General features: G+C 57.9%; 115 protein-coding genes, 1 tRNA gene and 3 pseudogenes (1 of these 119 cut by a window edge). 65 read left to right on the forward strand and 54 right to left on the reverse strand.

The genetic code is table 11. The annotated features are described in order from the left end of the window. Window positions 1-203 (reverse strand): hypothetical protein (locus AC2FMY_RS10690; RefSeq protein WP_496807362.1); only part of this gene is annotated, 203 nt, incomplete at its 3' end. 312 nt (window positions 204-515) lie between these two features. On the opposite strand from AC2FMY_RS10690, the gene AC2FMY_RS10695 reads away from it, so the two are divergent. Then, window positions 516-1,154, forward strand: a complete 639-nt coding sequence (locus tag AC2FMY_RS10695; protein ID WP_496807363.1) for a recombinase family protein — start codon at window positions 516-518, stop codon at window positions 1,152-1,154. A 259-nt stretch (window positions 1,155-1,413) separates the two neighbouring features. Next, window positions 1,414-2,265, forward strand: a complete 852-nt coding sequence (locus AC2FMY_RS10700; protein WP_496807364.1) for a hypothetical protein — start codon at window positions 1,414-1,416, stop codon at window positions 2,263-2,265. A gap of 242 nt (window positions 2,266-2,507) precedes the next feature. On the opposite strand, the gene AC2FMY_RS10705 is transcribed toward AC2FMY_RS10700, so the two are convergent. After that, the gene (locus AC2FMY_RS10705; RefSeq protein ID WP_496807365.1) at window positions 2,508-3,053 is read right to left on the reverse strand and encodes a hypothetical protein; all 546 of its coding nucleotides are present in this window, start codon (window positions 3,051-3,053) and stop codon (window positions 2,508-2,510) included. 454 nt (window positions 3,054-3,507) lie between these two features. Between AC2FMY_RS10705 and AC2FMY_RS10710 the strand changes: the two genes are divergently transcribed. The 3 genes from AC2FMY_RS10710 to AC2FMY_RS10720 all read left to right on the forward strand — a co-directional run bounded on the left by AC2FMY_RS10710 (window position 3,508) and on the right by AC2FMY_RS10720 (window position 6,209). Further along, window positions 3,508-4,698, forward strand: a complete 1,191-nt coding sequence (locus AC2FMY_RS10710) for a 4Fe-4S double cluster binding domain-containing protein (protein WP_496807421.1) — start codon at window positions 3,508-3,510, stop codon at window positions 4,696-4,698. Window positions 4,699-4,807: 109 nt separating this feature from the next. Beyond that, window positions 4,808-6,061 (forward strand): aminotransferase class V-fold PLP-dependent enzyme, encoded by a 1,254-nt coding sequence (locus AC2FMY_RS10715; RefSeq protein WP_496807366.1) that lies wholly within the window; start codon window positions 4,808-4,810, stop codon window positions 6,059-6,061. A gap of 72 nt (window positions 6,062-6,133) precedes the next feature. After that, window positions 6,134-6,209 (forward strand) — tRNA-Val (locus tag AC2FMY_RS10720). Window positions 6,210-6,514: 305 nt separating this feature from the next. On the opposite strand, the gene AC2FMY_RS10725 is transcribed toward AC2FMY_RS10720, so the two are convergent. After that, window positions 6,515-7,141, reverse strand: a complete 627-nt coding sequence (locus AC2FMY_RS10725; RefSeq protein WP_496747230.1) for an FMN-dependent NADH-azoreductase — start codon at window positions 7,139-7,141, stop codon at window positions 6,515-6,517. 93 nt (window positions 7,142-7,234) lie between these two features. On the opposite strand from AC2FMY_RS10725, the gene AC2FMY_RS10730 reads away from it, so the two are divergent. From AC2FMY_RS10730 to AC2FMY_RS10745, 4 genes are all read left to right on the forward strand, one after another. Then, on the forward strand, window positions 7,235-8,164 hold the full coding sequence (locus AC2FMY_RS10730; protein WP_496747232.1) for a LysR family transcriptional regulator: 930 nt from the start codon (window positions 7,235-7,237) through the stop codon (window positions 8,162-8,164). Window positions 8,165-8,230: 66 nt separating this feature from the next. Continuing rightward, window positions 8,231-8,428, forward strand: coding sequence for a hypothetical protein (locus tag AC2FMY_RS10735; RefSeq protein WP_496807367.1), 198 nt, complete (start codon window positions 8,231-8,233; stop codon window positions 8,426-8,428). A gap of 122 nt (window positions 8,429-8,550) precedes the next feature. Then, a complete protein-coding gene (gene sseA / locus AC2FMY_RS10740; protein WP_480748589.1) occupies window positions 8,551-9,405 on the forward strand; it encodes a 3-mercaptopyruvate sulfurtransferase in 855 nt (284 codons plus the stop codon). Next, complete coding sequence (locus tag AC2FMY_RS10745; protein WP_496807368.1) at window positions 9,405-10,589, forward strand: amino acid aminotransferase; 1,185 nt, start codon at window positions 9,405-9,407, stop codon at window positions 10,587-10,589. Before sseA ends, AC2FMY_RS10745 begins: the two co-directional genes overlap by 1 nt. Window positions 10,590-10,612: 23 nt before the next feature. On the opposite strand, the gene AC2FMY_RS10750 is transcribed toward AC2FMY_RS10745, so the two are convergent. From AC2FMY_RS10750 to AC2FMY_RS10760, 3 genes are all read right to left on the reverse strand, one after another. Continuing rightward, on the reverse strand, window positions 10,613-10,981 hold the full coding sequence (locus AC2FMY_RS10750) for a hypothetical protein (protein ID WP_496748629.1): 369 nt from the start codon (window positions 10,979-10,981) through the stop codon (window positions 10,613-10,615). 105 nt (window positions 10,982-11,086) lie between these two features. Then, window positions 11,087-12,397, reverse strand: a complete 1,311-nt coding sequence (gene amt, locus AC2FMY_RS10755; RefSeq protein WP_496748630.1) for an ammonium transporter — start codon at window positions 12,395-12,397, stop codon at window positions 11,087-11,089. A 29-nt stretch (window positions 12,398-12,426) separates the two neighbouring features. Further along, window positions 12,427-12,765: a P-II family nitrogen regulator gene (locus AC2FMY_RS10760; RefSeq protein WP_480748593.1), complete on the reverse strand. Its 339-nt coding sequence runs from the start codon at window positions 12,763-12,765 to the stop codon at window positions 12,427-12,429. 255 nt (window positions 12,766-13,020) lie between these two features. Between AC2FMY_RS10760 and AC2FMY_RS10765 the strand changes: the two genes are divergently transcribed. From AC2FMY_RS10765 to AC2FMY_RS10775, 3 genes and pseudogenes are all read left to right on the forward strand, one after another. Then, window positions 13,021-15,204, forward strand: a complete 2,184-nt coding sequence (locus AC2FMY_RS10765) for a transglycosylase domain-containing protein (protein WP_496807369.1) — start codon at window positions 13,021-13,023, stop codon at window positions 15,202-15,204. Window positions 15,205-15,284: 80 nt separating this feature from the next. Then, complete coding sequence (locus AC2FMY_RS10770) at window positions 15,285-16,091, forward strand: isocitrate lyase/PEP mutase family protein (RefSeq protein WP_480748595.1); 807 nt, start codon at window positions 15,285-15,287, stop codon at window positions 16,089-16,091. Between the two features lie 231 nt (window positions 16,092-16,322). Next, window positions 16,323-16,511: pseudogene (locus AC2FMY_RS10775) on the forward strand (DUF4399 domain-containing protein); the annotation flags it as partial. A 147-nt stretch (window positions 16,512-16,658) separates the two neighbouring features. Here the strand turns inward: AC2FMY_RS10775 and AC2FMY_RS10780 are convergent. The 3 genes from AC2FMY_RS10780 to nth all read right to left on the reverse strand — a co-directional run bounded on the left by AC2FMY_RS10780 (window position 16,659) and on the right by nth (window position 18,966). Further along, window positions 16,659-17,276: a HEAT repeat domain-containing protein gene (locus AC2FMY_RS10780; protein WP_496807370.1), complete on the reverse strand. Its 618-nt coding sequence runs from the start codon at window positions 17,274-17,276 to the stop codon at window positions 16,659-16,661. 62 nt (window positions 17,277-17,338) lie between these two features. Continuing rightward, on the reverse strand, window positions 17,339-18,325 hold the full coding sequence (locus AC2FMY_RS10785) for an adenosine kinase (protein ID WP_496807371.1): 987 nt from the start codon (window positions 18,323-18,325) through the stop codon (window positions 17,339-17,341). After that, window positions 18,322-18,966, reverse strand: a complete 645-nt coding sequence (gene nth / locus AC2FMY_RS10790; RefSeq protein WP_480748598.1) for an endonuclease III — start codon at window positions 18,964-18,966, stop codon at window positions 18,322-18,324. Before nth ends, AC2FMY_RS10785 begins: the two co-directional genes overlap by 4 nt. Before the next feature lie 169 nt (window positions 18,967-19,135). Between nth and AC2FMY_RS10795 the strand changes: the two genes are divergently transcribed. From AC2FMY_RS10795 to AC2FMY_RS10815, 5 genes are all read left to right on the forward strand, one after another. Beyond that, window positions 19,136-19,987: a bifunctional helix-turn-helix domain-containing protein/methylated-DNA--[protein]-cysteine S-methyltransferase gene (locus AC2FMY_RS10795; protein WP_496807372.1), complete on the forward strand. Its 852-nt coding sequence runs from the start codon at window positions 19,136-19,138 to the stop codon at window positions 19,985-19,987. 184 nt (window positions 19,988-20,171) lie between these two features. Next, a complete protein-coding gene (locus AC2FMY_RS10800; RefSeq protein WP_480748600.1) occupies window positions 20,172-20,429 on the forward strand; it encodes a hypothetical protein in 258 nt (85 codons plus the stop codon). 199 nt (window positions 20,430-20,628) lie between these two features. Next, complete coding sequence (locus tag AC2FMY_RS10805) at window positions 20,629-21,300, forward strand: YiaD family glycine zipper/OmpA-like lipoprotein (protein WP_496746630.1); 672 nt, start codon at window positions 20,629-20,631, stop codon at window positions 21,298-21,300. A gap of 141 nt (window positions 21,301-21,441) precedes the next feature. Beyond that, window positions 21,442-21,984 (forward strand): NADPH-dependent FMN reductase, encoded by a 543-nt coding sequence (locus AC2FMY_RS10810; RefSeq protein WP_496746632.1) that lies wholly within the window; start codon window positions 21,442-21,444, stop codon window positions 21,982-21,984. A gap of 36 nt (window positions 21,985-22,020) precedes the next feature. Continuing rightward, window positions 22,021-22,824, forward strand: a complete 804-nt coding sequence (locus tag AC2FMY_RS10815) for an HTD2 family dehydratase (RefSeq protein WP_496746635.1) — start codon at window positions 22,021-22,023, stop codon at window positions 22,822-22,824. A 4-nt stretch (window positions 22,825-22,828) separates the two neighbouring features. Here AC2FMY_RS10815 and AC2FMY_RS10820 read toward each other — a convergent pair whose 3' ends face one another. Continuing rightward, a complete protein-coding gene (locus AC2FMY_RS10820) occupies window positions 22,829-23,308 on the reverse strand; it encodes a GNAT family N-acetyltransferase (protein WP_496746637.1) in 480 nt (159 codons plus the stop codon). Next, window positions 23,305-24,339: an NAD(P)/FAD-dependent oxidoreductase gene (locus tag AC2FMY_RS10825; RefSeq protein ID WP_496746639.1), complete on the reverse strand. Its 1,035-nt coding sequence runs from the start codon at window positions 24,337-24,339 to the stop codon at window positions 23,305-23,307. The genes AC2FMY_RS10820 and AC2FMY_RS10825 overlap by 4 nt, the downstream gene beginning before the upstream one ends. A 55-nt stretch (window positions 24,340-24,394) precedes the next feature. On the opposite strand from AC2FMY_RS10825, the gene mnmC2 reads away from it, so the two are divergent. Both mnmC2 and AC2FMY_RS10835 read left to right on the forward strand, forming a co-directional pair. Further along, window positions 24,395-25,060, forward strand: a complete 666-nt coding sequence (gene mnmC2, locus AC2FMY_RS10830) for a tRNA (5-methylaminomethyl-2-thiouridine)(34)-methyltransferase MnmC2 (RefSeq protein WP_480748606.1) — start codon at window positions 24,395-24,397, stop codon at window positions 25,058-25,060. A gap of 35 nt (window positions 25,061-25,095) precedes the next feature. Continuing rightward, window positions 25,096-25,926 carry a DMT family transporter gene (locus AC2FMY_RS10835; protein ID WP_480748785.1) on the forward strand — a complete coding sequence of 277 codons (831 nt, stop codon included), beginning with the start codon at window positions 25,096-25,098 and terminating at the stop codon, window positions 25,924-25,926. On the opposite strand, the gene AC2FMY_RS10840 is transcribed toward AC2FMY_RS10835, so the two are convergent. After that, window positions 25,900-27,873, reverse strand: a complete 1,974-nt coding sequence (locus AC2FMY_RS10840; protein ID WP_496746641.1) for a lytic transglycosylase domain-containing protein — start codon at window positions 27,871-27,873, stop codon at window positions 25,900-25,902. The genes AC2FMY_RS10835 and AC2FMY_RS10840 overlap by 27 nt on opposite strands. Window positions 27,874-28,008: 135 nt before the next feature. Here AC2FMY_RS10840 and dapA point away from each other — a divergent pair, with 135 nt between their 5' ends. Further along, a complete protein-coding gene (gene dapA / locus AC2FMY_RS10845; protein WP_480748608.1) occupies window positions 28,009-28,881 on the forward strand; it encodes a 4-hydroxy-tetrahydrodipicolinate synthase in 873 nt (290 codons plus the stop codon). Between the two features lie 98 nt (window positions 28,882-28,979). Here the strand turns inward: dapA and AC2FMY_RS10850 are convergent, their stop codons facing one another. The 7 genes from AC2FMY_RS10850 to pdxR all read right to left on the reverse strand — a co-directional run bounded on the left by AC2FMY_RS10850 (window position 28,980) and on the right by pdxR (window position 38,629). Further along, window positions 28,980-29,852, reverse strand: a complete 873-nt coding sequence (locus AC2FMY_RS10850; protein WP_496746643.1) for a dimethyl sulfoxide reductase anchor subunit family protein — start codon at window positions 29,850-29,852, stop codon at window positions 28,980-28,982. Continuing rightward, window positions 29,852-30,601: a 4Fe-4S dicluster domain-containing protein gene (locus tag AC2FMY_RS10855; protein ID WP_480748610.1), complete on the reverse strand. Its 750-nt coding sequence runs from the start codon at window positions 30,599-30,601 to the stop codon at window positions 29,852-29,854. Before AC2FMY_RS10855 ends, AC2FMY_RS10850 begins: the two co-directional genes overlap by 1 nt. After that, on the reverse strand, window positions 30,598-33,420 hold the full coding sequence (locus tag AC2FMY_RS10860) for a molybdopterin oxidoreductase family protein (protein ID WP_496807373.1): 2,823 nt from the start codon (window positions 33,418-33,420) through the stop codon (window positions 30,598-30,600). The genes AC2FMY_RS10855 and AC2FMY_RS10860 overlap by 4 nt, the downstream gene beginning before the upstream one ends. 64 nt (window positions 33,421-33,484) lie before the next feature. Further along, a complete protein-coding gene (pta, locus tag AC2FMY_RS10865; RefSeq protein ID WP_496746647.1) occupies window positions 33,485-34,519 on the reverse strand; it encodes a phosphate acetyltransferase in 1,035 nt (344 codons plus the stop codon). After that, a complete protein-coding gene (locus AC2FMY_RS10870; RefSeq protein ID WP_496746649.1) occupies window positions 34,516-35,262 on the reverse strand; it encodes a sulfite exporter TauE/SafE family protein in 747 nt (248 codons plus the stop codon). The genes pta and AC2FMY_RS10870 overlap by 4 nt, the downstream gene beginning before the upstream one ends. Before the next feature lie 3 nt (window positions 35,263-35,265). Continuing rightward, window positions 35,266-37,038, reverse strand: a complete 1,773-nt coding sequence (gene xsc / locus AC2FMY_RS10875; protein WP_496807374.1) for a sulfoacetaldehyde acetyltransferase — start codon at window positions 37,036-37,038, stop codon at window positions 35,266-35,268. Between the two features lie 130 nt (window positions 37,039-37,168). Next, the gene (pdxR, locus tag AC2FMY_RS10880; RefSeq protein WP_496807375.1) at window positions 37,169-38,629 is read right to left on the reverse strand and encodes a MocR-like pyridoxine biosynthesis transcription factor PdxR; all 1,461 of its coding nucleotides are present in this window, start codon (window positions 38,627-38,629) and stop codon (window positions 37,169-37,171) included. A 136-nt stretch (window positions 38,630-38,765) separates the two neighbouring features. Between pdxR and AC2FMY_RS10885 the strand changes: the two genes are divergently transcribed. Both AC2FMY_RS10885 and AC2FMY_RS10890 read left to right on the forward strand, forming a co-directional pair. Next, on the forward strand, window positions 38,766-39,074 hold the full coding sequence (locus AC2FMY_RS10885) for an ArsR/SmtB family transcription factor (RefSeq protein ID WP_496807376.1): 309 nt from the start codon (window positions 38,766-38,768) through the stop codon (window positions 39,072-39,074). Next, window positions 39,067-40,101 (forward strand): permease, encoded by a 1,035-nt coding sequence (locus tag AC2FMY_RS10890; protein WP_496807377.1) that lies wholly within the window; start codon window positions 39,067-39,069, stop codon window positions 40,099-40,101. Before AC2FMY_RS10885 ends, AC2FMY_RS10890 begins: the two co-directional genes overlap by 8 nt. 60 nt (window positions 40,102-40,161) lie before the next feature. Here the strand turns inward: AC2FMY_RS10890 and AC2FMY_RS10895 are convergent, their stop codons facing one another. Further along, complete coding sequence (locus AC2FMY_RS10895; protein ID WP_496746653.1) at window positions 40,162-40,551, reverse strand: hypothetical protein; 390 nt, start codon at window positions 40,549-40,551, stop codon at window positions 40,162-40,164. A gap of 52 nt (window positions 40,552-40,603) precedes the next feature. Further along, the gene (locus tag AC2FMY_RS10900) at window positions 40,604-41,371 is read right to left on the reverse strand and encodes a DUF1013 domain-containing protein (protein ID WP_480748619.1); all 768 of its coding nucleotides are present in this window, start codon (window positions 41,369-41,371) and stop codon (window positions 40,604-40,606) included. 129 nt (window positions 41,372-41,500) lie between these two features. Here AC2FMY_RS10900 and AC2FMY_RS10905 point away from each other — a divergent pair, with 129 nt between their 5' ends. Beyond that, entirely contained in the window at window positions 41,501-42,130 is a 630-nt protein-coding gene (locus tag AC2FMY_RS10905) for a ribonuclease T2 family protein (RefSeq protein WP_480748620.1), read from the forward strand. Between the two features lie 5 nt (window positions 42,131-42,135). Here AC2FMY_RS10905 and AC2FMY_RS10910 read toward each other — a convergent pair whose 3' ends face one another. From AC2FMY_RS10910 to AC2FMY_RS10920, 3 genes are all read right to left on the reverse strand, one after another. Continuing rightward, the gene (locus tag AC2FMY_RS10910) at window positions 42,136-42,624 is read right to left on the reverse strand and encodes a hypothetical protein (protein WP_496746655.1); all 489 of its coding nucleotides are present in this window, start codon (window positions 42,622-42,624) and stop codon (window positions 42,136-42,138) included. 91 nt (window positions 42,625-42,715) lie between these two features. Beyond that, entirely contained in the window at window positions 42,716-42,985 is a 270-nt protein-coding gene (locus tag AC2FMY_RS10915) for a CBU_0592 family membrane protein (RefSeq protein ID WP_480748622.1), read from the reverse strand. A 49-nt stretch (window positions 42,986-43,034) separates the two neighbouring features. Next, window positions 43,035-43,586 carry a helix-turn-helix domain-containing protein gene (locus AC2FMY_RS10920; protein ID WP_480748623.1) on the reverse strand — a complete coding sequence of 184 codons (552 nt, stop codon included), beginning with the start codon at window positions 43,584-43,586 and terminating at the stop codon, window positions 43,035-43,037. A 106-nt stretch (window positions 43,587-43,692) separates the two neighbouring features. On the opposite strand from AC2FMY_RS10920, the gene ilvD reads away from it, so the two are divergent. Further along, window positions 43,693-45,525 carry a dihydroxy-acid dehydratase gene (gene ilvD / locus AC2FMY_RS10925; RefSeq protein WP_496746659.1) on the forward strand — a complete coding sequence of 611 codons (1,833 nt, stop codon included), beginning with the start codon at window positions 43,693-43,695 and terminating at the stop codon, window positions 45,523-45,525. 152 nt (window positions 45,526-45,677) lie between these two features. Here ilvD and AC2FMY_RS10930 read toward each other — a convergent pair whose 3' ends face one another. Then, the gene (locus AC2FMY_RS10930; protein WP_480748625.1) at window positions 45,678-46,496 is read right to left on the reverse strand and encodes a sulfotransferase family protein; all 819 of its coding nucleotides are present in this window, start codon (window positions 46,494-46,496) and stop codon (window positions 45,678-45,680) included. Window positions 46,497-46,640: 144 nt separating this feature from the next. Here AC2FMY_RS10930 and AC2FMY_RS10935 point away from each other — a divergent pair, with 144 nt between their 5' ends. Next, a complete protein-coding gene (locus AC2FMY_RS10935; protein WP_480748626.1) occupies window positions 46,641-48,218 on the forward strand; it encodes a DUF5928 domain-containing protein in 1,578 nt (525 codons plus the stop codon). A gap of 16 nt (window positions 48,219-48,234) precedes the next feature. Here the strand turns inward: AC2FMY_RS10935 and AC2FMY_RS10940 are convergent, their stop codons facing one another. The 8 genes from AC2FMY_RS10940 to AC2FMY_RS10975 all read right to left on the reverse strand — a co-directional run bounded on the left by AC2FMY_RS10940 (window position 48,235) and on the right by AC2FMY_RS10975 (window position 56,944). Next, on the reverse strand, window positions 48,235-48,879 hold the full coding sequence (locus AC2FMY_RS10940; protein WP_480748627.1) for a DUF1523 family protein: 645 nt from the start codon (window positions 48,877-48,879) through the stop codon (window positions 48,235-48,237). A 10-nt stretch (window positions 48,880-48,889) separates the two neighbouring features. Next, a complete protein-coding gene (locus tag AC2FMY_RS10945; protein ID WP_480748628.1) occupies window positions 48,890-49,156 on the reverse strand; it encodes a hypothetical protein in 267 nt (88 codons plus the stop codon). 1 nt (window position 49,157) lies between these two features. Next, on the reverse strand, window positions 49,158-50,495 hold the full coding sequence (locus tag AC2FMY_RS10950) for a DUF6638 family protein (protein ID WP_496747369.1): 1,338 nt from the start codon (window positions 50,493-50,495) through the stop codon (window positions 49,158-49,160). Next, window positions 50,492-50,890, reverse strand: coding sequence for a hypothetical protein (locus tag AC2FMY_RS10955; protein WP_496747371.1), 399 nt, complete (start codon window positions 50,888-50,890; stop codon window positions 50,492-50,494). Before AC2FMY_RS10955 ends, AC2FMY_RS10950 begins: the two co-directional genes overlap by 4 nt. 67 nt (window positions 50,891-50,957) lie before the next feature. After that, window positions 50,958-52,889, reverse strand: a complete 1,932-nt coding sequence (locus tag AC2FMY_RS10960; protein WP_496747373.1) for an AAA family ATPase — start codon at window positions 52,887-52,889, stop codon at window positions 50,958-50,960. Between the two features lie 73 nt (window positions 52,890-52,962). Continuing rightward, a complete protein-coding gene (locus AC2FMY_RS10965; protein WP_496747375.1) occupies window positions 52,963-54,087 on the reverse strand; it encodes a hypothetical protein in 1,125 nt (374 codons plus the stop codon). Window positions 54,088-54,404: 317 nt separating this feature from the next. After that, window positions 54,405-55,484 (reverse strand): hypothetical protein, encoded by a 1,080-nt coding sequence (locus AC2FMY_RS10970; protein ID WP_496747377.1) that lies wholly within the window; start codon window positions 55,482-55,484, stop codon window positions 54,405-54,407. A gap of 251 nt (window positions 55,485-55,735) precedes the next feature. Beyond that, complete coding sequence (locus AC2FMY_RS10975; RefSeq protein ID WP_496747379.1) at window positions 55,736-56,944, reverse strand: M24 family metallopeptidase; 1,209 nt, start codon at window positions 56,942-56,944, stop codon at window positions 55,736-55,738. Window positions 56,945-57,206: 262 nt separating this feature from the next. Between AC2FMY_RS10975 and AC2FMY_RS10980 the strand changes: the two genes are divergently transcribed. The 4 genes from AC2FMY_RS10980 to AC2FMY_RS10995 all read left to right on the forward strand — a co-directional run bounded on the left by AC2FMY_RS10980 (window position 57,207) and on the right by AC2FMY_RS10995 (window position 63,034). Then, window positions 57,207-58,682 (forward strand): NAD-dependent succinate-semialdehyde dehydrogenase, encoded by a 1,476-nt coding sequence (locus tag AC2FMY_RS10980; RefSeq protein ID WP_496747381.1) that lies wholly within the window; start codon window positions 57,207-57,209, stop codon window positions 58,680-58,682. 154 nt (window positions 58,683-58,836) lie between these two features. Beyond that, window positions 58,837-59,313 carry an SsrA-binding protein SmpB gene (gene smpB / locus AC2FMY_RS10985; RefSeq protein ID WP_496747383.1) on the forward strand — a complete coding sequence of 159 codons (477 nt, stop codon included), beginning with the start codon at window positions 58,837-58,839 and terminating at the stop codon, window positions 59,311-59,313. 325 nt (window positions 59,314-59,638) lie between these two features. Then, entirely contained in the window at window positions 59,639-60,775 is a 1,137-nt protein-coding gene (locus AC2FMY_RS10990; protein WP_496807378.1) for a FecR family protein, read from the forward strand. Between the two features lie 27 nt (window positions 60,776-60,802). After that, window positions 60,803-63,034: a CHASE2 domain-containing protein gene (locus AC2FMY_RS10995; RefSeq protein ID WP_496807379.1), complete on the forward strand. Its 2,232-nt coding sequence runs from the start codon at window positions 60,803-60,805 to the stop codon at window positions 63,032-63,034. Between the two features lie 7 nt (window positions 63,035-63,041). On the opposite strand, the gene AC2FMY_RS11000 is transcribed toward AC2FMY_RS10995, so the two are convergent. Then, window positions 63,042-64,022, reverse strand: coding sequence for a DMT family transporter (locus AC2FMY_RS11000; RefSeq protein ID WP_496807380.1), 981 nt, complete (start codon window positions 64,020-64,022; stop codon window positions 63,042-63,044). 167 nt (window positions 64,023-64,189) lie between these two features. Here AC2FMY_RS11000 and AC2FMY_RS11005 point away from each other — a divergent pair, with 167 nt between their 5' ends. The 7 genes from AC2FMY_RS11005 (at window position 64,190) to uvrC (ending at window position 71,500) form a co-directional block, all read left to right on the forward strand. Continuing rightward, the gene (locus AC2FMY_RS11005; RefSeq protein ID WP_496807381.1) at window positions 64,190-64,708 is read left to right on the forward strand and encodes an SRPBCC family protein; all 519 of its coding nucleotides are present in this window, start codon (window positions 64,190-64,192) and stop codon (window positions 64,706-64,708) included. A 90-nt stretch (window positions 64,709-64,798) separates the two neighbouring features. Further along, window positions 64,799-65,728 carry an ABC transporter ATP-binding protein gene (locus tag AC2FMY_RS11010; RefSeq protein ID WP_496807382.1) on the forward strand — a complete coding sequence of 310 codons (930 nt, stop codon included), beginning with the start codon at window positions 64,799-64,801 and terminating at the stop codon, window positions 65,726-65,728. Further along, the gene (locus AC2FMY_RS11015) at window positions 65,725-66,486 is read left to right on the forward strand and encodes an ABC transporter permease (protein WP_496807383.1); all 762 of its coding nucleotides are present in this window, start codon (window positions 65,725-65,727) and stop codon (window positions 66,484-66,486) included. Before AC2FMY_RS11010 ends, AC2FMY_RS11015 begins: the two co-directional genes overlap by 4 nt. 115 nt (window positions 66,487-66,601) lie before the next feature. Then, on the forward strand, window positions 66,602-67,399 hold the full coding sequence (locus tag AC2FMY_RS11020; protein ID WP_496747394.1) for a S49 family peptidase: 798 nt from the start codon (window positions 66,602-66,604) through the stop codon (window positions 67,397-67,399). A 168-nt stretch (window positions 67,400-67,567) separates the two neighbouring features. Beyond that, window positions 67,568-68,530: a calcium/sodium antiporter gene (locus tag AC2FMY_RS11025; RefSeq protein ID WP_480748644.1), complete on the forward strand. Its 963-nt coding sequence runs from the start codon at window positions 67,568-67,570 to the stop codon at window positions 68,528-68,530. Between the two features lie 24 nt (window positions 68,531-68,554). Next, window positions 68,555-69,334, forward strand: a complete 780-nt coding sequence (locus AC2FMY_RS11030) for an SDR family oxidoreductase (RefSeq protein ID WP_496747396.1) — start codon at window positions 68,555-68,557, stop codon at window positions 69,332-69,334. Between the two features lie 291 nt (window positions 69,335-69,625). Beyond that, entirely contained in the window at window positions 69,626-71,500 is a 1,875-nt protein-coding gene (gene uvrC / locus AC2FMY_RS11035; RefSeq protein WP_496747397.1) for an excinuclease ABC subunit UvrC, read from the forward strand. Here the strand turns inward: uvrC and AC2FMY_RS11040 are convergent. Beyond that, on the reverse strand, window positions 71,497-72,381 hold the full coding sequence (locus AC2FMY_RS11040; RefSeq protein WP_480748647.1) for a DMT family transporter: 885 nt from the start codon (window positions 72,379-72,381) through the stop codon (window positions 71,497-71,499). The two genes, uvrC and AC2FMY_RS11040, sit on opposite strands and share 4 nt — an antisense overlap. A gap of 174 nt (window positions 72,382-72,555) precedes the next feature. On the opposite strand from AC2FMY_RS11040, the gene pgsA reads away from it, so the two are divergent. From pgsA to AC2FMY_RS11055, 3 genes are read left to right on the forward strand one after another with little or no spacing between them, the layout of a single operon-like run. Continuing rightward, window positions 72,556-73,224 (forward strand): CDP-diacylglycerol--glycerol-3-phosphate 3-phosphatidyltransferase, encoded by a 669-nt coding sequence (gene pgsA, locus AC2FMY_RS11045; RefSeq protein WP_480748648.1) that lies wholly within the window; start codon window positions 72,556-72,558, stop codon window positions 73,222-73,224. Window positions 73,225-73,227: 3 nt separating this feature from the next. Continuing rightward, window positions 73,228-73,473 (forward strand): molybdopterin converting factor subunit 1, encoded by a 246-nt coding sequence (gene moaD, locus AC2FMY_RS11050; RefSeq protein WP_480748649.1) that lies wholly within the window; start codon window positions 73,228-73,230, stop codon window positions 73,471-73,473. Between the two features lie 5 nt (window positions 73,474-73,478). Further along, window positions 73,479-73,922 (forward strand): molybdenum cofactor biosynthesis protein MoaE, encoded by a 444-nt coding sequence (locus AC2FMY_RS11055; RefSeq protein WP_496747399.1) that lies wholly within the window; start codon window positions 73,479-73,481, stop codon window positions 73,920-73,922. Window positions 73,923-73,957: 35 nt separating this feature from the next. Here AC2FMY_RS11055 and AC2FMY_RS11060 read toward each other — a convergent pair whose 3' ends face one another. The 3 genes from AC2FMY_RS11060 to ubiA all read right to left on the reverse strand — a co-directional run bounded on the left by AC2FMY_RS11060 (window position 73,958) and on the right by ubiA (window position 77,219). After that, window positions 73,958-74,272, reverse strand: a complete 315-nt coding sequence (locus AC2FMY_RS11060) for a hypothetical protein (protein WP_496747401.1) — start codon at window positions 74,270-74,272, stop codon at window positions 73,958-73,960. Window position 74,273: 1 nt separating this feature from the next. Then, window positions 74,274-76,190 (reverse strand): OmpA family protein, encoded by a 1,917-nt coding sequence (locus AC2FMY_RS11065; RefSeq protein ID WP_496807384.1) that lies wholly within the window; start codon window positions 76,188-76,190, stop codon window positions 74,274-74,276. Between the two features lie 66 nt (window positions 76,191-76,256). Next, window positions 76,257-77,219 (reverse strand): 4-hydroxybenzoate octaprenyltransferase, encoded by a 963-nt coding sequence (gene ubiA / locus AC2FMY_RS11070; RefSeq protein WP_496807385.1) that lies wholly within the window; start codon window positions 77,217-77,219, stop codon window positions 76,257-76,259. Window positions 77,220-77,231: 12 nt separating this feature from the next. Here ubiA and AC2FMY_RS11075 point away from each other — a divergent pair, with 12 nt between their 5' ends. The 4 genes from AC2FMY_RS11075 to AC2FMY_RS11090 all read left to right on the forward strand — a co-directional run bounded on the left by AC2FMY_RS11075 (window position 77,232) and on the right by AC2FMY_RS11090 (window position 80,723). Beyond that, a complete protein-coding gene (locus AC2FMY_RS11075; RefSeq protein WP_496807386.1) occupies window positions 77,232-77,957 on the forward strand; it encodes a 16S rRNA (uracil(1498)-N(3))-methyltransferase in 726 nt (241 codons plus the stop codon). Then, entirely contained in the window at window positions 77,954-78,760 is an 807-nt protein-coding gene (locus AC2FMY_RS11080) for a hypothetical protein (RefSeq protein WP_496807387.1), read from the forward strand. Before AC2FMY_RS11075 ends, AC2FMY_RS11080 begins: the two co-directional genes overlap by 4 nt. Further along, window positions 78,757-79,284, forward strand: coding sequence for a hypothetical protein (locus AC2FMY_RS11085; protein WP_496748352.1), 528 nt, complete (start codon window positions 78,757-78,759; stop codon window positions 79,282-79,284). The genes AC2FMY_RS11080 and AC2FMY_RS11085 overlap by 4 nt, the downstream gene beginning before the upstream one ends. 68 nt (window positions 79,285-79,352) lie before the next feature. Beyond that, complete coding sequence (locus tag AC2FMY_RS11090; RefSeq protein WP_496807388.1) at window positions 79,353-80,723, forward strand: glutamate--cysteine ligase; 1,371 nt, start codon at window positions 79,353-79,355, stop codon at window positions 80,721-80,723. 71 nt (window positions 80,724-80,794) lie between these two features. On the opposite strand, the gene AC2FMY_RS11095 is transcribed toward AC2FMY_RS11090, so the two are convergent. From AC2FMY_RS11095 to AC2FMY_RS11140, 10 genes are all read right to left on the reverse strand, one after another. Then, on the reverse strand, window positions 80,795-81,328 hold the full coding sequence (locus AC2FMY_RS11095; RefSeq protein WP_480748658.1) for an outer membrane protein: 534 nt from the start codon (window positions 81,326-81,328) through the stop codon (window positions 80,795-80,797). 268 nt (window positions 81,329-81,596) lie between these two features. Further along, window positions 81,597-82,073 carry a YHS domain-containing (seleno)protein gene (locus tag AC2FMY_RS11100; RefSeq protein WP_480748659.1) on the reverse strand — a complete coding sequence of 159 codons (477 nt, stop codon included), beginning with the start codon at window positions 82,071-82,073 and terminating at the stop codon, window positions 81,597-81,599. A 192-nt stretch (window positions 82,074-82,265) separates the two neighbouring features. Beyond that, the gene (locus tag AC2FMY_RS11105) at window positions 82,266-82,514 is read right to left on the reverse strand and encodes a hypothetical protein (RefSeq protein WP_496807389.1); all 249 of its coding nucleotides are present in this window, start codon (window positions 82,512-82,514) and stop codon (window positions 82,266-82,268) included. 17 nt (window positions 82,515-82,531) lie between these two features. Further along, complete coding sequence (plsY, locus tag AC2FMY_RS11110; protein WP_480748660.1) at window positions 82,532-83,137, reverse strand: glycerol-3-phosphate 1-O-acyltransferase PlsY; 606 nt, start codon at window positions 83,135-83,137, stop codon at window positions 82,532-82,534. Next, the gene (pyrC, locus tag AC2FMY_RS11115; protein WP_496748353.1) at window positions 83,137-84,417 is read right to left on the reverse strand and encodes a dihydroorotase; all 1,281 of its coding nucleotides are present in this window, start codon (window positions 84,415-84,417) and stop codon (window positions 83,137-83,139) included. The genes plsY and pyrC overlap by 1 nt, the downstream gene beginning before the upstream one ends. Next, on the reverse strand, window positions 84,414-84,818 hold the full coding sequence (locus AC2FMY_RS11120) for a hypothetical protein (RefSeq protein ID WP_496748354.1): 405 nt from the start codon (window positions 84,816-84,818) through the stop codon (window positions 84,414-84,416). Before AC2FMY_RS11120 ends, pyrC begins: the two co-directional genes overlap by 4 nt. A 50-nt stretch (window positions 84,819-84,868) precedes the next feature. Next, window positions 84,869-85,258, reverse strand: a complete 390-nt coding sequence (locus AC2FMY_RS11125; RefSeq protein ID WP_496748355.1) for a hypothetical protein — start codon at window positions 85,256-85,258, stop codon at window positions 84,869-84,871. After that, window positions 85,243-85,767: a hypothetical protein gene (locus AC2FMY_RS11130; protein WP_496748356.1), complete on the reverse strand. Its 525-nt coding sequence runs from the start codon at window positions 85,765-85,767 to the stop codon at window positions 85,243-85,245. The genes AC2FMY_RS11125 and AC2FMY_RS11130 overlap by 16 nt, the downstream gene beginning before the upstream one ends. After that, window positions 85,764-86,699: an aspartate carbamoyltransferase catalytic subunit gene (locus tag AC2FMY_RS11135; protein WP_480748665.1), complete on the reverse strand. Its 936-nt coding sequence runs from the start codon at window positions 86,697-86,699 to the stop codon at window positions 85,764-85,766. Before AC2FMY_RS11135 ends, AC2FMY_RS11130 begins: the two co-directional genes overlap by 4 nt. A 406-nt stretch (window positions 86,700-87,105) precedes the next feature. Then, complete coding sequence (locus AC2FMY_RS11140; RefSeq protein WP_496807390.1) at window positions 87,106-87,234, reverse strand: hypothetical protein; 129 nt, start codon at window positions 87,232-87,234, stop codon at window positions 87,106-87,108. Window positions 87,235-87,473: 239 nt separating this feature from the next. Between AC2FMY_RS11140 and AC2FMY_RS11145 the strand changes: the two genes are divergently transcribed. The 6 genes from AC2FMY_RS11145 (at window position 87,474) to AC2FMY_RS11170 (ending at window position 94,967) form a co-directional block, all read left to right on the forward strand. After that, window positions 87,474-88,241, forward strand: a complete 768-nt coding sequence (locus AC2FMY_RS11145) for a uracil-DNA glycosylase (protein ID WP_496807391.1) — start codon at window positions 87,474-87,476, stop codon at window positions 88,239-88,241. Next, on the forward strand, window positions 88,238-88,834 hold the full coding sequence (locus tag AC2FMY_RS11150; RefSeq protein ID WP_480748667.1) for a metallophosphoesterase family protein: 597 nt from the start codon (window positions 88,238-88,240) through the stop codon (window positions 88,832-88,834). Before AC2FMY_RS11145 ends, AC2FMY_RS11150 begins: the two co-directional genes overlap by 4 nt. Then, entirely contained in the window at window positions 88,831-89,451 is a 621-nt protein-coding gene (locus AC2FMY_RS11155; protein ID WP_496748312.1) for a LysE family translocator, read from the forward strand. Before AC2FMY_RS11150 ends, AC2FMY_RS11155 begins: the two co-directional genes overlap by 4 nt. A 4-nt stretch (window positions 89,452-89,455) precedes the next feature. Next, a complete protein-coding gene (gene moaB / locus AC2FMY_RS11160; RefSeq protein WP_496807392.1) occupies window positions 89,456-89,998 on the forward strand; it encodes a molybdenum cofactor biosynthesis protein B in 543 nt (180 codons plus the stop codon). Between the two features lie 107 nt (window positions 89,999-90,105). After that, window positions 90,106-91,560, forward strand: coding sequence for an efflux RND transporter periplasmic adaptor subunit (locus AC2FMY_RS11165; RefSeq protein WP_496748310.1), 1,455 nt, complete (start codon window positions 90,106-90,108; stop codon window positions 91,558-91,560). A gap of 5 nt (window positions 91,561-91,565) precedes the next feature. Beyond that, window positions 91,566-94,967: an efflux RND transporter permease subunit gene (locus tag AC2FMY_RS11170; protein ID WP_496807393.1), complete on the forward strand. Its 3,402-nt coding sequence runs from the start codon at window positions 91,566-91,568 to the stop codon at window positions 94,965-94,967. A gap of 9 nt (window positions 94,968-94,976) precedes the next feature. Here AC2FMY_RS11170 and AC2FMY_RS11175 read toward each other — a convergent pair whose 3' ends face one another. Beyond that, complete coding sequence (locus tag AC2FMY_RS11175; protein WP_480748672.1) at window positions 94,977-95,402, reverse strand: NUDIX hydrolase; 426 nt, start codon at window positions 95,400-95,402, stop codon at window positions 94,977-94,979. Window positions 95,403-95,405: 3 nt separating this feature from the next. Further along, complete coding sequence (locus AC2FMY_RS11180) at window positions 95,406-96,218, reverse strand: protein-disulfide reductase DsbD domain-containing protein (protein WP_480748673.1); 813 nt, start codon at window positions 96,216-96,218, stop codon at window positions 95,406-95,408. Between the two features lie 145 nt (window positions 96,219-96,363). Here AC2FMY_RS11180 and AC2FMY_RS11185 point away from each other — a divergent pair, with 145 nt between their 5' ends. Continuing rightward, on the forward strand, window positions 96,364-96,918 hold the full coding sequence (locus AC2FMY_RS11185) for a YqgE/AlgH family protein (protein ID WP_480748674.1): 555 nt from the start codon (window positions 96,364-96,366) through the stop codon (window positions 96,916-96,918). Here AC2FMY_RS11185 and AC2FMY_RS11190 read toward each other — a convergent pair whose 3' ends face one another. Continuing rightward, a complete protein-coding gene (locus AC2FMY_RS11190) occupies window positions 96,919-97,869 on the reverse strand; it encodes an L-threonylcarbamoyladenylate synthase (protein WP_496748308.1) in 951 nt (316 codons plus the stop codon). It lies immediately after the preceding gene. A gap of 137 nt (window positions 97,870-98,006) precedes the next feature. Here AC2FMY_RS11190 and AC2FMY_RS11195 point away from each other — a divergent pair, with 137 nt between their 5' ends. The 7 genes from AC2FMY_RS11195 to AC2FMY_RS11225 all read left to right on the forward strand — a co-directional run bounded on the left by AC2FMY_RS11195 (window position 98,007) and on the right by AC2FMY_RS11225 (window position 104,503). Further along, entirely contained in the window at window positions 98,007-99,710 is a 1,704-nt protein-coding gene (locus AC2FMY_RS11195; RefSeq protein ID WP_496807394.1) for an acyl-CoA dehydrogenase, read from the forward strand. 23 nt (window positions 99,711-99,733) lie between these two features. Further along, window positions 99,734-100,756, forward strand: a complete 1,023-nt coding sequence (locus tag AC2FMY_RS11200) for an MBL fold metallo-hydrolase (RefSeq protein ID WP_496807395.1) — start codon at window positions 99,734-99,736, stop codon at window positions 100,754-100,756. A 3-nt stretch (window positions 100,757-100,759) separates the two neighbouring features. Further along, on the forward strand, window positions 100,760-101,212 hold the full coding sequence (locus tag AC2FMY_RS11205) for a DUF6173 family protein (protein ID WP_496807396.1): 453 nt from the start codon (window positions 100,760-100,762) through the stop codon (window positions 101,210-101,212). A gap of 61 nt (window positions 101,213-101,273) precedes the next feature. Continuing rightward, complete coding sequence (locus AC2FMY_RS11210; RefSeq protein ID WP_496807397.1) at window positions 101,274-103,112, forward strand: glycerophosphodiester phosphodiesterase family protein; 1,839 nt, start codon at window positions 101,274-101,276, stop codon at window positions 103,110-103,112. After that, window positions 103,099-103,659 carry a hypothetical protein gene (locus tag AC2FMY_RS11215; RefSeq protein ID WP_480748680.1) on the forward strand — a complete coding sequence of 187 codons (561 nt, stop codon included), beginning with the start codon at window positions 103,099-103,101 and terminating at the stop codon, window positions 103,657-103,659. The genes AC2FMY_RS11210 and AC2FMY_RS11215 overlap by 14 nt, the downstream gene beginning before the upstream one ends. 63 nt (window positions 103,660-103,722) lie before the next feature. Further along, window positions 103,723-103,857 (forward strand): aa3-type cytochrome c oxidase subunit IV, encoded by a 135-nt coding sequence (locus AC2FMY_RS11220; RefSeq protein WP_480748681.1) that lies wholly within the window; start codon window positions 103,723-103,725, stop codon window positions 103,855-103,857. A 16-nt stretch (window positions 103,858-103,873) separates the two neighbouring features. Further along, window positions 103,874-104,503, forward strand: coding sequence for a hypothetical protein (locus AC2FMY_RS11225; protein WP_480748682.1), 630 nt, complete (start codon window positions 103,874-103,876; stop codon window positions 104,501-104,503). 3 nt (window positions 104,504-104,506) lie between these two features. On the opposite strand, the gene AC2FMY_RS11230 is transcribed toward AC2FMY_RS11225, so the two are convergent. Next, complete coding sequence (locus AC2FMY_RS11230) at window positions 104,507-104,839, reverse strand: AzlD domain-containing protein (protein ID WP_480748683.1); 333 nt, start codon at window positions 104,837-104,839, stop codon at window positions 104,507-104,509. Next, complete coding sequence (locus AC2FMY_RS11235; protein ID WP_480748684.1) at window positions 104,836-105,552, reverse strand: AzlC family ABC transporter permease; 717 nt, start codon at window positions 105,550-105,552, stop codon at window positions 104,836-104,838. The genes AC2FMY_RS11230 and AC2FMY_RS11235 overlap by 4 nt, the downstream gene beginning before the upstream one ends. Here AC2FMY_RS11235 and AC2FMY_RS11240 point away from each other — a divergent pair. The 8 genes and pseudogenes from AC2FMY_RS11240 (at window position 105,551) to AC2FMY_RS11275 (ending at window position 111,466) form a co-directional block, all read left to right on the forward strand. After that, window positions 105,551-106,489 carry a formate dehydrogenase accessory sulfurtransferase FdhD gene (locus AC2FMY_RS11240; protein WP_480748685.1) on the forward strand — a complete coding sequence of 313 codons (939 nt, stop codon included), beginning with the start codon at window positions 105,551-105,553 and terminating at the stop codon, window positions 106,487-106,489. The genes AC2FMY_RS11235 and AC2FMY_RS11240 overlap by 2 nt on opposite strands. 5 nt (window positions 106,490-106,494) lie before the next feature. Continuing rightward, on the forward strand, window positions 106,495-106,839 hold the full coding sequence (locus tag AC2FMY_RS11245) for a hypothetical protein (protein ID WP_480748686.1): 345 nt from the start codon (window positions 106,495-106,497) through the stop codon (window positions 106,837-106,839). Further along, a pseudogene (locus AC2FMY_RS11250) lies at window positions 106,836-106,904 on the forward strand (molybdenum cofactor guanylyltransferase MobA); the annotation flags it as partial. The gene AC2FMY_RS11245 and the pseudogene AC2FMY_RS11250, both read left to right, overlap by 4 nt. Before the next feature lies 1 nt (window position 106,905). Further along, window positions 106,906-107,085 (forward strand): annotated as a pseudogene (locus AC2FMY_RS11255) (formate dehydrogenase accessory sulfurtransferase FdhD); the annotation flags it as partial. Window positions 107,086-107,256: 171 nt separating this feature from the next. Continuing rightward, window positions 107,257-108,210 carry an AEC family transporter gene (locus tag AC2FMY_RS11260; protein WP_480748687.1) on the forward strand — a complete coding sequence of 318 codons (954 nt, stop codon included), beginning with the start codon at window positions 107,257-107,259 and terminating at the stop codon, window positions 108,208-108,210. A 60-nt stretch (window positions 108,211-108,270) separates the two neighbouring features. After that, window positions 108,271-108,912: a molybdenum cofactor guanylyltransferase MobA gene (gene mobA, locus AC2FMY_RS11265; protein WP_496744552.1), complete on the forward strand. Its 642-nt coding sequence runs from the start codon at window positions 108,271-108,273 to the stop codon at window positions 108,910-108,912. Next, entirely contained in the window at window positions 108,909-109,400 is a 492-nt protein-coding gene (gene mobB, locus AC2FMY_RS11270; RefSeq protein ID WP_480748689.1) for a molybdopterin-guanine dinucleotide biosynthesis protein B, read from the forward strand. The genes mobA and mobB overlap by 4 nt, the downstream gene beginning before the upstream one ends. Then, entirely contained in the window at window positions 109,397-111,466 is a 2,070-nt protein-coding gene (locus AC2FMY_RS11275) for a molybdenum cofactor synthesis domain-containing protein (protein WP_496807398.1), read from the forward strand. Before mobB ends, AC2FMY_RS11275 begins: the two co-directional genes overlap by 4 nt. 15 nt (window positions 111,467-111,481) lie before the next feature. On the opposite strand, the gene AC2FMY_RS11280 is transcribed toward AC2FMY_RS11275, so the two are convergent. Beyond that, window positions 111,482-111,538, reverse strand: partial view of a hypothetical protein gene (locus AC2FMY_RS11280; RefSeq protein WP_496807399.1) — the end only. 948 nt of this gene lie beyond the right edge of the window; only the last 57 of its 1,005 coding nucleotides appear in the window; its start codon lies off the right edge, out of view — the gene reads right to left on this strand; it ends in the stop codon at window positions 111,482-111,484.

The raw sequence follows: 111,538 nt of genomic DNA on the forward strand, positions 1-111,538 counted from the left end.
TACGCACCGCATCTTTGCGAAATTCGTCCGTTCTTCCATGTCCCATAGCTCGTCTCCTTTGTTGCAGTAAATGCTATCAAAGGAGCGGCATCAAACCGCGACAAGACCAATATCAGCACAGATGAGGGCAGCACAAAAGACCCGCCAAGGCCCGTTTCATTCCACCGCAAAATTTCGAGAGCCACGATAGATAGAAAGGCCATTGGCTGTCCCCCCGTGTGGGGGAGGCGCTTCTAAAGTTTCCGTTCAGCCCGCAAGACCTAATGCTGGTTGAAAGCGCCGCAGGAGTTCTCGACTCTTTTTCCACGCTACGTGGTGCGCTTCGCTAGCCGCCATTCCAGTTTTTCGAAAAAAAATGTTGGTGTAACGGCAGGAGGAAACGTTCCCGGGATCGACCGATAGGGTATACCCTACCGCACAAACCATGGGGTTGCCTGAAAGGTGTTCATAAGGGTTGACTTCTTCTTTCGAACACATCACTTATTCGAACAGAACTCTTTCGAACAGGTGACCCCATGACCAAGACTGTCCTTTATGCCCGCGTATCCACATCCGAACAGACCAGCGAACACCAGCTTGAGCAGGCGCAGAGAGCAGGGTTCAAGATAGACAAGGTGGTCACCGATCACGGCACCTCAGGGGTCAACACAAGGCTGTCCGAGAGAGAGAACGGCAAGCGGCTGTATGACATGCTCCGTGAAGGTGACACTCTGGTGGTCCGTTGGGTTGACCGCTTGGGGCGCAACTATGCAGATGTGACCGAGACCATCCGGCACTTCATGAAGGAAGGCGTGATCATCAAGACGGTAATCAATGGGCTGACCTTTGACGGGGCAACTCAAGACCCCATGCAGCAAGCCATACGGGACGCAATGATCGGCTTCATGGCGGCACAGGCAGAAGCACAGGCACAGGCCACGAAGGAAGCCCAGAGAGCGGGCATCGCTTTCCACAAGGCTAAGTCCCCCGAGAAGTTCAAAGGCCGCAAGCCCAGCTTTGACCGGGGTCAGTTCGAGGAGGTGATGACCTTGCTGGATGCTGGACAGGGTCACTCGTTCATCGCGAAGGCGACTGGATTAAGCCGCAATTCTGTCATTCGTATCGCTGCAGACCCATTGAAGGCGGAGGCATCACTGCTCCGATGGGGAATGTAGGGGGGGCACTTCTAGACGAACAAGGATTTGGGGGGACGTCTGATAGCCCAGAAGCGATAGCTGCCTTGGCACGGTGGGGGATGTAACTGATCGACACGCTTTTGCGATAAACCCACCCCCTATCCAAATAACCCACCCCCTAGCACTAGTAGATCGGCCCGAAGCGGCCTGTTTGTGCCTGTGTTTGGGTGGGTGCAGTCAATAGATTTCACCGCCCATCACAAGCGCGATTACCACAGCATGCAATAAGGAAAATGACATGCACGACAAAACACCGACCACCATTGATCACCGCCAAATTACCCTAGAGCCAGCCTTCAGGCACCGCTCAGGCCGCGATAGCGACACCCATCTGTCCGCACTCAGAAAGACCCTTAGAAATACCGGCAGGCTTGACCCCGTTCTGATCTGGCAGGAGGTGGACGCCAATGGCAGTCCTACAGGTCGCCTTGTGCTTCTTGACGGACATTATCGGGTTGCGGCCTACAGGGCCGAGCAGTTTGCCGGAAAGATCGAGGGCAATGGTATCCCAGCGATGCTACTCAAATGCGGTCGCGTGGACGCTCATCTGGCGGCCCTTACGGTGAATGCGAAGGACACTCTGCCACTGACTATGCAGGAGCGCCTGAATGCAGCCTGGGGGCTGACGCGAACATACCGCAAGGCCATCTCGAAGCCACGACTAGCCGAGGCCTCGGGTGTGTCGGAACGAACCATCGCCAACATGCGCACCCAGCTTCGAAGGTTCAAAGAAGCGAACGATACGCCAGATGGAAACTGGCTCATCGACCGGAGATATCCTATAAAAAATGAATACACCCCGCCAACCGACGAAGCTCGCAGGCACATGGTGGAAACCCTCGCGAACGCATTGAAGGCAGCTTTGAACGAAGTCCGAACCCGTGATGTCGAAATCATCGGGGACGCCCTTCAAGAAGCCCTAGGGTCACGCCAGTTTGCAACCATCGCGGACTACCTCGGGGCAGGTGATGCGGACGACGATGGTGGCACAGGGTGGATGGAACCGGATGAGTTCTCTGTAGAGCTTCCGAAGCAGGAAATTGCGGACCCGCTCTGGGAGAACTCTGAGGAGACAGTGAAAGCCCACTGAGTCCCCTAGCCGTGCAACCCTAGACCGTGCATTTTGCATGGTCTCAGTGCCAACAAAAACGCCCCTGTCGGCCAAACTGGCGGGGGTTCATTATTGGCAAAGACAGTACTGCCGCGATTTATCTCCATTTGTCGACCACGCACGTGTGTAGGCCTGCAGTAACCGCGCCAACGTCAGCCTGACTGATGCAATGAGCTTTCTGCGGCAAAGCAAAATGTGCTAGCTTTGTACAAGGGAACAACCTATCTGGCCTCATTGTTGTCTAAAAGCTTCTGTAGCCATGCGGCTTCTTTTCGAGATTTCGAAATGAAATCTGCCCTGTTCTTTGATGTCCAAGAAGTGCCATCTGGTCGTGTGACGCGAATTTCCGTGGATTTAGCAAAGAACCTACGGTCCAATCGCTGCACTAAGTATCCACTGTTTTGCAGTGCCAGTATGATCGCCTCATTTCTTGCTGCATCTGTTGCCTCAAGAAGGTTGTTAATTTCAACATCCCAGGACGCGACTTTTCTCGCTTGCGCCATCAGTTCCCTCTTTGGTGCTTCAACGGCTTCCCATGCCGCCAAGAGGTCTTTCAAGCGCCTGATGCGATGCGATACATACAGGGATTTTTCTTTCTTTTCGTCTCCGCGCGCCTCTTCAATCGATCTTGCATAAGCGACCGGGTCGAAGTCGTTGTTCAGAAATTCCTCTGCTACCAATTGATATAGTGCATCTTCTTGAAGGCGGTTTGATACCGACTGAATTTGGTCCAAAATTTTTTTGTCGCGGTAACTTAATCTGTCCACGGTTTCACCTCTGGAATTCTGGCCGTGCTTCTGACCTAACGAGAGCAACTTGGTTGTAATTTGAATTCAAGTCACCATAACTTCAACAGTTGTTGCGGCTACACCTAGGTCGCACCTAAGATGCAAGCCCAAGGACAACGCGAAGATAACAAACAAAGGCTCTCAAACGACAACCAAGAGTAACCTAAATGAAAGTTCTTGTAAGTTTGTTGCGGAAAACGGGAAACGTTATTGGTAGTGTATGGTCCACCATTGAGTGGCAACACCACTGAGATAAGAATAATATAAAATGAAAACAATTATTTATGGCGTTTTTCACATCCTATGCTTCCCCTCCTGCCGGGGTCGCCATTTCCCTTCTAGCAGAACTTGCAATTCCTGCCCTTCAAATGGTTGAGTGGCCGGATGAACGCAAAAGGCGGAGTAGAGCGTGGCTTGGCCATCGAATTCGGGAATTGACGACGAAAAACGCCGGGAATGGCGCGAGCGGTATGGCGAAAGCGACGCAGCGGCGGGGATCGAGACCACGGACGCGTTCGAGCCGTTTTCGCAGATCAACGACATGTTCACCCGCGCTTTCTGGGACGATACCGTGCGCAGCAAGCAGACGGACGGGTTCTTTGCCAGCTATCGGATGAAGGCCGCCTATCGCAAGGGTGACGGATTTCGGCAAAAGGATTTCGCGCTGCGCAACGCAAGCTGGCTGGTCTCGGATATCATCAGCAACCGCAGCGCCGAGGACGGCCGCCGCGAGGGATTTCAGGCCCCGATCGCCTATGACACTCCGGTGGCCGAAGCGCAGATCGAAATTGACGATCCGGCGCAGATGAGCGCCGAAATCAAACGGATCGCGCGGTTTTTCGGCGCCGATCTGGCGGGCATCACCGATATGGATGAGCGCTGGCTATATTCGTCGCGGGTCGATGTGCGCGATTTCTCCGAGGCCGAGAACACCTTGCCCGAAGGGTTGACCAGCGTGATCGTCCTGGGCCATCAGATGGACCGGGACCTGGTCGCCACCTATCCATCGGCGCTTGCCGGGGCGGCGACAGGCCGGGAATACTCGCACGAGGCGGCGATCGTGATCCAGCTTGCGGCCTATATCCGCAACATGGGGTACGAAGCGGTCGCCTCGATGAACGACACCGGGCTGGTCATTCCCTATGCGGTCAAGGCGGGGCTGGGCGAATACGCCCGCAACCAGATGGTCATCACGCCGGATTTCGGCCCCCGGCTACGGTTTTCAAAGATCTTCACCAACCTGCCCCTGTCGCATGACGCGCCAAGGCCGCTGGGGATCGAAGCGTTCTGCAACATCTGCACCCAATGCGCCGATGCCTGCCCGGTCAAGGCGCTGCCCTATGGGCCCAGAAACGTCAGCGCGACTGATGACAGATCGGCCATTCAGGGCGTGCGCAAGTGGACCTCTGATGCCAGGGCGTGTTTCGGGTATTGGGCCAAATTGCAATCCGATTGCGCCATCTGCATGCGGGTCTGCCCGTTCAATCGCGATTTCGGTCAAAAGCGCAACCGCTGGTGGTTGCGGCTGGCCATGTCACGCTTTCGCAAGCTTGCCTTGTGGCTGGACAAACGCAGCAGCCGGGCAGATCGGCTGAAACCCAGGGACTGGTGGGGGGGGCGGTGACAGGTAGCACCGAAATGGCGCGGGGATACAAACCCGTGTCGCAAATATCATTGAGTGCAACTGCGGCACAGCCGATGGTCGGCGCATCTGAAAACAGGATCAACACATCATGCTGCACGAAAAACCGGGTCTGATCGAAGCCGTTCGCGCGCGATTTGCGCATGTGGATGCCTGCCCGTTCCAAGGGCCGCGCATCTTTTTCGAGAACGCGGGCGGCGCGCTGACGCTGAACTCGGTAGTTGAAACCACGGCGAAATTCGCGGCCATCCCCGACAACCAGGGCCGGGACAACGTGGCCAGCCACGCGCTGGTCGACATCATCAACCGGGCCAAGTCGGACATGGCGACCCTGATGAATGCCTCGTCCGGGCAGTTCTTTGTCGGCGAAAGCGGTACCGAGCTGCTGTTTCGCATGATCCGCACCGCCTGCGTGAATGCGCCCAAAGGCAGCAAGGTTATTGGCAGCTCCATCGAACACCCCGCCAGCCGCAGTGCCGCGCGGCGCTGGGCGGATATTGCCGGGCTGGACTATGTGAACGTGCAGCATGACGATGACACCGGCATGGTCACGGCGGATCAGTACCTCGCACACCTGACACCCGATGTCTCGGTCGCCACCATCGTGCATGCCTCGCCCGTGACCGGCATGGGCATGGACGTCGCTGCCATTGCCTCGGCGATCCGCGATGTCGCGCCCGATTGCCTGATCGTCGTCGATGGCATCCAGCACGCGGCCCACGGCCAGCTTGATATCGACAGCTATGGCGTCGACGGCTACGCGATCTCGCCCTACAAGATGTTCTCGCGCCATGGCTACGGCGTGGCGTGGATATCTGACCGGCTGACGGCGCTGCCCCATGACATGCTGATCGACGCGCCCGCAACGGGGTGGGAATTCGGCACTCGCGATACCGGGTCATACGCCACCATGTCCGACGTGGTGGCCTATTTCGACTGGCTGGGCGGAGAGGTGTCGGACCAGACCGATCGCCGCGCCCGGATCGAGGCGGCGGGTCGCGCCATCCACGCCTATGAAACCCACCTGACCAATGCGATGATCAACGGCACCGGAAATCTTCCCGGCCTGCGCGACATGGATCACATCCACATCCTGGCAGGGGCGGACAACCCGGCGCGCGAGGGGCTGGTTTCGATCGTGGTCGAGGATGTGCCCTCGGCCGACGTGGTCACGCGGCTGAACGAACAAGGGATTCGCACCCATATCCGCAAGGCCGACCATTACAGCGGCAACGTTCTGACCCCGCTGGGCCTCAGCGATTGTATCCGCATCTCGCTGTGCCATTACAACACCGAACACGAGGTGGCGCAGTTGCTGGCGGTACTCAAGAACATCCGGGACTAGGGCCGGGATCGCGCAAGAATTTCTCCAACCCCTCTTGCGCGCGCCGTCCCTCTTGGCTACATCCCCCCTCACGGGTGATTAGCTCAGTTGGTAGAGCGCTTCGTTTACACCGAAGATGTCGGGAGTTCGAGTCTCTCATCACCCACCATCCCAACCCACAATGTATCAAGGACCTACGCGCCTAGAGCCTCTGGACTTATCAACCGGAATGATCCGAGCCAGTACCAACCTGATCTCAACCGATGTGGCCCCTTCGGCGGTTTCAGGCAATCGAGTTTGGGACGCGAAGGATCAAAATTCAGCCTGGATCGTGATCCGGAGCCGAAGTACCCCTGCTTGGGCGGTATTACCTGATCCTTGAGGCAGGCGCGCCGCCTCTGGCTGGCGCACCTTTCCTCGCCTGACAGAAAGCGGCTTCAAGCGGGGCAGGTCCTGTCAGCGATTGCGCCGAACTCACGCCTGTACCAACTGCCCAGCTCTGTGAATGGCTTCATTTCGTGCAGCTGCCGCAGTTGCCGGGCTGCCCTCTGTTGGCGCGACGTCCAGCCACTCGACATCCGTGATGCCGACAAAGCCGAGCCAGCCATCAAAATACGGACGAAAGAAATCAAAAGCGGCGGCAGGGGTGCCGATTGCATAATCGCCCCCACAAGCACGCAGGACGATGGCTTTCTTTCCGGTAAGCAGTCCAAGAAACTGGCCATCTTCAGTCACTTCAAAGGCGATACCAGGTTGGGTAATCACGTCCATGAACTGCTTCAGCCGATAAGGAACCATGAAATTCCACATCGGTGAACTAAAGACAATGATATCAGCTGTCTGAACACGAGCGGCCAGTTCTGTGACAGCCTTCCATGCTGCGGCCTCAGAATTGCTCATCTTGCCGTCAGTCTGACTGTGATGCTTGGCAGAAATCGCATCAGCCCCGAATTCGGGCAGATTTCCGTGCCACAAGTCCAAAGTGTCAATTTCACCCCCAGGATTCTGGGTATGCCACTTTTCGATGAATGCCTTGGCAACCGCAATCGAGTGAGACCGCTGTTTGCGGGGAGAGGCTTCGACGTACAGAATCTTTGTCATGAATAAGTCCTTCGCTTCGCAGGTGTATTCTGGAAGAACTGTAAATTGTTCAGAAATGGGGCAGTATTCGAAAAATTTGGCCAGGAGGTGTACATGTTTGAACAGATGAATTGGGACGATTTGAGATTCCTCAGAGCGGTCGCTCAAACAGGCAGCCTGTCAGGAGCAGCCCGGTCTCTTGGTTTGAGCCATCCGACGGTCTTGCGTCGTATCCAGCGCATGAAACAGCTATGGGCTGTCGACTTGCTGGAAAAGACACCAAGCGGCTATGTACCGACCGAACACGGGAACGCTTTGATCCGTCTCGCAGACGATATCGCCAGTCGGGTTGCGGCAATCGACCGGCAGATATATGGGCAAGAGCCGCACCTCGAAGGCACAGTCCGCATAACAACCACCGATACGCTGCACTTTAGCTTTCTGGCGCCGATGTTCCTGCAGTTGCGCAGGGCTTTTCCACTCATTGATCTAGAGATTACGGTTTCAAACCAGATGTATAATCTGGGCAGCCGGGATGCTGACATTGCCATTCGCCCCACAAACGCTCCACCAGAAACGCTCGTAGGCCGCAAAATGGGAAAAATCGGGTTTGCAGTGTACCTGCACCGGGATCTCGCAGTGGCGCAAGGCACAACGAAGCGTTTTGATGGTCTGGACTGGATTGGCATAGACAACAGCCTGTCCCACTTGCCGCAGGAAAACTGGATGCGCCGCCACAACTTCGACAAAACGGTGCACCTGAGGGTCAATTCAATCCAATCGGTTCTCCACTACATCCGGTTAGGGGGAGGACCCGGAATTGTAGCATGCTTCATGGGTGACAAAGTCGAGGATTTGGTACAGGTCAGCCCCAGGATCAAGGAGTTGGAAACCGACTTGTGGGTACTGGTTCACCCGGATGTAAGAAACGCAGTTCGTATTCGCGCGGTGCTCGATCAGATCTATGCATTCCTCTCTCGTCACCGCGTCACTCTGGAAGGTACAGACGGAGACCAGGCGCATAGATTACTGGGCACCGTTTGACCAACGTGCCCCTCAAGTTGGCCTCTGTATGGAGGGCGTTTTACAGCCTCCCTGTTTGGGAGGTGAATGACGCAGGGCAAATCTGTGGTTTTGGTTGGGTTTGATGTTTCGAATGACACCATTTCGGTTTCCGTGGCCGAAGATGCGCTGACCGAACGGAGCGGCAACGCCATAATTCGCGGCCTGCCCAAACGGCTGTCGTCGGCCACTTGGAAACAGATCGCGGTACTGGCGGCGAAACCGGAATCGCCGACAGTGCCTTGAGCGGTCCCGAGACCCGAAAACCGCGCAGATTCGGGCGACGGTTGCGCCACCATCGTTATCCTGCCTTGAACCCTTGCGCCCGCCCGTATAGGAAAATTCCTGCGCGCATAGGAGGGGCTTAGATGCAGGACGACCCGAAAACTCTTGTCTCCACCGGCTGGCTGGCCGCACATTTGAAAGACCCGGATTTGCGGATACTCGACGGGTCTTGGTACCTGCCGCAGCAGGGGCGCGACGCCAAGGCGGAATATGACGCCGCCCACATTCCCGGCGCGCGGTTCTTCGATATCGACGATATCGCCGATCACCGCTCTGATCTGCCGCACATGGTGCCGCCGGTCGAGAAATTCATGTCGCGCCTGCGGGCGATGGGCGTGGGCGACGGCCATCAGGTGGTGGTTTATGATGGTGCCGGCCTGATGTCGGCGGCGCGGGTCTGGTGGTTGTTCCGGCTGATGGGGCAGGACAACATCGCCGTGCTTGATGGCGGCTTGCCCAAGTGGCAGGCCGAGGGCCACGAGATCGAGGATCTGCCCCCCGTCATCCGTGACCGGCACATGACCGTCCGGGTGCAGAACCATCTGGTGCGCGATGTGACACAGGTCTCGGCCGCCGCCAAGCTGCGCGATCACGAAATCATCGACGCCCGCTCGGCAGGCCGCTTTTCCGGATCCGAGGCCGAGCCGCGCGAAGGGTTGCGGTCGGGCCACATTCCCGGCTCGCGCAATGTGCCGTTCGGCAACTTGCTGAACAAGGATGCCACGATGAAATCGCCCGATGACTGCCGCGCGGTGTTCGAAGCCGCCGGGGTGGACCTGTCGAAACCGGCGATCACCACCTGCGGCTCAGGTGTTACCGCCGCCATTCTCAGCCTCGCGCTCGAGCGCATGGGCAAGAAAGATCACTCGCTTTATGACGGCTCCTGGGCTGAATGGGGTGCCTTCCCGACCCTGCCCGTCGCAACCGGAGAGAACTGATGTTCGAAAATCTCAAGGCGCAGCCCGCCGACAAGATCCTCATGCTGATGCAGATGTATCGTGACGACCCGCGCGATGACAAAATTGATCTGGGCGTGGGCGTCTACAAGAATGCCGATGGTGTCACCCCCGTCATGCGTGCGGTCAAAGCAGCCGAACAGCGTATCTGGGAACAGCAGGAAACCAAGGCCTATACCGGGCTTGCGGGCGACCCGGCGTTTTCGGATGCAATGATCGGGCTGGTTTTGGGCGGCGCGGTGCCGCGTGCCAACGTGGCGGCGGTGGCGACACCAGGCGGAACCGGGGCCTGCCGTCAGGCGTTCGAGATGGTCCGCATGGCCAACCCTTCGGCACGCGTGTTCGTGTCGAACCCCACTTGGCCGAACCACCTGTCGATCCTGAACTATCTGGGCATCGAAACGGTCCAGTACCGCTATTTCGACAACGATACCCGGGGTGTCGATTTCGACGGCATGATGGACGACCTGAAAACCGCCAGTGCGGGTGATGTGGTTCTGCTGCACGGTTGCTGCCACAACCCGACCGGCGCCAACCTGAACCTTGTGCAGTGGCAAGAGGTGGTGAACCTCATCAACGAGCGTGGCCTCATCGCCATGATCGACATCGCCTATCAGGGATTTGGCGACGGTTTGGAGGAAGACGGCAAGGCAACGCGTCTTGTGGCATCTTCGGTCAAGGAATGCCTGATCGCGGCGTCGTGCTCCAAGAATTTCGGCGTCTATCGCGAGCGTACCGGCCTGTTGATGGCGATCAGCGCCGATGCCGGTCAGACCGCGCTCAATCAGGGCACGTTGGCCTTCCTGAACCGCCAGAACTATTCCTTCCCGCCGGATCATGGCGCGCGGGTGGTATCCACCATCCTGCAGGACGACGCATTGCGCGCCGACTGGGCGGCCGAACTGGAAGAGGTGCGCCTGTCGATGCTGGACCTGCGTCGGCAACTGGCTGATGAATTGCAACGCCTGACCGGCTCTGACCGCTTCGGTTTCATCGCCCAGCACCGTGGCATGTTCTCGCGCCTTGGCGCCGCGCCCGAACTGGTCGAGAAGATGCGGGTCGAGCATGGCATCTACATGGTCGGTGACAGCCGTCTGAACATTGCCGGGCTGAACGCGACGACCGTGCCAATTCTGGCAAAAGCCATCGTTGACGCCGGGGTCTGACTCGATCAGTCGCCGCGCCTCGGTCAATCGGGGCGCGGTGGTGTCTTTACAAACCGCATGCCGCCATCGGCAACCGCGAACGGTTCGCCTCCTGCCGTCAGGACCGCGCGGTCCTTCATCTCGCCAAAATCGAACATTGCGTTCAGGATGACATCCGTCCGGCCCTGATATTCCTCCGGGCGATAAATGCAGATCCCCATCCGGTCATCGAGCCGCCTGTAGGTATATCGCGCCTCGCCAACCAGTTTGCCGGCCGCCGTCACATAACAGGTCGTCTCTGTCTCATAACTGACCGTATGCGTGGACAGATCGGCAAAATCGCCGGTGCCCGAATGATGAACGCCAGTCCATTCGAGACTGGTGCCGACCAGTGTGTCCGGTGCTGTCGCCATCAGGCCCTCCGGTTCATCCGTGTTGACACCAAGCCTAGGCGATCAAAGCCCGCAACGCAAAACGCCCCGGTTGGGTCCGGGGCGTTTGTGCAAAAGCCAATCAGGTCAACCCTTGGAAAACTCCGGATAGGCCTCCATCCCCAGTTCTGCCATGTCGAGTCCGTTGATCTCTTCTTCTTCACCCACACGCAGGCCTACGGTCATCTTCAGGATCGTGAACAACGCATAGCTGACGACAAAGACAAACAGGCCGATGGCACCAAAGCCGATGATCTGTTTGGCAAAGGACGCATCGCCATTGGTCCAGGCCACAATGAAAGTGCCCCAGAAGCCTGCAATCAGGTGAACCGGAATTGCGCCCACCACGTCGTCTATCCGGGCCCGGTCCAGCATCGGAACGGCAAAGACCACAATCACACCGCCGACGCCGCCGATGATCAGCGACTGGAACAGCGTGGGGGCCAGTGGCTCGGCGGTGATCGACACCAGCCCGGCCAGCGCGCCGTTCAGGGTCATCGTCAGGTCGACCTTGCCGAACATCACCTGCGTCAGGATCAGCGTTGCAACCGCACCGGCAGCAGCGGCCATGTTGGTGTTGGCAAAGATCTGCGCCACCGCGTCGGCATCCTCAAGCGTACCCATCGCCAATTGCGAACCGCCGTTGAAACCGAACCAGCCCAGCCACAGGATGAAGGTGCCCAACGTCGCCAGCGCCAGGTTCGAGCCGGGCATCGGCACCACCTTGCCATCCTTGTTGTACTTGCCGATGCGCGGCCCCAGCACCAGCGCGCCTGCCAAGGCGGCGAACCCGCCCGCCGCGTGAACCAGCGTCGAGCCGGCGAAATCGGAAAAACCCATTTGGCTCAGCCAGCCGCCGCCCCACTGCCACGAGGCCTCGATCGGATAGATGATACCAGTGAGCACCACGACAAACAGCAGGAATGGCCACAGCTTGACCCGCTCGGCCATCGTTCCGGACACGATCGAGGCGGTGGTGGCGCAGAACATCAGCTGAAAGAAGAAATCCGAGGCGTTGGAATACCCGCCCGCGTCGATGTCGGTCTTGATGTCCTTGGGGGCGATCGTGCCAAACACGCCCTCGATGATCCAGTTGCCGTCGCCCGGATACATGATGTTATAGCCGACCAGCCAGAACATGATCGCCGCCAACGAAAACAGCGCGATGTTCTTGGTCAGCTGCATGGTCACGTTTTTTGACCGTACCAGCCCGGCTTCGAGCATGGCGAAACCCGCGGCCATCCAGAACACCAGAAACCCGCCGACCAGAAACAGCAGTGAATTCAGGATGAATTGCGTTTGCGCGGCGGCCTCGCCCGAGGCGGCCTCTTGCGCCAGTCCCGTTTGCGGCAATGCGGCGACGGCAACTGCCGGGATTAAAGTCTTGATCACGTTCATTTTGAAGTCCTCAAAGGGGGTTGCCGCGCTTACAGCGCGTCCGCGTCGATTTCGCCGGTGCGCACGCGCATCGCCTGTTCGACGTCCAGTACGAAAATCTTTCCGTCACCGATCTTGCCGGTCTTGGCGGTGGACGAGATCGTGGTTACGATCTGTTCAACCATTTCTGCCGGCACCACGATTTCCAGCTTGATCTTGGGCACGAAGTTCACGGCGTATTCCGCGCCCCGATAGATTTCGGTGTGTCCGGATTGTGAGCCAAAGCCTTTGATCTCGGTCACCATCATGCCGCGCACACCCACGCCGGTGAGGGCTTCGCGCACCTCTTCCAGCTTGAATGGCTTGATTGTCGCAATGATCAGTTTCACGTCTTTCCCCTTGATAGCGCCGGCCCACCCGGCATTTCGCACCTGCAGAAAAACTTCTGAATCGTTGGCGGGGAACGGAATTGGGGCGTGTAACGGAACCAAAACCGCGAGATATCGCACAATTTTTGCACAAAACGACACTTGTGATGAAAAAAGCGGCGAAAAGATGAAGGAAATTTAAGGAAATTCGCACCTCTACATGGGCGGCTGGGCAGGGTATTGTCCGGCAAAAGCAAAGATCGGGCAGATTTGAGCATGACTGACTCCAAGCGCCGCAGGCCGACATTGGTGGCCGACAAGCGATACCCGTCCGGGGGTAAGAAAAAGGCGCCGTCGAAATCGACTGCAAAGAAGGCGGCGCCGAAAAAGGCCGCGGCCCGAAAGGCGTTGCGCAAGACTACGCGCCGGACGCCCAGGAAAACGCGCGGCGGCATCATCGGGCTGTTCCAGCGGCTGTTCCGTTGGATGTTCCGCCTGATCTGGGGGATTACCTGGCGTGTCGGAGCGATCGTGGCCCTGCTTGTCGCCCTGGCGGTTGGTCTTGTCTACACGACGTTGCCCGAGGCCGACACCGTGCTTGACGGCCGTGCGCGCGGGTCGGTCACCATGCTGGATCGTGACGGCAATGTTTATGCCTGGCGCGGCGATCAGTTCGGCGGGGTTGTCACCGCCAATACGGTTTCGCCGCACCTCAAGAACGCGGTTGTCGCTACCGAGGACAAGCGGTTCTATCGCCACATCGGCGTCAGCCCGCGTGGCGTGGCAAGTGCGGTGCGCATCAACCTCAGCGAGGGGCGAGGCCCGCTGTCGGGGCATGGCGGTTCGACGATCACCCAACAAACGGCCAAGCTGTTGTGTCTTGGCGTTCCGTATGTTTCCGCCGAGTGGGAGTCGGAGGCCGCCTATGAGGCCGACTGCCGCCAGGGGTCGCTGTGGCGAAAAATGAAAGAAGCCATCTATGCCATGGCAATGGAGGTCAAGTATACCAAGGACGAAATCCTGACCATCTACCTCAACCGGGCCTTCCTTGGTGCGGGTGCGCGCGGGTTCGAGGCGGCAAGCCAGCGCTATTTCGGCATATCCGCCGCCGAGGTCAGCCCCGCCGAAGCGGCGATGCTGGCCGGACTTCTGGTCGCGCCGACCCGCTATGCGCCGACCAACGATCTGGAACGGTCCCAGAACCGCGCCCGGCTGGTCATCAGCCTGATGGAGGATCAGGGCTATCTCTCCGGTACCGAGGCGGACTGGGCGCGGGACAACCCGGCGGAACTTTCCGATGCCGCCGAGGCGCGTGCAGGCGGGTATTTCGCCGATTGGGTCATGGCCAGCGGTCCCGAATATTTCACCCGCAACACGACCGAGGATGTGGTGATCAAGACCACGCTGGACCAGCGCATTCAGACCTCGGCCGAAGAGGCGCTCAAATTCGTCTTCCAGGAAAAGATCAAGGAAGGGTCCAAGGCACAGGCGGCGATTGTGGTTATGTCCTCGGACGGTGCTGTTCGGGCGATGGTCGGCGGACGCAAGACCAAGGTCTCGGGCGCCTTCAACCGCGCCACGCAGGCGCTGCGCCAGACCGGATCGTCCTTCAAGCCCTTCGTTTACGCCACGGCTCTGGAACTGGGCTATTCACCGCTCGATACCGTGATGGATGAACCCTATTGCATTGACATTCCCGGTTCGGGCCAATGGTGCCCCAAGAACTACACCAACAAGCATTACGGGCGGGTGACGCTGGCCGCTGCGCTCAAGGACTCGCTGAACGTCCCCGCCGTCAAGGTGGCCGAGGTCGCCGGGCTTGACAACGTCCGGCGCGTCGCCAGCGAGTTCGGCATCGAAAGCGATCTGGCCGCTGGCCCTGCGCTGGCTTTGGGCGCGTCGGAAAGCACCCTGATCGAAATGGTGGGGGCCTATGCGGGCATCTTGAACGGTGGTTCCTCGGTCGAACCTTACGGGCTGACCGAACTCAAGCTTATTGGCGACGACCAACCGATGATGGCCACCACCTCGGGTATCGGCGAGCGGGTCATCCGCGAGGATGCCGCGCGCCAGTTGATCTGGATGATGGAAAAGGTCGTTTCCGAAGGATCGGGCAAACGGGCGGCGCTGCCCGGTTGGCAGGTGGCGGGCAAGACGGGCACAACACAGGCCGCCCGCGATGCCTGGTTCATCGGCTTCACCGCGGATTACGTGACCGGCGTCTGGATGGGCTATGACGACAACACACCCCTGTCCGGCACCACTGGCGGCGGCCTGCCTGCCGAGATCTGGCACGAAACCATGGTGCGCGTGACCGAAGGCATGACACCGTCCCCGCTGCCGATGATGGTCCCCAAGCAACCCACCCGCACCGAACAGCCCAAGCAGCAGAAGCGGCGGAACAACACGATCGGAAACGCGGTTGACAATTTCTTCAAGGATCTGTTCGGCAGAAACTGAGCGGCGCAAACCGCGCTTGATTGACAGTGCGGCCAAAGGCAAGCTCGTCTGGCCGAAACGACCCAGAGGAGGGCCAAGTCATGCGTCGCAACGAGTTGACGGAACGCTTTCGTGCCCTGCATGTGCCGGGCCAGCCATTGGTGATGCCGAACCCCTGGGATCTGGGTTCTGCCAAGGTGATGGCGCGGCTGGGGGCGCAAGCTCTGGCCACGACATCTTCGGGGTATGGGTTCACACTGGGCCTGACCGATGGGGGGCAGATGACACGCGACATGGCCCTGCAACACGCCGCCGCCGTCTGTGCAGCCGTCGACGTGCCGGTGAATGGCGATTTCGAGAACGGATTCGGCGATACTCCGGAAACCGTGGCCGAAACCGTGCGGCTGGCCGCCGAGGCTGGGCTGGCCGGTGTCTCGATCGAGGATACCGCGCTGCCGGGGTCCGGCTCTTATCCGTTCGACCTGGCGTTGGCCCGGATCGAGGCGGCAGTTGCAGCAGCACGAGAGGTTGGCATCGTGCTGACCGCCCGTGCCGATGGCTGGCTTTGCAAAAGCTATGATCAGGCCGAGGCCCTGCGCCGCTGTCAGGCTTTCGCCCGCGCGGGCGCCGATGTGATCTATGCACCGCTGGTCGATGCCGACACCACCCGCGCTATGGCCGCCACCGGAACGCCGGTTAACCTGTTGGCCGCGGGCACGATGCGTGATCTGACGCTCGACCAGATGGGCACGTTGGGCGCGGCCCGCATCTCCATCGGCGGTGGATTGGCGCGGGTCACGCAGCAGGTGCTCCTCGACGGCACCCGCGCCATGCTGGAACAGGGCGACTTCACCATCCTCAACGGCGCTGCGAACACGGCCGAGGTCGATGCACTGCTGAACGGCTGAGCTGCATCCAGAGAAAACTCCGCATACCATCAGGCGCGCGGGGTCTCGGGCTTTTCGGATTGGAATGGACCGTGTTGCACGAATAGTGGTTGGGCCGCATTTGCGCCTTTCCCCTGTTCGTTATGCGACACGTTCACAGGTCGCGCGACCGAGATGGGTCATGCGGTTGAAAGCTTTGACAGCGATCCGGGTTTCGGTTGTCCGAGTCTCCATTTTGCGACTGCGCAGGTTGGGGCCGAGGAACTGACCTATGGCCTTCCGGTTGATGATCACCACCGCCATTTCGGCGGCGGCCAGACCCAGGTGACCATCGACCTGCCACCGGGGGACCACACCCTGCAACTGGTGCTAGGCGACCACTCTCACGTCCCCCACGCCACCCCGATCATGTCCGAGGTCATCACCATCACGGTCGAATAACCGGTAGAATCGCCAGCTTTCCTTGACGCAGGGAATGCCCGGTTCCAAACAACGCATCCGGGCTTTGCCCTGACCTCTCCGGCGCATGGATAAGTGAGGTTCCGGTGTGCGGGACCTTGCTGCTATATGGAATGTTCCCTCAAGATCCTATAGTGGGCTCCAATTCGAGTACTTTTTACCTGCTGCAAGTTTTGCAGCCCTCACGATCTGCGGATCGGACGAATGGATGCATTCTTCGACGAATTTTGAAACATTGTCGCCAGTCCAACCGGGAGCAGCGGCGAGAGGCCAAATACGAATCGGATCATCTTGAGCTCGGCGACTAACGAAATTCAAAATCCGATCAATGTCATCATCAACAGGGACCATTTTGAGCATTGCCATGCCTCTGAATGCACCATCAATCAGCATGTCATTCCCAGATTTCAAGATATCCATAATCGGTGCACCGTCCTTCGATGACTCTGATTTCAAACGAACAATAGCGTCCCCGATACCAACATAGATCATAGTCGCATCAAGGGGACGAGCAGCGAATTCAGTCAAAAACTCCAGCGCATCAATATGCCGACATTCACCTAACGCCATGACAAGCTGATACTGCGTTTCCCACGTTCTTGGGTCTTCAACTTCTTTGCGGAGCGCCTCCAGTAAGTCAGGACCGGCTGCCGGGTCGCCACGTTTGCGTAGTCTTTTAGCGGCCGATCTGCGCTTAGGTGAACGGGTATGCTTTAACAATTCCAAGTCTTCTGCAAGTGTCGACATAACAGGCCTCAAATCAATAGAACTCAGAGATGATATGTCCCAGCCCAATGTCTGCCAAGGGCTCAAAGCAGGCCTTCTTCCTTCAACAGCTCGACCATATTCGCCTCCGGTCTCGGCCCGATATGGCTGATGACCTCGCGGGCACAGACATTGCCGATCCTGGCGCAGGTCTCGAAATCGCGCCCCGTGGCCATGCCGTACAGGAAACCCGCTGCAAACTGGTCACCGGCGCCGGTTGCGTCTACCGGGACAACCTTATTGACCGGCACGTCGATGCGCTGGGTGCCGTCCATTACCGTCACACCGTCGCCCGAACGGGTGCACACCACCAGGGGACAGATGCCCGAGGTCAGCATCAGCGCGTCGTCCAGATGGTCGCTTTCGAACAGCGACTGGATTTCGGCCTCGTTGCCGATCACAAAATCCAGGTCGTGCTGGATCAGCGACAGGAAATCGGCGCGGTGTCGGTCGACGCAGAACGGATCGGAAATCGCAATTCCCGCCTTGCCGCCCGCCGCGCGGGTGGCCCGCGCCGCCTCGCGAAAGGCCGATTTTCCGGCATCGTGGTCAAACAGGTAACCTTCAAGGAACATCAGCTTGGCGTTGCCCGTCACCTGCTCCGGAACATCGGTCGAACTTAACGTGGTCGAGATGCCCAGATAGGTGTTCATCGACCGCTCGCCGTCGGGTGAAACAAAGATCATCGACCGCGAGGTCGCCAGATCGCCCGCCACCGGCGGATTGACGAAATCGACGCCGTCCTCATTCATGGCGTCGGCATAGAAATGACCCAGCGCATCGTCGCGCACGCGCCCGATGAAGGCCGCGTCAAGCCCCAGCGCGCCGGCGCCGGCGATGGTGTTTGCCACCGATCCGCCGGGCGTCTGCACCCGGTTTTCCATCGCCGCATACAGCACCTCGCCCCGGTCCTGCTCGATCAGCTGCATGATGCCCTTCTCGATCCCCATCAGGTCGAGAAAGACGTCATCGGATTGCGAGATGACATCGACAACTGCATTGCCGATACCGACGATATCGTAGGTCTTCATAGGGTCTTGTCCTCGAATTGGCACAGGTCGCGGATGATGCAGGTGCCGCACATCGGCTTGCGCGCCTTGCAGTGATAGCGGCCATGCAGGATCAGCCAGTGATGTGCGTGTTGCTGAAAGTCGACGGGGATGTTGTCCTCAATGGCGCGCTCGACCGCATCCACATCCTTTCCGGGGCAGATGCCGCTGCGGTTGCCGACCCGGAAGATGTGGGTATCGACCGCCTGCGCCGGATAGTGCCACCACATGTTCAGCACCACATTGGCGGTCTTGCGCCCCACACCCGGCAGCGATTGCAGCGCCGCACGCGAATTGGGCACCTCGCCGCCATACTCCTCGACCAGAATACGGCTGAGCTTGATCACGTTCTTGGCCTTCTGGCGGAACAGGCCGATGGTCTTGATATGCTCGGTCAGACCCTCTTCGCCCAGATCCAGCATCTTTTGCGGTGTGTCCGCGATCCGGAACAGCGCGCGGGTGGCCTTGTTGACACCTGCATCGGTGGCCTGCGCACTCAGCGCCACGGCGACGACAAGAGTATAGGCGTTCACATGCTCCAGCTCGCCCTTGGGTTCGGGGTCGGCTGCATGGAAGCGGGTAAAGATCTCGTGGATCGTGTGATAATCGAGTTGCTTTGCCATCCCGCCCGGTATGCCGTCCGCGCTTCGGTCGCACAAGTGCAAAGAGGCACCGGTTCAGCGGTTTGTACAATTCGGACAACCACCCTCTGGGAACAGGTACATTTCGCACGATTCGGGTCGCTGCCTATGGGAATGCGGGATAGGTTAAGAAAAAGAAATGAGGTGCGCGATGAATGTCCAGACCACCGAAACCGGCTATCACTACAACGTCATGCGGCGGGCAATCGATCTGATTGATCAGGGCGGAGAAACCCTGTCACTTGACGAACTTGCAAGTCAGATGAACATGAGCCCCGCACATTTCCAACGCCTGTTCTCGCGCTGGACCGGGGTGTCGCCAAAGCGATATCAGCAGTACCTGACACTTGGTCACGCCAAGGCTTTGCTGCACGAACGGTTCACCACCCTGGAAACCGCGCACAATGTGGGCCTTTCGGGCAGCGGGCGGTTACATGATCTTTTCCTCCGGTGGGAGTCCATGAGCCCCGGCGAGTACGCGCGAAAAGGCGAGGGGCTCTGCATCTATTGGGGGTGGTTCGAAAGCCCCTTTGGCCCCGCATTGGTGATGGGAACAAGCAAGGGAATCTGCGGTATAGGCTTTGCGGCCGAGACGGGTGAAGAGGCGGCGATGGACGATCTGGTTTCTCGGTGGCCAAAGGCCGAATTCGTCGAGGAACCCACGCGCTTGCGAGCATGGGTACAAAGCGCCTTTGGCGCAGAACGCGAAGGGGCGGAACCGACGCCGCTCTATCTGATTGGTGCGCCTTTGCAGATCAAGGTTTGGGAAGCCTTGCTGCAAATTCCGACCGGGCATGTCTCCACCTATTCCGAAATCGCCGGTTCCATTGGCGTGCCACAAGCCGTCCGTGCAGTTGGTACCGCCGTGGGACGAAACCCGATCAGTTGGTTGATCCCATGTCACCGGGCCTTGCGAAAATCCGGCGGATTGGGCGGATATCATTGGGGGCTGCCGGTGAAACGGGCAATGCTGGCCTATGAAGGCGCGCGCGCTGACGCATGAACATGTCCAACGTCAATCGCGTTTTCCAAGATTAAGGAATCCGCGACTGATACCGAAAATTCGGTGATCGGAGGAATATTGCCGAAAAGACTCCCAATATTATTAAAGAGTTGCGAGAAAGCTGAATATGGATGTTACTTTTCTTGTTGAGGTAACCCCAAAGGGTCAACGAGGAGAAATACACATGCCAAACAAGCCAGATTTGCCGAACAACGTGGATTTTGATCCATTCGAATTCGCCACCGAGGCCCATCCGGGATGCAGCTGGGGCGAGTTGACGAGTGACGCCATCGAGGATGGTTTTGACCAGGGGGCGCACGCATCGGACCCCAGCGGTGACGGTGTCGGGCCTGAAGAGCGCGTTGGTCTGGCCAATGTGATCGAACAGGGCAACCTGCACGCGACCTGTGAGTTTATCGACGGATTGAACGACATAGCCTGACTTCTTCGGATAGGTACGGTTACTAGACAAAAAACACCCACGTTCGTTGAGCTGTGGGGGTGAACGTGCAGTTTCCATTGGTTGGGCGAGGAATCGCCGATCTCGCCCGATTGTTGCTTGAGCTTGCGATTGCAGGCCGTGATATACTGCGGCAAACAACGCAATCCCGAAGTTGGGGTCTTGAGCAGAAGGTGATTCCATGACGATTTCCAGATTTGTCCTTGCGACCGCGCTGAGTTCTGCTGTGGTCCTGAGCGCATGTACCGATCCGCTTACCCGCAGCACGCAGACTGATCCGAACCAGAACACAAAACAGGGCGCTCTGATTGGTGGCCTGTTGGGCGCCGGGATCGGGGCGATTGCCAACGACTCCGATCCGGGCCTTGGTGCATTGGCCGGTGCTGCCATCGGTGCCGCTGCCGGTGGGGCGATCGGCAACGAGTTGGACAGGCAAGCCGCCGAACTGCGTCAGCAGCTTGCAAATGACGGGATCACGATCACGAATGCGGGTGACCGCCTGATCGTCTCGGTTCCCAACGACATCACCTTTGACACCGACAGCGCCACCGTGCGGCCGGCCTTGCGGTCGGACTTGCAGAAAGTCGCGCAGAACCTTGTGCGTTACCCCAAGTCGAACGTGCAGGTCATCGGCCATACCGACAGCGATGGCGATGCGGCCTATAACCAGGGACTTTCCGTGCGCCGGGCGAATTCCGTTGCCGATATCCTGCAGGCCGGCGGTGTGAGCTATAACCGGATCACCCCCATAGGGCAGGGCGAAAACAACCCGATTGCGTCGAACCTCACTCCGCAAGGCAAGGCGCAGAACCGCCGCGTTGAGATCGTGATCGTGCCGACGCGCGCTGGGTGAAGTCCGGAAAAAAGTATCTGAAATGGGGGGCTGCCAATGGCGGCCCTTCTTGCTTGCGCACATTGACTGCGCGTCAGGTGGGGTTTGGTTGATCGCCGTCAGTGGCTAGGTAATGCAAAACCAACGAAAGGGCTTTCGATCATGTCAAGACCTACCCTGCTTGGCCTCTCTGGCTCGTTGCGGAAAGAGGCTACGAACCGCAAGCTCATGCGCGAGGCAGCAAGGCTGTTCGGGCCGTGTACATTCGTCGAGGCGGATCTGAACCTGCCGCTCTACAACGGTGATGACGAAAAGGCGGACGGCATTCCCGATGCGGTCCAAAAGCTGGCCGATCAGATCGTGCAGGCCGATGCGGTGGTGATCTCGACGCCAGAGTATAACAAAGGCCCCTCTGGTGCTCTCAAGAACGCCTTGGACTGGGTCAGCCGGACTGACGGCAAGCCCTGGGCCGACAAGCCGGTTGCGGTGATGTCGGCGGCGGCTGGTCGGGCCGGAGGCGAACGCGCCCAGATGATCCTGCGCGCCTTCATGGTGCCGTTTCAGACCCGAATGCTGCAAGGTCCTGAGGTGCATCTTGCGAACAGTTCCGCCGAGTTCGACGAAGCAGGACGCCTCTCCAGCGAACACTATACAAGGACTTTGCAGATACTGATGCAGAAACTGCGGGTCGAAGCTGGCCATTGACTTGCCCGGAGCGGCGGGGCTGTTAGTGTCGGCGGCATGGATCAGGATGTTTCGCAGGAAATCCAACGGGATGTAATGGACCCGGCCCGCGCTGCCGCGTTCGAGGTGGCACTGGGGCGAGTTCCTGTGATCGGTGCAGGATCGCCTTTGCCCCCGTTCTTTCACCAGCTTTATTTCTGGACACCGCGCCCGCCTGAATACCTGGGCCGTGACGGGCATCCAAAAGTTGGCGGCGGGCTGATCCCTGATATGGGCTTGCCGCGCAGGATGTGGGCCGGCGGGCGCTTGCGGTTTTCAAGCCCGCTTCGTGCAGGTCTCCCGGCGGAACGGCGGTCGGTACTGGAAAGCGCGACCTCGAAGACAGGTCGTACTGGTCCCTTGGCTTTCGTGACGCTCAGGCATGAAATCTGGCAGCAGGACAGCCTGCGCCTGACCGAGTGGCAGGATCTGGTCTATCGCGAAGACCCGAACCCGGATGCACCGCGCCCACACCCGCCCGAGGCCCGTAGGGACGAGACCGACAGGCGCGAGGTCGGGTTCGATTCCACGCTGCTATTCAGGTATTCTGCGCTGACCTTCAATGGGCACCGGATACATTACGATTTGGACTATGCCCGCGACGTCGAAGGGTATGTGGGACTGGTGGTGCACGGTCCCTTGCTGGCGCAGCACCTTATGTTGTTGGCCGAAGAAGTGATTGGCCCCCTGACCGGTTTTTCCTTTCGCGCCTCCTCGCCGCTGATGCATTTCGAGCGCGCAGAGCTGTGCCGGAGCGGGGACGACCTTTGGGTGCGCGGCCCGGATGGCCGCGAATGTATGCGGGCGACGGCCGAGACCTGATCAGTCAGCCAACGACCTTGCACATGGTGATCGACGTGGGGCTGGAATAGCCGGGATGGGCGGTCTCTCCGGTTTTGACAAAGCCGAGACGCGTGAACGCGATGTGGTTTTCGACCAGTTCGACCCGAGTCTGCAGTTCCAGTGTCGGCAGGCCGTGCACCACCGCGCGTCTCACGGCCAGGGTCACCAACTGCCGGGCCAGTCCGGCACCGCGTTTGTTTTCGGACACTGCCAGTTTGCCGAGGTAAAGCCGATCGGACTTGGGCGTCAGAAATACGACCGCATGTGGGGGTCTTCCGATGGTCCAGATTTCACCCTCGGTGGCTTGCTGGCGTATACTCGCTTGGGTCAGGCGGTGCACCGAGGATGGCGGATCGATCCGGCCTTCCATGAAAGCAAAGCATTCGCTGATCAGCGACAGGATTTGCGGGATAGATGGGTCATCCGGTCCAACTCGCCGCGGATTCTGGTCAGTTCCGCTCACAAGGACGCCTCGGGTCGGAAGTCATCGGGAATGTTGTTTTGATCCTCGAGGATCAGATCGGCCATCACCTCGGCCACTTTCGGGGCCATGCCAAAGCCGATCTTGAACCCGCCATTGGCAATGAACTGGCCCTTGTGCAGCGGGTGTTGCCCCAATATCGGCGCGCGGCTTTTGCTGCGAGGGCGGACCCCGGCCCAGCGGTCGATCACCTCGGCCCCATGCAGGACAGGCACCGCCCGCATGGCGCGTTCGATCACGTCGTCCAGCGCGCTGTCGGTGCTGGTCGGATCGTCATAGTCGCGTTCCGACGTCGAGCCGATCGCCAGTGTTCCATCGGCATGTGGCACGATGTGGATCGCATCCGCGAATATCTGTGACACCTCACCGGCATGGAAGCGGAGCAGCGCGGATTGCCCCTTGACGCCGTTGCCGACAGTCTTGCCATAGGCCCGGTTTAACTCTTCCAGCCCCGCAACGCCAGTTGCATGCACCACCCGACCCGAATCAGGGGCATCAGCCACGACTTCGACACCCATCACGGAAAGTGCGGCCACCAGTGCCGCACCCGCTCGCCTGGGGTGCATCCGAGCGCTCAGCGTATCGTGAATGACATGGCCAGTGACGCTGGGTGGGCACCATGATCCGAGCTTGGCCACCGGCACGACCCGCCACTCGGCCTGTCCTTGCCACAGCTCGCGTGCGGAGATCTCACGCTGTCTGGCAAGCTCCAGAGACCGAACGTCGGCAATCGGCTGAAGCCGTCCAAGGCGACCGTAGCCGGCAGATACGCCGCCCGTCGACTCAACCTGTTTCCAATAGGGTTCCGCCATGATCAGGCTTTCGAATTGAAAGGCTTTCTTGGCGTTCCAGTTCTCGGGGACATGTGGCGCCAGTGCGCCAACAAGGCCGCCACTTGATCCCGCGCCGGGACCGAAAGGGTCGACCACCTGCACCTTTGCCCCGCGTCGGGCGCAGGTCCACGCGATGGAGAGGCCGAAAACACCGGCGCCGCGAACCGTCACATCGACCATTGCCAATTCCCCGTTCCTTGTTCAGTGTCGCGCCGCCTTGCTACAGGATATCACGATGGCAGACCAGCGCGCCAAATTGACATGGACAGGGGACGCGGTGCCCGTGTCCCAACGGTTCGACGATCCCTACTTCTCGCTGCAAAACGGGCTGGAGGAAACCCGGCATGTCTTTCTGGCGGGCAACGATCTGCCTGCGCGGTTTACACCTGGCTTCCGGATTGCCGAACTGGGCTTCGGCACCGGTCTGAACATGCTGACAGTCTGGTCGGAATGGGAAAAAGCGGGGCAGGCCGGCCGGCTTCAGTTTACCAGCTTCGAGGCGTTTCCCATGGATTTGGCGGATATGGAAAAGGCGCTGCAAGCCTTTCCTGAACTTGACCAGTGGAGCAGCCGGTTTCTTGCCCATTGGCGAGGCGGCGCATGCGATCTTGGCACCTTGCAGCTTGAAGTGATCGAAGGCGATGCGCGGCAAACCGTAAGAGGTTGGGCAGGCGAGGCCGAGGCATGGTTTCTGGACGGGTTTTCCCCTGCCAAGAACCCTGAATTGTGGGAGGCGGATTTATTGGCCGATGTCGCAAACCACACAGCAACCGGTGGCACGGCTGCTACTTATACCGCAGCGGGCTTTGTCCGCCGGGGGCTGGAGGAGGCGGGGTTTACCGTCACACGAATCCCCGGCTATGGCCGCAAAAGACACATGACGCGGGCTATCAAAGCGTGACGCAAAAGAACAACATTCCGGCAGGTATTGCCCTGATGATTGGCGCGACAATCGTATTTGCGCTGCAAGACGGCATTTCGCGCCATCTGGCGGGAACCTACAACACCTACATGGTCGTCATGATCCGGTATTGGTTCTTTGCCGCGTTTGTAATTGTCCTGGCGGCACGGACGTCCGGTGGGATTCTGGCGGCAGCGCGAACCAATCAGATTGGCTTGCAAATAACTCGGGGGTTGCTGCTGGCGGGCGAAATTTGCGTGGCCGTCTTTGGCTTCACGGTTCTGGGTCTCATTGAAAGTCAGGCAGTTTTCATTTGTTATCCTTTGCTGGTCGCCGCACTCAGCGGACCGGTACTGGGTGAAAGCGTCGGTTGGCGGCGCTGGGCGGCCATCGGCGTCGGCTGTGTGGGAGTTTTGATCATTCTCCAACCAGGCATGGGCGTATTCAACCCTTGGGCGATCGTCCCTTTGATTTCAGCCCTAATGTTCGCCCTGTATGGCCTTTTGACACGCTATGTTGCCCGTCAGGACGGCACAGCAACCAGTTTCTTCTGGACCGGAATTGCCGGCGCCGTGGCGATGACAGCGGTTGGCATGTGGTTCTGGGAACCGATGATCAGCCGTGACTGGATGTGGATGGCGCTGTTATGCGTGACCGGGGTTACGGGGCACTGGCTGCTGATCAAATGCTATGAAATGGCCGAGGCAAGCGCAGTTCAGCCCTTCGCCTATTTCCACCTGGTGTGGGCCGCCATTTTGGGCATTACCATTTTCGGAGAAACTCTGCGCACGGCTGTGATCATTGGCGCGGGGCTGATCGTTGCCGCCGGTTTGTTCACCTTATGGCGCGAACGACAGCAGCGTTGAACCGACAAGCTCCTGCGAGAATGGAATTGGCAACGCTGGTTTGCCCAGCCGAGCACGATAGACTGGCAGACTTTCCGTGACCCGCATGACATAGTTCCGTGTTTCGGAAAACGGGATGTGCTCGATCCAGTCAATCACGTCGATCTCTCCGGCCCTCGGATCGCCGAACCGTTCCATCCACGAGATCGGTCGCCTTGGCCCGGCGTTGTAACCAGCTGCCATCATGACCACGTTGCCGCCAAGATCGGCGGCAAGGCCGGCCAGATAGTTCGCGCCAAGTTTGGCGTTGTACCTCCAGTCCGAGGTCAGCCGGTTCGTCTTGTGCCCGCTGAGAATACCCAGATCCTGTGCAACGATTTTTGCCGTGGCAGGCATCACCTGCATCAATCCGCGGGCACCGGCACCGCTGATCACAACCGGGTCGAACTCGCTTTCGCGACGAGCGATCGCGAGCGTCATTTCCTTAGCCATCGGAAGACCAAGATCGGCGATGGGGTGCAGCGGATAGTAGGCTGCAGGTAACACAATGCCAGTCTGAGCAGCCCGTTTGGCGATCATCACGGCGACGTGGGGCTCGTCCATTTCCAGTGCCATGTCCCCAAGCTGCGCGGCTTGCGTTTCATCCAGGCTTTCCACCAAATGGGTGAGAAACCGCTCTGCCAGATCACGCTCGCCGGCCTGCAACAATAGAAGCCCCGCCTCCAGAACACTGGATTCGGCAAATTCCGCCTGTTTCCAATGCGGCGCGCGCCGCGGCAATGCCAAATCTGGGTCAAAAGCGCGACCTATCCGTTCGGCAGCAAGAAGCCCGTAGAAAGAGGTCTGATGCGCGGCCCCCGTGGCATAGGCTTCATAGGCTTTATCAGCATCCCCAATCTCGGCATAGGCCCGGCCCAGCCAATACCCGGCGCGGCCGACTGAGATCGGCGAGTCCACTGCTTGCGAGAAGTTCTGGAAATGGCGAACAGCGGTGCCGGGATCGTTCAGCTTGCGCAGGGCAAGGAAGCCGGCCAGCCATTCAAGTTCCGCGTAATCATACCCTAAGCCGGGGGTCATGTGGTGGCGGGACGCGATGTCATAGGCGATTTTGTCTTCACCGTTCCGCATTTTCAACCGGGCCAGGCGGGCGCGTCCTTCGGCCCATTTCCCAGGCTCACCCAGCGTCTCAGGGCTGTTTGATCGTTGCAGCATCAATTCGATGGCGCTGTCATCAAGTTCCTTCCGGTCGCGCCAGACAAATCGCTCATAGGCCAGACCCGGAGAATTCGCCAAGGCTTTTGGTACTTCGGCGATCCGGGCGTCCACACCTGGCGCCATACTGCGAAGATCGATCCGTGCCCGTGCCAACTTGCGTTGATTCTCGCTGACCAAGGGCAGCATCTGCTTTGCGCTGATCAAGTGGCCATCCCACAGCATGCGGTCCAGACGCGCCTCGTGATGCGGTTTCAGCAAGGTCGAGAAATTTTCAAGGTAATTTCGTTGCAGCCCCGGCCCCATCGGCATCGTACGCCATGCCATGACGATATCCGCCTCGGCATCGCCGCGCATGCCTTTGGACATCAGTGCAACCGCGTGATTCAAGGCGCCTTCCGCAGTCTGCGGCGGGATATTGTCATAGAATTTCAGTACACGATCCGGATCGGCATTCGTAAACGAGGGCTCACTTTGTCGCCGCAGCCAATCAAGGCCGGGCCAATCCGCGCGGCGGTCCAGAAACACAAGGGCGTCACCCGATTCGCCATATCCCTGGCGTAGCCAGTGCCACACGATGATATCGCGCGCGACCGAACCGCGCTGCCCCGCCGCCTGCAACGCCTCGTTCCAGTTGTCATTCCGCATTTCGGCAAGAGCCAGCCGCAGATCGTCGACAGTTTCCGCGTGTGCAGGTCCCGACAGGGCCATGCAGCACAGAATCACCCCTGCGATCGTTCTCAGAATGCGTGTCATCCCTTGCAATTCCCGCCAAACCAAGGATACAGCCATTCACGATAAACCGTGCGGCGGCAGGATCAACTCACAATCTGTTCGGCGCGCATTTCCTGCGGTTCGCCCGCTTACGCTGACACTTTGGGAGCACACTTCATGTTCAAAGGCTCTATGCCCGCGCTCGTCACCCCGTTCCACAACGGCGAGTTGGACCTGGACGCGCTCAAACATCTGGTGGAATGGCAGATCGAACAGGGCTCGACGGGGCTGGTGCCAGTTGGAACGACTGGAGAAAGCCCCACGCTGACGCATGAAGAACATGAAACCGTGATATCCGAAGTGGTCAAGGCGGCTGCGGGCCGGGTTCCGGTGATCGCCGGAGCGGGATCGAACAACACCGTCGAGGCCATCCGTTTTGTGCAATTTGCCGAAAAGGTCGGGGCAGATGCGGCGCTCGTGGTGACGCCTTACTACAACAAGCCCACCCAACGTGGACTGCTGGCACATTTCAACACTCTGCATGACTGCGCAGATATTCCGATCATCATCTACAACATCCCGGGCCGCTCTGTCATCGACATGACGCCTGCCACCATGGGCGAACTTGCCAAACTGCCGCGCATCGTCGGTGTCAAAGACGCCACTGGCGATCTTGCACGCGTCAGCCAACAACGTGCCACCTGCGGACCGGAGTTCTGCCAGCTTTCGGGTGAGGACGCCACCGCACTTGGTTTCAATGCACATGGCGGGGTCGGTTGCATCTCGGTCACCGCGAACGTGGCACCGAAGCTTTGTGCCGAGTTCCAGCAGGCCACGCTTGCGGGTGACTACGCCACGGCGCTGGAATATCAGGATCGCCTGATGCCGCTGCACGAGGCAATTTTCATTGAGCCCGGCCTGGTCGGTGCGAAATATGCGCTCAGCAAAGTGGGCCTGTGCAGCGAAGAGGTTCGCTCGCCCTTAACCGGCCTCGAAGACAGCACCAAGACCGCCATAGACGCAGCCATGGCGCACGCTGGCATTCTGTAAAAGGACAAACGGCGCTTTTCGGCGTTGCCTTCTCGCTTCTTTCTGGTCCGAAATACCCCGGGGGTCTGGGGGCAGCGCCCCCTGAGCAATCGCGAATTTTAACGTTTGCCGTAATAGAGGCCCACGACGTGTTCAGCTTGAGCAAAGAACAACCATCGCGATACAGCAACACCAGCGAGATGGGATAGTACCGCCAGCAAGGCAAACACGTGGTTGAAAGGCATCAATAGCAACAGGATTGGCAGGAAAAATGCCAAGCCAAATGCGATGATTCTAAGTTTGACGGCATGCTTTCGCCCCACGACATGTACGAATTCGCGCAGCAGATAGTTGGTGCCTGTATGCGGCGGTTCGAAGGAGCGGACTTTACCACGCGAACCCAGACCGGTTGCCGTTCCGAGGTTGGTACCTGACTGTTCCAGTGCGTGATCACCCTGTTTCCAGTAGGCGAGTTGAACCAGCGCAGCGATCAGCAACAATACCAAAGCGGCCCTGATCTGCCCGCTCAGCAATGCGCCGCCAGCCAGGCTGAACGACAGGAACATCGCGGGTGTCAGTTTCATGTTCCAGCGGGGGATAGTCTTGAGTTGAGTGTAGATCATGGAGGTGGTGAAAACCGTCGCCAGTGAAAACACCGATCCGACGAGACCCAATAGCGTCCAGCGCTGGCCAAGGAAGATCACGCCAATAGCATAGAGCCCCATGACCACAAGCGCGACAACCGCGCAAACGCCTTCGCGTGAAAGCCAGCTGGTTTTCCACTGGGTGAACGCTTTCCACGCTCTTTCCGGATGTCCGAGGTGAAAGGTCGACGCCAGAAGGCCGGCCACCGCGAGGCCGAAACCTACGGCAAACAGAACAAAAGCGACCACGCCAGACACCGCCGGAAGCCCGAGGCCAAGAAAGAACAGCAGGCCGAAGCCAAGACCCGACAGCGTGGTAAAGATGATGACGGAAGGTGCGGGATGCATCAGAGTTTCTCCAGTGCCTTGTCGAGCCAGCCAAGAAAACCTTTGGGTTCTTCGGCTACAGGTGCGAGCAGGGGGGCGAGTATGTCAATCTGGTCCTCGATCCTGTCCTTGGGTCGGGGGGGCAGGTATTTGTTAACCGGCTTGGTTCCCATTTCCGGCATCAGGTCCATGCCTCCACGTTCGGCAACCAGTTTGGAAACATCGCTTTCGGGATCCCCCAGATCGCCAAAATGGCGAGCTCCGGCCGGACAGGTGCGCACGCAGGACGGGATACGGTCCACCTCGGGAAGGTTTTCGTTGTAAATCCGGTCGACGCAGAGGGTGCATTTCTTCATCACCCCTTCGGCCATGTCCAGTTCGCGTGCGCCGTAAGGGCAGGACCAGGCGCAAAGCCCGCAACCTATGCAGTCACTTTCATTGACCAGCACAATTCCGTCCTCGGCCCGCTTGTAGCTGGCGCCAGTGGGGCAGACTGTGACGCAAGGCGCATCCTCGCAATGCAGGCAGGATTTGGGGAAATGGATAAGCTGCGCATGTCCCTCTGCGGGTTGCACTTCGTAAGAATGCACCCGATTCAGGAACGTTCCCGACGGGTTACCGCCATAGGCATCCTGATCGCTGAGCGGGGCGCCATAGTTCTCGGTGTTCCAGCCTTTGCATGAGATAACACAGGCGTGGCAGCCGACACAGGTATCCAGGTCGATGACCAGACCCATTTTGCGCTCGGTGGATTGGGGAAGCTGGGTCATTTGCCTACCTTCCAAGCCAGATTTTTCGGGCCGGTTCCGACCGGCGATTTGATCGGGTCAAAAGTCGGCTGGCTTTCACCCATCTCTTCCGGGTTCGCCGCTTTTTCAATTCTTACCTTGAGGTCGAACCATGCCGCCTGCCCGGTGATCGGGTCCGAGTTGGCCCAACGCATCCCATCACCCTTGGGCGGCAGCAATTCATGGATCAGGTGGTTGAGCAGGAACCCCTTGGTTGCTTCGGGCGCATCGGGTTCCAGTGCCCAAGCGCCTTTGCGCTTGCCGATGGCGTTCCATGTCCAAACGGTGTTTTCGTTCAGCGCGGCCATTTCCATCACAGGAACGGTGATGGAACCGTGTGGCGAAGACACTTTGGCCCAATCTCCGTCTTTCAGCCCGTGTTCCCGCATCAGCTTGGTGGGCACATACAGGGGGTTGCGGCCATGCAACTGGCGTAGCCACGCGTTCTGTGTGCCCCAGGAATGATACATCGCCATCGGACGTTGGGTCAGGGCATTGACGGTAAAGCCCTCGTTGCCGGTTTGATCGGTTTCATACCAGATAGGCAGCGGGTTCAGTCGCTCCTTGATCTGCTCGCGCAGATGATCAGGCGGCTGTCGGTCGCCATACCCTTCGGCCGCCAGCTGAAACTTGCGCATCGGCTCGGAGTAGAGCTGGAACAGATAGGGTTGCGGGCTGTCATAAATGCCCATGCCAACGGCCCAATCCTGATAGGCCGTGTTCCATGGTTTGTAATACAGCGCCTCTTCAGGCACATGTTCTATGAAAAAGCCGCCGTTTTCGATATAGCGTTTCAATTGGTCGGGGTTCACTTCGCCCCTACCGGATTTATCCCCGTCCGGCCCTCGGAAACCGGCAAGCGGTCCGATGCCCGGTTTGCGCTGGTGGTTGACCATATAGTCGGCATAGTCGGCGTATTTGGCCGAACCATCCTCGTTGGTGAATCCAGGCAATTTCAGCTTGTTTGCCAGTTGCACCAACACGGTTTGGAAACCGCGCACATCACGGTCCGGTTCGATTACCGGCCAGCGAATGGCGTCGGCCGCGCCATCCGCTTCGCAGATCGGACGATCAAGCAGCGAGATGCAATCGTGCCTTTCCAGATACGTGGTGTCGGGCAGGATCAGGTCGGCATAGGCGACCATCTCGGACGAATAAGCATCCGAATAGATGATGCGCGGAATCACATACTCGCCGTTTTCATCCTTGTCAGTCAGCATGTCCATGACACCCTTGGTGTTCATGGTCGAGTTCCACGACATGTTGGCCATGTACATGAACAGCGTATCGATCTTGTAGGGGTCGCCCGCATGTGCGTTCGAAATCACCATGTGCATCAGCCCGTGGCTGGACATCGGGTTTTCCCATGTGAACGCCTTGTCGATGCGGGCAGGACTGCCATCCGCCTTTAGCGCCAGATGTTCGGGGCCACGCACAAAGCCCAGATGTGGACCATCCAGCGGTGTGTTCTTGGTTACCTTGCAGTGGGGCGTCGGATGCGCTTCGATCGGTTTCGGATAGGGCGGTTTGAAGCGAAACCCTCCGGGAACCTCGACGGTTCCGAGTATGATTTGCAGGAAATGCAACGCGCGACAGGTCTGAAACCCGTTGGCATGCGCCGAAACTCCGCGCATCGAATGCATGGAAACAGGCCGCCCGATCATCTTGGCGTGCTTTTCGCCCCGGAAATCCGTCCACTCCTGATCCAGCTCGAAAGCCTCTTCGAACGCCACGCGGGCCAGTTCCCCTGCGATGGCGCGGATACGCTTGGCGGGGATACCGCATTTTTCCGCAACGGATTCTGGGGCGTATTCTTCGCTGAGATAGCGCTCGGCCATCAGGTGAAAGACCGGGCGATGGATCACGCCGTCTTTTTCATAAACCGCCGACAGATCGGGGCGGACGCCGGACTTGTCGAACGGGGCAAGTTCGCCAGTGGCGCGGTCAACGACCAAAGGCTTCCCATCTGCGTCGCGCAGAAACAGACCATTGTCGGGACCATCCGAGGCGTTGATCAGGACCGGAGCGTTGGTGTAGCGACTGAGGTAGTCCAGATCGATCTTGCCGGCCTTCATCAGAACGTGAATCAGCGACAGGATGAACAGCCCGTCGGTGCCGGGCGTAATGCCGACCCAGTCGTCCGCCACAGCATTGTAGCCCGAGCGGATCGGGTTGACGCCGATTACCCGCGCGCCACGTTTCTTGATCTTGCCGATACCCATCTTGATCGGGTTGCTGTCATGGTCTTCGGCGACCCCAAACAGCATGAACAGCTTGGTATGCTCCCAGTCGGGCTGGCCGAATTCCCAGAATGCGCCGCCCATCGTATAGATTCCGCCAGCGGCCATGTTGACCGAACAGAAACCGCCATGGGCAGCATAGTTGCAGGTGCCGAAATTCTGTGCCCAGAAACTGGTGAAGGATTGCGACTGATCGCGACCGGTGAAAAAGGCAAGTTTTTCCGGGTCATTCTCGCGCAGAGGCTTCAGCCAGCCGGTCGCGATATCCAAGGCCTCGTCCCAACTGATTTCTTCGAACTCTCCCGAACCGCGCGGCCCCACGCGCTTGAGTGGTGCACGCAAGCGCGACGGTGCATTGACCTGCATAATGCCCGCTGATCCCTTGGCACAAAGCACCCCCTTGTTCACCGGATGATCCCGGTTACCTTCGATATAGGCGACCTTGCCGTCCTTCATGTGCACGTTGATGCCGCAACGGCAGGCGCACATGTAACAGGTGGTCCGCCGGATCTCGTCCGAGACTTTGGGCGAGGTATCTAGGATCGGCTGCTGATGGGTCATTGGCGGGTCCTGCTGGTTGGTAAAGGGAACAAGTTCTAAGGCTATTTGAGATATTGGAACGTCGTCACGATATTTTTTGTGTTTCCGGGAGGGAGTTTTGCGTGGCCTGCAGAATGGTAACGGCAATGATCTGAGTTACGTCCTCTGCGCTGCAGCCGCGGGACAAGTCGTTGGCTGGTTTGGCGAGCCCCTGCATGACTGGCCCGATAGCCGAATATCCCCCCAGCCGCTGGGTGATCTTGTAGGCGATATTTCCGGCATCAAGATCCGGGAAAATCATGACATTCGCGTGCCCGGCGACTGTGGAGCCCGGAGATTTGCGTTCCCCAACCGACGGAACAAAGGCGGCGTCGAACTGTAACTCTCCGTCCGCTTCCAGATCGGGGCGATTGGTTTGCAGAAGCTTGGTGGCCTCAGTCACCTTGTCCACAGCGGGATGTCTGGCGCTGCCCTTGGTCGAGAAGCTGAGCATCGCAATCTTCGGTTCCTGACGCAGAAGCGCGCGGCAAGACTGAGCGGAGGCCACAGCGATAGAGACCATTTCCGATGCGTTGGGGTCGATCACGAGGCCGCAGTCGGAATACAGCATCGCGCGTGCCCCTACGGTGGCGTTTTCGGGCGGGTACATCAGGAAAAAGGAAGACACCATCCCGGCATTGCGTGCTGTTCCGATGACCTGAATGGCAGCCCTTACGACGTCGCTGGTCGTGTGCACGGCGCCGCCCACGGTTCCGGTCGCGCGACCCGTGCGAACCAGCATGGCGGCATATGTCAAGGGATCTTGGACCGCCACGCGGGCCGCCGCTTCGTCGACGCCCTTGTGCTTGCGCAATTCATGAAAGATTCCAGCGAACTCGTCGGTAAGATCCGATGATGCGGGGTCGTGAATAGTCAACCCTTCGCCCTGGCTTGCGCCTTCGGTCTGCAAGGTTGCCTCGACCTGGGCCTGAGGCCCAACCAGGATGATATCGGTCAGACCCGCGTTGTGCGCGGCAAGTGCCCCTGCAACAATTCGCGGATCACTGCCCTCGCTCATCGCGACAACCGGGCGGGTGGTCGGAGGGTTTTGGCGAAGAAGATCAATGGGCAAAAGCGTCATACCAAAACCTTCAGGATGTTGAGGATCGAAAAAACGGATAGCATCAGAACCACGAATTTGCGGAACTGGGATTGCGAAGTCTTTGAAAACCGATGCGTTCCCGCCCAGATACCTAACCCAAGGATGGGAAATGCTAGAACGACGCCAAACACGGTATCTGACGTAACCAGACCATTCGCGGCCATGACCGGAAGCGTCATCAGGTCAATTCCGGTCAGAAATACGATCATCGTCGCCCGGAATACAGTTGCTGGGATGGGTTGGGCGGTCATGAAGGCCGCAACCGGCAGTCCACCCACGCCAGCGCTGTTGGCCATTCCGGCGAATATCCCGACACCGATATGACCAGAACGCCCGATCGGCCGTTGAAACTGCCAGCCGCTAAGCAGAAGCAGGCTTAGAACCAGAATCAGGCAGGATACCGCGATGCGCGCCTCCTGTTCACCCAGTCGCGCCATGACGTATACGGCCGGAACAATGGCAATCCCTGCCCCGATCAGAAGAGTGGTCGCCCGTTTCCAGTCGATATGAGGTCGGATGTCGCGCGCCTGAAAAACAGTCATCAGAACTTCGCAGCAAAACACCACGGGGATAAGTGGGATCGGATTGGTTGTCAGTGCCGCGAGGATGATGAAGATCGCGGAAAACCCAAACCCGGAATATCCGCGAATAAAGGCCGCCGCGAACAGCGCGGCGGCCAGAAAGCCCCCTTGGCCCAGTGTGAGGTCAAAGGGAAGGGTCATGTATCAGACCTGTTGCGGCTTCATGTCGGCCCTGTCGATGCCCGCAACCTTGACAGGCTTCTTCATCGCGTCGCGACGGAAAGGCTCGCCCAGTTCCTGGTTGATCATGGCCTCGATCAGGGTGGTGATACCGTTTTTCTGATCCTTGATCGCCTGGTCCAAGGCCGCGGTCAGCTCGTCCTGGGTGCGGGCAATCACGCCTTTCAGGCCGCAGGCATTGGCGATACCGGCGTAAGACACCTGAGTGTCCAGTTCGGTGCCGACAAAGTTGTCGTCGAACCAAAGGGTGGAGTTGCGCTTTTCAGCACCCCACTGATAGTTGCGGAAGACGATCTGGGTCACGGCGGGCCATTCTTCGCGGCCGATGGCGGTCAGTTCGGTCACGGCAATACCGAAGGCACCGTCGCCCGAGAAGCCGACAACCGGAACGTCCGGACAGCCGATTTTCGCGCCCACAACTGACGGCAGGCCATAGCCGCAGGGACCGAACAGGCCGGGCGCCAGATATTTGCGGCCTTCCTCGAAGGACGGGTAAGCATTGCCGATGGCGCAGTTGTTGCCGATGTCGGAAGAGATGATCGCCTCTTTCGGCAGCGCTTGCTGGATCGCACGCCATGCTTTGCGCGGGCTGAGCCAATCGGGTTTGGCGGCACGGGCGCGCTCGTTCCAGGTGGTGCCCGGATCATCCTGCTCGTGGTCCATCGAGCTCAGCTCTTGCGCCCAGGCCGACTTGGTGTGGGCGATCAGCGCTTTGCGCTCGTCGCGGCCTGCATCGCCTGCGGTATCTGCCAGTTTCTCCAGGATGGTCGTGGCAACCTGTTTTGCATCTCCGACGATGCCGACGGTGACTTTCTTGGTCAGGCCGATGCGATCAGGGTTGATGTCAACCTGGATGATCTTGGCGTCAGCCGGCCAGTAGTCGATGCCATAGCCCGGCAGGGTCGAGAACGGGTTCAGGCGGGTGCCCAGAGCCAGAACAACGTCAGCCTTGGAGATCAGTTCCATTGCTGCCTTGGAGCCGTTGTAGCCCAGAGGGCCTGCGTGCAGCGGGTGCGAACCCGGGAAGGCGTCGTTGTGCTGATAGCCGCAGCAGACTGGTGCATCCAGGCGCTCGGCCAATGCTTTGGACTGTTCAATCGCGCCGCCGATGACCACGCCTGCGCCATTCAGGATGACAGGGAACTTGGCGTTGGACAGCAGTTCGGCCGCCTGATCCAGCGCCTCGGCGCCGCCTGCGGGGCGTTCAAACTCGACAATCTTCGGAAGCTCGATATCGATTACTTGCGTGAAGTAGTCGCGCGGCACGTTGATCTGGGCCGGAGCAGAGTTGCGCTTGGCCTGCATGATCACGCGGTTCAGGACTTCGGCCATGCGGGAGGGGTCACGGACCTCTTCCTGATAGCAGACGCAGTCGGCAAAAGCGCGCATCTGTTCCATTTCCTGAAAGCCGCCCTGGCCCATAGTCTTGTTTGCGGCCTGCGGAGTCACCAGCAGCAGCGGGGTGTGGTTCCAATAGGCGGTCTTGACTGCAGTCACGAAGTTAGTGATGCCGGGGCCGTTTTGCGCGATCATCATCGACATCTTGCCGGTGGCGCGGGTGTAACCGTCGGCCATAAAACCGCCAGAGCCTTCGTGGGCACAGTCCCAGAAGGTGATGCCCGCTTCTTCGAAAATGTCCGAGATTGGCATCATGGCCGAGCCAATGATTCCGAACGCGTGTTCGATACCGTGCATCTGCAGTGTTTTGACGAAGGCTTCTTCCGTTGTCATTTTCATGTGTAAGCGCTCCCAAACAGGATGAGTGAGTCCCTGAAACGGTTGTCTCAGGCGATTGCAATTGGTTTTGGCGTAACGAGGGGGAAGTCGTTAGGGCCAGTCGAGGTGGCAGGCTAAGTCCAGAGTTGCGTCATTCCCGAGCTATTGCGGCAGCGATGCATTCGATTCCTGGTGCGATCCGTTCATTTGAAATCGAGGAATAGCCTAGGCGATAGTAGTTTCTGGGACGTGCTGGTCCGGAAAAGAATGGCTCTCCCGGTTCGATGTGAACGCTTTGGCTGCGCAGGGTGTTTGCCAAGGCCGTCGTGTTGACGTGCTCGGGCGCTTTCATCCAGAGTGACGAGCCACCATAGGCGCCTCGTCCGGCGATGGTCAGGCCTTGTTGAGCGATTGCCGCCTCGATTGTCTTGCGTCGCTCCAGCAGCGCGTTGGACATGCGGCGGATTTGAGCGTCGTAGTGACCCAGAGACAGAAAATAGGCTGCAGTGCGCTGTATGTGGCCCGGTGGGTGCCGCAAGACAAGCGAGCGCAACGCGCGGGCTTCACGGATGAAGGGTTCTGAGCCGACCATGTATCCCAGCCGCAGACCGGGGAAGAGCGATTTGGAGAAGCTTCCGACGTAGATCACGCGCCCATCCTTGTCGAGCGACTTGAGGGCAGGGGAGGGGGCCCCCAGAAAAGCGAGTTCGAATTCATAATCGTCCTCGACAATCATGGCGTCGATTTCCTGCGCGCGTTGCAGCAGTTCCCGCCGCCGCGCGATCGGCATTGTCGCCGTTGTCGGGCATTGGTGGCTGGGGGTAGTGAAGATGACGTCGGTATCATCGGGAATGGCGTCTGGCGGCAAACCATCCATGTCGACCCTCAGTGTGGCCATGCGGCAGCTCGATTTCGCCAAAAGCTCGCGCAAAGCGTAGTAGCATGGGTCTTCTATTGCGGCTTTTCGATCCGCGTCCAGCAGAACGCGGGACGCGATCCAAAGGGCGTTCTGCGCCCCGAGTGTGATCAGGATCTCTTCGGGCCTGGCTGTAATCCCACGTCGGGGCAGTGTGTGGCGGGCGATAAATTCAATGAGTAAGGGATCGTCTTCGTCGACATAATCTGCCGTGAGCGATGCAAAATCCTTGTGCCCCAGTGCACGGACTGCACATAACCGCCAGTTGGCGTGATCAAAGAGCGTAGGATCTGCCTGACCATAGATGAAGGGATAGCGAAAGTTGCGCCAGTCCCGCGGCTTGGGCAAAACATCACCGCCGGAAAACCGGCGTGCGATCGAATGACCCCAATTTACCGTCTCCTCACCGCGTTGCATCGGTGAATAGGTCGGCGGGACAGGTGCATTTTCCGAAACGTAATAACCTGACCGCCCTTTTGATACGAGATAATCGTTCGCCAAAAGCTCGGTATATGCCAATGTCACCGTGATGCGACTGACACCCAGATGGCTGGCAAGCTTTCTTGATGAGGGCAGTTTTTCGCCCACGTGAAAACGTCCGGACAGAATGCCCTCGGCAATCATCTGTTGAATCTGGGCTTGTAGCGTGCCTTGTCCGTCAGATTTCAGAAAGAATGTGTCGACCGATATCCCCATGAGGTTACCTTAGAGTGGACCTAATTTGGGTGCAATCTGGACTTACCGAGTGGAGGCAGAATTTTCGGTTTTTGGTGGGTTGATTTGAGTTTTAAAACTATATAACTAGAAATATAGTTATAACTGGAGCCTGAAAATGTGGGAAACAGCTGCTGCAGGGTTTTCGGCCATGGGGTCGGAAGCGCGACTGAAAGTTCTGAAGACGTTGGTTCGGGCAGGTGTGCCAGGTTTGTCCGTCGGCGAAATCCAGAACTGCACCGGGATTCCGCCATCAACGCTTGCTCATCATCTCAAGTTCCTTGCTGCTGGCGGTGTGGTCGAGCAGGAAAAACAAGGTCGAAGCACCATCAACAGGGCTCGGTTCGAAGAGTTGAGGAAGCTTGCGGACTTCATCCTGAGCGAATGCTGTGCGGACACCCAATCAAAGGCGGCAAACGATGGCTGATTTGACACAAACGCCGGTTCGACCTGCAAAAGTGCTTTTTACCTACCTAAAAACACCGTGGTCGGCGATTGCAATGATCCTGGCTTGTGTCGCGGTCCTCGATCCGGGAAACTGGGGACTGGTTGTGACATTTGCGGCGAAGGCCCTGGCCCATACTAGCCAGTACATTTTGTTCGCGGTGCTGCTTCTGGCATACCTCAAGGCAACCGGTGCCGAAGTCCTGATCGCGCGCGCCTTTGAAGGGCGAGAGTCTCGAATGATCATATTGGCCGCCCTGATCGGGGGGTTGGCACCGTTCTGTTCCTGCGAGGTTATTCCATTCATCGCGGGGCTTCTGGCTTTGGGTGCGCCATTGTCGGCAGTCATGGCCTTTTGGCTCAGTTCACCTTTGATCGACCCGCCGACCCTGCTGATCACGGCAAGTGCCCTGGGATGGCCTTTTGCCATCGGCAAGGCCGTGGCAGCGGTGGGATTGGGCCTGTTCGGTGGTTTTGTCGTCAGGGCATTGATGGCCCGTGGTGTGTTCGCGGCCCCGTTGCGCGTGTACAAACCTGCAGGATGCTGTGGATGCGGGCTCAAAAAAGCAGATATGCCGATGTGGCAGTTCTGGCAGGACCCGGAACGCAGAACCCGGTTTCGCGCCGAATTCGTTCACAACGGTTTCTTCCTGCTGAAATGGCTGGCATTGGCCTATGTGCTGGAAGCCTTGTTGGTCATCTATGTTCCCGCCGATTTGATCGCCGGTGTCGTCGGGGGCGAAGGGGTGGGGCCGATTGTCGTGGCAGCTCTGGTTGGCATGCCGGCCTATTTGAATTCGTACGTCGCGCCGCCCTTGTTGGCTGGACTTGTGGAGCAGGGGATGAGCGCGGGCGCCGCGATGGCCTTTATGGTCGCGGGTGCGGTCAGCTCCATTCCGGCAATGGCGGCGGTCTGGTCGCTCGTCAAACCCAGAGTCTTTGTGATGTATCTTGGGCTTGGTATAAGTGGCGCGATCGTCGCCGGGGTCACGTTCCAATTGATTATTTGAAAAAGACCCTCCTGGTCTGGAGACTGGGAGGCTCGCTTCAGATGAAATGCCAAACTCTGGTCAGCTTTCGCTGCAATATTTCGGTAATTTCAGGCGATACCGGGGATTGCCGCTGTCCACATAGATCCGCTTTTCGATACAAGCCGTTGTTCCGACCGTCTGGGCAATTTCTCCCTCTGTCGAAGTAATCGATGTTGCTGAACCGTCAGGCAGACGAACCGAGGTGATCACTCCTTGGCTCATATCGCCGTTGACGGCAGTCGCCGAAAGTACCGGCACCGTTATATACGCTTCGTGTTCGTGGGCTTCGTCGCCGCCGAACAGCAGCAGTCCAGTCAGAATTGTGACCAGTCCGGCAACTCCAAGAACGGCAAGTCCTTTGGTTTGAAGAAATACGTATACCGACACCGCGCGATGCGATCCGATCAGTTTGGAAAGCAGTTCCAGCATGAGAAATCCGGGTTAAGAAAGCCCCGGAGCAATCTCCGGGGCTTGTTACCTGTCAGAAACGTGGATCGTCGCTGTCGTCTTCTTCCTCGTCTGCTCCGCCTTTGGGCAGGTTGAAGAAGCTGTCGGCGTCGATCATCGGTTCGTCATCTTCCTTGCTGTCGCTGTCGTCCGACAAAGAGAATGTCTCCAATCCTTCGATCGCGGTAGGGATCTTTGGTGACGCGTCCATTTCAAGCGACTGTTCGGTCGACACCAGCTTGCGACGCTCGTCGTCACTCATCACGCCGCCTTCTGCGGCTTTCTTGGCGGCGGCCTTCTGCACCACGGCATCCAGTTCGGACTGCTTGCACAGACCCAAAGCAACCGGGTCGATTGGCTGCATGTTCCCAATGTTCCAATGTGTGCGTTCGCGGATCGACTGGATCGTCGGCTTGGTGGTGCCCACCAGCTTGGCGATCTGGCCGTCGCTTAGCTCGGGGTGGAACTTGACCAGCCACAGGATAGAGTTCGGGCGGTCCTGCCGTTTGCTGAGCGGCGTGTAACGCGGGCCACGGCGCTTTTCTTCGCCAGATGCCGCCGGGTTGAACTTGAGCTTCAGCTTATGCAGCGGGTTGTTCTGGGCCTTGTCGATCTCTTCCTGAGACAACTGGTTGTTGGCAATCGGATCAAAACCCTTGACGCCGACTGCCACGTCTCCATCGGCGATGCCTTGAATCTCCAATTCGTGCATACCCACGAAATCGGCGATCTGCTTGAAGCTGATCGTGGTGTTATCCACCAGCCACACGGCGGTCGCCTTGGCCATCAGAGGTTTTGCCATGAGCCTCACTCCTTTGAATACATCTTTCCCGTCGCCGGAATTCGGCGGCCTCGCGAAGCGGGGCAGGTTTCCGTTGTCGGGGAACTCGGGCCGTATATAGTCCGACGTGACGAAGAAGGGAAGAGGTGAATGCGCTGGGTATTTTTGTGGGTTTTTTTGGTTTTTCCAGCATTGGCGATTGGTGAGGAGGCGGGCGAATTTGACTACTATGTTCTGTCTCTCAGTTGGTCGCCCAATTGGTGCGCCCGCGAAGGAGACGCACGCGGAGCGGAGCAGTGCGATGCGCGCCACGACTACGGATGGATAATGCATGGGCTTTGGCCGCAGTATCACAGGGGTTGGCCTGACTACTGCCGTACGATCCAAGCGCCGCCGACCCGGCGGATGACCCGGGAAATGGAGGATATTCAGGGAAGTGCTGGTTTGGCGTGGCACCAGTGGAAAAAGCACGGCACATGTTCGGGATTGAGCGCGGCCGATTATTTTGGCCTGTCGCGTCGGGCCTACGAAATGGTGGTTCGGCCTGAGGTATTTCGTAAACTGGACAAGACCATCAAGTTGCCGGCCGCAGTTGTTGAGGACGCTTTTCTGGAGGCCAACCCCGCTCTTGATCCCGACATGCTCACCGTCACCTGCCGCGATGGGTTCATCGAAGAAGTTCGGGTGTGCCTGTCAAAATCGCTGGAACCTGTTCCCTGCGCGCGAGACACGATACAGGACTGTCAGGCCAAGAATGCGGTGTTCCAGCCGATTCGCTAGCGCTGTCATCCCTGGTCTTTTTGGCATTCGCGAGCATATTCCAGCGCCTTAGCGGTTCCTTTCAGATCTATTGCCATGACCTTTTGCCCTGCAGGATTATACACTGTCATCACCTTGCGTAGGGCAATCGCAGTCACGAAATTCCGGTCCTTGAAGAACACTGTGGCCCCCGGAATTCGATCCTGACGGAAACCTATGGCGGTCGCATCAAAGTTTTCGCCATCCAGATCAAACCGGATTGGATAGGTTTTGCCCGGTTCGACATCTCCCCAAGCCTTGTTGTAAACGGTGAAATACCCGCGATTGTCCAATGCATCATATCCCAGCCGAACCACGGAAAGGTCTTGATAGACGGTCTGGATCAAGCAGCCATTGCCCAAAGCCGGGTCCATCATGATATTCCATCCTTCGGCAAAACCTTTGTCGACCAATTCCTGAGCCGGAGCAGATGTGGCAGTTAGGGCGGTAAGGGCGAGGGCAAACAGTTTTGTCATGGATAGGGTTCCGGCGCTGGATTTTTTCCAGCCATATCGCATGAGCCCTTGAGCCTGAAGTATTATTGCAAACTCTCGCGTGGATTTCAGGCTATCGCAGGTGGCGTGTCCGAAAATGCTGACCGATTCCGACAATGCTGATCAAGATCCAAAAGCATTCAATCAGCATCGAGGCCAGGTTGAAATTGGTCATCAGCGAGAAAACGATCAGAGCTGATCCTACGAGATTCACCACCGGAAATCTCAGATCGTCCGAGTTCAACCAACGCATCTGGGTCGCGAAGTAGGCGATCACAACGATCAATGCTCCGAATGATCCGATGGCGTCCGCCAAGGATAAGGTATCAAGAAATTCGGCCAAGGAGGTCTCCTGAACTTCATATTTTGTGCAAAACAAGTCAGCCTAGAGATTACGCAGGTGTCGGTTGCGCGTAATGGTGCATGTTGAGAAAGGTTGCTCCCGCGTGTCCCGCTCGGTAGCCGTGGGGCAGATCGGCGGCAAAGCGAAGCCCCTGACCTGCGTTCAGTGGAACCCATTCGCCGTCGCGCAGCACATCCAGAGTTCCATTCAGGACGAAAACCTCTTCTGTCACGCCTGCGGCATGCGCAGGGGATTCGTGGTATTGATCGGCGTACAAAGCCACGTGAAACGTTTCCGCACACAAGACAGGGTCGAAAGGAAATACGATCTTAACCCTGATTTCACCCGGAAAGGTCACCGTACGGAACACACCGGCATCGGTCGGGTCACGCAGGACATCGTGTCCAATCAATGCGCTTAGCGGCAGTTGGAAGCCTTTGGCGATCTTCCAAAGCGTGGCAATGGTCGGACTTGATTCGCCTCTCTCAATCTGGCCCAGCATGGCTTTGCTGACGCCAGTCAGTTCGGCCACTTTCGAGAGACTCAATCCCGCTGCCGACCTTACTTCCCGAAGTTTTAGGGTGATTTCGTTCGATTCCATGCCCGTGCCCCGCAATATCGCTTGTACGTTATAACGTACATCGGGTAGCGTGCGCTATAACGTACAAGCACCCTATCGCAGGGGCGGGCAAAAGGGAAAGAGCATCATGCCAATGTACCGATCCAGAACCTCGACTCACGGACGCAACATGGCTGGCGCGCGCGGTTTATGGCGTGCGACGGGCATGAAGGACGATGATTTTGGCAAGCCGATCATCGCCATCGTCAACTCGTTCACGCAGTTCGTGCCGGGGCACGTGCATCTGAAGGATCTTGGTCAGATGGTTGCGCGCGAGGTCGAGGCCGCGGGCGGTGTCGCCAAGGAGTTTAACACCATCGCCGTGGATGATGGCATCGCCATGGGTCATGACGGCATGCTCTATTCTTTACCGTCGCGCGAGATTATCGCGGATTCGGTCGAATACATGGTTAACGCCCATTGCGCTGACGCCATGGTCTGCATCTCCAACTGCGACAAGATCACTCCCGGAATGCTGATGGCCGCCATGCGCCTCAATATTCCAGCAATTTTTGTCTCTGGCGGACCAATGGAAGCGGGCAAGATCGATATTGCCGATCTGGATGCCAAAAAAATCGATCTTGTTGATGCGATGGTTGCCGCCGCAGATGACAAGTACACTGACGAGCAGGTCCGACATATCGAGGAAAACGCCTGTCCGACCTGCGGGTCGTGCTCGGGGATGTTCACCGCCAACTCGATGAACTGTCTGGCCGAAGCGCTGGGTCTGGCGCTGCCGGGCAACGGTTCGACGCTGGCCACGCATGCCGATCGCAAGGGGCTGTTTCTGGAGGCAGGACGCAAGATCGTCGAAATCACCAAGCGCCATTACCAGGACGAGGAGAAAGGCCTGTTGCCGCGCGAAATCGCAACCTTCGAGGCGTTCGAGAACGCGATGAGCCTGGACATCGCCATGGGTGGGTCTACCAATACCGTGCTGCACCTGCTGGCAATCGCCAATGAGGGCGAGGTGGACTTCACCATGACCGACATGGACCGGCTCAGCCGACAGGTTCCCTGTTTGTGCAAGGTCGCGCCGAATATTCACAATGTTCATATGGAAGACGTGCACCGTGCGGGCGGGATCTTTTCGATTTTGGGGGAACTCAGCCGTGCAGGCCTTTTGCACAATAGCGTTCCCACCGTGCATTCCTCGACCATGGGTGAGGCGATTGCAAAATGGGACATCAAGGTGGCCAACAATCCTGAGGCCGAGCAGTTGTTCAAGGCCGCGCCCGGAGGTGTCCGCACAACGCAAGCCTTCTCGCAGGCCAACCGGTTCAAAGAGTTGGACACAGACCGGGAAAAGGGCGTGATCCGTTCCAAGGAACACGCCTTCAGTCAGGATGGCGGTCTTGCGGTTTTGTTCGGAAACATCGCTCAGGACGGCTGTATCGTGAAAACCGCTGGTGTGGATGAAAGCATCCTCAAGTTCACCGGCAAGGCCCATGTCTGCGAAAGTCAGGACGCCGCAGTGAACGATATTCTGACCGGCAAGGTCAAAGAAGGTGACGTGGTCGTGATCCGCTACGAAGGCCCGCGCGGCGGTCCGGGCATGCAGGAAATGCTCTACCCGACCTCCTACCTGAAGTCGAAGGGCCTCGGCAAAGCCTGCGCTCTCTTGACCGATGGGCGATTCTCGGGGGGCACATCGGGCCTGTCGATTGGCCATGTCTCGCCCGAGGCAGCCGAAGGCGGGACCATCGGCCTGGTGCGTCAGGGTGACAAGATCGAAATCGACATCCCAAACCGCTCGATCCATCTGGCCGTCACGGATGAAGAACTTGCCCAACGCCGAAAACAGCAAGATGCTGCAGGCTGGCGTCCCGCAGAGCCGCGCAAGCGCAAGGTGTCAACCGCGCTGAAGGCCTATGCCAAACTGGCCACCAGCGCGGCAAAAGGGGCCGTTCGTCAGCTTTGAACGCCAAGTAAAAACAATCGATCCGCCCAATTGGCGGATCGTCCTGTTTCACGAATGTGATTTCGAAAATCGATGACCTGTGCCAACCGGTTTTGTGAACTGGTGGAGTGTCATCATTGGCATTCCGCACGGGAGGCGTTTTGATCGACGCTTCAATCCCCCAGCTTGGCGTGCACCTCGTCCAGGTCGATCTCGCCTATTGGCAACTTGTTGGCGGGGTTCGCGAAGTCGTATTTGAACAGCTCGAAATCGCGCTTGTAGATTTCATAGACAAGATGCATCGACAGATCGTCAAAATAGTCCTCGACCGGATGGGCGCGTTTTGGGCCGTGCCCTTCGGATTCGTTGAAGCGTGGAATTTCTGCCAGATCGACCGGATGCCGGACATCGATACTGTCCAAGACACCCTGCATGCCGTCATTGAAATTCTCGGTCCAGAAAATCCGGTCGTATTTTCCGCCATTTAGAATGAAGGTGGAGATGTGTCCCGACATGGCCGACCAGTGAATGTCTGGATCCATCGGGCGTCGCCAGCGGATCGTGTCGCGTGCGAACAGCAGGAAGCGACGAAAGCTCTTGATCTGGTCGAAGTCCTGTTTGCCGTCGTCACCGCCAACTTCGATACCGTAGTTGTATATTAGTGACGGAACCAGGTTGCCACGGTACCTTTTCCCATTGCGCTGGATTCCGCAAATCTTGTCGAAGAACGAGCTGAGAATCCGCGTATATGGGTTGCGTACGCAGGTGAAAGCAAAAGAACTGTGAGATTTCACATTGCGGCTGATCGGCTCCTGGCTATGGTCGAAGGCCCATTTATGCAAGCCGTCCTGAGCATCATGGATGTCGCCGTCGAAAAACCTGCCGTGATCCGAATAATACATGATCTGGCCGATGGTCGAGCAGGCGCATTTCGGCACCACGCGATACACCATGCTTTCACTTTCCGTCATCCAAGTGCCGGGAAATCCCATCTGCCGTGCCTCCAATACCTGCTTCGTTTCAATTCAATCGGCAGGCGTTATGTTCAAAAAAGCAAAAATACCGAGTTTATTCAATCGCTCGTTCGCATTATCAGGGTGTTCCAAGAGCAGCAATAAGGCACATCGTCCAAAGAAATGGCTAGAATTGCGTATATCCTTTTGTGCCACAAGGACCCCGAGGCGATCATTGCCCAGTCAGAGCAACTGACGGCGGCGGGCGACTATATCGCGATTCATTTCGATGCCAGGGCGGGAAGCGCGGAATTCGAACGTATTCGGTCTGCCCTGTCACCCAATCCGAACGTGACGTTTGCCCGTAAACGCATCAAATGCGGTTGGGGCGAATGGTCCTTGGTGCAAGCTTCGCTTTACGCTGTCGAGGCCGCCGTCGAGGCATTTCCGCATGCCAGCCATTTCTACATGCTGTCTGGGGACTGCATGGCGATAAAGACGGCTGAATACGCGCATGGTTTTCTGGATGCTAACGACAAGGATTTCATTGAAAGCTTTGATTTTTTTGAAAGCGACTGGATCAAAACCGGAATGAAGGAAGAACGGCTGATATATCGCCATTTCTTCAACGAACGGTCGCAGGCGTGGTGGTTTTACAGGTCGTATGAACTGCAGAAATCACTTGGGCTGTCGCGGGACATACCCTCGGATATTCAGATCATGATCGGCAGCCAGTGGTGGTGCCTGCGCCGTCAGACCATCGAGAAAATCTTGGAAGTCACCCGCGTAAGGCGCGACGTGATGCGGTTCTTCAGAACCACATGGATACCCGACGAGACTTTCTTCCAGACGCTCGTGCGCCATCTCATTCCCCGAACCGAAATCGAAAGTAGAACGCTCACATTTCTGATGTTTTCGGATTATGGCATGCCGGTTACATTCTACAATGATCACTACGATCTGTTGCTGTGCCAGGACTTCCTATTCGCCCGCAAGATCAGCGCCGAAGCTTTGGAGCTCAAGAAAAGGTTGGGGCAGCTTTATGCGGCGACGGGTGTGACGTTTCAGATATCGAACGAAGGGGGCAATCTATACAGCTACCTGACCAGCCGGGGACGGATTGGGCGGCGGTTCGGTCAGCGATTCTGGGAGACGGAAAGCACTCTGGGGCGGGATCGGGAACTGATAATCCTGATCTGCAAGAAGTGGCATGTCGCCAAACGCCTGCTAGACCAGATATCTAGTCACACCAACTTTCCGGTGGTCGAGTATCTGTTCAACGAGGAAGACACTCTCCTGCCGGATCTTGGTGGTATTGAATCGGCTTTGTACAAGCGCAGCCGCCATTGTCGCGCGTTGCTGCGGATGTTGTTCGATTACTTCGAATCCAACTGTCTCGTGATCTGCCTGGACCCTGCGAATCTGGATCTTATCGAGGATTTTTGCTCTGACCGCTCGGTGACCCGCCTCCTGGAAATCGAGTGTGAATACACCGACGAATATCTCGTGGGCCATGCCCATCGCGTCGGATTGGCCGGAGAGCATACACCGCCAGCACATCTGGACCGACTTTTGCCCACGATCCGAAACGACATCGCTCATGAGGCCGATTGTATTCGCGATGCCGGGTTTCAAAACTACAGCAGGATTAGTGAAACACACCCGAAAGAAGAGAACGCAAAAAAACTGGCCGAGGTTCTGCGGATTCCGCAAGAACTGGCGCTAGAAATATTGTCGGTAGATTATCTGTTTTCCGATTGAGGGCGGTTCTGCCGGCTTACTTGGACTTCCAGCTGTCCAACCAACGGCGCAACCGACCGCGCCGTTCATCAATAGCGTCGCCAGCCGCGTAAAGACTGTCCTCGACGCTGTCGATCATCGGATCGATCCGTGCTTTGCGGAACCGGCGCCAGCGCACCCAGATGGCCCAAACAAGTGCGAAAAACAGAGTCAGGAAGAAGATGTTGAACCACGGGATGATGCGGGCATCTGGTCCGTCGACCGGCTTGATGATGATTGCATTCGGGAAGATCGACAGGAATTCGTTTCGCCAACCATAATGCGTGACGGCCACCCATTCGGGATTGTCCTTGGTCGAAATGGCGTCATTTGCCTCGGTATACAGATTGGCGGTGTCAAATTTGAAATACGGCGGCCAGCCCCAGCCGGTATCTTCGTTGCGATAGACGATGGGCTTGCCGTTGGCCCGTACTGCCTGAATGAACTGCACGTCGCGGTTTGACAGGCTGGTCGATTGATCCTCGGGTTCCGACCAGAAGATGCGGGTCCAGTCGGTCAGGTCCTGCCGTTCCTCATAGGTGTTGACGATGCGCACCACGTCATGTTGGGGCAGGGAGTATTGCAGGAAAGCACCCAGTGTAACCCAGAAGATCAGGATGATTGCCCATTTGACATAGACCATTTGAGGGTCCTCACATGTAATTCACGATATAGATCAATACCGCGATTGCCACCCACGGTATGATATAGACACCAAGGATCAGTTTGCGACGGAACGAATTGTCATAGACCTTGAGCCCGCGTTCCACAAACGCTTCTTTGTTGCCCGTCTTGCGCTGTTCATCCCACCACGTTTCCAGCTTGTCGCGCCGGACATTGCGGGAATAGATCGACAGGACGACATAGGCAATCGTCTGCAGCACAAGCAAAATGAATATCAGCCGCAGCGCACCCAGCATCTCAACCTCTCCTGACCGCGCCCCAGGGGCCGGCGCGGTGAATGATGTCTTCGCTCACCTGGTCCTCGCCGCTCATATCGGGTTCGTGCCCGAAGAGTGCGGCGCGCGCGCCCGCCTTGTCCACCTGATATTCCCGCGCAAGGAAATCTGCCACATAGGCGCGCTTGGCATCCGGCCAGGTCGCATAGGTTCGATAAAACAGTTCCTTGTGGCAGATGAACATCTGGCGCGGGTCAAGCGGCGCCAGCTCGGCCAGCAGCATGTTGACCAGATCACGGTCGCGCGTGTCCGCCGCGCGCAGCGTGTAGAAATAGGCCGGGTGGTCCGAGGTGATGCGCGGCCACGACCCGCCATCCTCGGCCCAGCGCAGCAATTGCGCCAACCCGTGATAAGCTTCCGGCAACCGGTCCGCATGATTGCGTGCCAGACGGCGCATGTCGGTGCGATCCAGCCCGGTCAGGTCGATGCCCGCGCCAGCAGCGGTGTCGATGGTGATGAAATCCATCTTTTGCCGCAGGATCGCTGCCGCGTCGACGCCACGCGCCTTGACGATAGGTTCGACCAAGTCGTTGAGGTCCAGAAACTTGGCGATCCGGTTCCGCTCGGTCAGATCAAAGACGTAGCGGATCGGCAGGTCATCCGGTTTCGTGCCTGCACATATCGCCGCCGGGTGGTCCAGATCGGGAAACAAATAGAGCCCGCCGAAATGGGCCGTCCAGAAATTGCGCTGCTCAAAGGCCGTGTGGCGCAGGTGAACGGGGTTGCGCGTGACGTCGCCGGTTTCTTTGGCGGTTTCGATCATCCTGGCGATCAGTACGTCGTCGAACCAGGCGTCCTCTTCGGTCTTGAACCGCTCTACCATGCCCGCGAGTTGCTGCGCCTTGCGCAGAGTGCCGCCTGCGGTATCAGCCTCAATCTCGATCTTGCGTAGGTTCAGCAGATCATTGGGCGTCGTGAGCTTGAAAACCGAGTTCACCAACTCTCCGGCCACCGCATCGGTGGCGGTCAGGGCGAATAGCTGCGCTTCATTCATCTCGATGAACTCGCGCAGAATATCGCGCGAGGTCGAGAATTTGACGTTCAGCAACGGCGCGCGTTTCTGCTCGGTCGTCAGCAGGATGAACTGCCGGTTGACCCCGTTGGGGTTGAGGTAAAGCTCGTCCTCCAGCTCAATCCCCACCTCGGGCGAATAGCCCGAGATATCGACGTGGAAATCCGTCAGCGCCGTAGCCTTGCCCGCCAGATGCTGCAGCGCGCGATTATACCGCTCGACCAGAGCCGGGCTGGAGATGTGGACAAGGTTGCCGAACATCAGGCCTTTTTTGATGAGGCGGATCATATTCTTGGGTCTTTCGGAATTTTAAGTCCCCCGCCATTTGCTCTTAGGTATCCACAGATAAGTAGCAGCGGTATAGTCCAGCAGGGCAATAACAAGGCACTCCTGAAGACCACGTAGTCAAATTTATTGTCGCCAAGTCCACTGGTCCAAGGAGCGACGTCATGCAAATCTGCGCAAGTATATATTGCCCAGTAGGAAACCGCACTAGCAACGAACAAACCGATGAAAGACAGCAAAACGGCTGACCAGAAAGCTCGTTTTGCTACGCTTTGGAAAAAGACGGCTGCAAATACGCCGATAGCAATCAAAGTGATTGCCAAAGCGACATGCGCTTTAACACCGACCCCGCAGGAATAGTCCGCCATAAATCCAGCAATCAATAAACCTGAAATCAATTGGCCAAACCTCGTGTTCTAAGATCACTCATTATCCTGATCCTGTGGTGTATTCCTCTACTGTTCGTCACCCCTTCCCCTCCAGATACCGCCGCTTGGCCTCTTCCATCCTCGCCATCTCGCGGACAGCGTTTTCGATGGCGACCTCGTCGCTCTTGTCGGCATAGCGGAACTCGCTGTCGGCGTAGCGGTTGATCTCCTGGATCACCATCTCGACCGTGATCGGCTGGCGCAGGTCCTCGATCATGGCCTTCTTGGTGTCGTAGTCGCGGAACAGGAACAGGTCGGGGTTCTCCATCCATTCGTCGGGCAGTTCGAAATCCATCGCGCGGACCTTGACCGCGTCGGTGATGTTCTTGATCGCGCGACCGGTGAACCGTTCATCCGCCTGCTGGATCGCCTTGAGGTAGGTGCCCAGCTTGGCGATGGTGTCCATCTGGCCGATATCACCGGAAACCCGGTCATAGACCTGCAGCAAGGCATCCTCATGCGGGCGGGAGTGGCTCTCGAAACTGGCGGCGACGGCCTTCTTGATCTCCTGCGCGGCGTAGGCGTCGTGTTCGCCCAGCGGAATGTCGTGGTTGCGGCCCATCAGCAGGTGCAGGATGTCGATGTAATCCTCGCGCGTTTGCGGCCCGTCCACCAGGAACCGTGCGCCCGCCCGCTGGCGCAGGGCGTCGTCCACATTCTCGGGGTAGTTCGAGAACATGCCAAAGGTGCAGTTACCGCGTACAACGGTGTTGGCGCCGGCAAAGCTCTCCATCAGCACAGCGGTGATTTCCAGCTGCCCGGCTGACGACTGCCGGTCACCGCGCTTACCCGCCAGCTGGTCGATATCGTCGATGGTGCCGAAACCGATGACCGAGGGGTCGATGATCGTGTTGATAAAGGCCTTGGCGTTCTGGCCGGACTTGCCCTGATAGCTGTCGATATTGTCGGTGCTCAGGTTCTGATAGCGGAACGGATAGCCCGCGTTCTGGCAATACTCGTTGATCAGCCCGGCCATCATCTGGATCAGGGTGGTCTTGCCGGTGCCCGGTTTGCCGTCACCCATGAAGGTAAAGATGAACCCGCCAAGTTCCGCAAACGGGTTCAGGCGGCGGTCGAAGTCGTAGGCCATCAGCATCTTCGCCAGCTTCATCGCCTGATACTTGGCGATATGGTTGCCGACCACCTCGTTCGGCTTCTTGAACGTCATGGTCAAGGTGGTGGATTTTGCCTTGGAGGCCGGCTCGAACCCCCGGATCGTCAGGTCGTCGGCCTCGATATGCCAGGCTGCGCTCTGGAACGGGGCCAGATGACCTGCGGACCCTGCGCGCAGGGCGGATTTCTCCATCAGTTGCTCGGCATAGGCACTGGTGGCCGCGATCAGATGGGCGTCGTCGGGGGCGTGTTTGGCCAGCGTCTGGTCCAGCTCCCACAGCGCGCCGTGCAGGGCAAGTTGGCCATTGTCGGTCAGGATCTCTTCGATCTCGCCGATATCGACGGTGGTTTCGCCTAGGTGCGAGGACATCAGATAGGCCAGCGCATTGCCGAAGGTGTGAGACGTGATCAGCGCCTCAGCCGTCAGCAATTCCGAGAACTCGGTCTTGCGCGCAGCTGGCAGATCCCCGGCCAGATTGGCGCGTTTCAGGTCGGCCAATGGGGTCTGTTCCGCATAGGTGTCGGCCACGGCCAGAGCGATTGCGATGGCGCGGCGGATCGCTTGTTGTGCAGTTGCCTGCGGCGGCGAAACCAAGGCGTCACCATCATCCGACGCCTCGATCCGCTCAACCAGATGCACCCCGTCTGCGCGCACGGTCCGGCGTGTCACCAACCCCGGTGTCGTCGAGCGAAACCGCCGACCAGTCGAAACACCCGGCGAGCGTTCAACGGTGGCTTCTACCGCCTTGGCAATTCGCGGCGCATGCTCGAACCCGTTTAGCAAGGCGGTCGCCGCCGGATAGTGCTTGCGAATGTCGTCTTCGCGCAATTCCATCTGATCTGACGTCAAACTCATCTGTTTCCTCGCAATGTCGGGCTGAAGCCCGGCCTACTTTGTCGCGTAGGGTGGGTATCAACCCGTCACCTGCTCAATACCTCAACACTTGCCCAGCCTTGCCGACCACAAACTTTCGCACATCGGCAAACCCCGGCGGGTTGCGTTCGGCCAGCACCTGAAACGGGCGCTGTGGCAGGATGATCGACCGTTGGGTGCGGGTGGCCCCGGTCTCGGCCCCCTGCCCGCCAAAAGGATCCAGCGCAAAAACCTCACGCTCAACAGTTGAGAACCAGCCGGCGCGTTCCTCGATGACCTCCTCGCTGTGTAGCTCTTCGGTGGTCCAGGCCAGCGCCCAATCCTGCCCTTGCGGAGATTGCGCGTCCTCCAGCACCTGCCGCAAGGGGCCAGATTGTTCGGTAAACGCCGAAGAATACATCGGCCCCACATGAATGCGGCGCAGGTGTTTGGGATGCAGGTCATCGAAATCCTGATCAAAGCCCTTGGCGATGGTCACCAGTTTCAGCCCGCCCAAGGATTGCGCCATTAGGTGAGCCTGCACTTCGGGCCAGCGGCGTTGATCCTTGGGCAGGGCGGTTTTGCCGCTATCCTCCAACTGCATCAGGTAGATGACCGGCAGGTTGATCTGGCTGTCATAGACCGCCCAGTGGATCATGAACTTGCGCCGCTCGCCCTCATTCCCGATCCAGTGACATTCGGGATCGTTGCGGGCCCAGAACAGCTGACCTTTCAGCAATTCCTCATAATAGAGCCTTTGGGACAGCGCGAATTGCAACTTGGTCGGGATGTCCCGGTCACCGATGATGGTGCGAACCATGTCGGTTTTCAGGTCGTCTTCCGAGGGCATATTCGCCAAATGCACCTGCGCCTGTTGCGCGTCATTGGCCATGGTCAGCAACTCGGCCGCCACCGGAAACCCGCTGTCGCGCTTGTCCATGGCGAGGCTGCCAAAGAACCGCCCCGTGTCGCGCCCAACCAGCAGGTATTTCATGGACAGCGCGCGGAAGGTGTAGAGCAGCCCCGAAAGGTAGCGCGACACAATCCGCACCTCTTGCTTGCTGATCGCGCCCTCGGCCTCCATCGTCGCGGCCACGCGCAGGAGGTGGACGGTGATCACCTCGAACTTGCGGAAATACCGGCGCGAGGCGAAAGTGTCGGTCAGGCCGACATGGTCTTGGGTGGGGCTTCTATCGGTCATCTTGGAGCGTCCAAGTCCTTCCCGTTTTTGTCGATGTGAAACCACCAACGATATAGCGGCGAGCCAATACTATACAGCACAACCTCGGGATTAATCCCAACTAAACGCTGAAAACGAAGCCCCCTCTCGCTACCCCAACTCAGCCAGCACAAAAACCGAATGAGCCAAGCGCCAAAAGCCATCGAAAGCAGTATCTGGATAGTCTCGGGATAGATCGGCTTATGCTCTATTACACCCAACTTTTCTAAAAACTCTGGAACCATAAGTGGACCAGGGCTCAAGACCATCAATACTAACTGCTGGTAAGCAAAACGCACTTAACCACCATACAAATTCTTATCATGCTTCTCGACAATCGAGGCAAATCGGCGCGCGAACCGCTCATCCGCCTTGGCCTTTTTCTCCAGCACGTCGCGGGCAAAGACCATGTGGTCCTCATGCGCCTCAAGCATGTCGGCCATCTTCTGGTTGGTTGCGGTGCCGATGGCGGCCATGGCCGTCTGCGCCTCTTGATCGGTTTGCACACCAATCTCGTTGATGCGGTGGGCCACGTCCTGCTGCTGCGCGGTTTTCAGCGATTTGGTCAGGGCGTCATACAGCACCACGCGCTGCTGCGTGTCTGTCTGTAGTTTGTTGATCAGCACCATCTGCGTCGCCGCCTGGTTCTGCAGCGAGTCGACCCAGGTTTTGCCCTTTTCGATATAACGCTCCAGTGTCTGCGATTTAGCCAGCTTGACCTGTTCTTCCTGAACCTTGGCGTTGTATTGCTTGTTCAACTCGGCCAGTTCGGTCTCCAGCTGGGTCCGCGCGGCGGCGTCCTGTTCGACGCTGATCTTGTTTTCCAGCGTGATGATGGTCGGGTCCATGCCTTGTATTTCTGCGCGCAGCGCCTCTAACTCCTGAACCGTGAACTCGCGGTCATCAAGCGTCGCCGTCAGGTTGTCCTCGACCTTCACACGCTGCTCTTCCAGTACCGACAACTGCCCTTCCAGCAGCTTTACAATCACGTCGGATTTGGCGATCAGGTCTTGCAGTTTGTCGTCGATATTGGCGGTACGCATCCTTTCTTGCCGCATCGACTCGGACTTGGCCTTGGCGAAGATGCCCACGAAGCTCTCCCACCCGGTTTTCGAGCGCATCTCGTCGAAATCCTTGGAAAACGCGTTGGTGACGTCGTCCAGCCCCATGATCAGCTCGGCAATATTGGCGTTCATCACCTCGGTATGGGCGTGCACATCCTCAAGCGTGGCGTTTTCGATGTCGATATCGGCCTCGGCGGTGCCGATCTTGGCCCGTGCCGCTTCGATGCGCGAGGTCAGCCCCTCGATCTGCGATTGGCTTTCGCGGACCTTCTTCTGTGTATCTTCAATCAACGCTTCAAATTGCTGGTTCGACATTTTGCCCTCTCGTTTTTTCTTATTCAAGCTAGAGATAGGGTATGTTAAGTTAATTTACATCCCTGCCTTTTCAATTTTCACGCGAACTCTGACAAACCTTCTCCGAAAAGAAAAGAGATATGGCGGAACAGGGCGCCCCTGCGACGTCGCGCCCCGTTATCAAACAAAAAAGGGCCGCCTGATCTTGGGCAGCCCCTTCATCTTTTTCCAATACTCCCGCCGGAGGCTTGGCCCATCAGGGCCAAACCCGCTTAGCCAACGACGTTGAACTCCGGGCCATAAGGATAGCCGGTGATGTTTTCGTTGCCGTCTTCGTTGATGACCAGAATGTCGTGCTCGCGATAGCCCCCAGCGCCGGGTTGACCATCCGCAATCGTCAACATTGGTTCCATCGAAATCACCATGCCCGGTTCCAGAACCGTGTCGATGTCTTCGCGAAGTTCCAGCCCAGCCTCGCGGCCGTAATAGTGCGACAGCACGCCGAACGAGTGGCCATAGCCAAAAGTGCGATACTGCAGCAGGTCGCGTTCGGCGAAAAAGTCGTTGATCTTGTGGGTGATCTCGGCGCAGCTTGCACCGGGCTGCAACAGGCTCATGCCGTATTCATGAGCGGCGACATTTGCTTGCCAGATTTTCAGGCTGGCTTTGTCGACTTCCTCAACGAACATCGTCCGTTCAAGAGCAGTGTAGTAACCCGAGATCATGGGAAAGGTGTTCAAAGAGAGGATATCACCGCGCTGCAGAACGCGGCCTGTCACCGGGTTGTGTGCGCCGTCGGTATTGATGCCGGACTGGAACCAGACCCAAGTGTCGCGGTACTCGGCATCCGGAAACCGTTTTGCGATTTCCAATTCCATTGCATCACGGCCCGCCATCGCAACGTCAATCTCTCGCACACCAGCCTTGACAGCATCGCGGATGGCATAACCACCCACGTCCGCGACCTGTGCACCGTGGCGGATCAGCGCGATTTCTGCGGGCGATTTCATCATCCGTTGGCGCATGGTGGTTTCGAACATATCGACCATGGCCGAGGGCTTGAGAAAGTTTTCCAGCTTGTCGCGCTGCATCAGGCTCAGGTGGTCACTTTCATAACCGACCACCTGGCCTTCGCCGGCAACCGATAGAATGGCACGCCAATAATTGTCGCGCTGCCAGTCGGTATAGGTGATGTTGTCGCCATAGCATCGCCGCCATGGCTGGCCAGCATCGATGCCTGCGCTTATTGTGACCGACTCTGTTTCGGTGACGACCAAGCCATAGGGGCGGCCAAAAGCGCAATACAGAAAGCCCGAATAATAAGCGATGTTGTGCATCGACGTGAAAACGGCGGCACCAACACCTAGATCGGCCATGCGCGCGCGCAAGCCTTTCAGTCTGGCCTCGTATTCGGTGTCCTCGAACTGCAATTGGGTTTGTTGGCCGTTGTGATAACGGTAGAATTCCGGACGTGCGGTCATAAGACCCTCCTTGACAGAAGGTCCCGGCGTTCAGGACGGGGAAGTGGGCGCATGCATTGCGGCATGAGGCGACGCCATCGCCAGGGCCCGCGCGCAATCTGTACTATCGCAGAGAGTCGATCAAGCGGGAGTTTTCGTTATGTTTTGGTCAGATGAAAAATTTGATCAAATCTGGATTGATTCATAGGGCCGAGTGGACATAGACAAGTGCCAGACCACTTGATTGAGTGGGCGAAACCATTCTCTAGCCGGAGGCTGACCCATGCTGGATACGACGACCGATCTCAAATCGCTCCTGAAGAAACCGGAACTGCTGGCAACCAAAGCCTTTATCGGAGGTCAATGGGTTGATGGCGAAAACGGGACGTTTGCCGTGACCAATCCTGCACGCGGCGATGTGGTGGCCGAGGTGGCGGATGTCAGCCGGGCACAGGTTGCGGGAGCGATTGCGCAAGCAGAGGCGGCACAGAAAGAGTGGGCGAAATACACTGGCAAGGAACGCGCTGCGATCCTGCGTCGCTGGTATGACCTGATGATGGAAAATGCCGAGGACTTGGGTAAAATCCTGACCGCCGAGCAGGGAAAGCCGCTGGCCGAAGCGATTGGCGAGATCGGATATGGCGCGTCCTTCATCGAATTCTTTGGCGAAGAGGCCAAACGCATCTATGGTGAGACCATACCGGGGCATCAGCGGGACAAGCGGATCATGGTGCTGAAACAGCCGATTGGTGTTGCAGCGTCGATCACTCCGTGGAACTTCCCCAACGCGATGATTACCCGCAAAGCGGGTCCGGCGCTGGCCGCTGGCTGCGCGTTCGTCGCGCGCCCTGCCGCAGAAACGCCGTTGTCTGCGTTGGTTCTTGCTGTGCTGGCAGAGCAGGCTGGTATTCCAGCAGGCGTGTTTAGCGTGGTTCCGTCCTCACGCGCCAGCGAGATCGGCAAGGAATTCTGCGAAAACCCGGGCATTCGCAAGCTGACCTTTACCGGTTCGACCGAAGTTGGCCGTATACTGCTGCGTCAGGCAGCCGATCAGGTGATGAAATGCTCTATGGAGTTGGGTGGGAACGCGCCATTCATCGTGTTTGACGACGCCGATCTGGATGCAGCCGTCGAAGGCGCAATGATGTGCAAGTTCCGCAATAACGGCCAGACTTGTGTTTGTGCCAACAGGATCTATGTCCAAGCCGGTGTATATGACGCATTCGCAGCCAGGCTGAAGGCGGCAGTTGAGGCCCTCAAGGTTGGCGATGGTTTGGCCGAAGGCACAACGACCGGGCCATTGATCAATGCTGATGCCGTTGAAAAGGTGCGCGAGCATATCAAGGATGTTACCTCGCATGGCGGCGCGGTTCTGACTGGTGGGCTGCCCCACGATTTGGGGGGTACATTCTTTCAGCCAACGATTGTGACAGGTGTGACACAGAACATGAAAGTCGCACAGGAAGAAACTTTCGGCCCACTTGCCCCCCTCTTCAAGTTTGATGACGTGGATGATGTGATAGCGATGGCCAATGACACGATTTTCGGGCTGGCCGCCTATTTCTATGCCAAGGATCTTCGCCGGGTTTACAAGGTTGCAGAGGCGCTGGAATACGGAATCGTGGGCGTCAATACCGGCATCATCTCAACAGAGGTCGCGCCATTCGGCGGCGTCAAACAGTCTGGTCTCGGTCGCGAAGGCAGCCACCATGGGATCGAGGACTATCTTGAAATGAAGTATATTTGCATGTCGGTGTAAGAGCATTGAAATCGAGTTCAAAGCTCGCCGTTAGGCGGGCTTTTCTGCTTGGGTAATTTTCAATCCATTGTTGATTTTTCAAATGGCGTACCTTCGCAACTTTTGCGATCAAACCGCTTGCATGGGTGTTGCAAGGCCCCTAAATCACAGCGTTATGGCCAAACCGAAATCAGACCCGAATTACAAGGTGATCGCCGAGAACCGGCGCGCGCGCTTCGATTATGCTATCGAGGACGATATCGAGTGCGGCGTTGTTCTTGATGGGTCCGAGGTCAAGGCCCTGCGCGCGGGTGGATCGAACATCGCCGACAGCTACGCAGCGGTGGAAAACGGTGAATTATGGTTGGTCAACTCCTATATCCCGCCCTATGAACAGGCCAAAGTGTTCAAGCACGAAGAACGCCGTCGACGCAAGTTGTTGGTATCACGAAAACAGATGTCGGATCTGTGGAACGCTACCCAACGCAAGGGAATGACCTTGGTTCCGCTGGTGCTCTATTTCAACCACAAGGGACTGGCGAAGATTAAGATTGGAATAGCCAAGGGCAAAAAGTTGCACGACAAGCGTGAAACCGAGGCGAAACGCGATTGGTCTCGCCAAAAACAGCGGTTGATGAAAGATCACGGATGATTATTGGCACGGTTTTCCGCCGGTCAAGCTTCAATATCGACAATCAAATGTGACTGTCGTGGTGCGCAATGGACAAACGCATACGTAGGCGAACTCTTGCAAAACTCTCCGACTATGCGGCATAGTTGTGTCAATTTAGTGGCATTATAGAGCCAATACAGGCGCCTCCAGGCCCGGCAAGGGTCTGCCTCACCCAAGCTTTGGGTGGGTGTTGTGTACCTCATGGAGGGGGTGTGGGTTGACCTGTTTGCGTCTTGCTGGAGCTTTTGTCCTCTTTCTGCTTGTCTTATTCCCGGCCAGTCGGGTGTTTGCTGCAATCGGCAAAGTGATAGACGTCCGCCAGGGGGCCAGTGTGACATCTGGCGGGGATGATCGTGTGATGCGTGCCGGAATGGTCGTCGAAAACGGCGACGTCATTACAACGGATGGTAGCGGGGTCGTTCAGATCCTGTTCAGCGACGAAACCAAGATTGCAATAGGCCCCAATACACGCATGGTATTGGATGTTTCGATGATGCGTGGCGATCAGGCCGCCAGGAATTTTGCGGTCAAGGCGCTGGGGGGTAGTTTCCGTTTCATATCCGGAAACAGCCGGAAGTCGGCCTATTCGATCACGACGCCGACCGCGACCATGGGTGTCCGCGGAACAATTTTTGATGTTTGGGTTCTGGGTGAACAACAAAGCACGATGGTGATCCTCGAAGGCACCGTCCGGATGTGCGGCATACGCAACAGATGCTCGTTCGTGCGAGGGCAATGCTCGATGGTTGCCACAACGCCGGGGGGCGGTGTCGGTCGTCCGATCGATAACCAACAGGCTGTTCGTGCGTTGAACAACGGATTTCCGTTCATCCTGTCCCAAAGCCAACTGGATCCTGCCTTTCGGGCAGATGTCGGCGGTTGTGGAAGCTTTGCTGTTGTGCCAACTGGGGCGGGCATCATCCCAATTCGCGCTGTACCCGTACCTAAAACGCCGGTTACGCCAGATCCACCCGTGGTCGATACAGCAACCCCACCTTCTGATCCTCCTCCATCCCCTCCGACGACCGAACCGCCTTCGCCGCCTCAGCCTCAGCCACCAGGCATTCTGGGCTTCCCGGGGCAGAGCGGTGTAGCCGGGGGCAACAGTCGTGGCCAAGGGAACGCGGTGAGTGACGGTCAGCATGGTACTGGCGCCGGGAATGGGCAGGGTGCCGCCAATCGCGGCGGAAATGGCCCAGATACAGGAGCAACCGGCGATGGTCCCGGTCAAAGTGCGGGGCAAGGTAATTCAGGGTCGGCGCCGGGCGGAGGTAAAGGAAGTGCTTCTTCCGCCGGTTCAGGAAATGGCAAAGGCGTTGGGGTTGGTGGATCGCCGGGACAAAGCGCCGGGCGCGGAAGCTCTGCCGGTCGTGGCGAGGTCGGTGCCGGAAGCAATGGCGGTGGAAACGGGTCATCGGGCGAGAAAGGAGGAAGAGGTTGATGGGCCCGGGATCGAAAGCTGAGTGACATGGCCTGGCTGACCGCAAGCAAGCAGCGCAATTGGACGTTTCGGGGTATTGGGCTGTTGCTGATCCTTTTGGGGTGCCTGCTGCGGATATCGGATCCTTATCCGGTTCAGGCCGCACGGATGATCTATTTCGATTATCTGCAGCGGTTGTCCCCCCGAGACTTCAATCCTGAACTGCCGGTCCGTGTCGTCGATATCGACGAAGCCTCATTGTCTGAAATCGGTCATTGGCCCTGGCCGCGCACGAAGCTGGCCGAGCTTGTCCAAAGGCTTGGAGAATATGGGGCGGCGGCCATTGCGTTTGATATGCTGTTTGCCGAACCGGACAGGTATTCCCCCGCGCGATTATCGGGGGACCCGGCTTTCAAGGAACTGTTGCGGGATGATATTGCGGCAACCCTCTTAGACAACGATATCCGGTTTGCAAATACCATTGCAGAATGGCCGGTAGTTCTTGGTGTAGCGGCCAGACTGCAAAGTGACGGTTTCGAAGTAGCGCCGAAGACCGGCATCGTCGAGATTGGTGAGCGCCCGACGTCAAGGTTGCCTCGTGTATCCAGTTGGACACCTCTGGCAACGCCTTTGGGAGAAACAGCGCTAGGGATTGGCGGTGTAAACGTCTCGCCGCTCGGTGGGCTTGGTGTGGTCCGCACGGTTCCCCTTTTGTGGATGGGGCCCACCGGGGCCTTGCCCAGTCTGAATGTCGAAGTTCTGCGTGTTGCCACCGGCGTAGCTAATATCTTTGTCGAGGGTTCCCAGGATGAACCCGGTGTCATGCTTTCGCTGGACTTCGGTGGCTTTCAGGTGCCGACAACGGAAAACGGTGAGATATGGGTGCGATACAGACGCGATGATCCCGGACTTTACCTTTCAGCAAAGGATGTCCTCAAGACGGGTCTGGATTCCGCTTTTCAGAAAGAAATCCAAGGTCGGATCATATTGGTGGGTACATCAGCTGCGGGCCTGCTGGATATCCGCGAAACCGCTCTGGGAGAGTCGGTTCCAGGCGTATCGATCCATGCCCAGATCATCGAGCAAATCCTTCTCGGAGAGGTTCTGCGCCGCAGCGATGTTACGGCCGCCTTGGAATTGATCGCGTTCATCGCATTGGGATTGATAGTGACCAGCGTCATGTCCGGCTCAGGCGCGGTCCCATCGTTCGTCTCGGGTGGGATTGCGGCGACATCGGTTGTCGGGGTGAGCTGGTTTGCCTTTCACGCCAACTCCATCTTATTTGATGTGACATTTCCACTAATTGGTGGAATGGCGAATTTCGGATTGCTGGCTGGGTATCAGTACATCGTGACCGAGCGCGACAAGCGCGCGATCAGGCAGACGTTTTCCCACTATGTCGCTCCAGAGATTCTGGACGAAATGGAAGCGAGCGGTCAGGCCTTGAAACTTGGCGGTGAAACGCAGGACATAACCGTCATGTTCTCGGACATTCGCGGTTTCACCCCGTTGTCTGAAATACTACCCGCGTCCGAACTCGTGACCCTGCTGAACGCGTTGTTTTCCAAACTGGGAGAACAAATTCTTGCGGAAAAGGGCACGATCGACAAGTTCATCGGTGATGCCATCATGGCGTTCTGGAATGCACCGTTGCCGGTTGAGGACCACCCGGCGCGGGCGGTGTGTGCCGCATTGGCGATGCGGCGGGCAATGGCCGAATTCAACGCCTCCCAAAAGATGGACGGGCAGGCCTCTTTGGCGCTGGCAACTGGCTGCGCCACTGGCAGCGCTTGTGTCGGCAATATCGGATCGCGAAAAAGGTTCAACTACACGGCCATTGGCGACGTGGTAAATGTTGCCTCGCGTCTCGAGGTCGCTTGCCGATACGTCAACTATGACATTGTTGTGTCGAAGCCGGTTTACGAAGCGACTAAAGGCAAGCTTGCCATGTTGGAAGCAGGGGCTGTTCACCTCAGGGGAAAATCCGAACCAGAATCGATTTTTGTTGTTGTTGGCGATCAGGAAGTTTTGACGTCACAGAGCTTCGCAAGGCTGGCAGAGGCCCATTCCAAGATGATGGAAAAACTGCAAGATGCCGGACAAACTCGGGACATGGCCGCGTTGGCGTCTGACTGCGCGCAACTGGCCTCAAAGGTAGAACCCGGACTGGCTGCATTCTATAGGGAAATACCAAGGCGGGTTCAGGATTTTTCTCAGCACATCGCCACGACCGATATCGCCTTCAGGCATTTCGAGCGTTCGCGAATGGCCGGTGAATGACCACAGATCAATATCGGGCTTTGATTTCAGTGCGCGCAATTTCTTTCGCTTTTTGGCGTTCGCGCAAAAAGACGAACAGCCCGGCCCCTATGATCATCGACATGCCCAGCCAAACCACTGTTCCCGGCAATTGCCCCCAGATTAACCAGCCCCAGAATACGGCCATCGGCAGGCCGACATATTCAAATGGGGCGACAGTTGCTGCGTCGGCAACCCGATAGGCTTGGGCCAGGCAATAGGCAACGATTCCCGAGTTCAAGCCAAGCCAAATCACAAAAACCCAATCTTCGTTCGCAGGCCATACCCAGGCACGCAAAAGAAAACTTAGACTGGGGTTGTCTGTCCCCGCTACGAAGCGCCCATCACCTGCAACCAGATAGAAGCCAACGGAGACGAGGATGAACATGCCTTGGATATAGGTTGCCAGCGCCGAGGCCGACGTCGTTGCGCCGAGTTTTCGTGTCATGAGTTGGTTCAATGCATAGGCAAGCGCTGAAAGAACCGGCAGCATCAATACAAGCCGATTTGCATCCATCGTGTCGCTACCGTGCCAAGGCCGTTGCATGACGACGACGCCAACAAATCCGACGACGACTGCGCCGATCCGCAACGGACCGACTTTCTCGCCAAGGACCGGGATAGAAAGGACGGTAATGAACAGCGGCGCAGCAAAGAATAGCGCTGTCGCATCGGCAAGCGGTGCTGCGGCGAGTGCAACAAAGAAAGTCATGTTTGATATCACGACCAAAAGACATCGCACGGTATGCAAAAATGGATGGCGTGTTCGCAAAATTCCGACGCCACCTTCGAAATATACCAGCGCTAGCGATAGAACCATGCCGATCGACGACCTCAGGAACACTATCTCATGCAAGGGATAATTGCCAGAAAACTGCTTGATCAGCATGTCGTTGACAGAAATCGCAAACATGCCACAAATGATAAAGGCGATACCGGCGGCTGACCGGTTTTGTTGTACATGTGACACGGTAGGCTCTCCCAGCGAACGACTTGATGTTTTGCCAAGCAGAAACACCGCTATCATAAGGACTTTGGAGTTCCCAATCTCAATATCGGAGTTGTACCTGTTGCGCAGGTCTGCCTTCTGGCGCAAGGTTTTGACCGGATACGCACGACGGCAGAGGAGGTGCAGGCATGCACATGAGTGATACTCGGGAGATCCAGGCGGCTCCTGCGGAAGTTTATGCAGCGTTACTGGACCCTGACGTTCTCAAAGAATGCGTGTCTGGCGCGCAAGAGGTCACCGGAAACCCGGAGGACGGTTATGAAGCGACCGTTGTTCAAAAGGTTGGTCCGGTCAAGGCAACCTTCAAAGGCACCGTGACCATGTCCGGCATGTTGAAAAACGAGCGTCTTACCATCGCCGGGGAAGGAAAGGGAGGCGCTGCCGGTTTCGCAAAGGGCGAGGCGGCGGTGACATTGGCTCCGGCCGATGGTGGTGGCACTGTGTTGTCCTATGATGTCGATGCAAAGGTTGGCGGAAAACTTGCACAGTTGGGAAGCCGACTGATCGACGGGTTTGCCAAGAAAATGGCGGATCAGTTTTTCGAGAACCTTCAGGCACATCTCGAAGGCCCGGCTGAACTGGTGGAAGAGTTAGACGAGCCTGCCAAAAAGAAAGGCTGGCTTGGTAAGCTGAAAGGTTCGTCCTGAATTTGCGCAATCGCGCAAGCTTCTGTGCGCAAATGGCCTGTTCTGTCAGCCCGGCGCGCGATAGGGTCTCCGGCAGAACGGGGAACAGGCATGTCGACCATTTTGTCCATCAAGAACCTGCGCAAGTCTTATGCTGACGGTTTTGAGGCGTTGAAAGGCGTCACGCTCGACATCGAGGAAGGTGAGATTCTTGCCTTGCTCGGGCCAAATGGCGCTGGCAAAACCACATTGATTTCCACGATTTGCGGCATCACTACCCCATCGTCGGGAACTGTGACTGTTGGTGGTTATGACATTCAGAACGATTTTCGATCGGCCCGTCGAATGATTGGCCTGGTGCCGCAAGAGATTGCGCTTGAACCGTTCGAAAAGGTCTGGAACACGGTCCGGTTCTCGCGCGGGCTGTTCGGGCATCGGATGGATGATGCAAAGATCGAGGGTATCCTGCGCAAACTCTCGCTTTGGGACAAGCGCAAGAACGCTATCAAGGAACTGTCCGGCGGCATGAAACGAAGGGTGCTTATTGCCAAGGCGCTGGCGCATGAGCCGCGTGTCCTTTTTCTGGACGAACCTACCGCAGGCGTGGATGTGGAACTGCGCAAGGACATGTGGGATATCGTAGCTGAACTGAAGCAGAGCGGCGTCACCATCATCCTGACCACACATTATATCGAAGAGGCCGAGGCAATCGCCGACAGGGTAGGCGTCATCAACAAAGGCGAGTTGCTGTTGGTGCAGGACAAGAGCACCCTTATGGCGCAGATGGGCCAAAAGCAGATTGAGGTGATGCTGACTGAGCCGATCACTGCGGTTCCCGAAAGTCTTTGCCATCACAAACTGTCACTAAGCGGGAATGGCGAAGCGCTGGTCTATACGTATGATACCCATGCCGAGCGGACCGGTATCACTACGTTGCTGAACGACGTTGCAGAGGCGGGACTTGTTCTGAGAGATGTGCAGACACGACAATCCAGCCTGGAAGAAATCTTTGTCAATCTGGTGTCGGGGGACATGCAATGAACTGGGCCGCAATCGCTGCGATCTACCGCTTCGAGATGGCACGTTTCTTTCGCACGCTGGCGCAAAGCTTTTTGTCGCCGGTGATTTCCACATCGCTCTATTTTGTGGTTTTTGGAACAGCTATCGGCAGTCGCATTCAGGAAGTCGAAGGCGTCTCTTATGGCGCGTTCATTGTTCCCGGTCTGATCATGCTATCCGTTGTCATGTTGTCGATTTCGAACGCGTCGTTTGGCATCTACTTTCCCAAATTCCTTGGAACGATTTATGAATTGCTGTCCGCGCCCGTGAACTTCTTGGAAATCGTTATCGGCTATGTCGGAGCGGCCGCGACAAAGGCGTTGTTTGTCGGGCTGGTGATTCTGGTCACATCGACCTTCTTTGTCGATATCCGGGTAGAGCATCCCTTGGCCATGGCTGCGTTCCTGATTTTGTCGTGCCTCAGCTTTGCGCTGCTCGGGTTTATCGTTGGCATCTGGGCAAGTAACTTCGAACAGATGTCTCTTATCCCGCAATTGGTGGTGACGCCGTTGATTTTTCTTGGCGGCACGTTTTATTCCATTTCTATGCTTCCTCCGGTCTGGCAGACGATTACACTCTTCAACCCGGTGGTTTATCTGATCTCGGGATTTCGGTGGTCGTTCTATGGATTGGCCGATGTACCCATCGGGTTCAGCCTGCTGGCCATAGTCGTGTTTACCGTAATTTGCCTTGGAATCATCTGGTGGATCTTCAAAACAGGTTGGCGTCTTCGTAGCTGAAATCGCACGGGGGCGTTGCATTTTTGCCCTCCGATTGTTTGAATTTGGTTCACGTTTCGCTTCTGTCACGTGGGGCGTCTTGTTTACGGCTTGGCCGCACTCTACATCGGCATCCATGAACTTTCGCCTGCCGTTTCTAAAAAAACCGCCAGTTGTGGCCGTGGTCCGTTTGTCCGGTGCCATCGGGATGGTCGGGCGTGCGTCGCTGAATGACAATGCGCTGACACCAGTGCTGGAGAAGGCATTTCGCAAGGGTAAACCCGTTGCGGTGGCACTGGAGATCAACTCGCCGGGTGGTTCGCCGGTGCAAAGCTCACTGATCGGCGCCCGCATCCGGCGTTTGAGTGAAGAACTGAAAATCCCGGTTTTCGCCTTTGTCGAGGATGTGGCAGCCTCGGGCGGTTATTGGCTCGCTGTCGCGGCGGATGAAATCTGGGCTGATGACAGCTCGGTTCTGGGGTCCATCGGCGTGATTTCCGCCGGGTTCGGAGCGCATGTATTTCTGGCGCGACAGGGGATTGAACGTCGCGTGCACACCGCAGGAAAGTCCAAATCGATGCTGGATCCTTTCGCGCCGGAAAAAGAGGATGATGTCGAACGACTCAATGTCCTTCTCGAAGACATTCATGCTAATTTCATCGCTCATGTTCGAAATCGCCGCGGAGACAAATTAAACCGGGGCGAGGACTTGTTCACCGGTGAGGTCTGGTTGGCCAAGCGAGCAACCGAACTTGGCCTGATCGACGGAGTTGGTCATCTGAAGCCCAAGATGCAGGAACGATTTGGCCAGAAGGTCAAGTTTCGACGCTATGGCGTGCGCCGCCCGATCTGGACGCGGTTTGGGGCACAGGTGGCGCAGGATGCTATCGCTGGCGTAGAGGAACGCGCAGCCTACGCGCGTTTCGGGCTTTGACGTGATCATCAAGGCTGTCACCCTTTTTCTCATTGGCATGGCCGTTCTGGCGATGTTCGGAAAACTCAGGTTTCCCGGGCAAAAGCGGTTGGCGTCAGCGCGGTGCAAGCGCTGTGGACGTTTTCGGATCGGCAAGGGTCCCTGTGCCTGCGAAAAAGGGGGGCGGACATGACCGCATGGGTATTATCAGCGCTGGGCCTGTTGATTCTGTTGCTGGCTGGCGATGCGCTGGTTCGGGGGGCGGTAAATCTCAGTTTGCGCCTTGGAGTTCCCGCGTTGATCGTGAGCCTGACCATCGTCGCGTTCGGGACTTCTGCGCCGGAACTCCTGATTGCGATCAAGGCGGTGCAGGAAAATGCACCGGGTATTGCACTAGGCAACGTCGTCGGTTCGAATACAGCCAATATCCTGCTGGTTCTGGGCATACCCGCTATGCTTGCCACCCTTCACACTAGCGAGTGCAATACGCGGCGGAACTATGTGTTCATGCTGATCGCGTCCGTACTGTTCATTGCGCTGGCATTCTGCGGTACGTTCACGCTGGCTAGTGGGGCCATCCTGTTGGTGGGATTGTTCTTGATCCTGATGAACGCCTTTCGGCAGGCGCATGCGCACCGCAAGGCTTGCAACGGCGCTTGTGCGGACGAGGAAGGTCTTGAAACGCTGGAAGAAGCTGATCCGGACATGCCGTATTGGCGCGTCGCTGTTTACTTGATCCTTGGATTGATTGGTTTGCCGATGGGGGCGCATCTGTTGGTGGACAATGCCGCCATCATCGCCCGAACCTACGGTGTCAGCGAAACCGTGATCGGCCTGACTTTGATTGCTGTTGGCACTTCTTTGCCTGAACTGGCGACGACTGTCATGGCAGCCCTCAGGCGTCAGGCCGACGTAGCACTTGGCAACGTGATTGGTTCGAACATGTTCAACCTGTTGGCCATTGTCGGGATTGCCACTCTGTTTGGAAACATCGAAGTCGATCCGGAGTTTCTGGAATTCGACCTGTGGGTCATGCTGGGGGCATCGCTTTTGTTGATCCCCTTTGTGTTTCTCCAGCAGAACATCACCCGTTTTTGGGGGCTTGCGCTGACGGGGCTCTACGGGATTTATGTGGTTGCCGTACTGACCTGAGGTCTCAGAAACAGGGAGATTTGCATGACCCGAGCTCTCGTGACCGGCGCCGGACTGCGTTTGGGTCGTGCCATGGCCCTGTACCTTGCTGATCGCGGTTTCGATGTCGTCGTCCACTATGCGCGCTCGCAAGAGCAAGCGGAGGACACCGTGCGGGCGATATCGGCCAAAGGGCGCACAGCAATAAGCTTGCAGGCGGATCTTTTGGATGAGGTACAGACAGTGGCCTTGTTGCCTCGTGCAGCAGAAGCACTGGGAGGGCCGATCACCTGTCTTGTCAATAACGCATCTATCTTTGAATACGACAACATTCATACCGCGACTCGGCAGAGTTGGGATCGTCACATGGACAGCAATCTGCGCGCGCCGTTTGTTCTGACGCAGGCGATGGCGAGGCAAGGGTTGGCCCACAGGATGGATGAGTTTGGTGAACCCGTTGCGTCGGGTCTAATTGTCAACATGGTCGACATGCGGGTAAGGAAACCAACGCCCGAGTTCATGACTTACTCATTGGCCAAAATGGGGCTTTGGGCTTTGACGCGCACGGCGGCTCAAGCATTGACGCCAGCCATCCGTGTGAATGCTATTGGTCCCGGACCCACGTTGCAGGGACATCGGCAAAGCGACGCACATTTTTCTGCCCAAAGAGCGAATACGATCTTGGAACGGGGCGCGCACCCGTCTGACATTACCGCCGCGTTGGGATATTTTCTGGACGCCCCGGCAGTCACCGGGCAGTTACTTTGCGTCGACGGCGGACAGCATTTGGGATGGCGTACACCGGATGTTCTGGGACCCGAATAACGAGTATACGCTGCAAGTTTTGCACCGCTCTCAAAAGCGTTACCGATACGTTACAAAAATGTCTTTTGTTTCATATACTTGTCAGGCCATCAAAAAAATATATCGAAGAATCAAGCAGTTATGATAATGCCTATTTTTTGTGCAACTCAAGGAAGGCACCTGTAAACAAGGAAAAATCCCGATGCCCCAAAAGTTATCGGCACACTTATCCACAGAAATCGTGGATTTGTTTTCTCTTGAAATCGGTGCTCCAAGATTGCAGCCATGGCCAGAGAATCATAGTTCAAGGCAATGACGCACCACGGCGACGATATTCCTGCAATCCCACAGACAGGCTATGCCTGTATTCAGGGATATATGAAAACTCTGGACAGTTCACCCGGTGTATATCGGATGCTCGATGCTGATAGTCGGGTGCTTTATGTCGGCAAGGCGCGGAACTTGCGGGCACGGGTTTCGAACTATACCAGGCCGGGTCATTCAGGGCGGATCGAGCGAATGATAGCGGCCACCGCTTCGATGATGTTTCTGACTACCAAGACTGAAACCGAAGCGTTGCTGCTAGAACAGAACCTGATCAAGCAACTTAAGCCCAAATACAATGTGCTGCTGCGCGACGACAAAAGCTTTCCCAATATTCTGGTGGCCAAGGATCACCCCTTTTCCCAGATCAAGAAACACCGTGGCGCGAAGAAGGAAAAGGGCGCCTATTTTGGTCCCTTTGCCAGTGCGGGAGCCGTGAACCGCACGCTGAACCAGCTGCAAAAGGCCTTTCTTCTGCGCAACTGTTCGGATTCGATGTTTGATAGCCGTACGCGACCTTGTCTGCTTTACCAAATCAAACGTTGTTCAGGACCATGTGTTGGACTGATCTCCGAAGCGGACTACCGTGAAAGCGTCAAGGATGCCGAAAGGTTTTTGTCCGGTCGGTCGACCAAGGTGCAAGAGGATTTGGCAGCACAGATGATGGCAGCATCGGAGGCGATGGAATTTGAGCGCGCCGCCAGCTTGCGCGACCGCATACGGGCACTGACGCAGGTGCAGACGAGTCAGGGTATCAATCCTCGCGGTGTCACCGAAGCGGATGTCATCGGACTCTACATGGAAAGCGGGCAGGCTTGTGTTCAGGTATTCTTTATCCGCGCCAACCAGAACTGGGGCAACAAGGACTTTTATCCGCGTGTTGGGCCGGACGTTTCGCCTGCCGAAGTGATGGAGGCTTTCCTTGGCCAGTTTTACGACAACAAGGAACCGCCCCGGCAATTGATCCTGTCCGACGAAATTGAAAACGCTGACTTGATGCAGGAGGCCTTGACGGGAAAAGTTAGACGCAAGGTCGAAATCCTGGTCCCCCAACGTGGCGAGAAGCATGAGTTGGTGACCGGTGCACTAAGAAATGCGCGCGAGTCTCTTGCCCGCCGCATGTCCGAAAGTGCTACGCAAGCCAAGCTGTTGCGCGGCATTGCCGAGGCGTTTGAACTGGACGGGCCGCCGAACCGGATCGAAGTCTATGACAACTCACATATTCAAGGCACAAGCGCGGTCGGCGGCATGATTGTGGCCGGGCCGGATGGGTTCATGAAAAACGCCTATCGCAAATTCAATATCCGTGGCGACGACCTGACACCGGGCGACGATTTTGGAATGATGAAAGAAGTTCTAGGCCGCCGCTTTTCCCGGTTGCTGAAAGAAGACCCGGACCGGGACAAAGGGTTGTGGCCGGATTTGCTTCTGATCGACGGTGGTTCTGGACAGGTCGGTGCTGTGCACGAGATAATGTCCCAACACGGGGTCGAGGATATTCCGATAGTAGGTGTCGCAAAGGGAATAGACCGCGACCACGGCAAAGAGGAGTTCCACCGCATTGGCCAGCGCCCTTTTGCGCTGAAACGCAATGACCCGGTGCTGTATTTCATCCAGCGCTTGCGTGATGAAGCACACCGGTTTGCTATCGGCACCCACCGTGCCAAACGGGCCAAAGCCGTCGGCGCGACCCCGTTGGACGAAATTCCCGGTGTGGGTATGGCCCGCAAGCGGGCACTTCTGACTCATTTCGGCAGTGCCAAGGCTGTCAGCCGGGCAAATTTGGCAGACCTTAAAGCGGTCGAAGGGATATCAGCCGGGTTGGCGCAAAAGGTGTATGATTTCTTCCACGACAAGGGTTAGGCCCGCCGCCCGCGCCACAGTATATAAAGCCCCGAGGTCACGATCAGCGCGCTTCCGATCCACATGTTTCGATCCAGGCTTTCGCCGAACATTATCACGCCCAAAACAATACCGAACAGCAAACGCGTGTAGCGGAACGGGGTGACGACCGAAACCTCGCCCGTGCGCATCGCTTTCATCAGTGCGGTATAGGCTATTACCCCCATCAGAACCGCGCCGCTCAGATGCTGGCATGTGTGCAAGCTAAGCGGTGCAATTGGCGCAACTTCCCATAATCGATAGACAAGACCTGCAACGATGATGCTAAGAAAGCCATAAAATCCAAGAACTTCAGCCCCCAAGTTGGTCGGGGCCGCGCGACTGGCCAGATCGCGTCCGGCAAAGCCCAGCATGCCCAGCACTGCCAGAATCGACAGGGCGGAAAAACTGTTACCAGTTGGTTGCAAAAAAAGGATGACACCGATCATGCCGACGATAATGGCGCTCCACTGTCGCCAGCGAACGGTTTCGCCAAAAAACAGCGCCGCCCCCGCGACCACGACAAGAGGCGTGGCTTGCAAGATGACGGTAGCCGAGGACAAGGGTGTCAGGGCGATGGCCAGAAAATAGAACAACCGGCCAAGTACTTCGAACACCCCCCTTACCTTCATCGGGCGTGACAGCACATCGGGTTGAAACAGACGAACCCTGCGTACCTGCGCCACGCCCGCGAAAACAACGGCTCCGCCAGCACCAAACAGTACTAAAACCTGCCAAATTGGCAAAGAGGCAAAGGCCGCCTTCAGCAGCGAGTCTTCCAGTGCAAAGCCCGCCATCGCGGCAATCATCCAAAGACTGCCGGCCAAATTCGATCGGGCATCGGTTCGGATTTGGGTAGTCATGATGCGCTTTCTGGCTTGGCTCTGTCGCGCAAACTGACTGCAATACTGGCAAAGGCCAACCCGTATCGTTCAGAGACTTCAAGACTGCGGCGCTTTGACCAAGCTTCTGTGATAAGTCGAGTTTTTTGGCACTTTGGCTTTTCTGTCCGTAACCGCCGATGTAGGGTCCGCTGCATGAAATGGAACTTGCCCAATATCCTGACTGTTCTGCGCCTTTTGGCTGCCCCCGGGCTGGCTGTGATGTTTTTGTACTTTACCCGGCCTTATGCGGATTGGTTCGCGTTGATTCTATTCGTGACCGCCGCAGTTACCGACTGGTTCGACGGATATTTGGCCCGGGCATGGAAACAGGAAACCAAGATGGGTGCGATGATGGACCCGATCGCCGATAAGGCAATGGTAGTCATCGCATTGATGATTATCGTCGGGTATTCCGCTGAACATTGGACACCCTGGTTGGTGCTGCCTGCCACGTTCATCCTGTTTCGCGAGGTTTTCGTTTCCGGTTTGCGCGAGTATCTTGGCGATGTCTCAGGCACGCTCAAGGTGACTAAGCTTGCCAAGTGGAAGACAACATCACAGATGATTGCCATCGCGGTTTTGTTCGGTCAGGGGATATTCGAGCACTACCTGGTGATGTCCTCGTTCGGGATGGATCAGCAGTTGGTCGAGCAGATCATGACCGGGCAGGTGGAAGACCTTCACGGCTTGCGCTGGAAATACCACGGTATGGTCTGGGCCGGGCGTGTTGGTCTGTGGTTGCTGTGGATTGCAGCTGGTCTGACGTTGATCACCGGCTATGATTACCTACGTAAAGCTATGCCGCATCTGAAGGATACGTAAGACATGGACATTCTGTATTTCGCCTGGGTTCGCGAACGCATCGGATTGCCGAAAGAAAGAGTTGAAACCAATGCGGCGACTGTTTCGGAATTGGTCGATGAGTTGCGGATGCGCGAGGTCCGGTACGAAGTGGCTTTTGCCGACCTCTCGGCGCTTCGGGTGGCTCTGGATCAGGAGCTTTCGGATTTTGATGCCTCTTTGTCCGGCGTCAGAGAGGTTGCGTTCTTTCCGCCCATGACCGGAGGGTGATTTCCGTGCGCGTAGCTGTTCAGGAAGAACCCTTCGATCTAGGGACAGAAGTCAGTTCTTTCGCTGCCAGAGGAGCGGCAAACGGTGCCATCGTGACGTTCACAGGGGTGGTGCGTGATCTTGCGGAGGACGATCTCGCCGTGATGGAGATCGAGCATTACCCCGGTATGACCGAGAAAGCATTGTCGAAAATCGCTCTGGAAGCGAAAGAACGTTGGGCATTGGGTGATGTTCTAGTCATCCATCGTTATGGCCGGCTCGCACCCGGTGACCGGATCATGATGGTCGCCACTGCGGCCCGCCATCGCAAGGATGCCTTCGAGGCTGCCGAGTATTTGATGGACTACCTGAAGTCTCGGGCACCGTTCTGGAAAAAGGAAATCACAGCTGGTGGCGCTGGTTGGGTTGCAGCCAAGGATGAAGACGAAGACGCTTTGGCCCGTTGGTAGTTCGGTTGTTCCCTGGGTAAAACTAGCCTTTGTGCTTAGCCTGCCAATTGTACCCTTAACTCTTCGGCTTCTTGCCGTGCCGCTCGCAATCCATCCATCGCCGCGGACAGTTCCGCTTCTGTCTGTGTTAACTGATTGGTTAATTCGGCTTCGCGCTGCTGAAGATACGTGATCGCCTGATCGCGGGTTTCTTCCGCTTCGTGCAACTCCCGACTCATACGGTCCAGATCAGCCACGTCGCTTTGGCGAACACGGGACAGCCGGTGAACCAGCCAGTTGGTGAACCAGCCCAGTGAAAACGCCACGAACAGGATGATCGCGGTGGCGATAATGAATTCGGTTCTGTTCATGTCACTGATCCTCTGCCTGCTCTTGCGATGTGTTGTCCGCCTGTTTCCCGGTCGGCCGCTCTTTTGCCTGTTCCGCCGCCTCCAGCCCGGTCTTACGCTCGGTCACGGGTTCAGGGCGAACCAGCCTGAAATCGATCCGCCGATTCTCTTCGCGGCCTTCTTCGGTCCCGTTATCCCCGATCGGCTGGCTTTCGCCATAGCCGATCGCGGCGAAACTCGACGTTGGCACGCGCCGGGCGCGCAGTTCGTTGAGAATAGACTGCGCGCGCGCTTGGCTAAGTTTCTGGTTCATCTCTTCGCGGCCCTGGCTGTCGGTGTGGCCTTGAATTTCCATCCGGATTGGTCCGCATTCTCTCAGGATGTTCGCAATTCGGTTCACCGTTTCCAAGGAGTCGGTCGACACCGTGGTAGAGCCGGGTTCGAATGTGATTTTGTTGCCTTGCTGAATAACGGCTATGTCTGCTTCGCACACTTCCGGGTCCGGCAATGCATCCTCGGGTTCGGGCAGGGGTTCGAAACTGATGTCCAGCTTGAAGTCCTGAGCCTCGCCTAGTTTGTCGGATAGCAACCGTGATATGTCTGCATTTGCATCTTCGTCATGACTCATGCCGCGGATGATGACTGTTTCCACTGTTACCGAAAGAGATCCATTGTGAAGGCGAGACAAGGCGTCGAGACCGGCAAGAACTCGGACTGACCAGTCGGCGGGCAAATCAGGCACGACGCGAGTGGCCATGTGTACGGCTTCTGATCCGAATGCGGCCTTGGCATAACTGTCGACCATCTCCCTCAGCAATTCGTCTCCCAGGCGTCCGCGCAGTTGCACCAAACCCTCGGGGCTACGTGTCGCAGTAAACTCCAATACCTCGGCGGCAGTTTTGACTTCAGGTTCGGGCAGAACGGCGTGCAGTGCGAACACGTCGGGCAAGCTGTTCTCCAACTCTCCGACGACCCTGTCAAACGTCGACTGATCCGTTCCTTGCTGCGCGACCAGCGTGATATCCGCGTCCGCTATTGTGACGCTGCCACGTCCAAGCTCGGCCAGGGCGCCGATGCTGAGCTCTGCAGCGCTTGCCCACCGCGGAGACGGAACACCCAATCCGATAGTGCAGTTGATCTTGCCGGTAAGGCCAACACGATGTGCGGCGGCGATAATGCGATCCCTTGCTGTTTCGTCTTGTGCCGAACACGCGTCGAAACGCCCTCCTGATTCGTCGATCAGATAACGAAGAGTGAAAGGGGTGATAACCGGGCGGGGGGCTGAAATCGCAAGTCCGATGCGCAAGCTCGGCGGTGCGGCCTTTGTGAGTTCCTGCTCTAGACGCACCTTTTCCTTGGGACTGTCCGCGATTGCCGTGACCTTGACCAGCCCGCCGCTGGCAGAAACCTTAGCGCGGGGTAACCGGGATAGCGCGGAAATGGCATAAGCAAGCGCATCGTCCCACCCCCTCGGCTTGGGATAGTCCGCTGTCTCCATCAAATCCGATACCCGTGCTTGCCGGTCCAAGGCTTGCAGGGATGAAATGAGTCCTTCGCGATCCTCGGTTGCGGGGATCAGGCCAATAACGGATATCCCGCTGTCATTGCGCAGAATTTCCGCTGAAAATCTGGGTGGTGCCAGATCGGCGGTCGGCGCAATATCCAACTCGTCGATGACGCGGGAAGGGTCAACTTCGGCACCCGCAACCGTTAGGGCATTGAAACGGGCACCTTCGTCAGCGGCGGTTCCAGTCAAAATGACTCGTAACCCGTCGGCTTGAACCTCCGCCCAGTTATGCCCCTTCAGGTCCAGCGCCCGCCGAATAGACGCTTCGGAACTTTGCTCGACAGCGGTTACGGCAAAGCTAGCGCCAAACAGACACAGTCCGGCCGCCATCACAAATGTCAGAGCGACCACGAGGGAAAAGGGAACTCGCATATGCAGATCGGGTATCTCGTCATGCTTTTGGCCGGGAGTCTTACAACCGCCCGGCCCAAGGTGCAATCACAGCAGCAGTGCAATCCCGAAGAAGATCAGCGGAATAAGGCCGGTGTCGCGGTTGGCGCGAAAAAGCTGCAGCAGTTTGGCGTTATTCTCGATATCGAGGCCTCGCAGTTGCCACGCCATATGCCAGCCCATCGCCCAAGGCCCCGCAATCGCAAGAACCATTGCCATGATCGACGCATCGGGCAGGGCCGCCTCGATCACGGCCAATCCCATCAGGCTGACGGTGGCAATCAGAAAGTACTTCAGCCATTTCGCGGTATCGGTGCCAAACAGGCGGGCTGTAGACTTGATGCCGATAAGTTCGTCGTCTTCAGTATCCTGATGCGCATATATCGTGTCATAAAAAAGGGTCCACGATATGCCGGCCAAATACAGAAGAATAGCGGGCCAGCCCACTGTGCCACTGTGGGCGGCCCAGGCCAGCAGGGCGCCCCAGTTGAAGGCCAGACCAAGAAACACCTGTGGCCACCATGTGAAGCGTTTGGCAAAGGGATAGATTGTGACGGGTAACAGCGAAAGAACACCCATAGCAATTGCTGCCATGTTGAAGGTCAAAAGAATCATCAAGGCAAGCAGGCACTGTACCACCATCCAGATCACCGCTTTTCGAACCGTGACCTGCCCTGAGGGAATGGGTCGCGAGCGTGTTCGTTCCACCTTGCCGTCGAAATCCCGATCTGTAATGTCGTTCCAAGTGCAGCCCGCACCGCGCATAAGAAAAGCTCCAAGGGCGCATCCGATGCCGATCCACAAATCCGTCCATTCGGGATCCCCACCATCCAGAACAGCAAGGGCCAACCCCCACCAGCAAGGGATCAGCAACAGCCACGTTCCAATGGGACGATCCGCGCGAGACAACCGGAGATAGGGCCGGGTAAAGGCGGGGGCGTGGGTGTCAACCCAGTTGTCCTTGATCGCGTCGGCGACTTGTCCGTCTGGTGTTGGGGCTTTGCCTTGCATATGTAGGGTCTCATGAGTGCGAAAATCAGGCTGTATGTAGAGCACCGATTGGGTGCGGGGCAATCGGTTCCTTTGACGCGCGAACAGGCGCATTACCTGTTCGGCGTGATGCGCCTTGGCATTGGCGCTCCTGTTGCCCTGTTCAACGGGCAGGACGGTGAGTGGCAGACCGAGGTGTTGGAAACTGGAAAGAAGGGTGGCGTATTGCGATGCATCCAGCAGACACGCACGTTGCAGATGCCCCCGGATTTGTGGCTTCTGTTCGCGCCCATCAAAAAGGCACGAACCGATTTCATCGTGGAAAAGGCCGCCGAGATGGGAGCTGCACAAATCATTCCGGTTCAGACGGATTTCACCAATTCCGAGCGCATACGTCAGGATCGACTGCAAGCTCACGCGATCGAGGCTGCCGAGCAATGCGGCGGAACATTCGTTCCCAAGGTCAGCGACCTGACAAAACTGGATCGGTTGCTGGATCAATGGCCTGAAGGCCGCCGACTGATGTTCTGCGACGAGGCCGAGGCCGGATCGGCCTTGCGCCTGACGAAAAGTGAAAAAGGCCAACCCTGGGCGATTCTCATTGGCCCTGAAGGTGGATTTTCAGAAAAGGAGCGCACCCGGTTGTCCACATTGCCCTTTTCCCATGTGGTCAGCCTTGGCCCTCGTATCTTGCGTGCAGATACGGCTGCGGTTGCCGCAATGACCTTATGGCAGCAGGTATTGGGGGACTGGAGGTGACGGCACCTCGCCTGCATGTGCTGACGGCCATTAACTCGGACCGTGCAGTGGTCCTGCGACGCGGGCCGAGCGATCAGGTGGCATCCATTCTTTGGGACCGAAAAAAAGACACCATTGAATTGGGTCAATGGCTTAATGGGCGCATTCACGAGTACCGCTCGGACATTTCGCCAGACGGGAAATATCTCGTCTATTTCGCCGGGCGCGGGGGGCGGTGTTGGACGGCCGTGTCGCGCGCGCCCTGGTTGCGGGCAATTTCCTATTGGCCTCAGTCGCACAGCTGGCATGGAGGAGGTGCATTTACTGAAATCGGCGCACTGTGGCTGAATGGAGCGGAAGCGCCAGCTGAAATGCAAGATGGATTGCGGCCTGCCGCTACAGATGCGTTTTCCCATTCCACCGACGGGTTTCACATGGGCGGACTGGTGGCCGAGAAAATGCGCCTTCGTGGCTGGACGCACGTTTGTGGCGACCGGTACGAGACGATCCTGCGCAAACCCGTATCAAGCGGTTGGGCTTTGCAATGCGGGTTTCGTATTGGGGAAAAGAACCGGGCTTTGGTATCCAGCAATTATGCCCTGATAGGCCCTGGGACCGACGCGGTTGTTGATCTGCCGGGTTGGGAATGGGCCGATCTTTGGCAAGGAGAAATACAATGGGCCGAAAAAGGCGTGTTGTGGCAGGCCCGTTTGGCAGATGATGGAGACCTTGAAGATCGTGTCCAGAAGTACGATTTCACTGACATGACCTACGATGCGATCAAGGCGCCCTACAAGGGTGTTCAGGGAAGCCCCGAAACATGAGCTTTGTTCGTCCCGAAGCCAAGGCGGCCATGTGGCGCTGGCGCGAGATTCTGGTTGCTGCTGCGATGATGCTGGTTGGTATCAGCTGGATTGGTGGTCCGGGCGGGTTATTGGGCTGGCTGGGTTGGGTGTTGATTGTCGTTTCAGTCGCGTTGACGGTCATAGGTATTCAGCGGGGACGGTTTCGCAACGGTGCAGGTGGGCCCGGTGTCGTTTCGGTTGACGAAGGCCAGATTTCCTATCTGGGTCCTCTGACTGGCGGAGTGGTCGCCGCGCGTGAACTGGAGCGTTTGGCGCTTGATCCAACCACTCGGCCCGCGCATTGGGTGTTGGAGCAACCAGATCAACCCAGTCTTCACATCCCGGTTAATGCCGAAGGTGCCGAGGCGCTTTTTGACGTCTTTTCGTCCCTTCCCGGAATAAAAACCGAACAGATGCTGTCGGAGCTTTCAGGACGCGCGGTTCACCCGGTCGTGATCTGGGAACGTCATCCTTCTCGTCCACAGGGGTTGCGGTTGCATTGACACCGGAGGCGTTTACCCTCAGGACTTCCCCCTACATTTTCTAGAGACCCAGCATCGGAGCGCGGCCTATGTCTATCCCTCAGTCCGGCGGAGGACCGATTGAACGCCATGAACAACTGGCCGAATACCTGGCGGATGGATGCAAGCCCAAGGTCGAGTGGCGCATCGGAACCGAGCATGAAAAGTTCGGCTATTGCAAGGACACGCTCAAGCCGCTCCCATACGAGGGGGAACGCTCGATTCAAGCCGTGCTTGAAGGGTTGCGCGACTTGCATGGTTGGGCACCATTGGAAGAAGGCGGTAAGCTGATCGGGCTGACCAAGGACGGTGCCAACGTTTCGCTCGAACCGGGTGGTCAACTGGAACTCAGCGGAGCGCCGCTGGAAACGATCCACGAAACCTGTGACGAGGTAAACGCGCATCTGCGTGACGTCAAGGATATCGCTGACAAGATCGGTGTGGGCTTTATCGGTCTGGGCGCGGCCCCGATCTGGCGGCACGAGGACATGCCGTTGATGCCCAAGGGCCGCTACAAGCTGATGGACAGTTATATGCAAAAGGTCGGCACCATGGGCACCACCATGATGCGGCGGACCTGTACGGTTCAGGTCAATCTTGATTTCGCCTCCGAAGCAGACATGGTCCAGAAACTGCGCGTCGCCATCGCGTTGCAACCGGTGGCCACGGCATTGTTCGCCAACTCGCCGTTCCTTGACGGCAAGCCCAATGGTCACAAATCGTGGCGTTCGCGGGTATGGCGCGACCTGGATGCCGACCGTACCGGGATGGTACCTTTTGTCTTCGAAGAAGGTTTCGGATTCGAACGTTGGGTGGAATATGCGCTCGATGTTCCGATGTACTTTGTCTATCGCGATGGGAAATACATCGACGCGCTGGGCCAGTCGTTCCGTGACTTCCTCAAAGGCGAATTGCCCGCATTACCGGGAGAGACGCCGACATTGTCCGATTGGGCGGATCATCTGACCACTCTTTTTCCTGAGGCCCGGATCAAGAAGTTTATCGAAATGCGCGGTGCCGATGGCGGTCCGTGGCGCCGCTTGTGTGCGCTACCCGCATTCTGGGTCGGGCTGACTTATGAACAATCATCGCTGGATGCGGCGTGGGATCTGGTGAAAGGCTGGGACGCCGAAATCCGCGAGGAGTTGCGCATCGCAGCCAGTAGAGATGGTCTGCAAGCCCAAGTGAATGGTATCAAAATGCATGATCTGGCGCGCGAAGCCGTGGCAATTTCCGAGGCTGGTCTCAAGGCGCGCGCTCGACCCGGTGCCGGAGGACTGGTGCCAGATGAGGCCCATTTCCTCAATGCATTGAAGGACAGCATCGAAACCGGCAAAGTACCGGCAGACGAGTTGCTGGCGCATTACAATGGCGATTGGGATGAAGACCTGACGCGAATTTACCGGGCGTTCAGCTACTGAGCACCTCTGCGGTTACTGTAACCGTGTGTGGCCACACTACCTGAATCCGGTAGTGCGGCCCTCGTTCACTGTCAGAACCGGTAAGCCAGACGAATTTGGAACGTGGTTGCGTCCACATCGACGCCGGTCGAGTTGAAATTGTCAAACTCGTGATAAAGCAATTCGCCGGCAAGGCTTATGTTGGGCACGATGATCTGTTCATATCCTGCGCCGATGAACCAACCGTCATCACTTCCAAAGTTGTCGGTTCCGGCTTCGGCATAGCCTGCAACGCCGTAAAGCAGGCTGTCGGGGTTGATCTTGTATCCCGCCCGCGCTTTCAATCGCCAGACATCCTCGACAGTGGCGGCCCCGGACAGATCGACGTCGGTCCAGTCATAGTCGAACCCGGCGCCAGCGACCCAGGTGCCAAAGTCATAGTCATATCCAAGGATGATACCGCCAATAACACCGTCACCGTCCAGCCCAGATACACTGGTGTCGACGTCGGCATAGCCGATCTCCGCCCCCGCATAAAAGCCGCTCCAATTGCCCGAAGATTGCGCCAACCCCGGCCCCGTCGCCAATGTTGCCAAGGTCGAAACAAGTACCAATTTTCCCGTCATCTCAGTGTCCTTTCGTACAAATGCATTCTTGGGATGCGCATCGGCTCAAAGGGTAGGCCCACTCCGATACACCCCGATCCGCAAAGCGGATCACTGCATTCCCACTTATTCCGAACATTTGATGAGCAGTGCCAGAATCTGTTGGCCCTGCAGGTCCATTAATCAGGACTCATTGATAATCGACAGATTATCCTTCTCAATCAACGGATGCAAATCTCAAGCGGCGGCAGTATGACCTGCCGCCGAAATATCGTATTTTCTCGGCAAGTTATTGCTGCTGCAACGCCGCCGGGTCTTTGTCTGCGATGTCTTCCCAGTTGACACTGGCTTTTTCGATAAAGCCGGGAATATCGCCTTCCCATTTCTGTTGAATTTCTTCCGACAGGTTCAGGTAGAGCTTGTTGTCGACGATCTTCCAGTAGTTTGGATCGCCGTCAAACTTGAAGCCCATCGCCGTGCCAAAGGCGCAATACCCGCCATAAGCCGGAAGATACGCTTCGGGGTTGGCTTCGAACGCGGCCTTGTTTTCTTCAGAGGCAAAACGGTACAGGGCATCGTCATGCAGCGTGGTGATTTTCCAGTTGCCCTTGGTTGCCTCGCCTTCGGTGAAATAAGCAACCGGGTCATAGCCTTGCATTGCCAAGCCCGTTGAAGATGCATTGATTTCCACGCCCGCCGCCAGTGACGAACTTGCCAGCGCGACCGACAGTGCGACGCCACTGAGGAGTGTTTTGATCTTGTTCATGGATTTACCTTTTTATGCGCTGGCCGACCCGCCGAAATTTCGCTCAGCCAACTATGTGAAGACATGAAGTGCCGCGAAATCTGCGTCACGCAACTCGAGTTGGGACGCGCACTGTTCACGTTCAAAACAAACAATTGTGTATGTGCGAGAGCGAAATGAGATTGTGCGGAAATAGAGGGTTCCAGCTTGTGATCAACGACTTGGAACCAGACCGACCACAAAGTCCACGACTTTCTTTTCGGGCATTTCACAAGGGCGCAGAAGGGTCTTGCCGTTTGACAAGATGTAAAGGTTCAAGCTGATATAGTCGGTGCCGCCTAACTCGTGAGCGACAAGCTTGTGCGATCGTTTCCCAGCCAGTTCGGTCCGACTGGCGATATATCTGCGGCCCTGCGACTTTCCCTGAAAACTGCCCGAAGGTAACGCAAAGAAGGCGTCCAAAAATACCTGCGGCGCTTTCAAGAGCGTCCGATCTTCGGTTCGGTCCCGGCCTTGATGCGAGAGATATTTGCTGAATGGCGCCAAAAGATAAGCAACGTCAGGAGAATTCCCAGCAAAAAAGCAGTCCCGTGGTCGAGGACCAGCAGCCAAATCGTCGACGAAGCCGCAGCGGCAAGCGCGCCCATTGATGAAATACGTGTCACCAGTGCAGCGACAAGCCAGGTCAGGCAGCAGGCAAGTCCCACTGGCCAGGCAAGTGCCAGCCAAATACCCAAAAAGGTCGCCACCCCCTTGCCACCCTTGAAGCCAAGCCAGATCGGGAAACAATGCCCAACAAAGGCGCTCAATGCGGCAAGCTGTGCCGCGTCCTCTCCCGTAATGGCGCGGGCCAGCAAAACAGCGGCGGCGCCTTTTCCGGCATCGAACAGCAATGTCAACGCGGCAGCAGCCTTGTTGCCTGTGCGCAGGACGTTGGTGGCACCGATATTGCCCGATCCGATCTGACGCAGGTTTCCAAGCCCCATGATCTTGGCCACGATCATGCCGAAAGGAATGGACCCCAATCCGTATCCAATCACAGCCCAGATCAGGAGTTGGGCCATAGTGTTTTCGATGGGCGGCATTACGCTCTCCGGTAAACTTCTTTGCCTGCGACATAGGTTGCCGCAACCCTACCTTGCAAACGCTGGCCGTCAAACGGAGTATTTTGCGATTTCGATTTGAGGGTGAAACGATCGAGCACAAATGGCACATCCGGATCGAACAACACCAAATCCGCGGGTGCACCTTTGGAAAGCCTGCCGCATTCCAACCCCAGCCGTTTTGCCGGGTTCAACGCCATGGCGCGGAATAACGTCGACAGATCAAGTTGTCCGGCGTGGTAGAGGCGCAGCGCAGCGGGCAACAGAGTTTCAAGCGCGACCGCACCCGAGGCGGCCTCTTCGAAGGGCAGACGTTTGCTCTCCTCGTCCTGCGGAGTGTGCATCGAACTGATAATGTCGATCAGCCCTGTCCGTACGGCCTCTATCACGGCTTGCCGGTCGTCTTCCGAGCGCAACGGCGGCTTGATCTTGAAGAAGGTGCGATAGTCGGCCACGTCCAATTCGTTCAGGGTCAGATGGTGGATCGAGGTTCCGGCGGTGATGTCCAGCCCGTTGCGTTTGGCCCGTTCCAGCGCGGGCAGGGCGCGGGCGGTGGTGATCTGGTCGGCATGATAGGCCGCCCCGGTCATCTCCAGCAGAGCAATGTCACGGTCCAGCCCCATACGTTCTGCCATCGGCGAGACCGAGGGCAGGCCATATAGCGTGGCAATTTTGCCGCTGGTCGCGGCGGCGCCATTGCTCAGGCCCGGTTCCTGCGGATGGGCGATAACCAGTGCGCCGCATGAACGTGCATAGGTCAGCGCGCGCGAGAAAACCTTGGTGTTGGCGACCACATGATCGCAATCGGTGAAAGCGACCGCACCGGCATCCAAGAGAAACCCGATTTCGGTCATTTCGCGGCCCTCGCGGCCTTTGGTGAGCGCAGCCATCGGCAGAACGTTCACCGGCGTATCTGCCTGTGCCCGTCGCGTAACGAATTCCAGCGTCTCCGGCGTGTCGATGGCGGGTGTCGTATCCGGGCGTGTGATGATCGTGGTCACGCCGCCCGCCGCCGCCGCCTGGCCGGCGGACCTGTAGCTCTCCTTGTGCCGCTCCCCCGGTTCGCAAACCTTGACACCAATATCGACGATACCGGGCGCGAGGCATTTGCCGCCGCAATCTACGGTCTGCCCATCAGAACTCGGCGCGTTCCCTTCACCGCGGGCGATGATCCTGCCATCGGCTACCTGCAGCCAGCCGGTCGAGTCTGTCTTGGCCTCCGGGTCGATCAGGCGGGCATTGGTGAAGAGAATAGAAGTCATTGTGTGGCCTCTCGGGCTTGGTTCAATGCCTGAAATGCGGCATCCGGATCGGATAGATGATCGAAGGAGAAATAAGGGTGGCGACTGAACAAAACCGCTCGCCGTGCAATTCGGAAGTTCAGGAAACGGTCAATTTTCAAAGCTTTAGACTTGAGGTCTTTATTGAGCAGTCTCGCATTTTCCGAGGTAACGACATAAACTTTTTGCGCACGAACGTAACGATCTGCATAAAGCAGAAACCCAAATCCTATCGTGCAACAAGAAGTCATCCAAAAATCTCTGGCGGTTGCAAAGATCCAAGGGCTTGCCAGCCAAACGAAGGCAATCAGACCAATTCCGGCCTTGTAGACCCAGCCGACCCGGGGCGGGAAAAAACCCTGATCCGGTTTTCCGATCCACAAAATCTCTTCTGTCTCGGGAATTTTGTCGCGCCACCATTCATCCCTCCCACTCACTGGATTGCCCTTTCGATGGCGGCCTTGGTGGCGGCAGGATCCGCCTGATACTTGATCAGATGCTTGTCGCCGTTTCGGGTGACGATCTGAACGAAGCTGCCCAAGGTGCGCACGGTTTCGATCTGGTTGAGCGTCATCCTGCGCTGACCGGGTCCGACGAGGGCGCCGTCCCGGATTTCCCAGTTGGTGGCCAATTCCTCGGAGGCCAGATACCAGGCGCGCACGACGACTGCGGCCAGCCCGGCTGGCGCGCCGGTCCAGATATAGGGGTTGCCGATCAGCCAAAGAACCGCCATTGCTGCAGCCATGGCAAAGGCGGCAAGCCACGCATTGGTGCGGATATAGGCCTGTTTGTCAGCGGGAAAGCGGGTCACCTCACCAGCCACAGAACACCTCCGACAATGAGAGCCATGATCACGGCGAACAGCGCAAATCCGATCCGCCGGGCTTGGGCACGGGCCTGACGGGGTGGGACGCGCGGCGCGGAGTAGGGTTTTGCACTTTCGGTTTCGATGGGTTGCCCGGCCCAGTTCGTGGTCGCTTCAGTGAAAAGTCCAGCCAGTTGCACCCTTTGGTCAGGGTTCAATACAGTAGCGCGCCCATTGAACGCCTTGCTGCGTATAACCATGACCCAACCTGCGAGCGCATCAAGTTTTACCCGATCAAGCTGGCCGTCGGAAATGCCGCAACCCTCGGTCAGGTATCCATAGAGGCCTAGTTCCGCCAGATCGGAAACGGGGAATACCTCGATCTGTGAATGGTCCAAGCCTTGTATGTTCAGAACCTGTTCCGCCGCGCCCGGTTCACGCAAAAACCGTGCCTCTTCGGCACGCATGTCGAGCGTGAACAAACGTAAAACGCCTCGTTCGCTTGGGGCGACGGTCAATCCACTCATGCGGCCTCGCGCAAATTGCGGGCCAAAAGCTCCATCGCGGCCATGCGGACGGCGACACCCATTTCCACCTGCTCCTGAATAACCGAGCGATTGATGTCGTCCGCCAGTGTGCCGTCGATCTCGACGCCCCGGTTCATCGGGCCCGGATGCATCACTATGGCGTCCGGTTTCGCGAGCGAGAGTTTATCTGCATCAAGGCCGTAGCGGTGATAGTACTCTCTCTCGGATGGGATGAACCCGCCATCCATCCGCTCTTTCTGAAGCCGCAACATCATCACGACGTCCACGTCCTGAAGGCCTTCGCGCATGTCATCATACACCTCGGCGCCGAATTCGGCGAAATGGCCGGGAACCAGTGTCGGCGGACCGATCAAGCGGATGCGGTTTTCCATCTTGCCCAGCAGAATCAAGTTCGAGCGTGCCACGCGGGAATGAGCAATATCACCGCAAATTGCCACGTTCAGCCGGTGGAGCCGCCCCTTGGCGCGGCGGATGGTCAAAGCATCGAGCAGCGCCTGCGTCGGATGCTCGTGCCGTCCGTCGCCTGCGTTCAAAACAGCGCAGTTGACCTTCTGCGACAACAGGTCCACCGCGCCGGAATGCGGATGCCGCACCACCAGCAGATCGGGATGCATCGCGTTCAGGGTCATCGCCGTGTCGATCAGTGTTTCCCCCTTCTTGATCGAACTGGCTTGCATCGCCATGTTCATCACATCCGCGCCCAGCCGCTTTCCCGCCAGTTCGAAGCTGGCCTGCGTTCGTGTGGAGTTTTCAAAGAACATGTTGATCTGCGTCAGGCCCGCCAGAACATCGGCGCGTTTGGCCGATTGGCGGTTAAGCTCTACGTATTTCTCAGCCAGATCCAGAATGGCGGTGATGTCAGCGGGTGAAAGCTGTTCGATGCCAAGAAGGTGACGATGGGCGAAACTCATGGGGCGAACTCCGATCAGACATTCGGGCCGCTTATAGAAAGGACGCGCCGGTCGGGCAACATGATCTAACGGTCCTTCGCGTTTTCCTTTTGCGGCAGTTCCTCGCAGCCTCCATCCTGGGTGCAAGCAAAGCCCGGTTTGCACCATTTCCCATAGCCGCAATCAATGGCGCGAACCGGGACGCAACCTTGATGAGCCGAGCACTTGAAACCGGGGCGGCATTGCGACCCGGTTTCCGGGCACAAGAACCAATCCGGACGAGAGCAGCCACCATTCGGCAAACAGGTCGATCCGCCGGGGCACACGCGACCATCCTTGCACGTATTGCCTGACGGTGCTTGAAGTTTCGGTTCCTCCTGGCGCACGCATTCCCCAGTAGCAGTACAGATCATTCCCGGCCCGCAAGTCAGGCCGGAGGTGCACTTGCCAGATCCTTTCGGAGCGCACCGCGTTCCACCCGCGACGCATTCTTCAAACGGCCCGCAGGAACGACCGCCGCCGCAATATGTGCCGCCAGAGGGGATGCAGTGACCATCCCAACTGCATCTTTCGGAAAGGTTGCAACAATTCGATTGGCCGCACTGCAATTTCCCTGCCGGACATTGATTGTGGAAGTTGGCGAGTGCCGATTGGTTACTCGCGAGAACGAGAGCAATTATCGACACGAAGAGCAGCGATTTAATATACATGATAAACAATTAGTTTGGTGTGTCTTGAGCAGATGACAAGGGCAATTCGCTTTCCCTCTTCGTTCAAGCGGTTAGATTGATTGCTATGGAATCGGTACTGGATCATCACACGGCTCGCGCTCTGCTGGAATGGCAGATCGAGTTGGGCGCAACCGAAGCCATCGGAGATGATCCGGTGGACCGGTATGCTTTACCCGACACGACGGCACAGCCCAAGGCAACTGTTCCAACTCCAGAGGTCAACGTAAAACCGAAGGATGCCGATGCGACCGAGGTTGCGCAAATATCGGCGCGAAGTGCAAACTCATTGCCAGAGTTGCGCGCGGCAATGGATGCATTTGATCTGTGCGAATTGAAACGCGGGGCACGGCAACTGGTCTTTGCAGACGGAACACCAGGCGCGCGCGTCATGATCATTGGCGAAGCTCCGGGGCGTGATGAAGACCGGGAGGGCCGCCCATTTGTAGGACGCGCGGGTCATTTGCTGGACCGGATGCTGGCAGCGATCGAACTAGACCGCAGCAAGAACGTATATATCACCAACGTTTTGCCGTGGCGGCCTCCGCAAAACCGCGATCCTAAACCAGACGAGATTGGAATGATGAAACCGTTTCTCGAGCGGCATGTCGCATTGGCAAAGCCAGCGGTTCTGGTGCTAATGGGAAATATCAGCTGTCAGGCGGTACTGGGAAAGCGCGGTATAACCCGGTTGAGAGGGCAGTGGGAACAAGCAATGAACCTGCCGGTCATACCGATGTTTCACCCTGCATATCTGCTTCGCCAGCCTCATATGAAAAGGCAGGCCTGGGCGGATCTTCTGGTGCTCAAGGAACGGCTTGAGGAAGCGAAATGAAAATTCTTGCGTTCTCTGACCTTCATATGGCGCGGACGCGAGCCGCCGATTTAGTGGTGGCCAGTAACGATGCTGATCTGGTGATCGGCGCCGGGGACTACTGCAATATGCGGCATGGGCTGGATGAAGCGATGGAGATGCTTTCCAGAATATCAGCCCCTCTGGTTCTGGTGCCGGGAAACGCGGAAAGTGCGGAAGAATTGGACACAGCCGCTCACGAAGGCGCGCACGTATTGCACGGCCACGGAATGACCGTGGATGGGGTGCGCATGTTCGGGCTGGGTTATGGCGTACCGGTCACACCCTTTGGCGACTGGTCTTGCGATCTGACCGAGGCTGAAGCGACAGAGTTGTTGGACCGCTGCAAGGATACCGATATCCTCATCACCCATTCCCCGCCAAAAGGGATCGGGGACAAAACCTCGCAAGGGGTGTCGGTGGGATCGGTTGCGGTGCGCAATGCGATCGAACGCATTCAGCCCTCATTGGCTTTTTGTGGGCATATCCACGACAGTTGGGGCGCTCGCGGAAAAATGGGTCGGACCGAAATTGCCAATCTCGGCCCGACTATCAATTGGTTTTCACTGAAATGATCGACCCAGTTGTTTTTTGGACATTCGTTCCGGCGGCGCTGGCGCTGAACCTGACGCCTGGGGCGGACATGATGTTTTGCTTGGGGCAGGGTCTGCGTTCAGGTCCTCGCGCTGCGGCGGCTGCAAGCGCTGGGATTTCGACCGGTTCGATGGTGCACGTCACGCTGGCCGGGCTAGGGTTGGGGGCGGTTGTCGAGGCGGCACCGGTTCTGTTCGACGCCATCCGCTGGCTTGGCGTTTCTTATTTGCTTTGGCTCGCCTGGGGCGCCATACGATCTGGAACGGTATCGCCGGACATTGCGACAAGGCCTGCCAACCATTCTTTTCGCGACGGTTTAATGGTGAATCTGACAAACCCCAAGGTTATCCTGTTTGTTCTTGCTTTCATCCCGCAATTTGTGAACCCGAATGCCGGATCAATCCTGCCACAGTTTTTGATCTTTGGCATGGTCCTTGCGTTCGGGGGGTTTTTCATCAACGCCGGAGTTGGTTTCTTTGCGGGCGCGATGCGCCGGAAGCTAACGAACAACCCTGCGATTTCACGCGTATTGGGCTGGGTTTCAGGGTGCCTGTTCGCGGCCCTCGCCCTACGCTTGGCTATCCTGGAAAGGTCCTGATCCGATGTCCCGCATCGACGAAAGCAAAGATTTCATTCCTGTCCGCATTGCGGTTCTCACCGTTTCTGACACCAGATCCATCGAGGAGGACCGATCGGGCAAGACACTTGTCGATCGCATTGAGAAGGCCGGGCATGTAGTGGTCGACCGGAAAATTCTGAAAGACGAAAGAACCGAGATTGCGGAGCAACTGCGCGTATGGGTGGCCGACCCCGGAATTGACGTTGTGATCTCGACCGGCGGCACTGGATTGACCGGGCGAGACGTGACCGTCGAGGCGCACAGGGACGTGTACGAGAAGGAGATCGAGGCCTTCGGCACCGTCTTCACGATGATTTCGATAGAAAAGATCGGTACATCGGCCGTGCAATCCCGCGCCACTGGCGGAGTGGCGGGTGGAACCTATCTGTTTGCCCTGCCGGGCAGTCCTGGCGCCTGCAAGGATGGTTGGGACGGGATACTGGAAAAGCAGCTCGATTACCGCCACATGCCATGCAATTTCGTCGAGATCATGCCGCGATTGGACGAACACAAGCGACGGAAGTAGACTGGTCATACGTTTCACTGCCTGTAAACGCTTTGTGGCTTGGCATTTTTTGCAGTCCGGCTACTTACTTGTGAGGGCACTTAGAAATGATCGGAGCAATGTGACCGATGCGATTCTTGCGGCAAAGCCTTATTGGGGTATTTTTGGCCTCGATGACGCTTGCCCTACTGTTATATGCGGCGCAATTGGTCACTGGCGCAGTACAGGACTTCGTAAACAAGGAAAACCCGGCTCCGCCGTCGCGTGAACGAATCTTTGCGGTCAACGTCGTGACTGCCGAACTGGAAACGGTGACTCCTTATCTGGACGTTTTTGGCGAAGTACAAAGCCGACGTCGGCTCGAATTGCGGGCTGCAACCGGAGGCAGGGTGATCTGGTTGTCGGAAAACTTCGAAGAGGGCGGCGCGGTATCTGCAGGGCAGGTTCTGGTTGAATTGGATCCTGCTGACGCGCAATCGGCTTTGGATCGTGCCGAATCGGATCTTCTGGATGCTCAGGTTGAAGAACGAGACGCCGAAAGATCACTGGTTTTGGCACGGGATGAATTGAAGGCAGCGGCGGAACAGTCCGCTTTGCGCGACCGTGCGCTTCAGCGTCAGCGCGATCTCGAAGAACGTGGGTTTGGTTCTGCCACGGCAGTTGAGACTGCAGAACTGGCAGCGGTATCGGCGCGTCAGGCCACCCTCGCCCGCAGGATCGCAGTAGCGCAAGCTGAGGCGCGGGTCGACCAGACGGAAACGCGACTGGCCCGCGCCCGCATTGCGCTTGATGCCGTAAAACGCGACCTTGACGATATGACGGTGCGCGCACGTTACGATGGGACTCTCAGTGGTGTGACATTAGTAGAAGGACGACTGGTGTCGGCCAATGAAAAGCTGGCCGAATTGGTTGACCCCTATGCTTTGGAAGTCGCCTTTCGGGTGTCGACTGCGCAATATGTACGATTGCTTGATGCAAAAGGTGTTCTGATCGAAGCCCCCGTGACCGTTTCGCTGGAGGTCACCGGAACCGATCTCACGGCAACTGGCAGGATCAGCCGAGACAGCGGCTCGGCCGGAGAGGGGCAGTCCGGACGCCTTATCTTTGCCCGCCTTGACGAGGCCCCCGGATTCAAACCCGGAGATTTCGTGACGGTATCGGTACAGGAAAACCCTGTTGAACAGGTAGCACGTCTTCCGGCTTCGGCACTGGACGCGTCGGGTACTGTGCTGGTGCTTGGTCGTGACGAACGTCTCGAAACACTCCCGGTGCAATTGGTGCGCCGCCAAAAGGACGAAGTGCTGGTGCGAGGCGAAGGGCTGGAGGGGCGCGAGGTTGTTATTGGCAGGACACCTTTGCTCGGAAAGGGCGTGCGGGTGCGTCCGTTGCGGACAGAGGCCAGCACCGCGCTTGATCCGGGCATGGTTGAACTGACCGACGAGCGCCGGGCGCTCTTGGTCGCCGCGGTCGAAGCAAATGACCGTCTTGCTCCTGACGACAAGGCACGGGTCCTGAATCAATTGGCCGAAGCACGCGTACCCGCACAGCTGGTGCATCGTATCGAAGCGCGGTCCGGGGGATAAGTTCGATGATCCGCGAAATCCCCAGCGCAGCCGGTGGAGTTATCAGCTATTTCACGCGTCATCGCACAATCGCAAACCTGCTTTTGATCATCATGTTGGTGATGGGGGCCGCCGCGATTCCGAATATGCGGGCTCAATTTTTCCCTGATGTCATCACGGAGCAGGTCGAGGTCACAGTCGAATGGGAAGGAGCCGGGCCTGAAGATGTAGACAACGCCATCGTGCAAGTTTTGGAACCTGCCCTGTTGGCGGTGGATGGGGTGCAGAGCTCGGAATCCAGATCGCGAGAAGGTGATGCGAGGATTGAGCTGGAATTCGAACCGGGTTGGGATATGTCGCGCGCCGTTGATGAGGTCCAAACCATCATCGACGGTGTAACCAACCTGCCCGAAGATGCCGAAGAGCCAAGCGTCCGGCGTGGCGGGTGGCGCGACAGGGTCACGGATGTCGTCGTTACTGGCCCAGTGGACACGGGGCGGCTGGCGCTATTCACCGACGAACTGATCACCCGCCTCTTCAAGGCCGGTGTTACGCGCACCACGATCCGGGGAATTGCGGCGCCGCGTATCGTGGTCGAGGTGCCGACAGCGCAATTGATTGCCAACGACATCAGCATGGCCGAAATTGCAGCGGCCATCGCTGCCGAGGTTGATGCGAATCCTGCAGGAGACGTGAGTGGGGCGAATGCCCGGATTCGAACCGGTATCGAAAAACGCACGCCTGAAGAGATCCGTGGCATCGCCTTGCGCACATTTGCGGATGGCTCCACGCTGACAATCGAGGACGTGGCCGACGTGCGGATCGAGGGTGTGACACGCAATCGCAGCTACTATGTGGGCGAACATCCGGCCATGTCCGTCCGCGTGGATCGATCCGATCGCGGTGATGCCATTGCGATCCAGCGCACTGTCGAAGAAGTCGTGACCCAGATGCAGGCCAGTCTTCCGGATGGGGTTACGGTCGAATTGATCCGAACCCGCGCCCAGGCAATAACGGATCGCCTCAACATTCTGGTCGACAATGGCCTCATGGGATTGGCCCTTGTAGTGTGCCTGCTGTTTTTGTTTCTCAACGCCCGTATCGCGTTCTGGGTGGCAGCCGGTATTCCAGTTGCGATGTTTGCGGCCATTTCATTCATGTATTTGGCTGGATTGTCGCTCAACATGGTGTCGCTGTTCGGCCTGATCATTACGCTCGGCATTGTTGTGGATGATGCGATTGTGGTTGGTGAACACGCGGATTTTCGGGCGCGTCGGTTGGGTGAAATTCCGGTTACCGCCTCTGAACGCGCTGCTTCTTGTATGGCGATGCCGGTCTTTGCCGCCACGGTAACCACCGTTATCGCCTTCTTCGGCCTGACGGCTATCGGTGGTCGGTTCGGTGAGTTGATATATGACATTCCCTTTACCGTGATCGCGGTGTTGCTGGCGTCCCTGATCGAATGCTTCCTGATCCTGCCGAACCACTTGTCCCATGCGATCGCTCACTCTGCGAAAGAGCACTGGTATGATCTGCCCAACCGTGTCGTCAACCGGGGCTTTCGATGGGTGCGCGACCACCTCTTCCGCCCGCTGATCGCGTGGGTCATCTGGGCGCGATACGTTGTTTTGGCCGGAGTGGTGGTCGTCCTGGCGAGCCAGCTTGCCCTGTTCATTCGGGGCGACGTGAACTGGCGGTTTTTCAACGCGCCCGAACGGGGTTCCGTTACTGGCAACTTCATCATGGTCGAAGGTGCCACGCGTGCAGATACGTTTGCCATGATGCGAGAATTACAGCGTGCAACCGAAGAGCTTGGGAAGATCTACGAGGAGCGGCACGGGCGAAATCCAATAGACTATGTTCTGGCAGAGGTCGGGGGCAACGCGGGATGGGGCCTGTCTGCTGCCGAAGGCAAAGACATTGATCTGCTGGGTGGAATTTCGATCGAGTTGATCGACGCTGATCTTCGTCCCTATTCCAGCTTTGAATTTGTCGGAGAGTTGCAGGATTTCGTGAACCGCCACCCGATGACCGAGTTTTTGACTTTCCGGGGCTACCGGTCGGGGCCTGCCGGCGATGCAATCGATGTGCAGTTCTCCGGGTCAGAGGTCGGAACGCTCAAGGCCGCTTCAGAAGATTTGCAAGCGGCCCTGATGAGATACTCCGAAGTTTCGGCGTTGGAGGACAACCTTGCCTATGACAAGGAAGAATTTATTCTGGATTTGACGCCCCGAGGGCAGGCGCTTGGTTTTACCATTGAAACCCTTGGGCGCGCTTTGCGAAACCGTCTTAACGGGATCGAGGCGGCCACTTTCCCGGATGGGCCGCGCAGCGCCGAGATACGTGTGGAACTTCCAAAGGACGAACTGACCGCCGATTTTCTGGAGCACACGCTCATGCGCACACCAATGGGTGTATATGTTCCGCTGGCTGATGTGGTCTCGGTGCGGCGCGAAGTCGGGTTCTCAACCGTACGTCGTGAAAACGGGCTGCGCGTCATTTCAGTGATCGGCGATATTGCCGAAGATGACCCGGCCCGCGCGGCAGAAATCGCAGCCGCGCTCGAAAACGAGATCCTGCCCAAAATTGCCAGCGAACGTCAGGTCGAATGGCGCATGGCCGGATTGAGCGAGCAGGAGGACGAGTTTCTCAAGGAAGCGCGCACCGGTCTGATCCTGTGTTTGACAGGAATTTATCTTGTGCTGGCATGGGTGTTCGCGAGTTGGACCCGACCATTGGTGGTAATGGCAATCATACCTTTCGGATTGGTGGGAACGATCTGGGGGCACTACATTTGGGAGGTGCCGCTCTCCATGTTCACTGTTGTCGGATTGCTCGGGATGATAGGTATCATCATCAACGACTCAATCGTTCTGGTGACGACGATTGATGAATATCAGCGGGACAGGGGGCTGATTCCGTCGATCATCGACGGAGCGGCGGATCGTCTTCGTCCGGTCATGTTGACCACTATGACGACGGTTCTGGGTCTTGCGCCCTTGCTTTACGAGCAATCCCAGCAGGCGCAGTTTCTAAAACCCACGGTGATCACGCTAGTATACGGGCTGGGGTTCGGTATGATGCTTGTTCTGTTCGTTGTTCCAGCGCTTCTCGCGATACAGCGCGATTTCGCCCGCCCGTTGATGGCGCTGCGCCGGGCTATTCGTGGTCCGGACCCTTTGGTGCGATCAACGGTGGCGGGCACAGGTGTTCTGATGCTGATCTGGATGGGTATCACAATGATATGGCCGCTTGTCTATAATGGCTTGCCCGGATTTCTGACCCAATTCGCACCAGTTCTGGAAACAGCAAGCCTCGCGCAGGCGGGCTTGGGATTATTTGTGCTCGGTGCGCTGATTATTCTGTTTGCCTCGGTGGTGATATCGGCGCTGCTATATCCACGGTTGGCGTCGCGAACCAAAACGTAATGACTGTGGCTAGTTACTCGCCCGCTCAAGTGCCGTAAGCAAAAGATCGGGAACCCGGGCGCTCATCGGCAAAGCGTTCCCACGAATTTTGTCGACAGGAAACCACCCGGCATCCATTGCGTCATCCCCGGCAACAGGTGCTCCACTGATATAATGGCACGTAACCGCGACAAGCAGATAGTGGCTGACGACATTCCCGCAGTCATCGCGCCGCAGCAAATCCAGGTTATCGAGGTACTGCACCGGTTCAGCAATGACACCGGCCTCCTCCTGCAATTCCCGTGCTGCAGCCTGCATCACCGTCTCACCCCATTCCACATGGCCGCCGGGAAAACCCCACAGGCCGGCGTCCGGTTGTTTGCCGCGCTGCACCAAAAGAACGTGACCGTCATGAATGACGACAGCCAACGCTCCGATGGAGGGTGTCCGGCTCATGTTCTAGCCAGCTGTGCAACCCTGAATATCGACCGCATGATTGGACCCAAGCACCGTGATCCGGATTTCCGAGCGGTCCAGCGCAAAAGCGGACGAAGAGTTGCTGATGAGTTCGGAACTAGCGACCAGTTTGTTTCCCTGTCGCGTCGTTTGCGTTTCCGATGTCCAAAGCGACGGATCGCCCGACTCAATAACTGCGACCTCTTCCCCGCCCGCCGGGGGCATGGCGATGTGCGCTTCTATCCGCATTCCGTTCTGAGTCGGCTTCAGGTGGCAGCTGGCCGACTGTACACCTGCTTCACGCTCGGAATAGGGTCGCTGGGCCATCGCAGCGGCAATGGCTGGATTGCGCCCGGCTGTCCCTGACAGCGTATGATCAAAGCCAAGGTTGCCGGGAACACAGACGTCCTTGCAAACGCCGAAATCCATCTCACCCCTCAGTCGTACGGGCTGACCTGGTTTGGCGGGGGTAATCTCGACCGGCAGTACCAATTGGTCCTTGTACCCGATTGACCGCAGCCCGTTCTGATCGAATACGTGCGGGGTTGGCCAGGTAATCGAAATCTCGCCGATATTGTCCGACCCGTTCCAGTTGAACTGGGGCGGAATGCCTGCATCGCCCGGCGCGCGCCAATATGTTTTCCATCCCTCGGCAAGTGTCAGCCGAATAGCCCCCAGATAGGTGCCATTCTTTGTTGACCCACCATCCAGGATTTCAAGCCTCACCACATCATCAAGCCCGCCTGCCAAAGCAGGCATTGCGAACGAAATACAGGCGGTCAGGGCGCAGGACGCCAGTTTTTTCAACTTCAACATAGTGAATACATGCGCTTTGAATCGGGAAATGCCAAGTCACGTTCAGGTCAGGAATGTGAAATCTGAGAAAATTGGTGCCCCATACCTTGCAAACCGCGGTGCAGGAGGGCCATTGTTTAAAGATAAGCATTGAAAGAGTGTTCGCATGGATCTAACCGGAAAACTGTTGATCGCGATGCCTGGTATGGGGGATCCGCGCTTCGATCATTCGGTGATTTATCTTTGCAGCCATAGCGACGACGGGGCGATGGGACTGATCGTCAACAAGCCCGCCGATCTTCGAATCAAGGCGCTCCTGTCGCAGTTGAACATTGCCTGCGAAATCCCGGTTGTGGGTGAACGGCTCGTGCGGTTTGGCGGGCCGGTAGAAACGTCTCGCGGTTTCGTGCTGCACAGCTCGGACTACGAGGCGAACCTGCACTCAATGCCGGTAAAGAGCGGGTTCAGCATGACTGCCACCCTGGATATTCTCGAAGACATCGCTGCCGGACGAGGCCCTGCAGAGGCGATGCTGATGCTGGGGTATTCCGGCTGGGGCCCCGGACAATTGGAAGACGAGATTTCCATGAACGGCTGGCTAACCACCGATGCCTCGCCCGAGCTGGTTTTTCAAGTGGCCGATGATGAGAAATGGGAGGCCGCTCTGGCGACACTTGGCGTCGATCCGCTGACACTTTCCGCCAGTGCGGGTCACGCCTGATCAGGTTAGCCTGGGTGCAGCGGCGCGGCGCAGGCGATCGTTGATCGCTGCACCCAGGCCGGTTTCCGGAATGCGCGTGACGGCAATCGGGCGACCGGTTTCGTTCAACTGGTGCAAGGCCGAAAACAGGTTGGCTGCGGCTTCCGACAAATTGCCTGTCTTCGAAAGGTTCAAGTCGCATTCGACGGGTCCAAAGCCCAGCAGGATTTCGTCCCCGCGCCTGGTGCGCACATTCAACCGAACCGGTGCGTCCGGGGCATAGTGCGACAACAGTTGGCCCGGCGCGGAAACTGCACCGCCTGTCTCGTAGTGTTGCAAAGGTGCTTCAAGACACGCCTCGATCTGCTCCGCCGCTATTCCTCCGGGGCGCAATAGCGTCGGGTCCCCTGCCAGCCCTACAATGGTCGATTCCAATCCCACACCACAGGGGCCGTCGTCCAGCACCGCGGCGATCCTTCCGTCAAGGCCAAAGCGCACGTGCTGTGCTGTGGTCGGGCTGATGCGCCCCGATGGGTTGGCCGAGGGCGCGGCGACCGGACCGTCGAATGCAGTCAATAGCGCGCGCGCCGTCGCATGGGCCGGGACGCGAACCGCCAAGGTATCCAGCCCGGCAGTCACGAGCGAGGAAACTCCATGCCCCGGTCGCAGCGGCAATACCAGTGTCAACGGACCGGGCCAGAAGGCATCGGCCAACTTCTGCGCCTCATCGCTCCATTCAACATAACGCCGCGCGGCTTCGATTGACGCCACGTGGGCGATCAGGGGGTTGAAGCTGGGCCGGCCTTTGGCAGCATAGATGGCCGCGACGGCTTCTCCGTTCGAGGCGTCGCCCCCCAATCCATAGACCGTTTCCGTGGGAAACGCGACTAGTTGTCCGTCCCGCAGCAACTCTGCGGCGCGGTTTAGCCCCGCAAGATCGGCGGTCAGGTATTCGGTGACGCAGGAGTTCATAGGCAGTGACGCGGCGTTTTGGTTGCTTGCAAGATCATGTTGGTTAGGTAATCGATCAAGCTCCGATGCTTACCGACGCCAGCAGCGGAATCCAAGCCCGCGCTTGTGAAAGCCGAGAATAACCTCCGAGGAAAGCCATGCCCTATCGCGCCCCCACCTCCGATTATGAGTTCCTGTTCGATCACGTGGTCGGCTTTGATCAGGTGGCGGCGAGTGATTTGTTTGCCGAAGCCAGCCGGGATGTTGTCAGCGCCATTCTGACCGAGGCCGGCAAAATGTGCGAAGAGGTCATGTCACCGTTGCAACGCCCCGGTGATCTGGAACCTGCCCGGCTGGAAAACGGCGTGCTGCGCACCACTCCCGGTTATGCGGACGGATGGAAGGCGATTTCTGATGGTGGTTGGATCGGGATGAGTAGCGATCCGGAGCATGGCGGCATGGGCCTGCCGACAACTATAGCGACCGCCGTCAACGAAATGATGAGCGCTGCCTGCCTGTCGCTGCAGCTGGCTCCGTTGATGAGCCAGGGCCAGATCGAAGCACTGGAGCATCATGCAAGCGACGAAATCAAGGCACTATATCTGCCCAAGCTGATATCGGGCGAATGGTCGGGAACAATGAACCTGACCGAAGCGCAGGCAGGCTCGGATGTCGGGGCGCTGTCATCCAAGGCCGAACCCAACGGCGATGGAACCTATGCTGTCAGCGGACAAAAGATATTCATCTCGTGGGGCGACAACGATTTTTGTGACAACGTGTGCCATCTGGTTCTCGCGCGCCTGCCAGAAGGCATGCCCGGAACCAAGGGGATTTCGCTGTTCCTGGTGCCCAAGTTCATACCGGATGAAAACGGAGACCCCGGCGTTGCAAACAGCCTCAAGGTCGTATCGCTGGAACACAAGCTGGGCCTGCATGGCTCTCCCACCTGTGTGATGCAATACGACCGGGCGACGGGATGGCTCGTCGGCGCGGAACATGGTGGTATGGCGGCGATGTTCACCATGATGAACAATGCCCGGCTTGGTGTCGGCGGTCAGGGCGTCGGTGTAGCCGAGGGGGCCTATCAGCATTCCTTGGCCTATGCGTTGGAGCGTAAACAGGGCAGGACGCCTTCGGGGACGATCATAGACCATGCGGATGTGCGCCGGATGCTGATGGAGATGCGTGCCGACGTATTTGCGTCTCGTGCGATCCTGCTAGCAAACGCCGTCGCAATCGACATGGCCAAGGCCACCGGAGATGCGGAATGGACAGTGCGGGCTGCGTTGCTGACGCCCATTGCCAAGGTTTTTGGCACTGAAACTGGAATACGAGTGGCCGAGACCGGAGTACAGGTACATGGCGGCATGGGTTTTATCGAGGAAACTGGCGCGGCTCAGTATTACCGAGACGTGCGCGTGACCGCGATCTACGAGGGTACGAACGGTATTCAAGCGATGGACCTGGTCGGTCGCAAAATGATGGACGGCGGCGAGGCGGCCTCGAAGTTGCTGGATGAAATCGAGGCGCAGGCCGAAGCCGCACGCGCCAGGTTGCCCGAACTGGCTGGGCCGGTTTGGGAAGCCACTGAATCTTTGCGTGAGGCGACCGAATGGTTTGTTGGCCAGGACGATATGACTGAACGCTTTGCCGGGGCTTTACCATATTTGCGTGCTTTTGCCCGAGTTCTGGGCGCGCATTATCACCTGTCGGCGGCTTTGGCCGATCCTGACGGGCCACGCGCCAAACTGGCCCGCTTCTATATCAATGTACTGCTGCCGGAACACACGGGTCTGTTGGTACAGGCACAAAATGGTTCGACCGACCTCTATGCGCTCAGCGCTGACGATTTGGCCGCCTGATGGATGGGGCGCAGTCGCCTGTCATGCAGTATCCTTGGGTAGAACCACCCCGAAGCGGAGAGGCCATCGAAGTGGCCGAAGGTGTCTTGTGGATGCGCCTGCCGCTTCCGATGAAGCTGGATCACGTCAATGTCTATGCACTGGATGACGGCGATGGCTGGACAATCATCGATACCGGGTTCTCTTCGAAAAAGACGCGCGGCATTTGGGAACAAATGATGGCCGGGCCGCTTGTTGGCAAGCCGGTGCGGCGCGTCGTAGTCACGCACCACCATCCCGATCATGTAGGTAACGCAGGATGGTTCCAATCCGTCCATGGGGCCGAGCTTGTCACGACGCGAACGGCCTGGTTGTTCGCGCGGATGCTGACGCTTGACGTGCAGGAAAGCTGGCCCAAGGAAACGCTCGACTACTACCGTAGCGCGGGGATGGCGCCGGAGGTGCTGGAAAAGCGCATGTCCGAGCGGCCATTCAACTTTGCCGACATGGTTTATCCGATGCCGCTTGGGTTCACGCGTATTCGGCAGGGCGAAGTTTTCCGCATGGGCGGTCGCAATTGGGACGTTCACATGGGCAACGGTCACGCCCCTGAACACGCGACATTCTGGAGCCGAGACGACAACCTGGTGATTACCGGCGATCAGATTCTCAGCTCGATCAGTCCCAATATAGGCGTCTATGCGACCGAACCTCTGGCTGATCCGGTGGCCGAGTGGCTGGAGGCGTGCGAGCGGCTGCAACCGCTGGCGCGACCGGACCACCTGACGCTGGGTGGTCACAAGCTGCCCTTCACCGGGTTGCCCACACGGATGCGGCAACTGATTGACAACCATCATGGGGCGCTGAAACGCCTGCTGCAGCACCTGGACACACCAAAGCCGGCCTCAGATTGCTTTGTTCCACTGTTCAAGCGAAACATCGGAGAGGGCGAATATGGGTTGGCTTTGGTCGAAGCGGTTGCGCATGTGAACCATCTCTACCACATTGGTGCGGTGACCCGGACGCGCCGCGCGGACGGGGCCTGGCTGTACCAACGCAACGGGTGAGAGATGGACGACAAGATCGAAACTTCTGCCGAGGCCGCCGAAGCCATGGCAATACCGCGTTGCCATGAGGTTCACGCCGACCCTGCTGCGGGTAATGGTCCCAAAGAATTGCCAAAGCCGCTACAGAAACCGATTGAGACCAAAAGTCCGGCGCAGTGGGCGTATGAGCGGTTGATCCTGTATATCCAGAATTTCGAAAAGCAGCTCGACAACAGTCAAGAGGTTGCAATGGGTTTTACCGGGGGCGATGCAGGTGTCCTGCGGATCGAGGGGATGGGTTATTTTGACCCCGATATCGTAACGTTCTATGGGTCCGATGCCACCGGGGCCAAAACCCAGCTTGTCCAGCATGTCAGTCAACTGAACGTGATGCTGCGGGCAATGCCCAAGACGGTCGAGGATGAACCGGCCCAACGCATCGGGTTCCGTCTGGCCGCAGATCTCGAAGGCGACTGACTTTTCTTGCTTTTCATCTGCCCACGTCGTTGAATGACTGCATTGTTCAGGAGTTCGACGCGTGACGCATTTTACAACAGTAACAAACGCATATCGGGTGTCATGGTCTCGCCGGCGGATTTTTGTGCCGCTTTACCTGGTTCTGCGCCTCATGACGCTGGCGGTGATTGCGCCGGCTTTGGCAATTGCCGTCAACCTTGCGGTTCTTCTCTCGGATCAGGCAGCCCTGACGGATCAGGACATTGCGATGTTCATCCTGTCCCCTGTCGGGTTTGTCGTTACGCTGGCCGTACTCAGCCTGTTTCTCGTGGCCGAGGTTCTGGGGTTCTCTGTCATGGCTGCGTGTTTGCGTATGAACGAAACCGACCTGTGGAATGCAGGGCGCTCGGCGCTGACACTTGTCGCCGCACGATTGCCTGGCCTGCTGGAATTCGCTGCGCGGTTCGTTCTGCGCGTGCTGCTTTTGGTTCTGCCGTTTGCTGCTGTCAGTGGGTTGATCGCTTGGTGGACGCTTACGGAATACGACATCAATTATTACCTGACTTTCCATCCGCCAGCTTTCTGGGTCGCGGTGGTACTAATTGGTGCGGTTCTGCTGGTCATGGCGTGGATTTTGATCTGGCGCCTGTCTGCCTGGGCCCTGTCGCTGCACTTGGTACTGTTTGAAAAGATCGCTCCGAAAGCGGCATTCGACGAAAGTGCGACACGGATGGCGGGGCATCAGGGCCGACTCAAGATCAAGCTGGTCTTGTGGCTGGCCGTGCGGATTGTGTTTGCAGCTATCATTGGCACAGTCGCAAGCGGTGTTCTTGGCCTCATTCCGCTGGACCAAGGTACGAACCTGCGCCTCGCTCTGACCATTTCTCTGGCCGTTGCAGGGCTGTGGTCCCTGGCAGGCTTGGTTTTGGCCGCGATCGCTTTGGGTGCTCTGGCCGCTCTGCTGGATGGGTTTTATGAGGGCGAAGTCAAGCTGCAGGTACCGGGAAAACAGGGTAGCATCAAAACCCGTTTGATCGCCCTTGTTGGCATCTCGGGTCTGGCGGTTCTGGCCGGATTCTGGCTGAGCAACGGCTTGCTGGCAAATGTTCAGGCCAATGATGCGGTTGACGTGATCGGCCACCGCGGGGCCGCTGCGTTGCGGCCGGAAAACACCATGGCGTCGGTGCTGAAGGCTATCGACGACGGCGCTGACTGGGTTGAAATCGACGTGCAGGAAACGGCCGACGGAGTCGTCGTTGTCGCGCATGACAGCGATTTCATGAAACTGGCGCAGACCGATCTGAAAGTCTGGGATGCCACCATGTCGGATCTGGACGATATTGATATTGGCAGCTGGTTTGACCCGGAATATGCCGAGGAGCGTACCCCCACCCTTCGCGATGTGCTGGCGGCGGCGCGTGGGAATTCCAAGGTCATCATCGAGTTGAAGTATTATGGCCATGACGAAGATCTGGAAAACCGGGTTGTACAAATTGTCGAAGACCTCGGCATGGAAGACGATGTGGCCACCATGTCGCTGAAATACCCTGCTGTACAGAAAATGCGCGCCTTGCGACCTGACTGGCGAACAGGCGTGTTGGCGGCGACGGCTGTCGGCAACCTTGCCGGGCTGGATGCCGATTTCGTTGCCGTGAATGCCAACATGGCTTCACCCGGGCTGATCCGGTCAGTCCACGAGGCCGGTAAGGATTTTTATGTCTGGACGATAAACGACCCGATCCAGATGTCGCAAATGGCATCGATGGGGGTCGATGGGCTGATCACCGACAAACCGGCCCTGGCGCGGCGGGTTCTGGAATTACGGTCCCAACTGGGCCCGGCGGAACGGCTGATGCTGTGGCTTGCGGGAGAACTGGGGATGGAGATCGAGACCGAGAAGATGCGCGATGACAGTCCCTAAGGTATCTGCGCTTTTGTGCTGTCTGGCGGTGCAAGCGGGCGCACAGGAACTGATCCGAACGATCGAGCTACCGGCACACCGCGCATTGATGCTGGCCCGGGAAACGGTAGAGCTGCGGCCATTCGAGACCGACGGATGTTCAGGTGGCATGTCCTCGGTCTGGGGATTTGCCGCCGATATCTTTCCCGAGTTTGCCCGAACCTACGAGGAGGCGCCGCCGTGGGAAGATTGCTGCGTCACCCATGACAGGGCCTATCACGATGCGGGTGGCGCCGATCAGGCCGAAGACAGCTTTGATGCCAGGCTTGCAGCGGATGCGGAGTTGCGGGCCTGTGTGCTGCAAAATGGCGAGGAGCAAGCCGAACAAATTGCTGAACGCCTGAAGTCCAACCCCGAACGGGTTCTGCTGGCGTATGACGCGATTTCCGAAGCTATGTATCTGGCGGTTCGTTTCGGGGGCGGTCCATGCACCGGTACGCCATGGCGCTGGGGATATGGCTATCCCGGCTGCACCCCATTTGATACTTTGTCCCCTGCGCGCGATTGACGTCGTGACACAGGCGAGCGAATCCACTATCCAACGGTAAACACGCGAATAGGAACTGAAAACATGGCTGAATACAAACACGGCGATATGGACATCAAGGTACAGACCGAAACCTTTAACGGATTCGTCAAGTTCATGGTTTGGACTGTTGCGGTCATTCTGTTCATTCTGCTTTTCCTGGCGGTCTTCGCTTCCTGATCGGGCAAATTCTATCATGCGTCGATTGGTGATCGCATGCGCTTTGCTGCTCGCGGCGTCCGCCTGCACGAAACAAAGCGCGCCGCAGGCGGATTTCGAGACTATTGCGGCCGTTCGCTATCGCGATCCGGGGCCGGCCAAGTTGACGTTGTTCACGATGGTGAACAACCGCACGGGTTCGGGTGGACATGCCTCGCTTATGATCAACGCGTCTGAGCGGGTGATTTTCGATCCGGCGGGATCGTTCCGCGCCGATCGTGTGCCCGAGCGTGACGACGTGCTCTATGGTATCACACCGGCGGTCGAAAAGGCTTATCGAGGATCGCATGCGCGATCGACCTTTCACGTGGTTATCCAGGAACTGGAAGTGACGCCGGAACAGGCCGAGGCGGCCTATCGGCTGGCGAAACAGATGGGGCCTGTGCCCGGGGCATTCTGTGCCAACTATACCGGGCGGCTGCTCAGGCAAGTGCCGGGTCTGGAGGGGATAAAGCCGGTTCTGCAACCGGTGAAACTGGCCGATCAGTTCGGTGATCTGCCGGGTGCCATCACCGAGCGCTACTATGAAAACGATGACGAAGATCTGCAAAAGGGCATCGCGGCGAATAACGCGCAACTCAACGCCCAGGCACCGGCACAGAACTGACGTTCAGCCAAGAAAATAAAGCAAACCATAAAGCGTGGCCGCGCCCGAAAAGATCGCGGCCAGCACGTTCTTGGTCAACAGACCAACGACAATTGCCATAGCGGCGGCACTCATCCGGGGCAGATCGGGCTGTCCATCCGTGGCCGAGGGCCAGACTACCAGCGGTGCAATGAGGGCTGGAAGAACCGCCACGGCGGTATAGCGCAAGTGGCGCAGCAGCCACTCGGGCATCGGCCGGTCGCCGACCAGCCCGATAAAGACGAACCGCAACGCAAAGCTGCCGACCGCAAGACCGGCGATCACGATCCACATGGTGGCGGGGTCGATCTGGGTCATGCCCGGGCCTCCCTGCGCTTCAGCATCACTTCGGCCTGTGCTCCGGCCATCATGCCGGTGCATCCGGCAATCAGCAGGCCGAGGTTGAAAGGGACCCAGACGGTCAGCAGCGAAACGGTGATCGCGACGAGGGCGGCGATGACATGGGGCAGGGTGCGCAGCATGGGGCCGACCATCGACAGGAAGGTGATCGGGAGCGCAAAATCAAGTGCCCAGCTTTCCGGGATCTGCGTGCCCAGAACCGCACCGAGGTAGGTGCACAGATACCAGAGCGGCGCAATTGGCGAAATTGTACCAAAAAAATAGGCCATCCTGTCCGAAATGTACAAATCAGGTTCCCGCTCGAACCGGACCATGCAGCAGGCATAGGACTGGTCGACGACGAAATACGCGGCACAGGCGCGCTGCCACAAAGGTGCCGCCCCGAGGTAGGGGGTCAGCGAGGCCGAGTACATTGCCACCCGCAGGTTCACCGCCAGCGCAGAGGCGAGCACGATCACGGTCGGCGCGTTGTCCTGCAGCAGTTGCAACGCGGCGAACTGGGCGGCCCCGGCAAACACGGTTGCGGTAAAGGTCATGGTCTGGACGATGTTCAGCCCGGCCTCGGTCGCGAACACACCGAACAGGGTGCCGAACGGGATGGCCACGAAGATGAAGGGGAAGCCATCGCGAAAACCCTTCCAGTAGTAGGAATTGGATGTGGTGAATGCCATGCCTAGATCCTATGGTGACCGCGACAGCAGTAACGGGCTTGGGAAAGGGTTGCAATTGGCCATTGAGACGGACCTGTCGGACTATATCATCGCCCCCGATCCCGAAGCGGAGCGGCTGACGCGCGCCGTCGAAGGCGTGGATCAGAATGGCGAGCTCAGCCGGATTTCGGTGGTCGAGGAGCGCCCGCTGACGATCTTTCTCAACGCGCAGGAAATCGTCACGGCGATGACCATCGGGGACTATCCCGAATACCTTGCGCTGGGCTTTCTGCGCAATCAGGGGATGCTGCGCCCCGATGACGAGATCGTGCGCGTCGATTATGACGACGAACTGGAAACCGTCGTGGTGCGTACGGCGCGGGAAACCTCGTATGAAGACAAGCTGAAGAAAAAGACCCGCACCAGCGGCTGTGCCGTGGGTACGGTGTTCGGCGACATGATGGAGGGGCTGGAGGGCGTGACGCTGCCGCAGGTGAGCGTGCGGACCTCTTGGCTGTATGAACTGGCGGCAAGGATAAACCGGACCCCGTCGCTGTATCTGGAGGCGGGGGCAATTCATGGCACCGTGCTGTGCCGCGAAAACCGGCCGCTGGTCTATATGGAGGACGTGGGCCGTCACAACGCGGTGGACAAGATCGCGGGCTGGATGCTGTCCGAGGGCGAGACGGCGGCGGACAAGATCCTTTACACAACCGGGCGGCTGACGTCCGAGATGGTGATCAAGACGGCGATGATGGGTATTCCGGTGCTGGCCTCGCGTTCCGGCTTTACCGCCTGGGGTGTCGAGATCGCGCGCGAGGTGGGCCTGACCCTGATCGGGCGTATGCGCGGACAGCGGTTCGTGTGTCTGTCGGGCGAGGACCGGTTGGTGCGGGATGTCGACCCGGCGACGGTGCCGCTCGAGGATAAGAAACATCGGCGCAAGAGTGCGGGGTGATTTCCTTGGGCTATGTGGTCGCCTTGCTGGTTTTTTGCTGTGCAAGCTTGGGAATTGGCGGGATTGTGATTCATGTCCGTCAGTGGATTCCGCTGATGTACAGTCTGGGTTTGCCACCGATTGATCGCGGTGTGGCGCGTCGGGTGCTGTTTCGGGGAGTGGTAAATTGTCCGGAGGAGTTGCGTGCAGAGCTGGCCCGGTGCCGACGCAACTATTTGCTGGTCATTGCCGGTTTTTTTCTCCTCGCGATTTTTCTGCTTGGACTTGAGGGTACGCTGTATCTGGGTGCCTGTTTCGCGGTTACCTGGCTGATCTCGAAGCCTATCGAATTGAAAGACGACAACAAATGACCCGACCTCTCGGCGTGATCCTTGCAGGCGGTCTGGCCACCCGGATGGGCGGTGGCGACAAGGGGTGCCGGCTTTACCGCCTGGGGTGTCGAGATCGCGCGCGAGGTGGGCCTGACCCTGATCGGGCGTATGCGCGGACAGCGGTTCGTGTGTCTGTCGGGCGAGGACCGGCTGGTGCGGGATGTCGACCCGGCGACGGTGCCGGTCGAGGATAAGAAACATCGGCGCAAGAGTGCGGGTGAGTAGTTCGATTGGCGCTGTGGGGTGATTTCGGCCTCAAACTCCTCATAAAGAGCACAATAATTTGAGAAATTTCCCGCGCTTGGGTTAGCATAAAGCCTCGGGCGTTGGGTTTTGTTACTGCAATGATCTGGAAATGCGATCTGACTTGCGCTCGAAAAGCCAGCGAGGGACCGCATGGAACTGCTCAACCTTATTGCACCTGTGTTTGCGGTCATTCTGACGGGTTATGTCTTTTCGTGGACTGGATTGCTGTCCGATACGATTTCTGAATCTCTGGTACAGTTTGCTGTCTATGTTCTGCTTCCGGCGATCATGTTCTATCTCATCGGGCAGGAGGAATTTGGTGATCTGCTCAACTATGGCTTCTACATGGCCTATGGTGGGGCGCTGGCAATTCTGTTTGCCGTGCTCTTTCTGGTGTTGAGGCGCGTCCAGCATTTTTCGACCGGTGCGGCGACAGTTGCATCCTTTGCGGCAGTGGCATCGAATACGGCGCTTGTCGCCTTGCCGATACTCCACGCAATTTTCGGGTCGAGCGGCGCACTGCCTGCAGTGTTGGCAAATCTGGTTGTCGCGGTTTTGCTTTTGACGCTGACGATCATTCTGGAAAGCGTTTCCGGGCAATCGGCGGCAAAAAAAACCGGTGTTGCAAGGCTGCTCATCAATGTTCTGAAAAACCCGATCATTCTTGGAACCCTGCTGGGCGTTGCATATTCGATCACTGGTTTGGGTTTTGCTCCGGCAGTCAAGGATTACCTGGAGGTGTTAAGCCAGGGTCTGGCGGCGGTCGCGCTTTTTGCAATCGGGTACACGACCAGCGTGCGAGTCATCGTCAAGACAGGGCCACTTATTCTGGTCTTGTCCCTGACCAAGCTGATTGTCGCGCCGGGGCTGGTATTGCTTGCGGCACACCTGGTCGGGCTTGACCCGCTTTGGACGATTGCGGCGACGATATCGGCGGCGGTTCCGACTGCGAAAAACATCTTTCTACTGGCCAAGCACTATGATCAGGAGACCGAGTTGGCGGCGCATACTGTGTCGGCGACATCGTTTCTGTCGGTTGGGACTTTGATTGCGTGGTTGTTCATTCTCCACCATCTCTATCCGACAGCGTTTCAATTGAATTGAGTCTCGGTGGAAATGATTTAAAGGTGTTGCCTCGTTCGCTTGAGCATGGCGGGAGTGACAATGAAGCAGCCTTTGGGCGTGATTCTTGCAGGCGGTCTGGCCACCCGGATGGGCGGTGGCGACAAGGGGCGGCTGCTGTTGGGCGGCAAGCCGCTGGTGTCGCATGTCATGGGCCGTTTGGGTCCGCAAGTGGCGGGACTGGCGCTGAATGCCAACGGTGATCCTGCGCGGTTTGCCGATCTGGGCTTGCCGGTGATTGTAGATTCCATCGAAGGCTTTGCAGGGCCCCTGGCCGGGGTTCTGGCCGGGCTGGACTGGGCCGCAGATCAGGGGGCCGAGGCGATTGTCACCGCCGCTGCCGACACGCCGTTCTTTCCGCGCGATCTGGTGGCGCGGCTCATGGCTGCTGCCGAAGGGCAGGCGCATCCTCTGGTGCTGGCAACCACGCCGCGCACCGGGGCAGAGTTGAAATCGGGTGGCCGGGGCAAGGTGAACCGTCATCCGACCTTTGGCCTGTGGCCGGTGGCTTTGCGTGATGATCTGCGCGCCGCGCTGAGCGAGGGCTTGCGCAAGGTGGTGCTGTGGACCGACCGGCATGAGGGGTGCGAGGCGTTGTTTCCGGTAGGCGAGTTCGACCCGTTTTTCAACGTCAACACGCCCGAGGATTTGGCGATGGCTGAAAATCTGTTGGAGCGGGCATGAAGGTTTATGGCGTCACTGGTTGGAAGAATGCAGGCAAGACCGGGCTGATGGAACGTCTGGTGGCCGAGATCACCGGGCGCGGTTTCAGTGTGTCAACTGTCAAGCATGCGCATCATTCGTTTGACGTGGATCACCCCGGACGCGACAGTTTTCGCCACCGGCAGGCGGGGGCGGCAGAGGTGCTGTTGGCCTCGAAATACCGGGTGGCGCATATGCAGGAGTTGCGCGGTGCGCCGGAACCGGCATTGTCGGAGTTGCTGACGCGGTTGTCGCCGGTCGATCTGGTGCTGATCGAAGGGTACAAGCGCGAACGTCACCCCAAGATCGAGGCCTATCGTGCCGAGCCGGGCAATGAGCTGATCGCGCCGGGGGATGCCAGCATCCGGGCTGTGGCGAGCGATGTGGCGCTTGACCTGGACCGGCCTGTGTTCGATCTGAACGACACCGTGGCCATTGCGGATTTCATCCTGAAAGAGGTCGGTTTGTGACCCCATTCAGGACCTTTGCGATGGTGGACTGGTCGGGTGGCAACGACACCGGGCCACGCCCGCGAAGGGATGCGATCTGGGTCTGTGTGGTGCGGGGCGGGCAGGCCGACGAGCCGGTCTATCTGCGCAACCGGCAGCGGGCCGAAGATTGGCTGGCAGAGTTGATTGCCGCAGAGGTGGCTGCCGGGCGGCGTCTGTTTCTGGGGTTCGATTTTCCGTTCGGCTATCCGCGGGGGTTTGCCCGCGCGATGACCGGAACCGACGATCCGCTGGAGCTGTGGGACTGGTTCGAGGCGCGGATCGAGGACGATCCGGCGGCGAACAACCGGTTCGATCTGGCCGGTGAGATCAATCGGGTGTTCGGGGGCAGGGGACCGTTCTGGATGAACGGGTTGCAACGGGACATCGAGGGGCTGCCGCGCCGCAAGGATGACTATCACAACCCGTTTCCGGATCGCCGCAGGGTCGAGGCGCTTGCCAGGGGAAGTTTCACCTGCTGGCAGATGGGTGGCGCGGGCGCGGTGGGCGGACAGGTGATGATGGGCCTGCCCGTTCTGGCACGGTTGCGCCGAAGGTTTGCGGGGCAGGTCGCCGTCTGGCCTTATGAGCCTTTGGACAGGGCGGTGGCGTTTGTCGAGGTCTGGCCGTCGCTGACGCTGGGTGCGGCGCCGGAAGGGCGGATCAGGGATGCCTGGCAGGTCGAACAGGTCGCATTGAATCTGGCAGGCCTTTCGCGGCAAGACTTGGCGCAACAATTGGATGTCAGCGCAGCAGAGGAAGGGTGGATCATGGGTGTGACGCAAGCAAAACCGGATATCGCGCCGCCGCCTTTGAAAAACGATTGTTTCGCCCTGCCTGCGGGCGTGAACTGGACGCCGGTTGACGACGCGCTGGCGATGCTGCGCGAGCGGATGCATGCCGTGACCGGGACTGAACGATTGCCGGTGATGCGGGCGCTGGGCCGGGTGCTGAGCGAAGATGTGGTGGCGCTGCGTTCCAACCCGCCGCTGCCGAATTCGGCGGTCGATGGATATGGCTTTGCCGGGGGCTATCCGGAGGGCGCGCATGTGGTGCCGCTGGCCGAGGGGCGGGCGGCGGCGGGGGTGCCGTTCGACGGGGTTCTGGCCGGGGGGCAGGCGTTGCGCATTCTGACGGGTGCGGCGCTGCCCGAAGGTGTCGATACGGTCATTCTGGAGGAGGACGTGACCGTTCAGGACGGCCATGTCGCGTTTCACGGTCCGTTGAAGCAAGGGGCCAACACGCGCAGGGCGGGCGAGGACGTGGCCGCCGGCGATATTGTCTTGCGCCGGGGGCGCAAGCTGAACGCGGCCGATCTGGCGCTGTTGTCGGCGGTGGGCGTGGCCGTGGCACCGGTGCATCTGCCGCTGCGTGTGGCGGTGGTATCGACCGGTGACGAACTGGTCGAGCCGGGAGACGAGGCGGGACCGGGCCAGATATTCGACGCCAACCGCCCGATGTTGCTGGCGATGGCCGAGCGGTTCGGGTTCGAAACGGTCGATATCGGGCGGGTGCCGGATGACCGGCCCACACTGAGGGCCAGGCTGGACGAGGCCGCCGAAAAGGCGGATGTGATCCTGACCAGCGGCGGGGCGTCTGCCGGGGACGAGGATCATATGTCGGCCCTGCTGCGAGAGGCGGGCGCGATGCAGGAATGGCGCATCGCGCTGAAACCGGGGCGGCCTTTGGCCTTGGGTATCTGGAACGGAACCCCGGTTTTCGGCCTTCCCGGCAATCCGGTGGCGGCGATGGTGTGCACGCTGATCTTTGCGCGGCCCGCGATGGGCCTGCTGGCGGGTGAAGACTGGCAGGAGCCGCAGGGGTTCGACCTGCCTGCCGCGTTCGAAAAGCGCAAGAAGCCGGGGCGGCGGGAATACTTGCGGGCGCGGGTGCGCGAGGGCCGGGTCGAGGTGTTCCGCTCGGAAGGGTCGGGCCGTATCAGCGGGTTGAGCTGGGCTGACGGGCTGGTCGAGATTGGCGACGGCGAGCAGCATATCCGCCCCGGCGATCCGGTGCGATTCATTCCCTATGGCAGTTTCGGGTTGTAGACCCTGCGACGCCGGTCAGTCGAACGTCCCGGCCACGCGGCCCAGCAGCATGAAGGCGCGCGCGGTTCGGGT

The sequence above is a fragment of the Ruegeria sp. YKSE079 genome (assembly GCF_059612845.1).

Excerpts from the sequence above, each read along its gene's own strand:
- AC2FMY_RS11005 (WP_496807381.1), top strand. The coding sequence starts at position 64,190 with ATGCACATGAGTGATACTCGGGAGATCCAGGCGGCTCCTGCGGAAGTT.
- AC2FMY_RS11155 (WP_496748312.1), top strand. The coding sequence starts at position 88,831 with ATGATCGACCCAGTTGTTTTTTGGACATTCGTTCCGGCGGCGCTGGCG.
- AC2FMY_RS11095 (WP_480748658.1), bottom strand. The coding sequence starts at position 81,328 with ATGACGGGAAAATTGGTACTTGTTTCGACCTTGGCAACATTGGCGACG.
- AC2FMY_RS11220 (WP_480748681.1), top strand. The coding sequence starts at position 103,723 with ATGGCTGAATACAAACACGGCGATATGGACATCAAGGTACAGACCGAA.
- AC2FMY_RS11060 (WP_496747401.1), bottom strand. The coding sequence starts at position 74,272 with ATGAACAGAACCGAATTCATTATCGCCACCGCGATCATCCTGTTCGTG.
- AC2FMY_RS10930 (WP_480748625.1), bottom strand. The coding sequence starts at position 46,496 with ATGGGATTTCCCGGCACTTGGATGACGGAAAGTGAAAGCATGGTGTAT.
- AC2FMY_RS11205 (WP_496807396.1), top strand. The coding sequence starts at position 100,760 with ATGGACGACAAGATCGAAACTTCTGCCGAGGCCGCCGAAGCCATGGCA.
- AC2FMY_RS11130 (WP_496748356.1), bottom strand. The coding sequence starts at position 85,767 with ATGAGTGGATTGACCGTCGCCCCAAGCGAACGAGGCGTTTTACGTTTG.
- AC2FMY_RS11135 (WP_480748665.1), bottom strand. The coding sequence starts at position 86,699 with ATGAGTTTCGCCCATCGTCACCTTCTTGGCATCGAACAGCTTTCACCC.
- AC2FMY_RS11200 (WP_496807395.1), top strand. The coding sequence starts at position 99,734 with ATGCAGTATCCTTGGGTAGAACCACCCCGAAGCGGAGAGGCCATCGAA.
- AC2FMY_RS10815 (WP_496746635.1), top strand. The coding sequence starts at position 22,021 with ATGGATCAGGATGTTTCGCAGGAAATCCAACGGGATGTAATGGACCCG.
- AC2FMY_RS10855 (WP_480748610.1), bottom strand. The coding sequence starts at position 30,601 with ATGACCCAGCTTCCCCAATCCACCGAGCGCAAAATGGGTCTGGTCATC.
- moaD (WP_480748649.1), top strand. The coding sequence starts at position 73,228 with ATGGACATTCTGTATTTCGCCTGGGTTCGCGAACGCATCGGATTGCCG.
- AC2FMY_RS10780 (WP_496807370.1), bottom strand. The coding sequence starts at position 17,276 with ATGTCGACACTTGCAGAAGACTTGGAATTGTTAAAGCATACCCGTTCA.
- AC2FMY_RS10700 (WP_496807364.1), top strand. The coding sequence starts at position 1,414 with ATGCACGACAAAACACCGACCACCATTGATCACCGCCAAATTACCCTA.
- AC2FMY_RS10900 (WP_480748619.1), bottom strand. The coding sequence starts at position 41,371 with ATGGCAAAACCTCTGATGGCCAAGGCGACCGCCGTGTGGCTGGTGGAT.
- plsY (WP_480748660.1), bottom strand. The coding sequence starts at position 83,137 with ATGCCGCCCATCGAAAACACTATGGCCCAACTCCTGATCTGGGCTGTG.
- AC2FMY_RS10840 (WP_496746641.1), bottom strand. The coding sequence starts at position 27,873 with ATGACACGCATTCTGAGAACGATCGCAGGGGTGATTCTGTGCTGCATG.
- nth (WP_480748598.1), bottom strand. The coding sequence starts at position 18,966 with ATGGCAAAGCAACTCGATTATCACACGATCCACGAGATCTTTACCCGC.
- pta (WP_496746647.1), bottom strand. The coding sequence starts at position 34,519 with ATGACGCTTTTGCCCATTGATCTTCTTCGCCAAAACCCTCCGACCACC.
- sseA (WP_480748589.1), top strand. The coding sequence starts at position 8,551 with ATGCAGGACGACCCGAAAACTCTTGTCTCCACCGGCTGGCTGGCCGCA.
- AC2FMY_RS10890 (WP_496807377.1), top strand. The coding sequence starts at position 39,067 with ATGGCTGATTTGACACAAACGCCGGTTCGACCTGCAAAAGTGCTTTTT.
- AC2FMY_RS11170 (WP_496807393.1), top strand. The coding sequence starts at position 91,566 with ATGATCCGCGAAATCCCCAGCGCAGCCGGTGGAGTTATCAGCTATTTC.
- uvrC (WP_496747397.1), top strand. The coding sequence starts at position 69,626 with ATGACGCACCACGGCGACGATATTCCTGCAATCCCACAGACAGGCTAT.
- AC2FMY_RS10750 (WP_496748629.1), bottom strand. The coding sequence starts at position 10,981 with ATGGCGACAGCACCGGACACACTGGTCGGCACCAGTCTCGAATGGACT.
- AC2FMY_RS11215 (WP_480748680.1), top strand. The coding sequence starts at position 103,099 with ATGACAGTCCCTAAGGTATCTGCGCTTTTGTGCTGTCTGGCGGTGCAA.
- AC2FMY_RS11190 (WP_496748308.1), bottom strand. The coding sequence starts at position 97,869 with ATGAACTCCTGCGTCACCGAATACCTGACCGCCGATCTTGCGGGGCTA.
- AC2FMY_RS11085 (WP_496748352.1), top strand. The coding sequence starts at position 78,757 with ATGAGCTTTGTTCGTCCCGAAGCCAAGGCGGCCATGTGGCGCTGGCGC.
- AC2FMY_RS11260 (WP_480748687.1), top strand. The coding sequence starts at position 107,257 with ATGGAACTGCTCAACCTTATTGCACCTGTGTTTGCGGTCATTCTGACG.
- AC2FMY_RS11175 (WP_480748672.1), bottom strand. The coding sequence starts at position 95,402 with ATGAGCCGGACACCCTCCATCGGAGCGTTGGCTGTCGTCATTCATGAC.
- ilvD (WP_496746659.1), top strand. The coding sequence starts at position 43,693 with ATGCCAATGTACCGATCCAGAACCTCGACTCACGGACGCAACATGGCT.
- AC2FMY_RS10975 (WP_496747379.1), bottom strand. The coding sequence starts at position 56,944 with ATGACCGCACGTCCGGAATTCTACCGTTATCACAACGGCCAACAAACC.
- AC2FMY_RS10905 (WP_480748620.1), top strand. The coding sequence starts at position 41,501 with ATGCGCTGGGTATTTTTGTGGGTTTTTTTGGTTTTTCCAGCATTGGCG.
- AC2FMY_RS10935 (WP_480748626.1), top strand. The coding sequence starts at position 46,641 with ATGGCTAGAATTGCGTATATCCTTTTGTGCCACAAGGACCCCGAGGCG.
- AC2FMY_RS10770 (WP_480748595.1), top strand. The coding sequence starts at position 15,285 with ATGCGTCGCAACGAGTTGACGGAACGCTTTCGTGCCCTGCATGTGCCG.
- AC2FMY_RS11030 (WP_496747396.1), top strand. The coding sequence starts at position 68,555 with ATGACCCGAGCTCTCGTGACCGGCGCCGGACTGCGTTTGGGTCGTGCC.
- AC2FMY_RS10800 (WP_480748600.1), top strand. The coding sequence starts at position 20,172 with ATGCCAAACAAGCCAGATTTGCCGAACAACGTGGATTTTGATCCATTC.
- dapA (WP_480748608.1), top strand. The coding sequence starts at position 28,009 with ATGTTCAAAGGCTCTATGCCCGCGCTCGTCACCCCGTTCCACAACGGC.
- AC2FMY_RS10850 (WP_496746643.1), bottom strand. The coding sequence starts at position 29,852 with ATGCATCCCGCACCTTCCGTCATCATCTTTACCACGCTGTCGGGTCTT.
- AC2FMY_RS10940 (WP_480748627.1), bottom strand. The coding sequence starts at position 48,879 with ATGGTCTATGTCAAATGGGCAATCATCCTGATCTTCTGGGTTACACTG.
- AC2FMY_RS11020 (WP_496747394.1), top strand. The coding sequence starts at position 66,602 with ATGAACTTTCGCCTGCCGTTTCTAAAAAAACCGCCAGTTGTGGCCGTG.
- AC2FMY_RS10885 (WP_496807376.1), top strand. The coding sequence starts at position 38,766 with ATGTGGGAAACAGCTGCTGCAGGGTTTTCGGCCATGGGGTCGGAAGCG.
- AC2FMY_RS11015 (WP_496807383.1), top strand. The coding sequence starts at position 65,725 with ATGAACTGGGCCGCAATCGCTGCGATCTACCGCTTCGAGATGGCACGT.
- AC2FMY_RS11150 (WP_480748667.1), top strand. The coding sequence starts at position 88,238 with ATGAAAATTCTTGCGTTCTCTGACCTTCATATGGCGCGGACGCGAGCC.
- AC2FMY_RS10785 (WP_496807371.1), bottom strand. The coding sequence starts at position 18,325 with ATGAAGACCTACGATATCGTCGGTATCGGCAATGCAGTTGTCGATGTC.
- AC2FMY_RS10860 (WP_496807373.1), bottom strand. The coding sequence starts at position 33,420 with ATGACCCATCAGCAGCCGATCCTAGATACCTCGCCCAAAGTCTCGGAC.
- AC2FMY_RS10895 (WP_496746653.1), bottom strand. The coding sequence starts at position 40,551 with ATGCTGGAACTGCTTTCCAAACTGATCGGATCGCATCGCGCGGTGTCG.
- AC2FMY_RS10980 (WP_496747381.1), top strand. The coding sequence starts at position 57,207 with ATGCTGGATACGACGACCGATCTCAAATCGCTCCTGAAGAAACCGGAA.
- AC2FMY_RS10920 (WP_480748623.1), bottom strand. The coding sequence starts at position 43,586 with ATGGAATCGAACGAAATCACCCTAAAACTTCGGGAAGTAAGGTCGGCA.
- AC2FMY_RS10950 (WP_496747369.1), bottom strand. The coding sequence starts at position 50,495 with ATGATCCGCCTCATCAAAAAAGGCCTGATGTTCGGCAACCTTGTCCAC.
- AC2FMY_RS11225 (WP_480748682.1), top strand. The coding sequence starts at position 103,874 with ATGCGTCGATTGGTGATCGCATGCGCTTTGCTGCTCGCGGCGTCCGCC.
- AC2FMY_RS10970 (WP_496747377.1), bottom strand. The coding sequence starts at position 55,484 with ATGTCGAACCAGCAATTTGAAGCGTTGATTGAAGATACACAGAAGAAG.
- AC2FMY_RS11185 (WP_480748674.1), top strand. The coding sequence starts at position 96,364 with ATGGATCTAACCGGAAAACTGTTGATCGCGATGCCTGGTATGGGGGAT.
- AC2FMY_RS11240 (WP_480748685.1), top strand. The coding sequence starts at position 105,551 with ATGCCTAGATCCTATGGTGACCGCGACAGCAGTAACGGGCTTGGGAAA.
- AC2FMY_RS10730 (WP_496747232.1), top strand. The coding sequence starts at position 7,235 with ATGTTTGAACAGATGAATTGGGACGATTTGAGATTCCTCAGAGCGGTC.
- AC2FMY_RS11235 (WP_480748684.1), bottom strand. The coding sequence starts at position 105,552 with ATGGCATTCACCACATCCAATTCCTACTACTGGAAGGGTTTTCGCGAT.
- AC2FMY_RS11100 (WP_480748659.1), bottom strand. The coding sequence starts at position 82,073 with ATGAACAAGATCAAAACACTCCTCAGTGGCGTCGCACTGTCGGTCGCG.
- AC2FMY_RS11075 (WP_496807386.1), top strand. The coding sequence starts at position 77,232 with ATGAGTGCGAAAATCAGGCTGTATGTAGAGCACCGATTGGGTGCGGGG.
- AC2FMY_RS11140 (WP_496807390.1), bottom strand. The coding sequence starts at position 87,234 with ATGGTCACTGCATCCCCTCTGGCGGCACATATTGCGGCGGCGGTCGTT.
- AC2FMY_RS11010 (WP_496807382.1), top strand. The coding sequence starts at position 64,799 with ATGTCGACCATTTTGTCCATCAAGAACCTGCGCAAGTCTTATGCTGAC.
- pdxR (WP_496807375.1), bottom strand. The coding sequence starts at position 38,629 with ATGGGGATATCGGTCGACACATTCTTTCTGAAATCTGACGGACAAGGC.
- mobA (WP_496744552.1), top strand. The coding sequence starts at position 108,271 with ATGAAGCAGCCTTTGGGCGTGATTCTTGCAGGCGGTCTGGCCACCCGG.
- AC2FMY_RS10765 (WP_496807369.1), top strand. The coding sequence starts at position 13,021 with ATGACTGACTCCAAGCGCCGCAGGCCGACATTGGTGGCCGACAAGCGA.
- AC2FMY_RS10805 (WP_496746630.1), top strand. The coding sequence starts at position 20,629 with ATGACGATTTCCAGATTTGTCCTTGCGACCGCGCTGAGTTCTGCTGTG.
- AC2FMY_RS11145 (WP_496807391.1), top strand. The coding sequence starts at position 87,474 with ATGGAATCGGTACTGGATCATCACACGGCTCGCGCTCTGCTGGAATGG.
- AC2FMY_RS10965 (WP_496747375.1), bottom strand. The coding sequence starts at position 54,087 with ATGACCGATAGAAGCCCCACCCAAGACCATGTCGGCCTGACCGACACT.
- AC2FMY_RS10835 (WP_480748785.1), top strand. The coding sequence starts at position 25,096 with ATGATTGGCGCGACAATCGTATTTGCGCTGCAAGACGGCATTTCGCGC.
- AC2FMY_RS10725 (WP_496747230.1), bottom strand. The coding sequence starts at position 7,141 with ATGACAAAGATTCTGTACGTCGAAGCCTCTCCCCGCAAACAGCGGTCT.
- pyrC (WP_496748353.1), bottom strand. The coding sequence starts at position 84,417 with ATGACTTCTATTCTCTTCACCAATGCCCGCCTGATCGACCCGGAGGCC.
- AC2FMY_RS11165 (WP_496748310.1), top strand. The coding sequence starts at position 90,106 with ATGCGATTCTTGCGGCAAAGCCTTATTGGGGTATTTTTGGCCTCGATG.
- AC2FMY_RS11090 (WP_496807388.1), top strand. The coding sequence starts at position 79,353 with ATGTCTATCCCTCAGTCCGGCGGAGGACCGATTGAACGCCATGAACAA.
- pgsA (WP_480748648.1), top strand. The coding sequence starts at position 72,556 with ATGAAATGGAACTTGCCCAATATCCTGACTGTTCTGCGCCTTTTGGCT.
- amt (WP_496748630.1), bottom strand. The coding sequence starts at position 12,397 with ATGAACGTGATCAAGACTTTAATCCCGGCAGTTGCCGTCGCCGCATTG.
- AC2FMY_RS10960 (WP_496747373.1), bottom strand. The coding sequence starts at position 52,889 with ATGAGTTTGACGTCAGATCAGATGGAATTGCGCGAAGACGACATTCGC.
- AC2FMY_RS11180 (WP_480748673.1), bottom strand. The coding sequence starts at position 96,218 with ATGTTGAAGTTGAAAAAACTGGCGTCCTGCGCCCTGACCGCCTGTATT.
- mobB (WP_480748689.1), top strand. The coding sequence starts at position 108,909 with ATGAAGGTTTATGGCGTCACTGGTTGGAAGAATGCAGGCAAGACCGGG.
- AC2FMY_RS10870 (WP_496746649.1), bottom strand. The coding sequence starts at position 35,262 with ATGACCCTTCCCTTTGACCTCACACTGGGCCAAGGGGGCTTTCTGGCC.
- xsc (WP_496807374.1), bottom strand. The coding sequence starts at position 37,038 with ATGAAAATGACAACGGAAGAAGCCTTCGTCAAAACACTGCAGATGCAC.
- AC2FMY_RS10715 (WP_496807366.1), top strand. The coding sequence starts at position 4,808 with ATGCTGCACGAAAAACCGGGTCTGATCGAAGCCGTTCGCGCGCGATTT.
- AC2FMY_RS10795 (WP_496807372.1), top strand. The coding sequence starts at position 19,136 with ATGAATGTCCAGACCACCGAAACCGGCTATCACTACAACGTCATGCGG.
- mnmC2 (WP_480748606.1), top strand. The coding sequence starts at position 24,395 with ATGGCAGACCAGCGCGCCAAATTGACATGGACAGGGGACGCGGTGCCC.
- smpB (WP_496747383.1), top strand. The coding sequence starts at position 58,837 with ATGGCCAAACCGAAATCAGACCCGAATTACAAGGTGATCGCCGAGAAC.
- AC2FMY_RS10695 (WP_496807363.1), top strand. The coding sequence starts at position 516 with ATGACCAAGACTGTCCTTTATGCCCGCGTATCCACATCCGAACAGACC.
- AC2FMY_RS10995 (WP_496807379.1), top strand. The coding sequence starts at position 60,803 with ATGGCCTGGCTGACCGCAAGCAAGCAGCGCAATTGGACGTTTCGGGGT.
- AC2FMY_RS11195 (WP_496807394.1), top strand. The coding sequence starts at position 98,007 with ATGCCCTATCGCGCCCCCACCTCCGATTATGAGTTCCTGTTCGATCAC.
- AC2FMY_RS10810 (WP_496746632.1), top strand. The coding sequence starts at position 21,442 with ATGTCAAGACCTACCCTGCTTGGCCTCTCTGGCTCGTTGCGGAAAGAG.
- AC2FMY_RS11040 (WP_480748647.1), bottom strand. The coding sequence starts at position 72,381 with ATGACTACCCAAATCCGAACCGATGCCCGATCGAATTTGGCCGGCAGT.
- moaB (WP_496807392.1), top strand. The coding sequence starts at position 89,456 with ATGTCCCGCATCGACGAAAGCAAAGATTTCATTCCTGTCCGCATTGCG.
- AC2FMY_RS10825 (WP_496746639.1), bottom strand. The coding sequence starts at position 24,339 with ATGGTCGATGTGACGGTTCGCGGCGCCGGTGTTTTCGGCCTCTCCATC.
- AC2FMY_RS10910 (WP_496746655.1), bottom strand. The coding sequence starts at position 42,624 with ATGACAAAACTGTTTGCCCTCGCCCTTACCGCCCTAACTGCCACATCT.
- AC2FMY_RS11065 (WP_496807384.1), bottom strand. The coding sequence starts at position 76,190 with ATGCGAGTTCCCTTTTCCCTCGTGGTCGCTCTGACATTTGTGATGGCG.
- AC2FMY_RS10745 (WP_496807368.1), top strand. The coding sequence starts at position 9,405 with ATGTTCGAAAATCTCAAGGCGCAGCCCGCCGACAAGATCCTCATGCTG.
- AC2FMY_RS11025 (WP_480748644.1), top strand. The coding sequence starts at position 67,568 with ATGACCGCATGGGTATTATCAGCGCTGGGCCTGTTGATTCTGTTGCTG.
- AC2FMY_RS10945 (WP_480748628.1), bottom strand. The coding sequence starts at position 49,156 with ATGCTGGGTGCGCTGCGGCTGATATTCATTTTGCTTGTGCTGCAGACG.
- AC2FMY_RS11230 (WP_480748683.1), bottom strand. The coding sequence starts at position 104,839 with ATGACCCAGATCGACCCCGCCACCATGTGGATCGTGATCGCCGGTCTT.
- AC2FMY_RS10735 (WP_496807367.1), top strand. The coding sequence starts at position 8,231 with ATGACGCAGGGCAAATCTGTGGTTTTGGTTGGGTTTGATGTTTCGAAT.
- ubiA (WP_496807385.1), bottom strand. The coding sequence starts at position 77,219 with ATGCAAGGCAAAGCCCCAACACCAGACGGACAAGTCGCCGACGCGATC.